At 71.3% G+C, this 113,368-nt stretch carries 105 protein-coding genes and 1 pseudogene (1 of these 106 cut by a window edge); 60 read left to right on the top strand and 46 right to left on the bottom strand.

Annotation, left to right across the window (positions count from 1 at the left end; all coding sequences use genetic code 11):
• Together OKJ99_RS24645 and OKJ99_RS24640 are read right to left on the bottom strand one after the other, a co-directional pair.
• On the bottom strand, positions 1-2,688 hold the 5' portion of the coding sequence (locus OKJ99_RS24645; RefSeq protein WP_326019567.1) for a beta-N-acetylglucosaminidase domain-containing protein. It extends 24 nt beyond the left edge of the window; only the first 2,688 of its 2,712 coding nucleotides appear in the window; its start codon is at positions 2,686-2,688; its stop codon lies off the left edge, out of view.
• A gap of 103 nt (positions 2,689-2,791) precedes the next feature.
• Positions 2,792-4,003, bottom strand: coding sequence for a PucR family transcriptional regulator (locus OKJ99_RS24640; protein WP_326019565.1), 1,212 nt, complete (start codon positions 4,001-4,003; stop codon positions 2,792-2,794).
• 111 nt (positions 4,004-4,114) lie between these two features.
• Between OKJ99_RS24640 and OKJ99_RS24635 the strand changes: the two genes are divergently transcribed.
• The 4 genes from OKJ99_RS24635 (at position 4,115) to OKJ99_RS24620 (ending at position 10,116) form a co-directional block, all read left to right on the top strand.
• Positions 4,115-6,160: an acetate--CoA ligase family protein gene (locus OKJ99_RS24635; RefSeq protein WP_326019563.1), complete on the top strand. Its 2,046-nt coding sequence runs from the start codon at positions 4,115-4,117 to the stop codon at positions 6,158-6,160.
• Complete coding sequence (locus tag OKJ99_RS24630) at positions 6,157-7,479, top strand: alkyl sulfatase dimerization domain-containing protein (RefSeq protein WP_326019562.1); 1,323 nt, start codon at positions 6,157-6,159, stop codon at positions 7,477-7,479. Before OKJ99_RS24635 ends, OKJ99_RS24630 begins: the two co-directional genes overlap by 4 nt.
• A 150-nt stretch (positions 7,480-7,629) precedes the next feature.
• Positions 7,630-8,874 carry an MFS transporter gene (locus OKJ99_RS24625; RefSeq protein ID WP_326019561.1) on the top strand — a complete coding sequence of 415 codons (1,245 nt, stop codon included), beginning with the start codon at positions 7,630-7,632 and terminating at the stop codon, positions 8,872-8,874.
• Between the two features lie 36 nt (positions 8,875-8,910).
• Positions 8,911-10,116 carry an alkyl sulfatase dimerization domain-containing protein gene (locus OKJ99_RS24620; RefSeq protein WP_326019560.1) on the top strand — a complete coding sequence of 402 codons (1,206 nt, stop codon included), beginning with the start codon at positions 8,911-8,913 and terminating at the stop codon, positions 10,114-10,116.
• Between the two features lie 24 nt (positions 10,117-10,140).
• Here the strand turns inward: OKJ99_RS24620 and OKJ99_RS24615 are convergent, their stop codons facing one another.
• Positions 10,141-11,055, bottom strand: a complete 915-nt coding sequence (locus OKJ99_RS24615) for an endonuclease/exonuclease/phosphatase family protein (protein ID WP_326019559.1) — start codon at positions 11,053-11,055, stop codon at positions 10,141-10,143.
• 259 nt (positions 11,056-11,314) lie between these two features.
• Between OKJ99_RS24615 and OKJ99_RS24610 the strand changes: the two genes are divergently transcribed.
• Positions 11,315-11,635, top strand: a complete 321-nt coding sequence (locus OKJ99_RS24610) for a pyridoxamine 5'-phosphate oxidase family protein (RefSeq protein WP_456115198.1) — start codon at positions 11,315-11,317, stop codon at positions 11,633-11,635.
• A 229-nt stretch (positions 11,636-11,864) separates the two neighbouring features.
• On the opposite strand, the gene OKJ99_RS24605 is transcribed toward OKJ99_RS24610, so the two are convergent.
• From OKJ99_RS24605 to OKJ99_RS24585, 5 genes are all read right to left on the bottom strand, one after another.
• Positions 11,865-12,263 carry a hypothetical protein gene (locus OKJ99_RS24605; protein WP_326019558.1) on the bottom strand — a complete coding sequence of 133 codons (399 nt, stop codon included), beginning with the start codon at positions 12,261-12,263 and terminating at the stop codon, positions 11,865-11,867.
• Positions 12,264-12,317: 54 nt separating this feature from the next.
• Positions 12,318-13,700, bottom strand: coding sequence for an SLC13 family permease (locus OKJ99_RS24600; RefSeq protein ID WP_326019557.1), 1,383 nt, complete (start codon positions 13,698-13,700; stop codon positions 12,318-12,320).
• Positions 13,697-14,527: an enoyl-CoA hydratase gene (locus OKJ99_RS24595; RefSeq protein ID WP_326019556.1), complete on the bottom strand. Its 831-nt coding sequence runs from the start codon at positions 14,525-14,527 to the stop codon at positions 13,697-13,699. Before OKJ99_RS24595 ends, OKJ99_RS24600 begins: the two co-directional genes overlap by 4 nt.
• Before the next feature lie 65 nt (positions 14,528-14,592).
• Positions 14,593-15,831: a CaiB/BaiF CoA transferase family protein gene (locus tag OKJ99_RS24590; RefSeq protein ID WP_326019555.1), complete on the bottom strand. Its 1,239-nt coding sequence runs from the start codon at positions 15,829-15,831 to the stop codon at positions 14,593-14,595.
• Positions 15,832-16,033: 202 nt separating this feature from the next.
• A complete protein-coding gene (locus OKJ99_RS24585) occupies positions 16,034-16,963 on the bottom strand; it encodes a LysR family transcriptional regulator (RefSeq protein ID WP_326019554.1) in 930 nt (309 codons plus the stop codon).
• Positions 16,964-17,274: 311 nt separating this feature from the next.
• On the opposite strand from OKJ99_RS24585, the gene OKJ99_RS24580 reads away from it, so the two are divergent.
• Genes OKJ99_RS24580 through OKJ99_RS24565 form a run of 4 tightly spaced genes read left to right on the top strand, consistent with a single transcriptional unit; the run spans position 17,275 to position 21,114 of the window.
• Positions 17,275-18,336 (top strand): ABC transporter substrate-binding protein, encoded by a 1,062-nt coding sequence (locus tag OKJ99_RS24580; RefSeq protein ID WP_326019553.1) that lies wholly within the window; start codon positions 17,275-17,277, stop codon positions 18,334-18,336.
• Entirely contained in the window at positions 18,333-19,196 is an 864-nt protein-coding gene (locus tag OKJ99_RS24575) for an ABC transporter permease (RefSeq protein WP_326019552.1), read from the top strand. The genes OKJ99_RS24580 and OKJ99_RS24575 overlap by 4 nt, the downstream gene beginning before the upstream one ends.
• Complete coding sequence (locus OKJ99_RS24570) at positions 19,172-20,026, top strand: ABC transporter ATP-binding protein (protein WP_326019551.1); 855 nt, start codon at positions 19,172-19,174, stop codon at positions 20,024-20,026. Before OKJ99_RS24575 ends, OKJ99_RS24570 begins: the two co-directional genes overlap by 25 nt.
• Positions 20,023-21,114 (top strand): LLM class flavin-dependent oxidoreductase, encoded by a 1,092-nt coding sequence (locus tag OKJ99_RS24565; RefSeq protein WP_326019550.1) that lies wholly within the window; start codon positions 20,023-20,025, stop codon positions 21,112-21,114. The genes OKJ99_RS24570 and OKJ99_RS24565 overlap by 4 nt, the downstream gene beginning before the upstream one ends.
• Before the next feature lie 57 nt (positions 21,115-21,171).
• On the opposite strand, the gene OKJ99_RS24560 is transcribed toward OKJ99_RS24565, so the two are convergent.
• A complete protein-coding gene (locus tag OKJ99_RS24560; protein ID WP_326019549.1) occupies positions 21,172-21,936 on the bottom strand; it encodes a FadR/GntR family transcriptional regulator in 765 nt (254 codons plus the stop codon).
• A gap of 263 nt (positions 21,937-22,199) precedes the next feature.
• On the opposite strand from OKJ99_RS24560, the gene OKJ99_RS24555 reads away from it, so the two are divergent.
• From OKJ99_RS24555 to OKJ99_RS24530, 6 genes are read left to right on the top strand one after another with little or no spacing between them, the layout of a single operon-like run.
• Positions 22,200-23,567, top strand: a complete 1,368-nt coding sequence (locus tag OKJ99_RS24555) for an MFS transporter (RefSeq protein WP_326019548.1) — start codon at positions 22,200-22,202, stop codon at positions 23,565-23,567.
• Entirely contained in the window at positions 23,564-25,291 is a 1,728-nt protein-coding gene (locus OKJ99_RS24550) for a dihydroxyacetone kinase family protein (RefSeq protein WP_326019547.1), read from the top strand. Before OKJ99_RS24555 ends, OKJ99_RS24550 begins: the two co-directional genes overlap by 4 nt.
• Before the next feature lie 21 nt (positions 25,292-25,312).
• Positions 25,313-25,774: a ribose-5-phosphate isomerase gene (locus OKJ99_RS24545; RefSeq protein WP_326019546.1), complete on the top strand. Its 462-nt coding sequence runs from the start codon at positions 25,313-25,315 to the stop codon at positions 25,772-25,774.
• Entirely contained in the window at positions 25,774-26,553 is a 780-nt protein-coding gene (locus OKJ99_RS24540) for a triose-phosphate isomerase (RefSeq protein WP_326019545.1), read from the top strand. Before OKJ99_RS24545 ends, OKJ99_RS24540 begins: the two co-directional genes overlap by 1 nt.
• Before the next feature lies 1 nt (position 26,554).
• Positions 26,555-27,364: a sugar phosphate isomerase/epimerase family protein gene (locus OKJ99_RS24535; RefSeq protein ID WP_326019544.1), complete on the top strand. Its 810-nt coding sequence runs from the start codon at positions 26,555-26,557 to the stop codon at positions 27,362-27,364.
• Between the two features lie 2 nt (positions 27,365-27,366).
• Positions 27,367-28,227: a phosphogluconate dehydrogenase C-terminal domain-containing protein gene (locus tag OKJ99_RS24530; protein WP_407700757.1), complete on the top strand. Its 861-nt coding sequence runs from the start codon at positions 27,367-27,369 to the stop codon at positions 28,225-28,227.
• A gap of 28 nt (positions 28,228-28,255) precedes the next feature.
• Here OKJ99_RS24530 and OKJ99_RS24525 read toward each other — a convergent pair whose 3' ends face one another.
• Positions 28,256-29,131: a helix-turn-helix domain-containing protein gene (locus OKJ99_RS24525; RefSeq protein ID WP_326019542.1), complete on the bottom strand. Its 876-nt coding sequence runs from the start codon at positions 29,129-29,131 to the stop codon at positions 28,256-28,258.
• 83 nt (positions 29,132-29,214) lie between these two features.
• Between OKJ99_RS24525 and OKJ99_RS24520 the strand changes: the two genes are divergently transcribed.
• From OKJ99_RS24520 to OKJ99_RS24500, 5 genes are read left to right on the top strand one after another with little or no spacing between them, the layout of a single operon-like run.
• On the top strand, positions 29,215-29,850 hold the full coding sequence (locus OKJ99_RS24520; RefSeq protein ID WP_326019541.1) for a non-oxidative hydroxyarylic acid decarboxylases subunit B: 636 nt from the start codon (positions 29,215-29,217) through the stop codon (positions 29,848-29,850).
• A complete protein-coding gene (locus tag OKJ99_RS24515) occupies positions 29,840-31,267 on the top strand; it encodes a non-oxidative hydroxyarylic acid decarboxylases subunit C (protein ID WP_326019540.1) in 1,428 nt (475 codons plus the stop codon). Before OKJ99_RS24520 ends, OKJ99_RS24515 begins: the two co-directional genes overlap by 11 nt.
• Positions 31,268-31,325: 58 nt before the next feature.
• Positions 31,326-31,574: a non-oxidative hydroxyarylic acid decarboxylases subunit D gene (locus OKJ99_RS24510; protein ID WP_326019539.1), complete on the top strand. Its 249-nt coding sequence runs from the start codon at positions 31,326-31,328 to the stop codon at positions 31,572-31,574.
• A 52-nt stretch (positions 31,575-31,626) separates the two neighbouring features.
• Positions 31,627-32,376, top strand: coding sequence for a HEAT repeat domain-containing protein (locus OKJ99_RS24505; protein ID WP_326019538.1), 750 nt, complete (start codon positions 31,627-31,629; stop codon positions 32,374-32,376).
• Positions 32,370-33,377 (top strand): MerR family transcriptional regulator, encoded by a 1,008-nt coding sequence (locus OKJ99_RS24500; RefSeq protein ID WP_326019537.1) that lies wholly within the window; start codon positions 32,370-32,372, stop codon positions 33,375-33,377. Before OKJ99_RS24505 ends, OKJ99_RS24500 begins: the two co-directional genes overlap by 7 nt.
• A 54-nt stretch (positions 33,378-33,431) precedes the next feature.
• On the opposite strand, the gene OKJ99_RS24495 is transcribed toward OKJ99_RS24500, so the two are convergent.
• Positions 33,432-34,016: a TetR/AcrR family transcriptional regulator gene (locus tag OKJ99_RS24495; RefSeq protein WP_326019536.1), complete on the bottom strand. Its 585-nt coding sequence runs from the start codon at positions 34,014-34,016 to the stop codon at positions 33,432-33,434.
• An 83-nt stretch (positions 34,017-34,099) separates the two neighbouring features.
• Here OKJ99_RS24495 and OKJ99_RS24490 point away from each other — a divergent pair, with 83 nt between their 5' ends.
• The gene (locus OKJ99_RS24490; protein ID WP_326019535.1) at positions 34,100-34,414 is read left to right on the top strand and encodes a DMT family transporter; all 315 of its coding nucleotides are present in this window, start codon (positions 34,100-34,102) and stop codon (positions 34,412-34,414) included.
• Positions 34,415-34,750, top strand: coding sequence for a DMT family transporter (locus OKJ99_RS24485; RefSeq protein ID WP_326019534.1), 336 nt, complete (start codon positions 34,415-34,417; stop codon positions 34,748-34,750).
• A gap of 75 nt (positions 34,751-34,825) precedes the next feature.
• Here OKJ99_RS24485 and OKJ99_RS24480 read toward each other — a convergent pair whose 3' ends face one another.
• From OKJ99_RS24480 to OKJ99_RS24470, 3 genes are read right to left on the bottom strand one after another with little or no spacing between them, the layout of a single operon-like run.
• A complete protein-coding gene (locus OKJ99_RS24480) occupies positions 34,826-35,752 on the bottom strand; it encodes a glycine betaine ABC transporter substrate-binding protein (RefSeq protein WP_326019533.1) in 927 nt (308 codons plus the stop codon).
• 17 nt (positions 35,753-35,769) lie between these two features.
• Positions 35,770-36,690, bottom strand: coding sequence for an ABC transporter permease (locus OKJ99_RS24475; RefSeq protein ID WP_326019532.1), 921 nt, complete (start codon positions 36,688-36,690; stop codon positions 35,770-35,772).
• A complete protein-coding gene (locus tag OKJ99_RS24470; RefSeq protein ID WP_326019531.1) occupies positions 36,674-37,879 on the bottom strand; it encodes a quaternary amine ABC transporter ATP-binding protein in 1,206 nt (401 codons plus the stop codon). Before OKJ99_RS24470 ends, OKJ99_RS24475 begins: the two co-directional genes overlap by 17 nt.
• A 242-nt stretch (positions 37,880-38,121) precedes the next feature.
• On the opposite strand from OKJ99_RS24470, the gene OKJ99_RS24465 reads away from it, so the two are divergent.
• The 5 genes from OKJ99_RS24465 (at position 38,122) to OKJ99_RS24445 (ending at position 44,314) form a co-directional block, all read left to right on the top strand.
• Complete coding sequence (locus tag OKJ99_RS24465) at positions 38,122-38,886, top strand: IclR family transcriptional regulator (protein ID WP_326019530.1); 765 nt, start codon at positions 38,122-38,124, stop codon at positions 38,884-38,886.
• A 116-nt stretch (positions 38,887-39,002) separates the two neighbouring features.
• The gene (locus tag OKJ99_RS24460) at positions 39,003-39,752 is read left to right on the top strand and encodes an IclR family transcriptional regulator (protein WP_407700758.1); all 750 of its coding nucleotides are present in this window, start codon (positions 39,003-39,005) and stop codon (positions 39,750-39,752) included.
• A 145-nt stretch (positions 39,753-39,897) separates the two neighbouring features.
• Positions 39,898-41,982, top strand: a complete 2,085-nt coding sequence (locus OKJ99_RS24455) for an oxidoreductase (protein ID WP_326019528.1) — start codon at positions 39,898-39,900, stop codon at positions 41,980-41,982.
• A 20-nt stretch (positions 41,983-42,002) separates the two neighbouring features.
• Positions 42,003-43,283 carry an aromatic ring-hydroxylating oxygenase subunit alpha gene (locus OKJ99_RS24450; protein ID WP_326019527.1) on the top strand — a complete coding sequence of 427 codons (1,281 nt, stop codon included), beginning with the start codon at positions 42,003-42,005 and terminating at the stop codon, positions 43,281-43,283.
• The gene (locus tag OKJ99_RS24445) at positions 43,280-44,314 is read left to right on the top strand and encodes a hybrid-cluster NAD(P)-dependent oxidoreductase (RefSeq protein ID WP_326019526.1); all 1,035 of its coding nucleotides are present in this window, start codon (positions 43,280-43,282) and stop codon (positions 44,312-44,314) included. The genes OKJ99_RS24450 and OKJ99_RS24445 overlap by 4 nt, the downstream gene beginning before the upstream one ends.
• A gap of 6 nt (positions 44,315-44,320) precedes the next feature.
• Here OKJ99_RS24445 and OKJ99_RS24440 read toward each other — a convergent pair whose 3' ends face one another.
• Complete coding sequence (locus tag OKJ99_RS24440) at positions 44,321-44,695, bottom strand: cupin domain-containing protein (protein WP_326019525.1); 375 nt, start codon at positions 44,693-44,695, stop codon at positions 44,321-44,323.
• 78 nt (positions 44,696-44,773) lie between these two features.
• Between OKJ99_RS24440 and OKJ99_RS24435 the strand changes: the two genes are divergently transcribed.
• Entirely contained in the window at positions 44,774-45,247 is a 474-nt protein-coding gene (locus OKJ99_RS24435) for a MarR family winged helix-turn-helix transcriptional regulator (protein WP_326019524.1), read from the top strand.
• 42 nt (positions 45,248-45,289) lie between these two features.
• Here OKJ99_RS24435 and OKJ99_RS24430 read toward each other — a convergent pair whose 3' ends face one another.
• Entirely contained in the window at positions 45,290-46,621 is a 1,332-nt protein-coding gene (locus tag OKJ99_RS24430) for an MFS transporter (protein WP_326019523.1), read from the bottom strand.
• Positions 46,622-46,950: 329 nt separating this feature from the next.
• On the opposite strand from OKJ99_RS24430, the gene OKJ99_RS24425 reads away from it, so the two are divergent.
• Positions 46,951-47,757, top strand: a complete 807-nt coding sequence (locus OKJ99_RS24425; RefSeq protein ID WP_407700756.1) for a hypothetical protein — start codon at positions 46,951-46,953, stop codon at positions 47,755-47,757.
• 21 nt (positions 47,758-47,778) lie between these two features.
• On the opposite strand, the gene OKJ99_RS24420 is transcribed toward OKJ99_RS24425, so the two are convergent.
• The 4 genes from OKJ99_RS24420 to OKJ99_RS24405 are packed head-to-tail and all read right to left on the bottom strand — an operon-like array spanning position 47,779 to position 51,906.
• The gene (locus OKJ99_RS24420; protein ID WP_326019521.1) at positions 47,779-49,239 is read right to left on the bottom strand and encodes a sialate:H+ symport family MFS transporter; all 1,461 of its coding nucleotides are present in this window, start codon (positions 49,237-49,239) and stop codon (positions 47,779-47,781) included.
• 59 nt (positions 49,240-49,298) lie between these two features.
• Positions 49,299-50,012: an N-acetylmannosamine-6-phosphate 2-epimerase gene (locus tag OKJ99_RS24415; protein ID WP_326019520.1), complete on the bottom strand. Its 714-nt coding sequence runs from the start codon at positions 50,010-50,012 to the stop codon at positions 49,299-49,301.
• Complete coding sequence (locus OKJ99_RS24410; RefSeq protein WP_326019519.1) at positions 50,012-50,950, bottom strand: ROK family protein; 939 nt, start codon at positions 50,948-50,950, stop codon at positions 50,012-50,014. Before OKJ99_RS24410 ends, OKJ99_RS24415 begins: the two co-directional genes overlap by 1 nt.
• Positions 50,947-51,906, bottom strand: coding sequence for a dihydrodipicolinate synthase family protein (locus OKJ99_RS24405; protein ID WP_326019518.1), 960 nt, complete (start codon positions 51,904-51,906; stop codon positions 50,947-50,949). Before OKJ99_RS24405 ends, OKJ99_RS24410 begins: the two co-directional genes overlap by 4 nt.
• 194 nt (positions 51,907-52,100) lie before the next feature.
• Between OKJ99_RS24405 and OKJ99_RS24400 the strand changes: the two genes are divergently transcribed.
• On the top strand, positions 52,101-52,817 hold the full coding sequence (locus OKJ99_RS24400) for a FadR/GntR family transcriptional regulator (protein WP_326019517.1): 717 nt from the start codon (positions 52,101-52,103) through the stop codon (positions 52,815-52,817).
• Between the two features lie 10 nt (positions 52,818-52,827).
• On the opposite strand, the gene OKJ99_RS24395 is transcribed toward OKJ99_RS24400, so the two are convergent.
• Together OKJ99_RS24395 and OKJ99_RS24390 are read right to left on the bottom strand one after the other, a co-directional pair.
• Positions 52,828-53,700, bottom strand: a complete 873-nt coding sequence (locus tag OKJ99_RS24395) for an isocitrate lyase/PEP mutase family protein (RefSeq protein ID WP_326019516.1) — start codon at positions 53,698-53,700, stop codon at positions 52,828-52,830.
• A gap of 44 nt (positions 53,701-53,744) precedes the next feature.
• Positions 53,745-54,656 carry an MBL fold metallo-hydrolase gene (locus OKJ99_RS24390; RefSeq protein WP_326019515.1) on the bottom strand — a complete coding sequence of 304 codons (912 nt, stop codon included), beginning with the start codon at positions 54,654-54,656 and terminating at the stop codon, positions 53,745-53,747.
• 123 nt (positions 54,657-54,779) lie between these two features.
• On the opposite strand from OKJ99_RS24390, the gene OKJ99_RS24385 reads away from it, so the two are divergent.
• The 3 genes from OKJ99_RS24385 to OKJ99_RS24375 are packed head-to-tail and all read left to right on the top strand — an operon-like array spanning position 54,780 to position 56,968.
• A complete protein-coding gene (locus tag OKJ99_RS24385; protein ID WP_326019514.1) occupies positions 54,780-54,971 on the top strand; it encodes a hypothetical protein in 192 nt (63 codons plus the stop codon).
• Positions 54,958-56,349, top strand: coding sequence for an amidase (locus OKJ99_RS24380; RefSeq protein WP_326019513.1), 1,392 nt, complete (start codon positions 54,958-54,960; stop codon positions 56,347-56,349). Before OKJ99_RS24385 ends, OKJ99_RS24380 begins: the two co-directional genes overlap by 14 nt.
• Before the next feature lie 58 nt (positions 56,350-56,407).
• A complete protein-coding gene (locus OKJ99_RS24375) occupies positions 56,408-56,968 on the top strand; it encodes a TetR/AcrR family transcriptional regulator (protein ID WP_326019512.1) in 561 nt (186 codons plus the stop codon).
• Positions 56,969-56,998: 30 nt separating this feature from the next.
• Here the strand turns inward: OKJ99_RS24375 and OKJ99_RS24370 are convergent, their stop codons facing one another.
• The 4 genes from OKJ99_RS24370 to OKJ99_RS24355 form a co-directional block, all read right to left on the bottom strand.
• Complete coding sequence (locus tag OKJ99_RS24370) at positions 56,999-57,757, bottom strand: ABC transporter ATP-binding protein (RefSeq protein ID WP_326019830.1); 759 nt, start codon at positions 57,755-57,757, stop codon at positions 56,999-57,001.
• Between the two features lie 32 nt (positions 57,758-57,789).
• Complete coding sequence (locus tag OKJ99_RS24365) at positions 57,790-58,551, bottom strand: ABC transporter permease (protein ID WP_326019511.1); 762 nt, start codon at positions 58,549-58,551, stop codon at positions 57,790-57,792.
• 68 nt (positions 58,552-58,619) lie between these two features.
• Positions 58,620-59,405: an ABC transporter permease gene (locus tag OKJ99_RS24360; protein WP_326019510.1), complete on the bottom strand. Its 786-nt coding sequence runs from the start codon at positions 59,403-59,405 to the stop codon at positions 58,620-58,622.
• Entirely contained in the window at positions 59,402-60,358 is a 957-nt protein-coding gene (locus tag OKJ99_RS24355) for an ABC transporter substrate-binding protein (protein WP_326019509.1), read from the bottom strand. The genes OKJ99_RS24360 and OKJ99_RS24355 overlap by 4 nt, the downstream gene beginning before the upstream one ends.
• A 31-nt stretch (positions 60,359-60,389) precedes the next feature.
• Here OKJ99_RS24355 and OKJ99_RS24350 point away from each other — a divergent pair, with 31 nt between their 5' ends.
• On the top strand, positions 60,390-60,554 hold the full coding sequence (locus OKJ99_RS24350; RefSeq protein ID WP_326019508.1) for a hypothetical protein: 165 nt from the start codon (positions 60,390-60,392) through the stop codon (positions 60,552-60,554).
• Positions 60,555-60,571: 17 nt separating this feature from the next.
• On the opposite strand, the gene OKJ99_RS24345 is transcribed toward OKJ99_RS24350, so the two are convergent.
• From OKJ99_RS24345 to OKJ99_RS24335, 3 genes are all read right to left on the bottom strand, one after another.
• On the bottom strand, positions 60,572-61,000 hold the full coding sequence (locus OKJ99_RS24345) for a hypothetical protein (protein ID WP_326019507.1): 429 nt from the start codon (positions 60,998-61,000) through the stop codon (positions 60,572-60,574).
• A gap of 9 nt (positions 61,001-61,009) precedes the next feature.
• Positions 61,010-63,301: a P-loop NTPase family protein gene (locus OKJ99_RS24340; RefSeq protein WP_326019506.1), complete on the bottom strand. Its 2,292-nt coding sequence runs from the start codon at positions 63,299-63,301 to the stop codon at positions 61,010-61,012.
• 167 nt (positions 63,302-63,468) lie between these two features.
• Entirely contained in the window at positions 63,469-64,050 is a 582-nt protein-coding gene (locus tag OKJ99_RS24335; protein ID WP_326019505.1) for an LOG family protein, read from the bottom strand.
• Positions 64,051-64,351: 301 nt separating this feature from the next.
• Between OKJ99_RS24335 and OKJ99_RS24330 the strand changes: the two genes are divergently transcribed.
• From OKJ99_RS24330 to OKJ99_RS24315, 4 genes are all read left to right on the top strand, one after another.
• Positions 64,352-64,555: a cold-shock protein gene (locus OKJ99_RS24330; RefSeq protein WP_020119326.1), complete on the top strand. Its 204-nt coding sequence runs from the start codon at positions 64,352-64,354 to the stop codon at positions 64,553-64,555.
• A gap of 182 nt (positions 64,556-64,737) precedes the next feature.
• Complete coding sequence (locus OKJ99_RS24325; RefSeq protein WP_326019504.1) at positions 64,738-66,234, top strand: DEAD/DEAH box helicase; 1,497 nt, start codon at positions 64,738-64,740, stop codon at positions 66,232-66,234.
• 55 nt (positions 66,235-66,289) lie between these two features.
• The gene (locus OKJ99_RS24320) at positions 66,290-66,694 is read left to right on the top strand and encodes a CBS domain-containing protein (RefSeq protein WP_407700755.1); all 405 of its coding nucleotides are present in this window, start codon (positions 66,290-66,292) and stop codon (positions 66,692-66,694) included.
• A 56-nt stretch (positions 66,695-66,750) separates the two neighbouring features.
• Positions 66,751-67,059: an SCO5918 family protein gene (locus OKJ99_RS24315; RefSeq protein ID WP_326019503.1), complete on the top strand. Its 309-nt coding sequence runs from the start codon at positions 66,751-66,753 to the stop codon at positions 67,057-67,059.
• Between the two features lie 30 nt (positions 67,060-67,089).
• On the opposite strand, the pseudogene OKJ99_RS24310 reads toward OKJ99_RS24315, so the two are convergent.
• Together OKJ99_RS24310 and OKJ99_RS24305 are read right to left on the bottom strand one after the other, a co-directional pair.
• Positions 67,090-67,422 (bottom strand): annotated as a pseudogene (locus OKJ99_RS24310) (helix-turn-helix domain-containing protein); the annotation flags it as partial.
• A gap of 95 nt (positions 67,423-67,517) precedes the next feature.
• Positions 67,518-68,420: a LysR family transcriptional regulator gene (locus OKJ99_RS24305; RefSeq protein WP_326019502.1), complete on the bottom strand. Its 903-nt coding sequence runs from the start codon at positions 68,418-68,420 to the stop codon at positions 67,518-67,520.
• 70 nt (positions 68,421-68,490) lie between these two features.
• Between OKJ99_RS24305 and OKJ99_RS24300 the strand changes: the two genes are divergently transcribed.
• From OKJ99_RS24300 to OKJ99_RS24270, 7 genes are all read left to right on the top strand, one after another.
• Entirely contained in the window at positions 68,491-68,808 is a 318-nt protein-coding gene (locus OKJ99_RS24300; protein ID WP_326019501.1) for a hypothetical protein, read from the top strand.
• Between the two features lie 255 nt (positions 68,809-69,063).
• Positions 69,064-71,397, top strand: a complete 2,334-nt coding sequence (locus OKJ99_RS24295) for a penicillin acylase family protein (RefSeq protein ID WP_326019500.1) — start codon at positions 69,064-69,066, stop codon at positions 71,395-71,397.
• Between the two features lie 205 nt (positions 71,398-71,602).
• On the top strand, positions 71,603-72,994 hold the full coding sequence (locus OKJ99_RS24290; protein ID WP_326019499.1) for an RraA family protein: 1,392 nt from the start codon (positions 71,603-71,605) through the stop codon (positions 72,992-72,994).
• Positions 72,991-74,328 carry a TRAP transporter large permease subunit gene (locus OKJ99_RS24285; protein WP_326019498.1) on the top strand — a complete coding sequence of 446 codons (1,338 nt, stop codon included), beginning with the start codon at positions 72,991-72,993 and terminating at the stop codon, positions 74,326-74,328. The genes OKJ99_RS24290 and OKJ99_RS24285 overlap by 4 nt, the downstream gene beginning before the upstream one ends.
• Positions 74,329-74,364: 36 nt before the next feature.
• A complete protein-coding gene (locus OKJ99_RS24280) occupies positions 74,365-74,652 on the top strand; it encodes a hypothetical protein (RefSeq protein ID WP_326019497.1) in 288 nt (95 codons plus the stop codon).
• A gap of 94 nt (positions 74,653-74,746) precedes the next feature.
• Complete coding sequence (locus OKJ99_RS24275) at positions 74,747-75,499, top strand: IclR family transcriptional regulator (protein ID WP_326019496.1); 753 nt, start codon at positions 74,747-74,749, stop codon at positions 75,497-75,499.
• 17 nt (positions 75,500-75,516) lie between these two features.
• Complete coding sequence (locus tag OKJ99_RS24270; RefSeq protein WP_326019495.1) at positions 75,517-76,488, top strand: cyclase family protein; 972 nt, start codon at positions 75,517-75,519, stop codon at positions 76,486-76,488.
• Positions 76,489-76,498: 10 nt separating this feature from the next.
• Here OKJ99_RS24270 and OKJ99_RS24265 read toward each other — a convergent pair whose 3' ends face one another.
• Positions 76,499-77,269 (bottom strand): SDR family NAD(P)-dependent oxidoreductase, encoded by a 771-nt coding sequence (locus OKJ99_RS24265; RefSeq protein ID WP_326019828.1) that lies wholly within the window; start codon positions 77,267-77,269, stop codon positions 76,499-76,501.
• Positions 77,270-77,415: 146 nt separating this feature from the next.
• On the opposite strand from OKJ99_RS24265, the gene OKJ99_RS24260 reads away from it, so the two are divergent.
• Positions 77,416-78,276 carry a helix-turn-helix transcriptional regulator gene (locus tag OKJ99_RS24260; RefSeq protein WP_326019494.1) on the top strand — a complete coding sequence of 287 codons (861 nt, stop codon included), beginning with the start codon at positions 77,416-77,418 and terminating at the stop codon, positions 78,274-78,276.
• Between the two features lie 27 nt (positions 78,277-78,303).
• Here OKJ99_RS24260 and OKJ99_RS24255 read toward each other — a convergent pair whose 3' ends face one another.
• Both OKJ99_RS24255 and OKJ99_RS24250 read right to left on the bottom strand, forming a co-directional pair.
• Positions 78,304-78,975, bottom strand: a complete 672-nt coding sequence (locus OKJ99_RS24255) for a response regulator (protein ID WP_326019493.1) — start codon at positions 78,973-78,975, stop codon at positions 78,304-78,306.
• Positions 78,972-80,687 carry a sensor histidine kinase gene (locus OKJ99_RS24250; RefSeq protein WP_326019492.1) on the bottom strand — a complete coding sequence of 572 codons (1,716 nt, stop codon included), beginning with the start codon at positions 80,685-80,687 and terminating at the stop codon, positions 78,972-78,974. Before OKJ99_RS24250 ends, OKJ99_RS24255 begins: the two co-directional genes overlap by 4 nt.
• Before the next feature lie 283 nt (positions 80,688-80,970).
• Here OKJ99_RS24250 and OKJ99_RS24245 point away from each other — a divergent pair, with 283 nt between their 5' ends.
• A complete protein-coding gene (locus OKJ99_RS24245) occupies positions 80,971-82,383 on the top strand; it encodes a GntP family permease (RefSeq protein ID WP_326019491.1) in 1,413 nt (470 codons plus the stop codon).
• Between the two features lie 168 nt (positions 82,384-82,551).
• Positions 82,552-83,562 carry a mechanosensitive ion channel family protein gene (locus OKJ99_RS24240; protein ID WP_326019490.1) on the top strand — a complete coding sequence of 337 codons (1,011 nt, stop codon included), beginning with the start codon at positions 82,552-82,554 and terminating at the stop codon, positions 83,560-83,562.
• 12 nt (positions 83,563-83,574) lie between these two features.
• On the opposite strand, the gene OKJ99_RS24235 is transcribed toward OKJ99_RS24240, so the two are convergent.
• The 3 genes from OKJ99_RS24235 to OKJ99_RS24225 all read right to left on the bottom strand — a co-directional run bounded on the left by OKJ99_RS24235 (position 83,575) and on the right by OKJ99_RS24225 (position 86,162).
• The gene (locus OKJ99_RS24235) at positions 83,575-84,186 is read right to left on the bottom strand and encodes an SUKH-4 family immunity protein (protein ID WP_326019489.1); all 612 of its coding nucleotides are present in this window, start codon (positions 84,184-84,186) and stop codon (positions 83,575-83,577) included.
• 37 nt (positions 84,187-84,223) lie between these two features.
• Positions 84,224-85,093 (bottom strand): arylamine N-acetyltransferase family protein, encoded by an 870-nt coding sequence (locus tag OKJ99_RS24230; RefSeq protein WP_326019488.1) that lies wholly within the window; start codon positions 85,091-85,093, stop codon positions 84,224-84,226.
• A 79-nt stretch (positions 85,094-85,172) separates the two neighbouring features.
• On the bottom strand, positions 85,173-86,162 hold the full coding sequence (locus OKJ99_RS24225; RefSeq protein ID WP_326019487.1) for an SDR family NAD(P)-dependent oxidoreductase: 990 nt from the start codon (positions 86,160-86,162) through the stop codon (positions 85,173-85,175).
• A 152-nt stretch (positions 86,163-86,314) separates the two neighbouring features.
• On the opposite strand from OKJ99_RS24225, the gene OKJ99_RS24220 reads away from it, so the two are divergent.
• Entirely contained in the window at positions 86,315-86,905 is a 591-nt protein-coding gene (locus OKJ99_RS24220; protein WP_326019486.1) for a TetR/AcrR family transcriptional regulator, read from the top strand.
• 97 nt (positions 86,906-87,002) lie between these two features.
• A complete protein-coding gene (locus OKJ99_RS24215; protein WP_326019485.1) occupies positions 87,003-87,614 on the top strand; it encodes a hypothetical protein in 612 nt (203 codons plus the stop codon).
• A gap of 48 nt (positions 87,615-87,662) precedes the next feature.
• Here OKJ99_RS24215 and OKJ99_RS24210 read toward each other — a convergent pair whose 3' ends face one another.
• Complete coding sequence (locus OKJ99_RS24210) at positions 87,663-88,118, bottom strand: STAS domain-containing protein (RefSeq protein ID WP_326019484.1); 456 nt, start codon at positions 88,116-88,118, stop codon at positions 87,663-87,665.
• A gap of 226 nt (positions 88,119-88,344) precedes the next feature.
• Here OKJ99_RS24210 and OKJ99_RS24205 point away from each other — a divergent pair, with 226 nt between their 5' ends.
• Complete coding sequence (locus OKJ99_RS24205) at positions 88,345-89,229, top strand: SigB/SigF/SigG family RNA polymerase sigma factor (RefSeq protein ID WP_326019483.1); 885 nt, start codon at positions 88,345-88,347, stop codon at positions 89,227-89,229.
• A 35-nt stretch (positions 89,230-89,264) separates the two neighbouring features.
• On the opposite strand, the gene OKJ99_RS24200 is transcribed toward OKJ99_RS24205, so the two are convergent.
• Positions 89,265-90,002 carry a GAF domain-containing protein gene (locus OKJ99_RS24200; RefSeq protein ID WP_326019482.1) on the bottom strand — a complete coding sequence of 246 codons (738 nt, stop codon included), beginning with the start codon at positions 90,000-90,002 and terminating at the stop codon, positions 89,265-89,267.
• Between the two features lie 238 nt (positions 90,003-90,240).
• Here OKJ99_RS24200 and OKJ99_RS24195 point away from each other — a divergent pair, with 238 nt between their 5' ends.
• Complete coding sequence (locus OKJ99_RS24195; RefSeq protein ID WP_326019481.1) at positions 90,241-90,639, top strand: DUF3662 domain-containing protein; 399 nt, start codon at positions 90,241-90,243, stop codon at positions 90,637-90,639.
• 30 nt (positions 90,640-90,669) lie between these two features.
• Here the strand turns inward: OKJ99_RS24195 and OKJ99_RS24190 are convergent, their stop codons facing one another.
• The 6 genes from OKJ99_RS24190 to OKJ99_RS24165 all read right to left on the bottom strand — a co-directional run bounded on the left by OKJ99_RS24190 (position 90,670) and on the right by OKJ99_RS24165 (position 102,580).
• Entirely contained in the window at positions 90,670-91,935 is a 1,266-nt protein-coding gene (locus OKJ99_RS24190) for a hypothetical protein (RefSeq protein ID WP_326019480.1), read from the bottom strand.
• Positions 91,932-97,046: a hypothetical protein gene (locus tag OKJ99_RS24185; RefSeq protein WP_326019479.1), complete on the bottom strand. Its 5,115-nt coding sequence runs from the start codon at positions 97,044-97,046 to the stop codon at positions 91,932-91,934. The genes OKJ99_RS24190 and OKJ99_RS24185 overlap by 4 nt, the downstream gene beginning before the upstream one ends.
• On the bottom strand, positions 97,046-99,127 hold the full coding sequence (locus OKJ99_RS24180) for a CHAT domain-containing protein (RefSeq protein ID WP_326019478.1): 2,082 nt from the start codon (positions 99,125-99,127) through the stop codon (positions 97,046-97,048). Before OKJ99_RS24180 ends, OKJ99_RS24185 begins: the two co-directional genes overlap by 1 nt.
• A gap of 71 nt (positions 99,128-99,198) precedes the next feature.
• The gene (locus tag OKJ99_RS24175; protein ID WP_326019477.1) at positions 99,199-100,029 is read right to left on the bottom strand and encodes a hypothetical protein; all 831 of its coding nucleotides are present in this window, start codon (positions 100,027-100,029) and stop codon (positions 99,199-99,201) included.
• Positions 100,030-100,302: 273 nt separating this feature from the next.
• A complete protein-coding gene (locus tag OKJ99_RS24170) occupies positions 100,303-101,562 on the bottom strand; it encodes an MFS transporter (RefSeq protein ID WP_326019476.1) in 1,260 nt (419 codons plus the stop codon).
• A 133-nt stretch (positions 101,563-101,695) separates the two neighbouring features.
• Positions 101,696-102,580 (bottom strand): EamA family transporter, encoded by an 885-nt coding sequence (locus tag OKJ99_RS24165; RefSeq protein ID WP_326019475.1) that lies wholly within the window; start codon positions 102,578-102,580, stop codon positions 101,696-101,698.
• A gap of 71 nt (positions 102,581-102,651) precedes the next feature.
• On the opposite strand from OKJ99_RS24165, the gene OKJ99_RS24160 reads away from it, so the two are divergent.
• The 7 genes from OKJ99_RS24160 to OKJ99_RS24130 all read left to right on the top strand — a co-directional run bounded on the left by OKJ99_RS24160 (position 102,652) and on the right by OKJ99_RS24130 (position 110,875).
• The gene (locus OKJ99_RS24160) at positions 102,652-103,191 is read left to right on the top strand and encodes a CGNR zinc finger domain-containing protein (RefSeq protein WP_326019474.1); all 540 of its coding nucleotides are present in this window, start codon (positions 102,652-102,654) and stop codon (positions 103,189-103,191) included.
• 66 nt (positions 103,192-103,257) lie between these two features.
• On the top strand, positions 103,258-104,082 hold the full coding sequence (locus tag OKJ99_RS24155; protein WP_326019473.1) for a DeoR/GlpR family DNA-binding transcription regulator: 825 nt from the start codon (positions 103,258-103,260) through the stop codon (positions 104,080-104,082).
• A gap of 129 nt (positions 104,083-104,211) precedes the next feature.
• A complete protein-coding gene (locus OKJ99_RS24150; protein ID WP_326019472.1) occupies positions 104,212-105,321 on the top strand; it encodes an alcohol dehydrogenase catalytic domain-containing protein in 1,110 nt (369 codons plus the stop codon).
• Positions 105,318-106,655, top strand: coding sequence for an MFS transporter (locus tag OKJ99_RS24145; RefSeq protein WP_326019471.1), 1,338 nt, complete (start codon positions 105,318-105,320; stop codon positions 106,653-106,655). Before OKJ99_RS24150 ends, OKJ99_RS24145 begins: the two co-directional genes overlap by 4 nt.
• 77 nt (positions 106,656-106,732) lie before the next feature.
• Entirely contained in the window at positions 106,733-108,481 is a 1,749-nt protein-coding gene (locus tag OKJ99_RS24140; protein ID WP_326019470.1) for a dihydroxyacetone kinase family protein, read from the top strand.
• Positions 108,478-108,981, top strand: coding sequence for a ribose-5-phosphate isomerase (locus OKJ99_RS24135; RefSeq protein ID WP_326019469.1), 504 nt, complete (start codon positions 108,478-108,480; stop codon positions 108,979-108,981). The genes OKJ99_RS24140 and OKJ99_RS24135 overlap by 4 nt, the downstream gene beginning before the upstream one ends.
• Positions 108,982-109,270: 289 nt before the next feature.
• Positions 109,271-110,875 carry a peptide ABC transporter substrate-binding protein gene (locus OKJ99_RS24130; protein ID WP_326019468.1) on the top strand — a complete coding sequence of 535 codons (1,605 nt, stop codon included), beginning with the start codon at positions 109,271-109,273 and terminating at the stop codon, positions 110,873-110,875.
• 36 nt (positions 110,876-110,911) lie between these two features.
• On the opposite strand, the gene OKJ99_RS24125 is transcribed toward OKJ99_RS24130, so the two are convergent.
• Positions 110,912-111,655, bottom strand: a complete 744-nt coding sequence (locus OKJ99_RS24125; RefSeq protein ID WP_326019467.1) for a FadR/GntR family transcriptional regulator — start codon at positions 111,653-111,655, stop codon at positions 110,912-110,914.
• A 352-nt stretch (positions 111,656-112,007) separates the two neighbouring features.
• On the opposite strand from OKJ99_RS24125, the gene OKJ99_RS24120 reads away from it, so the two are divergent.
• On the top strand, positions 112,008-113,368 hold a 1,361-nt coding region (locus OKJ99_RS24120), incomplete at its 3' end, for an AfsR/SARP family transcriptional regulator (protein ID WP_326019466.1).

Genomic DNA, 113,368 nt, shown 5'->3' with positions numbered 1-113,368 from the left:
CACGGGCGCGGCCGAACCGTCGGCCCACACGAGCCGCACCGCGTCCGCACTCGTCCCGGCGGGCGCGGGCAGGGCGGTGACGGAGCCGTCGAGCGGCCCGAGGTCCTGCCACGTGCCGTCGACGCGCAGCTGCACCCGCGCCTTCGAGGCGCTCGCGTCGTCCGGGCGCAGCACCGTCACCGAGGACACGGAGCGCGGCGCCGGGTACGTCACCGCGAGCGCGTCACCCGAGGCCGGGGCGGAGGCGGCACGGTAGGCGTTCTCGGGGACGCCGTCCGCCGCGGCGGCAAGGCTGCTGCCGTTCGCCGCGGCCGGGCCGCCACTCACCGTCGGACGGTCCGTCCGCGCCACCGTGAACTCGCGGACGACCAGCCAGCTCGTCTGGTCGGCCGTCGCGCGGGCACGTACGTACCGGGCGGTCGTGCCACTCGGAGCGTCCGCCGTCCACGTCGCCTTCCCGCTGAACTCCGCGCCCAGCGCGTGCCACGTCGTGCCGTCCGAGGAGTACTCCAGGACACCCTTGTGCAGGTAGTCCTCGGTGCTGCCGGACTTGCCCATGGCCACCGACACCGAGCCGAGCGGCTGCTCACCGCCCAGGTCGACACCGACACCCTCGCCCGACTTCGGCGACCGGCTGCTCCAGAAGTACGTGGAGTCGTCGCCGTCGGTCATCCGGTCGGCCGTATTGCCGTTGTAGACAGGCAACTTGGTGGTGCCGGTCGGCTGCGGCGGCAGGCCGAGGTCCTTGTTGGAGGTGTCCCGCACCTTCGCGAAGAACGGCTCTAGCACACCCTCACCGACGACCACAGGGACCTTGTTGCCATTGAGGTCGGTGTACCGGAACGACTTCGCCTCGGCGACCAGTCCGGGCAGCTGCTGACGGAGCGTCCAGGCCGCGTCGGCGTGCCCGGCGCGCTGCTCCTCCAGCATCCGCACCGCCGCGACCCCGGCCCTGCCCCACGCCCCCGCGGAGTCCAGCCACGGCCCGGAATCCTCGACGAAGCCCTTCTCGACGCCGCCGCGGATCGTCGCCGGTGCGTCCCGCAGCGCCGCGAACGCCGCCGTCAGCCGGGACGCCTGGACCGAACCGTCCGCGTACCCCTGCATCAGCTTCGCCAGCTCCGGCGCCTCCGCGGAGTCCATCCGCGAGCTGTGGTTGACGTCCGTGAACGCCCGCAGCGCCCGCGCGACCTTGGCGTTCCCGCCGGCCGTCTCGTCGACGGCGGCGCGGTAGGAGGCGTCGGGATCGTACGCCGAGTCGTTCCACGTGTAGTCGGCGACGGTGTGCAGGGCGAGCTTCGAGGCGTACGGCTGGATCATCGGGTTGGCGGTGATCCCGGCCAGCTCCTCGGCGAGCCCCTTCTCGCGACCGCTGAACGGGCCGAGGAAGAGACGCCCGGTCGCGAAGTCGTTCACGGGATAGTTGTCCCAGGTCAGAATCGCGTGCCCGAAGACCTCCTTGGCCCGCTTCGCCTGAGCCACCGTCATCGTCGGCGCCACGACACCCTCGCCCGTCCACTCGACGAGCACATCCTTGTCGAGCTGCCCGGCGATCGCCGTCTTGTACGGCGTGGAGGTGGTGTTGTAGTACTCCGTCGGCACCATCTGCAGCGGCAGCGCGCCGTCATGGGTCTTGATGAACTGCTGGTTGACGCGGTTAAGGAGATAGGCCTGCGCCTGACCGGCGGCGCCGCCGCCGGTGCCCCACTTCGCCTTGTCCGCGTCGCAGTTCCAGTCGGTGTAGCTGATGTCGTCCAGCGGCACCGCGAACTGCCGCACCCCGATATCCCACAGCGTCTGGAACTTGTCGGTGAGCGCCTTGAGGTCGTCGTCCGAGCTGTAACAGACGCTCAGGCCGGGGGAGAGCGCGTAGGTGAACTCGACGTGGTTCGCCCGCGCCCGGCCCACCAACTCCTCGATCTGGCCCAGCTGTTCGGCCGGGTACGGGTCGCGCCACTTGGCGCGCAGATACGGGTCGTCCTTCGGCGAGTACACGTAGATGTTCATCTTGTGCGCGCCGTAGTAGTCGAGCTGGTCCAGGCGCGCCTCGTGCGACCACGGGGTGCCGTAGAAACCCTCGATGACACCGCGCACCGGCGTCGCGGGCCAGTCGCGCACGGCAAGGCCGCGCACGGTGGCGCCGGGGACCTCGCGGTGCGGCAGCACCTGGCGCAGCGACTGCGCCGCGTAGTACGTGCCGGTCGGATCGGCGCCGGACAGCACGATGCGGCCCGCGCCCTTGCCGCCCATGGCGAGGACGTAGCCCTCGGCGGCGAGCCCGGCAGGACCGTCGGTGCGCAGGGCGTCGAGCGCGCCCGCGGAGGCCGGGTTCTCGGACGGCCCGCCGACGTAGACCGCGAGCGAACCGGAGCCCGCGGGGGCCTTCTGTGCGGTGGTGACGTCCCGCGCGCCGGCCGCCTTCAGTACGGCGGTGGTCAGCTTCACGGCGGCCGGGTCGGACTTCGCGCCGGTGACGACCGTGACGGCGGGGGTGATGGTGACCCGGTCGGAGCGTTGCCGCTCGCTGTGCGGGGCCGGGGTGATGGTGGGTGCGCCCCCATCGGGCCCGGACCCCGACCCGGCGCTGGCCGGGCCCGAGCCGAACGTGAGGGGAGCGGCGGCCAGGGCCGCCACGGCGAGGACGGCGATGAGCGGCGTCCTGCGGGATCTGTGCTTCGGGCGGAACATGAGTGAACCTCCACGGTGGGCACATACAACATGCTCTAGCGGACTAGACCACTCTGATGACGAGGTGTCAATGTTGCGTGAAGAAGCGGGAGTTCGAGCAATTTCACGCATCCAGGTGCTCCGCTCCGCCGACCCCCATCGCGGCTCCGAGGACCAACAGCCCCTGTGCCGTGCGGGGGTTGACGCCGGTCAGCGCGTCGACGCGGGACAGGCGGTTGTCGATCGTGTTCGGGTGGACGTGGAGCTGCTGCGCGGTCTGCCGACGGTTGAAGTCGTTCGCGAAATAGGCGCCGACCGTCGTCAGCAGGTCCGGTTCGGTGCGCAGTTGCTCCACGAGGGAGCGCAGGTGCGGGACCGCCTCGCTCTCGTGGCGGAGGTGGTACGTGAACAGGTGGTCGCCGAGTACGGCCACCTCGTCGGGGGCCACGGTAAGGGGGAGGAGGCGGCGGGCCTGCGCGGCCGCGGACGGGATCCGGGCGTGGTCGCCGGCATGGGCGAAGCCGGCGGTCATGTCGACCCCCGTGGCCTGCCGGACCCGTGGCAGCGCGGCGCGCGCCGTCTCCAGCCCGTGGTCCGGGCGGCCGGGATCTGAGGGGACGAGGACGAGCCCGCCGTCCGGATCGAGGGCCGTCAGCAGGTCCGCTTCGCCGGCCTCGTCGCTGAAGGCGCGCAACAGCTCCTCGGTGAGCCGGTGCACCTTGCGGCGCCCGGCGAGGCGGCGGCCCAGCGCGTCCCCGATGGACTCCGAGTGGTCCGTGACGAACCGCAGCGCGAGCACCGCGTAGGAGTCGGCGAGCCGGATGCCGAAGCGCGTGGCCGTCCCGGTGGCCCGCTCGCCCGCCACCAGTGCCCGCACCGTCGCCCGCCTGGCCTCGCGCTCCTCGCTGCGGGCGGCCTGGAACTCCTGCTGGTGCGCGTCGAGCGCCTCGCGCGTCACGTGGCGCAGCCAACGCAGCAGCACCGCGCCCGCCTCCGGCGGCAGTTCACCGTCGGCGACCAGCGTCAGCTCGTGCCACACCTCTTCGGCGCACAGGTGGTAGGCCTCCATGAAATGCGCGGCCGGAAGCCCCTCCGCGCCCCGCGCGTGGGCGCGCTCGCGGAACAGCCGCAGTTCCTCGTCGCGGGGCTCACGCAGTTCCCGTGCCATGCGGACGTAGAGGCGGGCCCCCTCGCGGCAGGTGTGCGCCATGTGGCGGTGCAGATGCTCCGTCACGACGCCCTGGTAGTGCGGGGAACCGTCCACGTACCTGCGCAGGATGCGGTCGACCACCGTCGGTATGCGCCGCTCCAGCCTGTCCCACAGCCCTTGTGACATGTCACAGCACGGTAGTCGAAATCTTGGTGACCAAGCGCTTACTCCCGGTGGTTCGCGTCGGCACAGTGGGATCCGTCCGCGGTGGTCCGAGCCACAGGGAGTTGTCCGTTGGTGCCCGAAGTCATGCGTTGCGAGCCGCTGTTCCGGCCGAAGTCCATTGCCGTGGTGGGTGTCTCGGCGTCCCAGGAGCTGTCATGGGGGCGCATCACCGTGCAGCGGCTGCTGTCCGGTGGATACGAGGGTGATGTCTACGCCGTCACCAGGGGAGAACTGACGCTCCCGGGCGTCAGGACCGTGGGATCGCTCGCGGAGCTCGGGCACGGCCCGGACCTGGTCGTCCTGGCGACCCCGGCGGCGACCGTGCCCGGTCTGCTGCGCGAGGCCCGCCAGGCAGGCGCCGGCGCGGCGATCGTCTACGCGTCCGGCTTCGCAGAGGAGGGCGACGACCGACTCCAGGACGAACTGCGCGCCGCGGCGGGCGACATGCCGGTGCTCGGCCCCAACTGCCTCGGCCTGGTGAGCCGCCCGGCCGGGGTGCAGGTGTCGACGACGGTGTTCCTGGACCGCGAGCGAGGGGATCCTGGCCCGGTCGCGATCGTCACGCAGAGCGGCGCCGTCGGCTTCGTCCTCGCCGACCTCCTGGAGCGGGCAGGCCTCGGGTACTCCTACTACGCCAGTGTCGGCAACGAGGCGTGCCTGTCCGTCGGCGAACTCGGCGGCCACCTGCTCGCGCAGCCCGACGTCGAGGTGCTGGTCCTGTACCTGGAGGGCGTCCGCGACGCGGAGGGGCTGCGGGAACTGGGGCGCCAGGCCCGGCAGTCAGGGAAGACCGTCGTCGCGCTGACCGTGGGCCGCAGCGCCGCCGGCCGCCGGGCCGCCCTCTCGCACACCGCCGCCGTCGCCGGCGACCACCTGCTGCTCGCTTCCCTGTGCCGCCAGGAGGGCATCCGGCTGGTGACCGACGACGACCAGCTCGTGGACGCGGTGCTGTGCGCCCGCCGGGGCATCCGGCTCCCGCCCGCGCCACGGCTCGCGGTCCTCACCATGTCCGGCGGCGCGGGCGGTGTGCTCGCCGACAACCTGACGGCGATGGGCGTCCGCGTCCCCCCGCTGTCGGCCGAGACGCGGAGCCGACTCGCCGCGATCGGCGGCGTGGAGGCCACCGACGCCAACCCGGTCGACCTCGGCGGCAACCTGTTCCGCTGGATGGACCGCGTCGAGAACCTCCTCGGCGCACTCGACGAGGACCCCGAACTCGACGGCGTCGTCCTGTACTTGACGTTCGGCGACCTGTTCCCGGAGGCCTACCACCGCCTCGCGCGAGCGGCGAAGGCGATGCGGACACCGGCCTGGTTCGTGTGGGCGTGCGCGCCGTCCGGGGAACTCGAACGGCTGGGCATGCCGGAGACGGTGGTCGGCAGCATCGGCGCGTTCCTGCGGCGGCTGCGCGTCCTGGTCCCGGACGCCGCGCCGGTCGGTGCCGTGCCGCACGAGCGGCCCGCCGCGACGCGGTGGGCGTGGTCCGAACTGCGGTCCGCGCCACTGATCGAGTCCGTTGGCATCGCCCACGTACCGACCGTCTCCGCCGAAAGCGCGGACGGGCTCGTCGCCGAGGTCCGGAGTGCCGGCCGGCGGGGCCCCTACGTCCTCAAGGGCGACGCCGCGGACGTACCGCACCGCGCGCGGCACGGCCTGGTACGGATCGGAGTGGAAGAGGGACAACTGGCGGAGCATGCAGCGGAGTTGGCGCTTCGCCTGGCGAGCGCTTCCACCGACCAGGACCGTCGCCTGGTGGCACAGCCCCTCCTAGAGCACACCGCCGAGCTGGCACTCGGCGCGACCCACGACCCGGTCTACGGCACCGCCCTGCTGCTCGGCGCCGGTGGCGACCGCGCCGAGGACCCCACAGCACCACGCCGCGGCCTGCTGCTGCCGGCCACCGACGAGCAGATCCGCGAACTCGCGGACTGGGCCGCCTTCGTACTCGACGCGCCCGCGGAGGCGACCGCGCAGGCCGTCACCTCCCTGGCCCGGCTGCTGGACGAGCACCCCGGCATCGAAGAGGTCGACATCAACCCGCTCTGCGTCGTCGGCGACCGGCTGATCGCCGTCGACGCGCTGATCACACACCACGAGGAAGAAGGAGCCCGCACATGACCGACGACCTGCTCGCATACGCCGACCGCGTATGGCGCGGCGAGGCAAGCACAAAGGTCTACCACTCCGGCGAGCTGCGCCGCGAAGGACTGCGCGAGGTCGCGGACGGGGCGTGGATGTGGCCGGCCTTCGGCAACGTCTACCTCTTCCCCACCTCCGACGGCCTGTTCTGCTACGACACCGGGGAGAAGCGCACGGCGGGCGATCTGCACGCCGCCGTGCGGGCCCGCACGGACGCGCCGCTGCACACCGCCGTGTACTCCCACGGACACATCGACCACGTCTTCGGCATGGCCCCCTTCGACACCGAGGCCGCCGAGTGCGGCGCGCCCCGCCCCACGGTCGTCGCCCACGAGAACACCCCGCCGCGCTTCCGCCGCTACGCCGCGACCGCCGGCTACAACGGCGTGATCAACCAACGCCAGTTCCAGCGCCCCGACTTCCGGTGGCCCACCGACTACCGCCACCCCGATGTCACCTACTCCGACCGCACCGACCTCCGTATAGGAGACCTGGACGTACGGCTGCGGCACGCGCGCGGCGAGACCGACGACGCCACCATCGCGTGGCTGCCCGAGCGCGGGATCCTGTGCTGCGGCGACTTCTTCATCTGGTCGTCGCCGAACCCCGGCAACCCGCAGAAGGTCCAGCGGTACGCCCTGGAGTGGGCGCAGGCCCTGCGCTGGATGGCCTCTCTGGGAGCGGAGATCCTGCTGCCGGGCCACGGCGTGCCGATCGTCGGCGCCGAGCGCGTCCGCACCGCACTCACCGACACCGCCGAGTTCCTGCAGACCCTCCACGACCAGACGCTCGCCGCCATGAACGCCGGGGCGACCCTGGACGAGGTCGTCCACGAGGTCACCGCACCCGCCGAGCTGCTGCGCAAGCCGTACCTCAAGCCGTCCTACGACGAGCCCGAGTTCGTCGTCCGCAACCTCTGGCGGCTGTACGGGGGTTGGTACGACGGCGACCCCGCCCACCTCAAGCCCGCCCGCCGCAGCGAATTGTCCCGCGAGATCGCGCAGCTGACCGGCGGCGCGGACCGGCTCGCCGAACGGGCCCGCGAACTCCTCGCCCGCGGCGAGCACCGGCTGGCCGGTCACTTCGCCCAGCTGGCCGCCGACGCCGCCCCGGACGACAAGGACGCACACGCGGCCCGCGCCGACGTCTTCGCCGCCCTGGAGAAGGCGGCCACGTCGACGATGGCCAAGGGCGTCTACGCCTGGGCCGCCGCCGAGTCCCGCGCCGTCCTCGCGGGCGACGACCTCGACAGCCAGCTGCGGGCGCGGACCGCGGGCCGTACCCGGTGGGCCCTGTGACGGTGGGCCCTGTGACGAAGGAGAGCCGGCGTGGACATCCCCTCCGTACGACCCGCGACTGACCGAACCGACACACCACCCGTAGCACCAGCACCAGCACCACCGCGAGCGCGTGAGACACGGTGCGGCAGTCCCCGGCGTGCCTGGCTCGTGACCTTCCTGCTGCTGGTCTTCATGCTGATCAATTTCCTCGACAAGGCCGTCCTCGGCCTGGCGGCGAAGCCGATCATGCACGACCTGGGGCTCAGTCCCAGCGAGTACGGGCTGCTCTCCAGCGGCTTCTACTTCCTCTTCAGCCTCTCGGCGATCCTCGTCGGCTTCGCCTCCGACCGCGTGCCCACGAAGTGGCTGCTCATGACGATGGCCGTGGTGTGGGCGCTGACCATGCTGCCGGTCCTCGCACCCGTCGGATTCGGTGTGCTGCTCGCCAGCCGCGTGGTGCTGGGAGCGGCGGAGGGCCCTGCCAACCCTGTCGCCATGCACGCCGTGCACAAGTGGTTCCCCAACGAGAAGCGGAGCCTGCCCACCGCGCTGCTCAACGTCGGCCCCGGAGTCGGAGTGGCGCTGGCGTCCCCGCTGCTCGTCGCGGTGATCGCGGCATTCGGCTGGCGGTGGGCGTTCGTGTCGCTGTTCGCGGTCGGTGTGGTGTGGGCGCTGCTGTGGGCCGTCCTGGGCAAGGAGGGAAGTGTCTCCGGCGCCGGGTCCCAGCACCCGAGCGGGACACCGGCGGCCGTGCCCGAGGAGCCCCGCATCCCGTACCGCCGCATCCTGCTCAGCGGCACCTGGCTGGGCGGATTCGTGGGAGCCTTCGCCGCCTACTGGGCGCTGGCACTGCTGATCGCATGGGTACCGCCCTACCTGGAGACCGTCCTCGGCTACAGCCCGGCCACCACCGGCACGCTGGTGGTGCTTCCCTGGATCGCCACGGCCGTGTTCAACCTCGCGCAGGGTGTGTTCACGCAGTGGCTGATGCGGCGCGGAGTCTCGAGCCGGATGGCCCGCGGTGTGCTCGGCGGGGTCGGCATCCTCGTCGCGGGCGTCGCGATGCTGCTCTTCCCGGTCGCCCCCGGCGGCTGGCCGCAACTCGCCCTGCTCACCGTCGCGTTCGGCCTGGGTGGGATCCTCTTCGCCATCGGGGTCACCGTCACCAGTGAGATCACCCCCACCCGCCAGCGCGGCTCCGTCCTGTCCATCACCGTAGGCATCGTCACCACGGCCGGCCTGCTCGCGCCGTACGTGACCGGCCTCATCATCGAGTCCGCACCGGACCCGGCCGCCGGATACGGCCTCGCGTTCACGGCGGCCGGAGCACTCATGCTGGTCGGCGGGCTGCTCGCCGTGATATTCGCACGCCCCGAGCGCGACGCCCGCCGCCTCGGCCGCACCCACCCGTGATACCCCAACTCCCGCCCGCAAGAAGGAGCGTTGCCCGTGCTCACCACGAAGCCCGACGACAATCCCCTGCTCGGCTCCCGAGAGGTCCAGGTCGTCGCACCCGGCGTCTACACCATCGGCCTACAGGGCAACAGCCTCGCCGTGGAGACCGATCAAGGGCTGCTGATCATCGACTCGGGACCCGCCCCGGCCGTCGTCCCCGGGGCCCTCGACCGGCTGCGCGAACACACGGACAAACCGGTGCGCTGGATCGTCTACAGTCACGGACACCTCGGCTACAACTACGGAGTGCCGGGCTTCCTCGACGCCGCAGCCGAACGCGGGGAGCCCCGGCCGACCGTCATCGCCCACGAGAACGTCGTCCGCCGCTACCGCCGCTATCTGGAGACCGCCGGCCTCCAGAACCACATCAACACGCGCCAGTTCCGCAGGCGTTCCGAGGCCTTCCCGACCGTGCCGCCGCTGACCTTCCCCGACGAGACATACGGCGACTCACTCACGCTGGGCAGCACGGGCCGCACCGTCCGGCTACTGTGGGCCCCCTCGGAGACCGACGACGTGACCGCCGTGTGGCTGCCGCAGGAACGCATCCTGTACGGCAGCGCCGCCGTCATCAACGGCATCCCGAACATCGGCACACCGATGCGCACCATGCGCGACACCGTCCGCTGGGCCGACACCCTCGACCGGCTCGCCGCCCTCGAACCCGCCACCGTGATACCGGAGTTCGGCCCGGTCATCCGCGAGGGCGGCGCCGAACAGCTCACCGCGACCGCGGCCGCCCTGCGCTGGCTGCGCCGCGCGGTCGTCGACCGCCTCAACGAGGGCGCGTGCGCGGACGACATCGTGCACGAACTCGACTATCCCGCCGAGCTGTTCGACGTCCCGTGGATGCGGGAGGCCTACGGTCACCGCGAGTACATCGTCCGGGACATCGTGCGCTCCGAGACCGGCTGGTGGGACGGGAACCCGACGACCCTGCACCCCGCGCGCCCCGCCGTCGCCGCGGCGGCCCGCGCGGAGGCGATCACGGACAAGCAGGCGGTGCTCGACCACGCGGCCCGGCTGCGGGACGCGGGCCAGGTGCAGGAGGCCCTGCACGTCGTCGACCTCCTGGCCCTGGCCCCCGGCGACGCCCCCGAACTCGCGGCGGCCCGCGAGCTCAAGAGTGAACTGTGCGGCCTACGGGCGAAGGAGGCCACCAGCTACGTGTCGCGCAGCTTCTACCGCGTGACGGACTGAACCGCCTGCCCGGCGGGGCGGAACTCAGCCGAGCGTGAGCCTCACCTGCACCGGCAGATGGTCACTGGGGAACTGACCGTTCTTCTCATACGTGTTGATGGACGCGGAGTGCACGGTCACGCCCGGCGTGGCGAGGATCCAGTCGATGCGGTCGCCGTCCGGGACGAGCGGCTTGTAACCGTGGAACGTCGCGTAGAGCTTGCCGCGTTCGGCGGCCGCGTCCCAGGTGTCCTTGAGGCCCGTGGCGAGGAGCTGGTCGTAGACCGGGTTGCCGTGCGCGGCCACGTTGAAGTCGCCGGTCATCAGCAGCGGCAGGGACGTGTCGAGGGCCGCGATCCGCGAGGCGATCAGCTCCGCCGACTTCACGCGGGAGAGCTGGACCTGGTGGTCGAAGTGGGTGTTGAGGACGTAGAACTCCTTGCCGCCCTCGGTGAGGTCCGCGAAGCGCACCCAGGTGGCCATCCGGATCACCGAGTTGCCCCAGGACTTCGAGCCGATCAGCTCCGGGGTGTCGGAGAGCCAGAAGTGGTCGTACTCGACGGGGCGCAGCCGCCGCGTGTCGTAGAAGACGGTGGCGAACTCGTCCCGACTGCCGCCCGCTCTGCCCGTACCGATCCAGGCGTAGTGCTCGCCCAGGTCGGCGTGGATGTCCTGGAGTTGGTGGTACAGGCCCTCCTGGGTGCCGATGATGTGCGGCCGTTCCTGGCGGAGCAGGTCGCGCATCACGGGGCGGCGGTCGGCCCAGGAGTGGGGCGAGGTGTCGGAGGCGTAGCGGAGGTTGAACGTCATGACGTGCAACCGCCCTCCGCGGCCCGCCGTGGCGGCGCCTGCGGGCGAGGCGGCGGTGGTGGCCAACGCCGCGGCGGCGGGCAGCGCCGCGGCCACGGCGAGTACGGCACGCAGCCCGTGGCGGCGCGTGAGGCGGGGGTGCTCGGTCATGGGTCCTCCCGGTGTGTTGGGGGCGGGGCAGGGGACCCACAGTGGCGAGCTCGGGTGAGGCGGAGGTGAACGTTTGGCGGCGGTGGATGTGACGTCTGTGGGCCCTTGACTCCCTTGTGCCCAGGGGGTGTTGGGGTGAAGCGGGAACGGGGGGTGTACGCGGGGCGGCGCGGCCACGGGGGAGCGGCTGGCTGCAAGGCCGGCGAGCGGCTCCTGCGTCCGCCCGGTTTGGTTCCTGTGGGAGGACGGCGCGTTCTGGGTGCTGACCGGCCCGTGGGTCCGGCTGTTCGACCGGGTGAAGGAGGACCCGAACGTCGCGCTCGTGGTGGACGAGTGCGACGTCGCGACGGGCCGCGTTCAACAGGTGATCGCCCGGGGGTGGGCGGAACTCGTACCGTTCGACGTGCCCCGGGGCCGCCGCAAACTGGTCCGCTATCTGGGCGCGGACGAGGCGCTGTGGGACGAGCGGTTCGTGGGGTATCTGTACGACGAGCCCGACGAACGCGGCACGATGTGGCTGAGGTTGAGGTCCACCTCGCTCACGGCCAAGGACCTCAGCTACTCGGCCGCGTCGTCCTGACGGCACGCCAGGCGGGGGCACCCACGCATGCGCACTCTCTACGTCGTCACGTACCCGGAGGCGACACACCACGTCGAGGCGTGGCCGGTGCCGAGGCCAAGTCGGCCTGGGCGCAGCGCATTTACGCCGCCACTGATCCTCCGGTTCTCTGCCCTTCTGATCCTCGCCGTACGGGTGCGCACCCGGGCCGCACTGTGGAGCCGGGCCCGGGTGTGCTGCTACCCGGTCATCAGCAGTCCCGTACCGGATCCGTCTCGCTGTAGATGTCGGTGTCCTTCATGAAGCCGAGGCGGCCGTTGTCCGCCACCGTCATCAGCCAGCGGGTCGGGTGCGGTCCGCCGACCCAGTCCTGGTCGTCCATTTTGCAGTAGAACCAGCTGGGGTTGGAGTTCATGTGGCCGACCACCGTGCCGGGGTCCGGGTAGATGTGGTTGTTGCCGATGGTGCCGTACACCGGGGCTCCGGCGACGTTGTTGCACCAGTAACGGTTGCCGTCGTGTCGGCAGCCGTCCGCGGCCGACGCCGTGGGCGCGAGGGTGGCGACGGCGCCTGCGGCGAGGGCTGCCGCGCCCAGGATCGAAGCGAGCTTCTTCTTCATGCTGAGGAAGACGGTGTCGTTCGTGGGCACGGTTGTCGGAGTCGCACGGTCTTCACCCGTACGGACGACCGGCACCGCATGCCGTCACGCGGGTGCCACCACGACGGCGGCCCAGAGCAGCAGCGGTGCCACGGCTGCCATGGAGAGTCCGTAGCCGAGCAGTCGGCGGAACAGTCGGTCGCGGTCGTCGGGGGATGCGTTGGCCACGAGGAGTGCGCCGTTCGTCGACAAGGGGCTCACGTCGACGATCGTCATCGCGACGGCCAGCGCCGCGGCCACCGTCGCCGCGCTGAGGTCGGAGACCGCGAGCACCGGCAGGATGAGCGGGACGATCGCCGAGATGATCCCGGTCGACGAGGCGAAGGCGGAGACGACCGCTCCCACGTAGCAGGCGATGAGCACGGCGATCGTCGGTGTCGACGAGGAGGTGATGAGGTCGGCGGCGGCGTCGATCGTCCCGATCCGTTGCAGCAGGGCGATGTAGGTGAAGACTCCGCATACCAGGAGGACGACGTCCCAGGGCACCTCGCGCAGCGCCGACCTGGACACCTCCGGCTGAAGCAGCGCCAGGACGAACGCGCAGGCGAGTGCGGCGAGTCCGATGTGTGCCCCGAAACCCACGACCGCGACGACGAGTGCGAGCAGGGCGGCGAGGGTCGCGACGTAGCCGAACCGGTCGCGGCGGGAGGCTGTCGCTGTGCGGGACTGCTTCGTCAGGAGGGTTCCGGTCGGTGTGCGGGAGTCCTCGGGCGTTACGAGAGGTGCGGAGGCCGGTGTGTGGGAGTCCTCGGGCGTCACGGGAGGCGCGGAGGCCGGTGGGCCGGAACCCGTGGCCGTCGCGGCGTCCGTCGACGCTTGCGGGCCGGCGGTCCGTAGCGGGCGGCGGGCCAGCCAGACCACGAAGACGGCGAGCGCGGCCAGGGTGTTGGCGATCGCGCCGACCATGAAGACCCGCATCGGGCTGCCGGTGATGCCGGCCTGGCCGAGCACCGAGTTCACGATCACCCCGAACACGCTGATCGGGGAGAGGACTCCGGCGCCCCAGCCGTGGACGACGAGCAGGCCCATGACCGTCGAGGAGACGCGGTAGCGGGCCGCCAGGGCGAGCGCCACGGGGGCGATCATCGCGACGGCGAAGACCGAGCCGAGTGCCGCGAGGCCACCGGTGAGCACGAACATGATCCACAGGACGACGCCGGGGCGGGCTCCCACCCGGCCGACGAGCCAGTTGATCAGGAAGTCGAGGGTGCCGTTGCGCCGTGCGATCGTGAACAGGTAGGTCGTGCCGACCAGGATGACGAAGACGTCCCCCGGGAACTCGGCCACCAGTTTCTCGGCGGGGAATCCGGCTGCCATGACACCGACGACGAGCGTGCAGACGAGTGCCAGCGCGCCGAGGTTGATGCCGAGCGTGGTGGTGAGGACGAACGCCACGACGAGCAGGGCGATGGCCAGGACATGGATCATCGCCGTGTCTCCCCGGGCTCCTCGTTCCCCTCGTGGCCCGCGCGCTTGCGGTTCTTGAACCGGGTCATGTACTTCTGCGGCTCACCGGTCGAGAAGGCGTGTCCGAAGGCCTCGACGCTCTCGGTGATGGCCTCGCTCAGTGGGCTCTCCTCCCAGGTACGCAGCAGCTTCTTCTGCTGCCTGACGACGTCCGGGCCGAGGGCGGCCAGCGCCCGGGCGGTGCCGTCGACCGCCTCGTCCAACCCGCCGACCGGGGCGAGCTTCTGGACCAGGCCCCAGGAGTGGGCCGTCACGGCGTCCACGTTCTCGCCGACGGTCACCAGCCAGGTGGCACGCGAGACACCGATGAGGCGGGGCAGCAGGGCGGCGTGGATGACGGACGGGATGCCGACGTTGACCTCCGGCATGCCGAACCGGGCACCTTCGTCGGCGATGCGCAGGTCGCAGGCGGCGGCGACTTCGAGCCCGCCACCCAGACACCATCCGGAGAGCCGGGCGATGACCGGCGTCGGGAAGGCGCGTACCGCCTCGCACAGATCACGAAGGCCGCGGATGAAGACCTTGGCGGTGTCCGGGGTGAGTTCGGCCATCTCGTGGATGTCGGCGCCGCCGATGAACGCCTTGTCTCCGGCGCCCCGGAGGACCAGGACGCGGACGTCGTCGCGGGCGCGCAGCTCGGTGATCGCGTCGGTGAGGTCGCGGACGGCGGGCGTCCCGATGATGTTCAGGGACTTGGCGCCGGTGAGGGTGAGGGTGGCGACCCCGTCGTCGTCGATGTGGGTGTGGGAATGAGGGGAGGTGTGGGTGTGCCGGGTGCGGGCGTTCATCGGGAGCTCCTAGGCGCGCGAAGGGCCGAAGGGGGAAGAGGTCTTGTGGCGCGGCGTGGTGACGGTCAGGCGGACATGGCGACGCCGGCGACGACGCCCGCTCGGACGAGGCTGTCGACCGCGTCCGCGGTCAGGCCGAGTTCCCCGAGGATCTCGGTGGAGTGCTCGCCCTTGAGGGGCGGCGCCTTGACCTCGCCGGTCGAACCGGGAGCGAGCAGCGGGTTGCGGACCAGCGGGACGGTGCCGGCGACCGGGTGTTCGGCGGTGATCCGCAGCCCGCGGTGGAGGACCTGCGGGTCGGCGAAGACGTCGGCGAGATCGTTGATGGGCCCCCAGGAGATCTTGGCGGCGTCGAGTTCGGCGCCCCACTCCTCGCGGCTGCGGCCCGCCATCGCGTCGGCGACGAAGGGCCTGAGCGTCTCCAGGTTCTCCAGGCGTGCGCCGTTGGTGGTGAAGCGGGGGTCCTGCGCGAGGTGCGGGATTCCGGCGAGCGCGCAGAACGCCGCGAACTGGCTGTCGTTGCCGATCGCCAGGATCATGTGCCCGTCCGCGCAGGCGAAGACCTCGTACGGGGCGAGGTTGGCGTGTGCGTTGCCCAGGCGCTGCGGTACGTCGCCCGACACCAGGTAGTTGGAGCCCTGGTTGGCGTTGAGCGCGACGGCCACGTCCAGGAGGGCGAGGTCGATGTGCTGGCCCTCGCCGGTGTGTTCACGTTGGAGCAGCGCGGCCAGTACGGCGGAGGTGGCATACATGCCGGTGGTGAGGTCGACGACGGAGACACCTGCGCGCAGCGGCCCGGCGCCGGGGTCCCCGTCCGGCCGCCCGGTGTAGCTCATCATGCCGCCCATGCCCTGGAAGACGTAGTCGTAGCCGGGCTTGCCCGCCATCGGTCCGGTGGGGCCGAAGCCCGTGATGGACAGGTGGATGAGCCGGGGGTTCACGGCGCGCAGGTCGTCGGAGCCGAGGCCGTAGCGTTCGAGCGTGCCGGTCTTGTAGTTCTCGACCACGACATCGGCCTGGGCCGCGAGGCGGCGGACGAGCGCGGCGCCCTCGGGCGCGGCGAAGTTGATCGCGATGGAGCGCTTGCCCCGGTTGCAGGCGAGGAAGTAGGCGGAGAATCCCGCGTCGTCGGCCGGGTCGCCGAGATAGGGCGGGCCCCAGCCGCGGGTGTCGTCGCCGGACCTGGGGTTCTCGACCTTGACGACCTCGGCGCCCAGGTCGGCGAGGTTCTGGGTGCACCAGGGCCCGGCGAGAATACGGGAGAGGTCGAGGACCTTCACCCCGCGCAGAGCGGTGTTCAGCATGTCGCTGCCCCTCGGAATCGGTGTCGGGAGCGGAATGTGAACGCACCGTAGAACGCGGGGTGTTGAGCGGGGAATCGGAAAGATTCGAAGCCAGCTTTCGGCGGCATCAAAGGCGGCTTCAAAGGCGGCTTCAAAGGCGGCTTCAAAGACGGCTTCAAAGACGGCTTCAAAGACGGCTGCAAAGACGGCTGCACACGCCACTTCAAAGGCAGGCGGCGCCATGCCTTCGCCGCGTCTCGACGGCCGCGGAATGACCGAGGAGGTGCTCGATCAGCGCGGAGGTGAAGGCCGGGGGCCGTTCACCGGCGTGCGTGACCAGGTTGAGGTGGCGTACCGCCCAGGGGTCCCGCAGCCGGAGGGTGGCCGTGCGCCGCTCGCTGCCGGACAGCCGCAGCATGTGCGCCGGTACGAGGGCCACGCCGACGCCCGCCGCGACGAGGTCGAGGACGGCGTGGAAGTGATCCACGTGAAGGCGGACATTCAGCTTCCGGCCGTAGCTCTTGGCGGTGTCGGCGAGAAAGGTGAAATTGCTGCTTTCCCTGCTCATACAGACGAAATCGCAGCCCAGTGCGTCGCCGAAGGCGATGGTGCCGCGTTCGGCGAGTTCGTGCCCGGGGTGCACCGCGAGGACCAGTTCGTCCACGGCGAAGGGGACGGAGCGGACCTGCCCGTTGTCGAGCTCGCCCGCGAGGATTCCGACACCGATCTCCTGGGCGGCGACGGCATCCAGAATGTCCCGGCTGGACCGCTCTTCGAGGTCGACATTGACATGTGGATGGTCCAGCAGGAAGTCCCCCAGCGCGGGCACCACGAAGCCGTTGAGCGAGCTGCTGTTGGCCCACAGCCGCACATGCCCGCGCAGCCCGGACGAGAACGACTTCATGTCGTCGTTCATCCGCTCCAGGGTGCGCAGTGCCTCGCGTACGTAGTCGAGCAGCAGCACTCCGGCCGGGGTGGGCTCCATTCCCCGGGAATTGCGGGTGAAGAGGGGGGTGCCGAGGGCCTGTTCCAGGTTCTTCAGGCGGTAGCTGGCCGTGGAGGGGGTGATGAAGACCGCGGCGGCACCGGCGGACAGGCTGCGTGCCTCGGCGATGGCCAGGAAGAGCCGCAGGTCGGTCAGTTCGTACCGCATGGTCGCTCCAAGAGGTGTTGAGACTGATGTCGGTACGCGACACGCGTATGGCCCCTTCATGAACCTTCATGAAGGGGATGTTGCAGTCCTGCCCCGGGCGTCCCACGCCCTTGACCCGCCTCCGACGGCCTGGCTAGCTTCGGCGGCATGTCCGACGACCAGCGGTATCACAAGCGCCGAGCCATCGATCTGATGCGCGTCGCCACCGCCGTGTGTAGTTGAGCCGCGCCGCCCGTTCCGCGAGTCCTCAACCCGCGTCGCCGCTCCTCCTCCCTGTGAAGGCTCGAATGAAGCCCCGTCCCCGCATACCCATGTCCAGATTCCGGAGCGTCGCCGTCGTCGGTTCGCTCGCCGCAGCCCTGCTGCTCACCTCCTGCGCGAACAACTCGGCCTCGACGAGCGGCAGTCGGAGCGTGGCGTTGAAGAAGATCCCCGCCAAGGTGTCGGCGGACACCACGCTCACCGTCGGCGCCCCGATCCTGAAGGTGGCCCTCGAACTGTCCGGGCAGATCGACAAGCTGCCCTTCAAGGTGAAGTGGGCCAACATCAGTGGCGGACCGCAGTGCTCCGAGGCATTCCGCGCCGACGCCCTCGACATCTGCTCCGCCGCCGAGATCCCGTCCATCAACGCCCACTGGACCGGGCTCGACACCAAGCTCGTCGGCGCCGAGTTCCGCAAGGACCCCATCGCCGACCCGATCTACGAGCTGGGCATCGCGCCCGGCGCAGGCATCAAGAAGCTCTCCGACCTGCGCGGCAAGAAGATCGCCTACAGCCCGGGCCAGGCGCAGGGCGCTCTCGTGCTGCGCATCCTGAAGAAGGCCGGGCTCAGCAAGCAGGACGTGAAGCTCGTCGAGCTGGCCAGCACCGGTGATGTGTTTCCGACGGCCCTCGGCAATCACCAGGTCGACGCCGCGCCCATCGCTGGTGTGAACATCAAGCGCTATCTCACGAAGTACGGCCGGGACGGTGCCACCACCATCCGGCACGGGCTGCGGGACGATCCCGGGCACCTGTGGGCGCTGACCGACGCCGTCGCCGACGCGCAGAAGTCCGCGGCCATCAAGGAACTCATCCGCTTCTGGGCGCGCGCCGAGGTCTGGATCGACGCACACCCCAAGCAGTGGATCGAGGGCTACTACGTCAAGGACCAGGGGCTCAGCCGCGAGGACGGCGAGTACCTCGTCGCGCACGCGGGCCACCCGGTCTTCCCCGCCAGCTGGAGCGGGGCCATCAAGCGGCAGCAGCAGACCGTCGATCTGCTGGCGAAGGAACAGAAGCACAAGCGCTTCGACGCGGGCATCCTCTTCGACCGCCGCTACGAGCGGGTCGCCGCGGACGCGCTGGCCGACGGGGGCGGTGAACAGGCATGAGTACAACGGCTGTTGACCAGAGGGTCGCGGAGGCCAGGACCGCACCGGGAGACCGTCCGGCGCACGTTCCCCGCACCCGCGCCCGCAAGCGGCTCGCCCCCGGGCGGCCCGTGCCCTACGGCTGGGCGCTCGGCCCGGTCCTGCTGCTCGCCGTGTGGGCGGCCGGTTCGGGCGCCGGTCTGATCGACCCGCGCAACCTGCCGGCCCCGTGGGTCATCGCAAGTACGGCGGGTGACCTCATCGCCGACGGCAGGCTCCAGTCGAACCTCGCCATCTCCGCCCAACGAGCCCTGCTGGGCCTGGTGTTCGGCGTGCTGGCCGGGCTCGCGCTCGCGCTCGTGTCGGGGCTGAGCCGGATCGGCGAGGGGCTCGTCGACGGGCCCGTGCAGATCAAGCGGTCGATTCCCTCACTGGCCCTGATCCCGCTGCTGATCCTGTGGTTCGGCATCGGCGAGTCGATGAAGGTCGTCACCATCGCGCTCGGTGTGTTCGTGCCGATCTACATCCACACTCACAACGGGCTGCGCGGCATCGACAGCCGCTACGTCGAACTCGCCGAGACGGTCCGCCTGGGGCGTACCCGGTTCATCCGCCACGTCGTGCTGCCGGGCGCACTTCCGGGCTTCCTGCTCGGACTGCGGTTCGCGGTGACCGGGGCGTGGCTCGCCCTCGTCGTGGTCGAGCAGGTCAATGCCACCAGCGGCATCGGCTACATGATGGAGCTGGCACGGACGTACGGACAGACCGATGTGATCCTCGTCGGGCTCGTCGTGTACGGAGTGCTCGGCCTCGTCTCCGACGCCCTGGTACGGCTCGTGGAGAGGAAGGCGCTGACATGGCGACGCACCTTGGCCGGCTGAACCCCGTGCTGCGGCACGACGATGCCGCGCGGGCCGCCACCGTACGCATCGAAGGACTCGTCCGCACCCTCGGCGGGCGTGACGTACTGAACGGGCTGCAACTCTCCATCGCCGACGGGGAGTTCGTCGCCCTGCTCGGCCGCAGCGGCTCCGGCAAGAGCACGCTGCTGCGGGCCCTGGCCCGGCTGGACCACGACGTGCCGGGCGGGGGCGAGCTGATCGCACCCGACAACGTGTCCGTGGTGTTCCAGGACGCCCGGCTGCTGCCCTGGAGGCGCCTCCTTGACAACGTGGTCCTCGGCCTCGACGGTCCTGACGCGGTGGAGCGCGGGCGCACCGCACTCGCCGAGGTCGGCCTCGAAGGGCGCGAGCGGGCGTGGCCGGTCGAGCTGTCCGGCGGCGAGCAGCAGCGTGTCTCGCTCGCCCGCTCCCTCGTCCGCGAACCCCAACTCCTGCTCGCGGACGAACCGTTCGGCGCGCTCGACGCGCTGACCCGGATCCGGATGCACGGGCTGCTCCGGCGGTTGTGCGAGCGGCACCGGCCCGCGGTGCTCCTGGTCACCCATGACGTCGACGAGGCCATCGCCCTCGCCGACCGGGTGGTCCTCCTGGAGGAGGGCCGGATCGCCCTCGACCTCCCGGTACGCCTCCCGGTGTCCCGCCGGCGCGACGACCCCGAGGCCGCGGCCCTGCGCGACCGGCTGCTGCGGCAGCTCGGCGTCGAGACCACGGAGAGTGCCCTGGGGGGTGCTCTGGAGAGTGCACTGGAGGGCGCCGCGGCGGAGCAGGCCCATGGCAAGGCGACTGGCGTGGAACCGGAGGCGCGATGACGGCGAGCGAGGAATTCCTGTGGTACATCCCCAACACCGTCGAGCCGGGACACCGCGGCGACGACACCAGGGCGGGCTGGGGCTCGATCGAGTTCTCCACGCGGCTCGCCCGCACCGCCGAGGAGCACGGCTGGGGCGGCGCCCTGCTGGGCACCGGCTGGGGGCGGCCCGACACGTTCACGGTGGCGACGGCGCTCGCCGCGCGGACCACCACGTTCAAGCCGCTCATCGCGATCCGGCCCGGGTACTGGCGGCCGGCCAACTTCGCGAGTGCGGCGGCCACCTTGGACCAGCTCAGCCAGGGGCGGGTGCTCGTCAACATCGTCAGTGGCCTGGACAACCCGGCCGCGTACGGTGACACGAACGTCGACCCCGCCGCGCGGTACGCGCGCACCCGGGAGTTCCTGCACCTGGTGCGGCGGCTGTGGACGCAGGAGGACGTCACCTTCGAGGGCGAGCACTTCCAGGTGAGCCACTCCACGGTCTCTCCCCGCCCGTACGGGGTGCCGGGCCGCGCGCATCCGCGGCTCTACTTCGGCGGTGCCTCCGAGGCCGCGGAGCGGGTCGCGGCGGCCGAGGCCGACGTCCAGCTGTTCTGGGGCGAACCGCTCGACGGGATCGCCGAACGCATCGACCGGCTAAGGAAGTTGAGCGAGTCGGAGGGGCGCGTCCACGCCCCGCTGGAGTTCGGCCTGCGGATCACCACGGTCGTCCGGAACACCAGCGAGGAGGCGTGGGAGGCGGCCGAGCGCAAGGTCGCGAAGATGGCCGAGCGTGCCGGTGACACCACCTGGACGGGCAACCGCCGTACGGCCGTCGGCCAGCGCCGGCTCCTCGACCTGGCCGAGCGTGGCGAGGTGCTGGACCGCTGCCTGTACACCACACCGGGCCGGTTCGGCGGCGGGGGAGCGGGCACCACGTGGCTGGTCGGCTCGGCCGACGAGGTCGCGGCGGCGCTGCACGACTACCGAAGGCTCGGCATCTCCCACTTCGTCCTGTCCGACACCCCCTACCGGGAGGAGACCATCCGCGTGGGCGACCAACTGTTGCCCGCATTGCGGAAGTTGGCGACGCCTCGACAGGCGTGACTCACCCCGGGTCTCACCCCGGCCTCACCCCGGTCTCGCCCTGGGCACACCCCGGTCTCACCCCTGTGGGGGCTCGTCCCCCACCGACTCCCGCAGCCGGGCGCTCGCCATCCGCATGTGTTCGGCCATCGCCCGGTCCGCGCCCTCGGGGTCCCGGTCGCGGATCGCCTTGAGGACGGCGTCGTGTTCGCACAGGGTGCCGCTGACGGTGCCCTCGATGTCGCTGACCCGCTCCATCCAGACCTGGAGCAGCGCGCGGATGCTGTGCAGGATGTCGCTCAGGACGGTGTTCTGGGCGATGCTCGCGCACTCCAGGTGGAAGGCGATGTCGGCGTCGATGAACGCCTTCACGTCGCTGCCCGCCTCCCGCATGTGCCGCAGGTGCTCCTCCAGGCGCGCCACGTCCTCGTCGCCCGCGCGCTCCGCGGCGAGCCGCGCCGAGACACCCTCCATGTAGGTGCGCACCTCGACCAGGTCCCGGGTGCGGCGCTGACCCAGCATCAGGCCCCAGTTGATGGCGCGCGGCAGGAACTCCGACGTGCCCTCGCGCACGTACGAGCCGGAGCCCGGCCGGATCTCGATGATGCCGAGCACATCGAGCGCGGACAGCGCGCCGCGCACGCTGGAGCGTGCGACCCCGAGGGCCTCCGCGAGCTGCCGCTCGGCGGGCAGCCGGGTGCCGGGCTTGATGTTCCCCGCGGAGAGGTGGTCGAGCAGGCGCTTGGCGACCTCGCTCACGGACGACTCGCGTACGACGGGGCGCAGGAGCCGGGCGAGGTCGGCCTCGGGGGCGGCGTCGGAGGGCTGGTTGGTCACGGTCACCAGTAGACCAGACGGGTCGTCCGGACCGTTCCACGGCCGCGCGCGACGCTCTTCGGTGCCCGCTTTGTCAAGGGTTCAGCCATGAGCAACAAGTGCGACGCTCACCACATTGGTAAATTGGTGACCAATTTGCGGATCGGGTCTAGCGTGAAACGCAGATCGGCCCGACCTGAGCGGCCAGCCAGCTGCTGCAGCGCCCTCGCCCCTCGTGCCGAGCGTGACCCAAGTCCGGACAGAGCTGTCCGGCGAGCCGAGGAGTCGCCATGCCTGCCACCGCCGCGCCGCCCGTGAAGGCGACGAGGTCGGCCGTCGAGAAGTCGGCCATCAAGAAGATCTCGATCCGCCTGGTCCCCTTCGTGGCCCTGATGTTCTTCGTGAACTATCTGGACCGCACCGCGGTGTCGTTCGCGGAACCGAACGGGATGGGGGACGACCTGGCGCTCACCGCGGCCCAGTTCGGCTTCGCCTCCGGGATCTTCTTCGTCGGTTACATCGTGCTCGAGGTCCCCAGCAATATGGCGTTGCACCGCTTCGGCGCCCGCCGCTGGCTGGCCCGGATCATGGTGACCTGGGGCCTCGTCTCACTGCTCTTCACCTGGGTGGACAGCAGCGGAGGCCTCTACACACTGCGCTTCCTGCTGGGCGTGGCGGAGGCCGGGTTCTTCCCCGGCGCGATCCTCTTCCTCAGCCAGTGGGTGCCCAGCCGCCACCGCACCAAGGTCCTCGGCCTCTTCTACCTCGCACAGCCGCTGACCACGGTCTTCGGCGCCCCGCTCGCGGGCTGGCTGATCGGCCACCACGGCCTCTTCGGCCTCGAGGGCTGGCGCGTGATGTTCCTGTTCGTGTCGATCCCGGCGATCCTGCTGGGCGTCATCGCCTGGTTCTACCTGATCGACCGCCCCGCCGACGCCAAGTGGCTCACCACCGAGGAGCGGGACTGGCTCACCGAGGAGCTGGCCGCCGAGAACGCCCAGAAGACGGGCCACGAGAACCAGCACGCCAAGGGCGACCTGAAGACCGCGTTCACCAACGGCCGCGTCTGGACCCTGGCCGTCGTCTACTTCGGCTTCGTCTACGGCCTCTACGCGCTCGCCTTCTTCCTGCCGACCATCATCGACGGCTTCCAGGAGCAGTACGACACCACGTTCAGCGTGATGGACAAGGCGTGGATCACGGCCATCCCGTACCTGCCGGCCGCGATCGTCCTCTTCTTCTGGAGCCGGCACGCCACCAAGCACGGCACCCGCACCTGGCACGTCGCGGGCCCCGCCGTCGTCGGCGGTGTGTCCATCCCGCTGGCCCTCTACATGGGCTCGCCGACCGCCACCGTCGCCGTCATCACCGTGACCGCCTGCGCCATCTTCGCCGCGCTGCCGGTGTTCTGGGCCGTGCCCTCCCGCTTCCTGACCGGAGCGGCCGCCGCGGCGGGCATCGCGCTCATCAACACCGCGGGCAACATCGCGGGCTTCGCCTCCAGCTACATCACCGGCTGGCTCAAGGGCTGGACGGGCGGCTACTACGCCCCGCTCTACCTCGTCGGCATCTTCATGCTGCTGTCCGCCGTGCTGATGCTCCTCCTCGCCCGCCGCGCGCCCATCAGCTCCTCGTCCCTCCCGGAGAACCAGCGATGACCCGCCTCCACAACGACCCCGCCGCCTTCGCCGACGAAGCGCTCGAAGGCTTCGTCGCCGCCCACCGCCGCTGGGTGCGCCCCGTCCCCGGCGGCGTGGTCCGCGCCACCGCGAAGACCCCCGGCCGGGTGGCCGTCGTCATCGGCGGCGGATCCGGCCACTACCCGGCCTTCTCCGGCCTGGTCGGGCAGGGGCTCGCGCACGGCGCCGCCGTCGGCAACGTCTTCGCCTCGCCCTCCGCCCAGCAGATCCGCGGCGTCGCCAAGGCGGCGCAGGCGGGCGGCGGTGTGCTGCTCATGTACGGCAACTACGCGGGCGACGTCCTGCACTTCGGTCAGGCCGCCGAGCGGCTGAACGGCGAGGGCATACCGACCCGCACGTTCGCCGTCACCGACGACATATCCAGCGCGGGCCCCGACGAGGCCCACAAGCGGCGCGGCATCGCCGGCGACCTGCCCGTCTTCAAGGCGGCCTCGGCCGCCGCCGAACAGGGCAGCACTCTCGACGAGGTGGCACGGATCGCCGCCCACGCGAACGACCGCACCCGCTCCTTCGGCATCGCCTTCTCCGGCTGTACGCTCCCGGGCGCCGACCACCCGCTGTTCACGGTCCCCGAGGGCCGGATGGCCGTCGGCCTCGGCATCCACGGCGAACCCGGCATCGGCGAGGAGCCCGTCCCCACCGCGGACGAGGCCGCCGAACTGCTCGTCACCACCCTCCTCAAGGAACTCCCCGACGGGATCGGGACACCGCACGGACAGCGCGCCGCGGTGATCCTCAACGGCCTGGGATCCGTGAAGTACGAGGAGCTGTTCGTCGTCTACCGCAGGGTCGCGCAGCTCCTCGACGAGGCGGGTGTGACGGCCGTCGACCCCGAGGTCGGCGAACTCGTCACCAGCTTCGACATGGCCGGCATCTCCCTCACCCTGACCTGGCTCGACGACACCCTCGAAGCCCTGTGGACCGCCCCCGCCGACACCCCCGCGTACCGCAAGGGCGCCGTACCCGAGGCGGCCGCCGCGGACGAGGAGTCCTACGAGGCCGAGGAGGGACCCGAGGCCTACACGGCGAGCGAGGAGTCCCGGCGGGCCGCCGCGACCGCGCTCGACGCGCTGCGCCTCCTCAAGGAGACCGTCGACACGCACGCCGACGAACTCGGCCGCATCGACGCCGTCGCCGGCGACGGCGACCACGGCATCGGCATGCAGCGCGGCTCGACCGGCGCCTACGAAGCCGCCCTGGAGGCGTGTGAGTTGGGCGCGGGAGCCCGGTCCCTGCTGACGGCCGCGGGCGACGCCTGGGCCGACAAGGGGGGCGGCACCTCCGGCGCCCTGTGGGGCATCGTCCTGCGCGCGCTCGGCGACGCGCTCGGGGACACCGAACGGCCGACCCCGGCGTCCGTCGCCCACGGAGTCCTGCGGGCGTCCGACGGCGTCCGCAGGACCGGCGGCGCCGAGGTCGGCGACAAGACCATGGTCGACGTCCTCGTGCCCTTCGCCGAGACGCTGGGCCAACAGGTCGACGCGGGCGCCGAGTTGACCGCCGCGTGGGACGCCGCCGCCACCGCGGCCGAGCGCTCCGCGCGCGACACCGCCCACCTGCTGCCGAAGATGGGCCGCGCCCGCCCCCACGCCGAGAAGTCGCTTGGCACCCCGGACGCGGGCGCCCACTCCCTCGCCCTGATCGTCCGCGCCGTCCACGGCGCGCTCGCCACCTGCCAGTAACTCCCTTTAAGGAAAAGCGACATGAGTGAGAAGCTGCGGATCGTCGTCGGCTGCGACGACGCCGGATTCCAGTACAAGGAGGCGCTGAAGCGGGACCTCCAGGCGAGCGACCTGGTCGAGTCCGTCACCGACGTGGGCGTGGACGCCGAAGGCCACACCGCCTACCCGACCATCGCCATCGAGGCCGCCGAGCGCGTCGCCCGCGGCGAGGCCGACCGGGCGCTGCTGGTCTGCGGCACCGGCCTCGGCGTCGCCATCGCCGCCAACAAGGTCAAGGGCATCCGTGCCGTCACCGCCCACGACTCCTTCTCCGTCGAGCGCGCGGTCCTCTCCAACAACGCCCAGGTCCTCACCTTCGGCCAGCGCGTCGTCGGCATCGAACTGGCCCGCCGCCTCGCCGCCGAGTGGCTCACCTACCGCTTCGACGAGCAGTCGGCGTCCGCCGCGAAGGTCCAGCTGATGTGTGACTACGAGGCCGCCTGATGAACGCCCCCGTCCTGCTCGGGGTGAGCCTGAAGATGTACTTCGGCCACCACGAGACCCTCAACTGGTCCCGCCGCATCGTGCGGTTGGCGGACAGGCACCCGGCCGTCACCAGCGGCGCGGCCCGCCTGTTCGTGCTGCCCGCCTTCCCGGCGATCGTGCCGGTGGCCGGGATCCTCGCGCGCAGCGGCGTCGCCGTCGGCGCGCAGGACATCGCCACGGAGGACGTGGGTGCCTACACGGGCGAGGTGTCGGGGCCGCTCCTCAAGGAGATCGGCTGCCGCTACGCCGAGGTCGGGCACGCCGAGCGCCGCCGCCTGTACGGGGAGGGCGACACGGTCGTCGCCGCGAAGACCGCGGCCGCGCTCCGCAACGGCCTCACCCCGGTCCTGTGCGTCGGCGAACTCGACCCCGTGGAGCCCCAGGAGGCCGCGCGCCGCACCGTCGCCGAGGCCGCCCGCCTGCTCTACGGCCTGGAGGGCCCGGTCGTCCTCGCCTACGAGCCGCAGTGGGCCATCGGCGCGCCCGAGCCGGCCTCGCCCGAGCACATCACCACGGTGTGCGGGGCGCTAGGAGAGTGGCTGAACTCCCGCCCCCAGCACGCCGGTTCCACCGTGATCTACGGCGGCAGCGCCGGCCCCGGCCTGCTCAGCCGCCTCGGCGGCTCCGTCGGAGGCCTCTTCCTCGGCCGCTTCGCCCACGACCCGGAGGCCGTCGCGAAGATCCTCGACGAGATCGAGCCCGCAGGTCCCGCCGCCTCCCGTACGGAGGTGGCCTGACATGGCGTACGGCATCAGCACCTACGCGTACTTCTGGCGCATCTCGTCGCGCGCCCCGCGGCCGATGACGGCCCTGGACATGCTCCGGGACATCCACCGGCTCGGCGGCCAGGTCTTCCAGATCTGCGACTACGCGCCCATCGAGTCCTACGACGCCGCGCAGCTCACCGAGCTGAAGGCGGTCGCCGCCGACCTCGGTGTCACCCTCGAACTCGGCACCCGCGGCATCGGCCCGGACCACCTGGAGCGCTACCTCCGCATCGCGGAGCGGCTCGGCGTGACCTTCGTACGCTCCATGCTGCACACCGCCGACCACAAGCCCGGCGTCGAAGAGTCGGTCGCATTGCTGAAGCAGGCCATCGGCCGCTACGAGGAGCAGGGCGTCACGCTCGGCCTGGAGACGTACGAGCAGGTCGCCACCGCCGATCTCGTCGAGGTCGTCCGCACCGTCGACAGCCCGCGCCTCGGCATCGTCCTCGACCCCGGCAACTGCGTGGCCCGCCTGGAACACCCGGCGCAGGTCGTGGAGTTGACCGCACCCTGCGTAGTGAACGTGCACGTCAAGGACTTCGCGTTCAGCCGCAGGGACGGCTGGGTGGGCTTCACCTACGCCGGAGCGCCGCTCGGTACCGGCCTGCTCGACTACGCGTCGATGATCGCCGCCGTGGGCGAGCACGCCCCGGACCCCGCGTCCGTCAACCAGATCGTGGAGCACTGGCTCCCGTGGCAGGACGGTGGCTTCGATGTCACCGCCGAGCTCGAACACCAGTGGACCAAGCACAGCATCAGCACACTCCTGAAGGGCGAATGAACATGGCCGCCGAGAACAACAAGACCGTTGCCGTCATCGGGGCCGCCGGCAAGATGGGCCAGCGCGTCTCCAACAACCTGGTCGAGAGCGACTTCACCGTCCTCTTCTCCGAGAATTCCCCCAAGGGCCAGGAGCTGATCCGCTCGCTCGGCCGTGAGCTGACCGACTCCGAGACCGCCGCCCAGCAGGCCGACGTCCTGATCCTGGCCGTGCCGGACATCGTCCTCGGCAAGGTCTCCGAGCAGCTCGTCCCGCTCCTGAAGCCGGGCGCCGTCGTCCTCACCCTCGACCCGGCGGCCGCCTACGCGGGCCTGCTGCACCCCCGCGCCGACGTGCACTACGTCTGCGCCCACCCGTGCCACCCGTCCGTCTTCCTCCAGCGCAAGACGCAGGCCGAGGTCGACGACACCTTCGGTGGCATCGCGGCCCCGCAGGAGGTCGTCGCCGCGTACGAGGGCGGCGACGAAGAGAAGCAGGCGCTCGCCGGGGCCGTCATCCGCGTCATGTACGCGCCGGTCGTCGACGTCCACTGGGTCACCGTCAAGCAGCTCGCCGTCCTGGAGCCGACCCTCGTCGAGACCATCGCGTGCATGGTCGGCGCCCTGCTCAACGAGGCGCTGCACGAGACCGTGCACACCGTCGGCGTCCCGGAGAAGGCCGCCCGCGCCATGCTGCTGGGCCACACCCAGGTCGCCCTCGCCAACACCCTCAAGGGCGACAACCCGTTCTCCGACGCCTGCCTGATCGCCATGGACTACGGCCGTGACTCCATCGTCAAGGACGACTGGAAGAAGGTCTTCGACGACGGCGAACTCGACAAGGTCATCACCAAGATGCTGAAGATCAAGGAGATCCGCCGCTGATCCGACACCTTCGGTCAGGCCCTCGCGCTCAGGCCCCCGCCCGGAACGCCCCCGGTGTCACCCCGGTTCGCAGCCGGAAGAACTTCGTGAAGTCACTGGGGTCGTCGAACCCGAGCCGCCCCGCCACCTCCTTCGCGGACAGGCCGCTGTGCCAGAGCAGCCGCTTCGCCTCCAGGAGGACCCGGTCGTCGACGTACTGCTTCGCGGTACGCCCCGTCGCGGCGAGGGCGGCACGGGTCAGGGTGCGGGGGCTGTAGCCGAGGGCCGCCGCGTAGTCCTCGACGCGGCGGGTCACCGCGTGGTCGCGCTCCACGGCCGCGTGGAAACGGTGGAAGGTGTCACGGGACGCGGCCGGTGCCGGGTCGCGAACCGCCGCGAGGCGCATCACCAGCACCGACAGCAGCGCGCGCAGCACCTCGGCATGGGTCCCCAGCGGGAGCGAGGACATCGCCCCGTACTCGTACGTGAGGTGTTCGACGGCCCGTCGTACCGACTCCGCGTCCCGGCCGCGCGGGGTCAGTGGACGCTGTTCGTACGGCGGATCCATGTGTGCCGCCGAGACGATCGCCGGCGGCAGGAAACCGGCCTTGAACAGGACGATCACGCCGTCCGCCGACGCCAGATCCGGGCCGAAGCGCTGCACCTGGCCCGGGCGGATCCACATCCAGGACCCCGGGCGCAGCTCGTACTCGACAAAGTCCACGGCCACCCGCAGCGGGCGCGCGCGGGCGCCGATCAACTGGTGGAAGACGGGCCGCAGCGGCGCGTACGGATCGTTGCCGTGCCGCAGCGAGCGGTCGTGAAGGTCGGCCAGCTCCGCCACCTCGACACCGGTCGGGGCCCCCACGGTCGGTGTGTACGCGAGATCCCGGACCTCGGGGCGTTCCTGTCTGATTTTCCCCATCGTGAGTCCCGAGCGTACCGCTGCCGCACCCGTCCCGCCGCCTAGCGTGAAAGCACAGGTCAGCGACGTGTGAGGAGTGTCCGGTGCGATTGATCGTGGGAATGACCGGGGCGACGGGCGCCCCGTTCGGTGTCCGTCTCCTTGAGTGTCTGCGCGAGCTGCCGGACGTGGAGACACATCTGGTGCTCTCCCGGTGGGCGCGCACCACGATCGAGCTGGAGACCGGTCTGTCGGTGGCGCAGGTGTCCGCGCTCGCCGACGTGACACACCACCCCGACGACCAGGGCGCCACCATCTCCTCCGGCTCGTTCCGCACCGACGGCATGGTCATCGTGCCGTGCTCGATGAAGACGCTCGCGGGGATCAGCGCCGGATACGCCGAAGGGCTCGTGGCACGCGCCGCGGACGTCGTCCTCAAGGAGCGGCGCAAGCTCGTCCTCGTCCCGCGCGAGACACCACTGAGCGAGATCCATCTGCGGAACATGCTCGAACTCGCCCGCATGGGCGTCCAGTTGGTGCCGCCCATGCCCGCCTTCTACAACAACCCGCAGACGATCGACGACATCGTCGACCACATCGTCGCCCGGGTCCTCGACCAGTTCGACCTGCCGGCCCCGGCCGCCGAGCGCTGGGCCGGCATGCGCGCCGCCCGCACCGCCCGCGCCGCCGCCGACTCCGCAACCCCCGTACAGAACACAGGAGTTACCCATGCCCTATGACGATCTGCGCAGCTTCCTCGGCACCCTGGAGAAGGAGGGCCAGCTGCTGCGCATCTCCGAAGAGGTGCTGCCCGAGCCCGACCTCGCGGCCGCAGCCAACGCGACGGGCCGCATCGGCGAGAACGCTCCCGCCCTCTACTTCGACAACGTCAAGGGCTTCACCGACGCCCGCATCGCGCTCAACGTGCACGGCTCCTGGGCCAACCACGCCCTCGCGCTCGGACTGCCGAAGAACACGCCGGTCAAGGAGCAGGTCGAGGAGTTCGCGCGGCGCTGGGACGCCTTCCCCGTCGCTCCCGAACGCCGCGAGGACGCGCCGTGGCGCGAGAACACCCAGGAGGGCGAGGATGTCGACCTCTTCTCCGTCCTGCCGCTCTTCCGCCTCAACGACGGTGACGGCGGCTTCTACCTCGACAAGGCCGCCGTCGTCTCCCGCGACCCCGAGGACCGGGACAACTTCGGCAAGCAGAACGTCGGCATCTACCGCATCGAGGTCCTCGGCGCGAACCGCCTCGCCATCCAGCCGGTGCCCGTGCACGACGTCGCGATCCACCTGAACAAGGCCGAGGAGGTGGACGAGGACCTGCCCATCGCCATCACCCTCGGCAACGACCCGGTGATGGCGATCGTCGCCGGCATGCCGATGGCGTACGACCAGAGCGAGTTCGAGATGGCCGGCGCCCTGCGCGGCGCGCCCGCGCCGATCGCCACCGCCCCGCTCACCGGCTTCGACGTGCCGTGGGGCAGCGAGGTCGTCATCGAGGGCGTCATCGAGTCGCGGAAGCGCCAAATAGAGGGCCCCTTCGGGGAGTTCACCGGCCACTACTCGGGCGGGCGCCGGATGCCCGTCGTCCGCGTGGACCGTGTCTCGTACCGTACGAACCCGGTCTTCGAGTCCCTCTACCTCGGCATGCCGTGGACCGAGTGCGACTACCTCGTCGGCCCCAACACCTGCGTCCCGCTGCTCAAGCAGCTGCGCGAGGCGTTCCCCGAGGTGCAGGCCGTCAATGCCATGTACACGCACGGCCTGATGGTGATCATCTCGACGAAGAAGCGGTACGGCGGGTTCGCCAAGGCCGTCGGCATGCGCGCCATGACGACACCGCACGGGCTCGGTTACGTGGCCCAGGTGATCGTCGTCGACGAGGACGTGGACCCGTTCAACCTGCCGCAGGTCATGTGGGCCATGTCGGCGAAGGTCAACCCGAAGGACGACGTCGTCGTCATCCCGAACCTGTCGGTCCTCGAACTCGCGCCCGCCGCCCAGCCCGCCGGCATCACCAGCAAGATGATCATCGACGCGACGACCCCGGTGGCACCCGACGTCCGCGGCAACTTCTCCACCCCGGCCAAGGACCTCCCGGAGACGGCGGAGTGGGCGACGCGCCTTCAGAACATGATCGCGGCCCGTCACTGATCCCCGTCGCGATCCCCGTCGTGATGCCCGTCGTATCCCTCCAGAAAGGTCAACTCCCATGAACGACAACCTGGTTGACGGCGCCGAGTGCCCGCGCTGCCCCGCCGACACCGTCACCCGCCTCGCCACGTCCCCCGTCCCCGGGGTGTGGGACGTGCTCCAGTGCACCCGCTGCCTCTACACCTGGCGCACGAGCGAACCCGACCGCCGTACCCGCCGCGACGCCTACCCCGAGGCCTTCAAGCTGACGGACGCCGACATCGAGAACGCGATCGAGGTCCCGGCGGTGCCGCCGCTGCGCGTTTGACCTTGACACGGTGACAAGGTCTTCACTGCTGGTCGAGGAGGTGGTCCCGAACATGATCACTGGACAGGACACGGAGACCTTGCGCGCGCTGCGGGGGCTGGCGGACCGCGATGCGTCGGTGCGGCTGCGGGCCGCGATGGCGGTCGGCTCGGCGCCCGACCCGGAGTTCGTCGGCAGGCTCGTCGAGCGGTGCGCGGTCGAGTCGGAGTTCTTCGTCCGCGACATGCTGACCTGGGCGCTCACCCGTCACCCGGCGGGCGTCACGGTTCCCGCGCTGGTGCGTGAGGTGCGGTCGGGCAAGGCGCAGGCGCGGAGCCAGGCGCTGCACACGCTCTCCAAGATCGGCGACCGGAGCGCCTGGCCGGTCATCACGCGGGAGCTGTTGACGGACGCGGACGACGAGGTGGCGCGCAGCGCGTGGCGGGCCGCCGTCGTGCTCGTACCGGACGACGGCACGGGCGGCGGCACGGGCGGCGGCGCGGACGACAGTACGGACGACAGCACGGGCGGCGGTTCGGATGACGAGAAGACCGCCCTCGCCGCCGTACTCGCGACGCAGCTCGGCCGGGGCGGGCGGGAGACGCAACTCAGCCTGGGCCGGGCTCTGGTCGAGCTCGGTGACGTGGTGGCGCCCGCGCTGCGCACCGCGGCGACATCCTCCGACCCGGACGTGCGCGCGCACGCGCTCGCCACGCAACAGGTGCTGCGCGACCCGGACACCGGGTTCGGCTTCGCGATCGAGGAGGCGAAGCGCGTCGTGGCCCTAGGCGGGGCTCCCGTGGTGGACGATGAAGTGTGTTGATCGGTGAGGTGGCGCGGAGGTCCGGGGTCAGTGCCCGCATGCTCCGGCATTACGAGACGCTGGGGCTCGTGCGGCCCTCGGAACGCACGGGCTCCGGCTATCGGGAGTACTCGGGCGACGACATCCGGCGGATCTTCCACATCGAGAGCCTGCGGTCACTGGGGCTCTCGTTGCGCGAGATCGGGCGCGCGCTCGACGAGCCGGACTTCACGCCCTCGGCGCTCGTCGGCGATCTCATCCGGCAGACGCGTGAACGCATCGCGGCCGAGACCGAGTTGCTCACGCGGCTCAACCGGATCGACGCCGCGGGCCCCGGAGACTGGGAGGAAGTCCTCCAAGTCGTCGCGCTACTACAGGCGTTGAGCTCGAAGAGCGCCGACGCCCGGCAGCGCGCGGCCCTTTCGTCCGGCGGCCAGGACGCGATGCCCGTGGAGGCCCTGGTCGAAGCCGTGTTGAGCGAGACGGACACGAATGTCGCCGGGGCCCTGCGCTGGGCGCTGGTGCGCTCCGGCGGCGCCGACGGTCTGCCGCTGCTGGTGGAGGCGCTCGGCTCGCCGGTGCCCGCCGTACGGGAGCGGGCCGCTCAGTGCCTCACCGAGCTGCCGGGCGACGCGGCCACCGCGGAGCTGCGGCACGCCCTCGCGAGCGCCGACGCCGTGGTCCGGGGGCGCGCCGCCGTGGCGCTCGGCAACCGGGGAGCGGCCGACGCGGTCCCGGAGCTGATCGACATGATCGTGGCGGGCAGGAACGACACCGACGCGGCGGATGCGCTGAGCGTGCTGGCGAGCGACACCGCACCGGCGGAACGCATCGCGACCGCGCTCGTCGACCGCCTCGCCCACGCCGCCACCGAGGCGCCCGCACGCGGCCGACTCACGCAGGCGCTGGCCGGAATCCCGGGAACGACGGCGACGCGCGCCCTCGTCGAGCTGTCGGCCGACGAGGACCGCGCCGTGGCGCTGACCGCGGTGTATCTGCTTCGGCTGCGCGAGGCGCCGTAACGGTCGTCGAGAACGGGACTGCCCGACGGGCTCGGTCCGCCACGACCTGGTCCGTCAGGACCTGGCCCGTTCCCCGTTGAGCTGGGCGAGGTGGGTGTCGAGGACCCGCACGGCCCACTCGGTGTCGTCGTCCGGTTCCTGGCGGACGAGGTGCAGGGCAAGGCCGTCGAGCATGGCGTGCAGCCGCGCGGCCTCGACGGGGACGTCACCGGCCCGCAGGGGCAGCGTCCGCGCGGCCCGTTCGCACACGTCGCGCAGGGTCTGGTGCACGGCGCGGTGGGTCTGGCGCAGGGCCGGGTCGGTCATCGCGGCTGTGCCCAGGATCAGGGAGACCTCCATCTCCAGGCGCCGCTGCTCGTCGAGCGGCAGCAGCTCCATGAGCACCTTCCTGGTCCACTGGTCGTCGTCCTCGGGGATCGCGGCGACCCGCGTCGTGGTGTGCTCCGCGACCATCTCGTAGGCCTTGATCCGCAGGCTGGCCTGCGTGGGCAGGGTGTACCGCAGTGAACTGGGCGGCAGTCCGGCCTCGGCGGCGACCTTGCGGACGGACAGCGCCGGGATGCCGTCGCGGACCAGGACCGTCCAGGCGGCCTGGGAGACCAGGCGATTGCGTTCTACCGCGTCAAGGGTGCGGGGCATGACCCCATAGTCGCACAGTCGTGCGGGAACGTGCTATATCTTGTTTCAGCACACTCGTACGAAAACGATTGGGAGGTCACGCGATGGCGTGGATCGTACTGATCGCATCAGGAGTGCTGGAGGCCGTCTGGGCCTCCGCGCTCGGTGCGTCGAAGGGCTTCAAGCGCACCAGGCCGACCGTGCTGTTCGTCGTCGCCCTGGTGCTCAGCATGGCGGGCCTGGCCTATGCCATGGGGTCGCTGCCCGTCGGCACCGCCTATGCGGTGTGGGTCGGCATAGGCGCCGTACTGACGGTCCTGATCGCCGCCGTACGGGGACAGGACAAGCTGACCCCGCTGCGTACGGCGTTGCTGGCCGGTCTGATCGGCTGTGTCATCGGCCTGAAGGCGGTGAGCTGAATGCCGTGGGTCATCCTGTTCATCAGCGCCGGTCTCGAAGCCGTCTGGGCCACCGCGCTGGGCGCGAGCGACAGCTTCACCAACGTCGTCCCGTCCGTCGTCTTCTTCGTCGGCCTGGCCCTGAGCATGGCCACGCTGGCCTTCGCCACGAGGCACATCCCGATCAGCGTCGCGTACGCGATCTGGAGCGGGTCCGGTGCCGCGCTCACGGTCATCTGGGCCATGGCCACCGGCACGGAGACGGCCGGCGTCCTCAAGGTGCTGTTCCTGACCGGAATCGTCGCCTGCATCGTCGGCCTCAAACTGCTCAAGCCGCACAAGGCGGAGGTCGCGTAGGCGCGATGCCACGTGCAAGGGCGCGGCCCGGACCCCCCAGGGGTCCGGGCCGTGTGTCGTGCGCGCTCTCGGTGGTTACTTCAACCAGCTGTCCACCAGCTGCTTGTTGTCCGCGATCCACTCCTTCGCCGCGGCCTGCTCGTTGCCCGTCCCCTTCTTCTGGAGGAGGAGTTCCAGGCTGCCGAGCTGGCTGCTCGTGAGGTGGAAGTTCTTCAGCCAGCCGGCCACCTCGGGGTTGGCCTTGGAGTAGCCCTTAGAAGCGACCATCTGGACCTTGTCGGGCTTGCCGTAGGCCTTCTTGGGGTCCTTGAGGACCTTCAGCTGCATCTTGGTGTACGCCCAGTGCGGCCGCCAGAGCGTGACCACGATCGGTTTCTTGTTGTTGATGGACTTCTGCAGGGCGGAGAGCATCGCGGACGTGCTGGACTCGGTGAGCTCGTACTCGCTCTTGAGGCCGTAGTCCGGCAGCACGGGGGAGCGGGTCAGGCGCATCAGTCCGGAGCCGGCCTCGATACCGACGATCTTGCCGCCGAACTCGCCGGCCTTCCCCTTGAGGTCGTCGATGGTGTTGACGTCCTTGACGTACTTGGGGACGGTCAGGTTGAGGTCGGCCGGCTCGTACCAGGTGCCGAGCTTCTCCATCTTGGGGCCGAGCTTCTTCCAGTACGTCTCATGGGTGACCGGCAGCCAGGCGTCGAGGTAGATGTCGGCCTGCTTGTTGGCGATGCCCGCGTAGGTGCTGGCGATGTCCAGGTCACGGACGTCGACCTTGTACCCCTTGTCCTCCAGGATCTGCTTCCACAAGAAGGTCGCGGAGACTCCCTCGTCCCATCCGGCGACGTAGGCCAGCTTGACCGTCTTCGAGCCGCTGCCACTGTCGGCGTCGGAGCCCTCGTCGACCTTCGAGGTGTTCCCGCTGCATGCGGCGGTGGTGAGCAGGGTGAGCGCGGCGGCGGTGCAGCCGAAGAGGTAGGTGATGCGGCGGCGACGATTGCGGATCATGACTGGAGCTCCTGTCTTCACGCGGAAACCGGAGTGGTGGAAGAGGCGGAGGACGATTTCTCCACCTCTTCCGCCGGGGTCGTGCCTGCGCGCCTGCGGCCCGGGCGGCGTCGGATGCGGGGGGTGGCGAGAGCACTGGTGACGCGGTCGAGGAAGATCGCGAGGAAGACCACGGCGAGGCCGCCCTGGAACCCGATCCCGACTTCGAGCTGGCTGATGCCGCGCACCACGATGCTGCCGAGACCGGGGGCGCCGACCATGCCGGCGATGACGACCATGGACAGCGCCAGCATGATGACCTGGTTGATGCCGGCCATGATCGAGGGCATGGCCAGCGGGAGTTGGACGTCGCGCAGGATCTGGCCGCGCCGGGCACCGAAGGCGTGCGCGGCCTCCACGACTTCCGGGTCCACCTGCCGGATGCCCAGTTCGGTGAGGCGTACGGAGGGTGCGACGGCGAAGGCGATGGTGGCGACGACGCCGGGGGCGAGCCCGATGCCGAAGAAGAAGACGGCAGGGATGAGATAGACGAAGACCGGCAGCGTCTGCAGGAAGTCGAGGACGGGCCTGACCAGGGCGCTGGCCAGCGGACTGCGGGCGGCCCAGATGCCGATGGGCACCCCGATGGCCACCGCGAACACCGCGGCGACCACGACGACGGCGAGCGACTGCATCGCCGCGATCCACAGGCCCATGCCCTGGATGAGGAGGAAGGCGCCCACCGTGTAGAGGGCGAAGATCCAGCCGCGGGTGAAGTACGCGAGGACGGTGAACACCACGATGATGACCAGCATGTGCGGTGCGGTCAGGACCTGAAGGACCGCGTTCACCAGGGACGTCACCACGGTGGTGACGGCGTCGAAGAAACCGCCGAGGTTCTCCGTCAGCCAGTCGACGGCCTTGCTGACCGGGGTGCCGAGATCAACGCTGAACAGCATCGGCCACCTCCTCCTGTGAGCTGCCTGATGCTTCGGAAGTGCCTGCCTCTTCGCGGGAGTTGGGGGCCTTCGGTGCGGAGAGCGCGGTGAGCAGCGCCGCGCGGGGCACGACCCCGAGCAGCCGCCCGTCGTCATCGGTCACGGCCAGCGGCACCGAGTACCGCCCGGCCGCCGGGAACAGATCCACGAGCAGTGTGTCGGGTCCTGCCCGCCCGTAGGCGTCGGTCAGGCACTCCGGGCTGTCGCGCAGGGAGGCGTGCCCCGCGTCGGCGGCCCGTGCGACGGCATCGTCGTGGGCCACGCCGGCGACGCCGCCGTCGGCGTCGAGGACGTAGACGGCGCCCGCCTCGATGTCCGCCAGGGAGCGCAGGACGTCACGCGGGTCGTCGTCGAGACCGGCCGTCGTCAGAGGCTCGCGCATGACGGCGCGGGCGGTCAGCACGCGGGAGCGGTCGACGTCGGAGACGAAGTCGCGTACGTAGGCGTCGGCGGGGGAGTCGAGGATGTCGGTCGCGGTGCCGAGCTGCACCACGCCGCCGTCGCGCATGACCATGATCCGGTCGCCGAGCCGCATCGCCTCGTTGAGGTCGTGGGTGACGAAGACGATGGTGCGGCGCAGATCGCGCTGCAGACCGAGCAGCAGGTCCTGCATGTCCCGGCGGATCAGCGGGTCGAGCGCGCTGAACGGCTCGTCCATGAGCATGATTTCGGCATCCGTGGCCAGTGCGCGGGCCAGGCCGACGCGCTGGCGCATGCCGCCGGAGAGTTCGCTGGGGTAGGAGTCGGCCCAGTCGGCGAGGCCTACGGTGCGCAGTGCCCAGTCGGAGCGTTCCTCGCGCTCGGCGGCCGTGGCGCCGCGCAACTGCATTCCGTAGGCGGCGTTCTGACGGACCGTCCGGTGCGGGAAGAGCGCGAAGTGCTGGAAGATCATGTTGACCTTGCGGTTGCGCAGCTCGCGCAGGTTCGTTTGGTCCATCGCCAGCAAGTCCCGGCCGTCGACGTGGAGTTCGCCCGAGGTCGGTTCGACGAGGCGGTTGAGCATCCGGAGCAAGGTCGACTTCCCGGACCCGGACAGGCCCATGACGACGAAGAGTTCGCCGGGTTCGACGGTGAAGGACACGTCGCGCACCGCGTGCGTCGTGTTGTCGGCGGATTCGAAAACCTTGTTCAGCCGTGCTGCTTCTATCACCGTGCCCCACCTCCAGGGGTGCGCGCGGGGCGCTTGGAACATGTCCGGGCTGGTGTTTCGCAATGCGCAACAAATGTGCAGTACGGTGTGACGATGCCGTTGATCGTGACGGCACGTCAAGGCTCTTGCATCCGGGCAACCGCGAATTAACGTCTACGGGCGGCGAGTTGGGCCGCCGAGGCGGAGAGCTGGAGGGCGCTGTGGTGACGACCGGCAGCCGTGGGCGAGCGCGCGATCGTGCGGTGCAGTCCGTCGACCGTGCGGTGTCGGTCCTGCAGATCCTGGCCGTGCGCGGGCCCTGCGGCGTCACCGAGATCGCCGGGCAGCTCGGCGTCCACAAGACGACCGTGTTCCGGCTGCTCGCTACTCTGGAGGCGCGCGGCCTGGTCGAACAGGGCGCGGGGCGGGGCCGCTACCGCATCGGCCACCCGCTCACCGAACTCGCCGCCGCGGCCACGAAGAACACCGATCTGTTCCTGCTCAGCCGCCCCGTCTGCCAGGAGCTGGCCCAGGCCGCGGGCGACACCGTGAACGTCTCCGTCCGCGAGGGCCGCGACGTGGTCACCGTGGGCCAGGTGGCGGGCGAGGCGTCGATCGCCAGCGTCGACTGGGTCGGCAGGCGCTGCCCGCTGCATGCCAGCGCCGCGGGCAAGGTCTTCCTCGCCCACCCCGCCCCGGACCGGCACGGGCGGCTGCCCTCGGAGCTGCCCCGGGGCAAGCGCATGGAGCGGTACACGCCCCGCACCATCACCCGCCAGGAGCACCTCGCGAAGGATCTCGCCGCCGTACGCGAACGGGGCTACGCCGTCTCGTTCGAGGAGTACGAGATCGGTCTCGTCTCCCTCGCCGCGCCGGTCCGCGCCCTGGACGACACGGTGGTCGCCGCCGTCACCCTCGCGGGCCCCGCCTTCCGCATCCGCGAGGACACCACGCCCGCCCTGGCCGGTCTGCTCCTCGCGGCCGCGGCGCGGATCTCCTGGCGCCGGGGGCAGGTCAAGCGGGGCTGAGCCCGGCGGGGCTGAGCCCGGCGGGGCCGGTCCGGGGCGAGCGCCACCGGTGTGCGCAGGCGCTTCCTGGATAGGCTCCCCGTATGAGCAGCAAAGGTCGCGCGCGGGACACGTCGGTGCAGTCGGTGGACCGGGCGGTGTCGATCCTCCAAGTGCTGGCCGTGCAGGGGCCGTCCGGCGTCACCGAGATCGCCGATGCCCTGGACATCCACAAGTCGACCGTCTACCGGCTGCTCGCCACGCTGGAGGCGCGCGGCCTCGTCGAGCAGGACAGCGAGCGCGGCAGTTACCGCATCGGCTACACCGTGGTCGAACTCGCGGGCGGCGCGACCAAGGGCAACGACCTGTCGCTGCTGAGCCGGCCGGTCTGTCAGGAGCTCGCCGCCGCCGTCGGCGAGACGGTGAACGTGGCGGTCTACGACGGCGAGGCCGTCATCAGCATCGACCAGGTGCTCGGCAACGCGGCCATCACCAGCATCGACTGGGTCGGCAAGCGCACGCCCCTGCACGCCACGTCGGCGGGCAAGGTCTTCCTGGCACACATGCCGCAGCCGGAGGCCGCCGAGGTCCTCGAGCAGTCGCTGGAGGAGTTCACGCCGCACACCATCACGGACCCGGCGCTCCTGAAGGAGCAGTTGCAGGGGGTCCGCGAACTGGGCTACGGCGTCATCAGCGAGGAGCTGGAGATCGGGCTCGCCTCGCTGTCCGCCCCCATCAGGTCGCTGAACGGCGAGGTCATCGCCACCGTGACCGTCTCGGGGCCGACGTTCCGGATCAACGACCACACGATCTCCGGGCTCGCCGAACAGCTGGTGGCGGCCGGCGAAAAGATCTCGTGGCGCAAGGGCTACATCCGGCGCGGCTGATTACGCAGCGGTAGGGGTTGACGACGCGGTCTCGTGCGCCGCACATTTGTCTCGCATCGCGTTGTTGTTTCGTATCGCGAAACAAGGCGCCCTTGCGGTCATTGCATCCGGGCCACAGAGCTTCCCTGTCTCCCTTGGAGCTGTCGTGCGCGCACCGAACACGAACCTGGATCCCCTGCTCCAGCCCTTCCGGCTGAAGCACCTCACCCTTCGCAACCGAGTGGTCAGCACGTCCCACGAGCCCGCCTTCGGCGAGGACGGACTGCCCAAGGACCGCTACCGCGCCTACCACCTGGAGAAGGCCCGCGGCGGCGTCGGCCTGACGATGATCGGCGGCTCCGCGGTCGTCTCCCCCGACAGTCCGCCCTCCTTCGGCAACCTGCTGCTCTACCGCGACGAGATCGTGCCCTGGCTGCGACTGCTCGCCGACGACGTGCACGCGGCCGGCGCGGCCGTCATGTGCCAGGTCACCCACCTCGGGCGCCGCACCAGCAACTACACAGGGGACTGGCTTCCGGTGGTCGCCGCCTCCCCGCTGCGCGAGCCCGCGCACCGCGCGTTCCCCAAGGCCGCCGAGCCCTGGGACCTGGACCGGATCGTCGCCGACTACGCGGCCGCGGCGGTGCGCTGCCGGGAAGGCGGCCTGGACGGCATCGAGTTGCAGTCCTACGGCCACTTCTTCGACGGCTTCCTCTCCCCGGCGACCAACCACCGCGACGACGAGTACGGCGGCGACCTGGAGCACCGAATGGCCTTCCCCCACCGGGTGATCCGCGCGGTGCGCGAGGCCGTGGGGCCCGACTTCGTCGTCGGCATCCGCATGGCCCTGGACGAAGACCTCCCCGGCGGCCTCACCTTCGCCGAAGGCCTCGCCGCCGCCGAGCAGTTCACCGCCGACGGCATCGACTTCATCAGCGCCATCCGCGGCACCATCGAATCCGACGCCTCCCTGTCGAGGACGATCCCGTCGATGGGCACCCCGCTCGGCCCCTTCCTCGACTTCACCGGCGAGATACGCCGCCGCCTCGACATCCCCGTCATGCACGCCGCCCGGATCGCCGACCCCGCCACCGCCCGGCACGCCCTGCGCGAAGGCCTCCTCGACCTCGTCGGCATGACCCGCGCGCAGATCGCCGACCCGCACCTCGTCGCCAAGATCACCTCCGGTGACGAGGACCGCATCCGCCCCTGCGTCGGGGCGAGTTACTGCCTGGACGCGATCTACGACTCCGGGGACACCAAGTGCGTCCACAACCCGGCCACCGGCCGTGAACTCCAGATCCCCCACACCGTCCCGGCCGCAACGGGGCCGCGCCGCAAGGCAGTTGTCGTCGGCGGCGGCCCGGCCGGTCTCGAAGCCGCCCGTGTCCTCGCCGAACGCGGCCACGACGTCGTGCTGTTCGAAGCGGGCGACCAGGCGGGCGGACAGATCCGGCTCGCCGCACAGAACCCTCGCCGCCTCGACCTGCTCGGCATCGTCGACTGGCGCGTCGCCGAGTGCAAACACCTCGGCGTCGACCTGCGCCTGGGCACGTACGCCGAACCGTCGGACGTGCTCGCCGAACATCCCGACCTCGTCATCGTCGCCACCGGCGGCCTCCCCAACCGCTCCTTCCTCACCGCAGGGGAAGGGCTCGTCGCGGACACCTGGGACGTGATGTCAGGATCCCTGCGCCCGCGCGCCGGAAGCGAGGTCCTGATCTACGACGACCACGGCGGCTACCCGGCCATGGACGCCGCGGAACTCCTCGCCACGCACGGCGCCCGCCTTGAGTACGTGACACCGGAGCGGGCGCTGGCACCCGACGTCGGCGGCATGAACTCCCCTGCCTATCTACGGGCGTTCACCGAGCACGACGTCACCGTGACACTCACTCGACGCCTGCGCTCTGTGCGCCGGGACGGGGGCGGGGGCGGTGCCCGTGACGGTGGCGGTCGGTTGGTGGCGACCCTGTTCAGCGAATACACCGGCACCGAGACCGAACGCGCCGTCGACCACGTCGTCGTCGAACACGGCACCCTCCCCAACGACGAGCTGTACACCGAACTGCTTCCCGCCTCCCGCAACTTCGGCGAGGTCGACCACCAGGCACTCCTCGCCCGCGAGGCACAGACCGTCGTCCGCAACGAGGCGGGCCGCTACCAGCTGTTCCGCATCGGCGACGCGGTCACCAGCCGCAACATCCACGCCGCCGTATACGACGCGCTGCGCCTGTGCCTGCCCGTTTGACGAGTCCTCGGAGAGACACCATGACAGTTCACGCCTCCGACACCGCCTCCGAGGCCGCCTCCCACGCCGCCCCCGCCGACCTCGTCGCCCGCCGGATCCCCGGCCACAGCCTCGAAGCACCCTTCTACACGAGCGACGCGTTCTTCCGTCTCGACGTCGACGCCGTCTTCGCCCGCAGCTGGATCTTCGCGGCCGCCGAGGCCGAACTCCCCGAACCCGGCGACTACATCACGCTCACCGTCGGCGCGTACTCCGTCATCGTCGTCCGTGACGACGACGAGGAGGTGCGGGCCTTCCACAACGTGTGCCGCCACCGCGGCACCCGCATCCTCAACGACGAGCGCGGCTCGGTCGGCAACATCGTCTGCGGCTACCACCACTGGACGTACGGCGTCGACGGGACGCTGCTGCACGCCGAGTCGCAGCCGCCCGACTTCGACCGCTCGTGCTTCGGCCTGCGATCCGTCCACGTTCGCACGGTCGCCGGCCTCGTCTTCCTGTCCCTGGCGGCCGAACCGCCCGCCGACTTCGGCGAGTTCGCCTCCCGCGTCGAGCCCTACCTCGCGCCGCACAACCTGGCGCGCGCCAAGGTGGCCAAGCAGATCGACCTCGTCGAGCACGGCAACTGGAAGCTCGCCATGGAGAACAACCGCGAGTGCTACCACTGCGCGGGCCACCCCGAACTCCAGCGCTGCTACTTCCCCCTCTACAACTTCACCGAGAACGAGGTGCCGCCCGGCATGCGGGCCACCTTCGAACGCTTCCAGAAGGCCGACGCGGAGGCCCGTGCCACGTTCGAGTCCCTCGGCCTGCCCTACGCCGCCATCGAGGAACTGGTCGAGCGCCCCACCGGGTTCCGTATCGAGCGCGAACCGCTCGACCTCGCGGGGGAGTCCTTCACCCCCGACGGCAAGGCCGCCGTACGCCGTCTGCTCGCCGACTTCCCGACGGCGCGCCTCGGTCACCTCGGTCTCCACCTGCAGCCCAACGCCTGGTTCCACTTCTCGGCGGACCACGCGGTGCTGTTCTCCGTCGTCCCGCTCGCCGCGGACCGCACCCTCGTACGCACCACATGGCTCGTGCACGCGGACGCCGAGGAAGGCATCGACTACGACCTCGACACCCTGACCGGGGTCTGGGTGGCCACCAACGAACAGGACGCGGTCTTCGTCTCCCGGGCCCAACTGGGCGTGAGCAGCCCCGCGTACGCGCCGGGCCTCTACAGCCCGACCGAATCCCAGGTCGAGTCCTTCGTCACCTGGTACATCACCCGGCTCACGGCGCACCTGGAGGGGCCATGACGACTGCGACGCTGACGGCGGCGGGAGCGCCGCCCGCCTGGGCCGACGGCCTGTTGGTGTGCCAGCAGATACTCGACGTGACGGCGGACGTGAAGACGTTCGTCCTCGCCCCCACCGAACCGCGGCTCTTCCGCCACGACCCCGGCCAGTTCCTGACCCTCTGCCTGGACATCGACGGCGAGCCCGTCGAGCGCTGCTACACCCTCTCCTCGGCGCCCACCCGCCCCGACCTCGCCACCATCACGGTGAAACGGGTCCCCGGCGGGCACGTGTCCACCTGGCTGCACGACCACCTGACACCCGGCAGTACCGTGTGGGCGCGCGGCCCCCTCGGCCGGTTCACCATCAACCAGCACCCCGCTCCGAAGTACCTGTTCCTGTCGGCGGGCAGTGGTGTCACCCCGCTGATGTCGATGACCCGCACGCTGTACGACCTGGCCCACCCCGTGGACGTCGCCTTCGTCCACAGCGCCCGCACCTTCGACGACATCATCTTCCGCCGGGAACTCGACTTCATCGCGGCCGCGTCCCCCCACTTCCGGGTACGCCACCTCCTCGACGACCACGACGAGCAGCTGAACGCACAGGTGCTGCGGTCCTTCGCCCCCGACTTCGCCGAACGCGAGGTGTTCACCTGCGGCCCGGCCGGCTACATGGAGGCCGTACGCGGGATGCTCACCTCCGAGGGCTTCGACATGGCCCACCACCACGAGGAGAGCTTCACGTTCGAGCCGCCGCCGGCAGCCGAACCCGAATCCGGCGTCGGCACCGGCTTCAAGGTCCAACTGGCCCGCACCGGACGCACCATCGAATGTGACCCCGAGACACCCGTCCTGGCGGCCGCCGCCCGCGAGGGCATCACGCTGCCCGCATCCTGCGCGCGGGGCATGTGCGGCACCTGCAAGACGACCCTCCTGTCCGGCTCGGTCGACATGCACCACACGGGCGGCATCCGCCCCCGCGAGATCGCCAACAACAAGATCCTGCTGTGCTGTTCGACACCGCGGGAGGACCTGGTGATCGACGTGTAGCCGCGGTCACTCGGCCCAGGGCAGCGGGATCCGGTCCTCGCTGCCGGGCAGCATCGCCTTGCCACCGACCGCCATGGCGACCAGCGCCTGCGCCGGGCCGCCCACGGCCGTCAACTGCCGCACCGTGCCCGCGGGCACGATGACGGCCTGTCCCGCCGTGGCCCGACCGGTCCCGCCCTCCACCTCGACCGCGAACTCGCCGGTCAGCGGCATCCAGACCTGTTCGCGGTCGATGATGTGCACGGGAGTGCCGGACCCGCTTCCGAACTCCACCCGCCACGTGGCGACTTCGGTGCTCCCTTGACTCGGCGCGGCCAGACCGACCGTCGCGCCGGCGGGGGTCCTCGTCGTCCGCTGCTCGCTCTCGCTGACCACGTTCATGACGCCTCCCGTAGTGTGTAAAGCCCCTTTACTCGTGACGAGTAAAGGGGCTTTATTCGGGTGTGTCAAGATGAGGGCATGGAGACCCGTGACCCGCTCGAGCGCACCGAACTCACCTTCCTGCTCGGGATGGCCTTCCAGTTGGTCCTCACCGAGTTCGTCAGCCGTGTGGACGCCGCCGGCTACTCCGACCTGCGTCCTGTGCACGGTCTGGTCTTCCAGGTGCTGCGCGGGTCCGGTGCCACCAGCAGTGAGCTCGCCGAGCGGCTCGGGGTCACCAAGCAGGCCGCCGGCCAGATCATCGACGACCTGGAGAAGCGGGGGTACGTGGAACGGCAGCCGCATCCCGCGGGTGGCCGCCGCAAGCTCGTCGTGCTGACCGACAAGGCCATGAAGCACCTCGCGGTGGCCGGAGGGATCCTGCACGAGCTGGAGGCGCAGCTGGCCGGGCGGCTCCGTGAGGCCGGTCGGGAGCTGCCCCGGGCCGAACTCGCGGCCATCGTCCGTACGTTGGCGGGCGACGCGATTCCGCCGCTCCGGCCGGTCTGGTGAAGCAGGGGCCCGGGGAGCGCGTGGTCCCCGGGCCCCGGTCGGCTACTCCGTCACCGCGGCGGGTGCGGAGATCCGTCCCGTGATGGCGCCGGCCGCCGCCAGTCCGGCGACGGCCAGGCAGCTGCTCGCCAGGAACGGGTCGAAGCCATCGAGGGCGGGAGCAAAACCGATGCCCACGTAGAGCGTGACACCGGTCGATCCGCCGAGTTGGTCGGCGGCCCGCTGGATGCCGGAGGCGATACCGGCGTCGTCCTCGGTCACGCCGGTCACCGCGACGTATTGCAGCCCGACGATCCCGAAGCCCATCCCGGCCGCGATGAGCGTCATGGCCGGGACCATCGCCCAACCGGCCGCCCCGAGCGCGGAGACCAGCGCGATGGCGGCCATCGCAAGGACGGTGAAGCCGATCCCGGCCAGCACACAGACCCGGGCGCCCCAGCGCCCGAGCAGCCGGGGCACCAGCACGGAGGCCGCGATCAGGGACACCGCCAGCGGCAGCATCGTGAGCCCGGCCTGGAGCGGTCCGGCGCCCAACCGGTCCTGCAAGTAGTACGTGAACAGCAGGAACGATGTGGACAGCGCAGCGCTCAGCAGTGCGGTGGCGGCGTTGGCCAGGACGCGCGGCCGGTTGCGGAAGAACCGCAGCGGCACCAGCGGATTCCGCGACCGGCGCTCGACCCTGACGAACAGGATGCCGGAGGCCACCGCGCCGCCCAGCGCCACCGGCGGCAGCCAGGGCAGGGTGCCGTCCGCCGCCCCCGCCTCGACGACGCCGAGGGTGAACAGCAACGGCGCCGCGATCAGCAGGACCGAACCGGGAAGGTCCAAAGGAGCGCGCCCTGCGGGCCGTTCGCCCGGCACGAGGAACACCGCCGCGGCGAACACGATCAGGATGAACGGTACGGACGCCAGGAAGATCCACCGCCAGCCGAGCAGCTCGGTGATGACACCGGAGACCACGAACCCGAGGACGAGGCCGCAGCTCGCGACGGCCGCCCACACACTCAGCGCCCGCGACCTGCGCGGCCCCTCGGGGAACAGAAGCACGATCACCGCCATCGCCGCGGGAAGCGCGATCGCCTCCCCGGCGCCCTGGAGCAGCCGGGCCGCCACCAGCACCGCGAACGACGGCGCGAGACCCGCCAGCAAGGACGCGGCGCCGAACAGCGCGGTGCCGAGCAGGAGGACGCGGCGCCTGCCCAGCACGTCGCCCAGCCGACCGCCCAGCATCAGCAGACCGCCGCCGGTGATCGTGTACCCGACCACGACCCAGGTCAGGGTGTGCCCGTCGACGCCGAAGTCGGCGCCGATCGAGGGCAGGGCGACATTGACCACGGTCACGTCGACCGCGATGAAGAACTGCAGCATGGCCATGCAGCACAGCACCAGCCACGCACGCACCGGGGACGAACTGCCCCCGCGCGAAAAGGGATTGCCTGAAAACACAGAGTGCTCCGTTGCCCAGAGGAGATTCCGAGCAGCACAAACGCGCCGCTCCGGTTCGACCGAGGAGCGACGGGACGTTCCGCAGAAAAACAGAAAGCAGAAGTGAGAGGGACGCCCCGCGCTAGCGGAGCGTCCTCGTCACCGCGGCGCAAGCGGCCGCGCACGAAGCAGCAGACATGCCGATGATGCTACCGGACCGCCCCGTAGGGGTGTCCGGGGCGCGTGGCGCCGTCCTTCGACGGGCCCGCCCCTGTTTCATGGCCCGCATGCCTGGCACCGCCGTACGCGACGAACACCCGCCCACACCGCAGGAGCGGTCCCTCGACCAGAAGGGCGGGCCGGGGCACACGCTCCTGCTGGCGCTCGCCCTCGCGATCCCCGCCGTGAAGGTCGCCTACACGGTCGGCGGTGGCGAGCCCGCTCGCGATGTGTTCGTCGGGATGGAGCTGAGCAACTGGCCCGACGTGCTCATCGGCATGCTGCTCACCGAACCCGCACTCGGGTCGGTGCTCGGCGTCGTGGTGTCCCGCGTCGTGTTCGCCCTGTTCGCCGCGCGCGGCGCCGTCCCGAAGGGGAGCGGGGTGGCGCAGGCGGCGCGGCGGGTGGCGCTCACCGTCGTCAATCCGGTCGCCGTGGGGATCATCGCCGCCTGCTTCTACGGGCCTTGGTGGGGCCTCGGCACCGGGATCGTGGCGTACGGGCTGCGGCAGGGGGTCGTCGTGGAGTACCGGGCGGGGCGACGCGGCCGCAGGCACCACCAGGACGACTACGTGCCGGGGCGGTGGCTCGGCCGGTTCGCCGCAGCCGAGCAGTGGGTGTCGCTGGCGCTGACCGTCGTCGTCCTGCCGCTGCTCGCCTTCGGGTCGGCGGTCGACGGGAAGGCGTGGACGTCGGTCCTGGAGTGCCAGGTGCAGGAAGGCACCCGGAACACGTCCCAGCGCCTCATCGAACTCGGCCGCAAGGGCAACGGCGTCGTCGGCTGGAGCCTGGACACCGAGGAGGTCGTCAACGGTGTCGGGTGCGTGGACACCGGAAGCCTGCGGGTGCGCCGCGCCTGGTGGTGACGGGGCGGCGCACCCGGTCCCTCAGGCCTTGCCCGCCCCGTTCGGCTGCGGGGTGTCGGCCACCGGCGCCGGCAGGTCGACCGCCAGGTGGTCGTGTGTCGCGTCCGGGTCGGTCAGGCGGTTCAGGCGGGCCGGGACGTCCAGGCCGACGAGGGCGACGACGATGATGGTGCCCGCGAAGGTGAGGACGGCCAAGGCCCGGCCGAGTGGCATCCCGTCGGCCAGCGACGCGCCCAGGACCGGGGCCACGGCACCGCCGAGCGCACCCACGTTGTACGTGAAGCCGAGCGCGGCCGCCCGGTTCTCGGTGGGGAAGTGGCCGCCGATGTAGCGCGGCAGCAGCCCGGAGATGCCGAAGCTGAGCCCTTGCAGCACGAACAGGAGCGAGCCCAGCAGGAGCAGGTTGTCCTTGACCGCGAACACCGGGAAGACGAACACCATCGAGGCGATGAGTGTGAGCGCGTACGCCTTCTTCGTGCCGATCCAGTCGCCGACGAACCCGGCCAGCCAGCAGCCCGCCATCGTGCCGAAGCCCGCGAAGAACATCGCGTTGCTGACCTGGTCCGGGGAGTAGCCGAGATCCGACTTGAGGTACGTCGGCAGCAGCGCCTGGATGGGCCAGGTGTAGAGGAACGCGAAGAACACCGTCACGGTCATCGCCACGTACAGCGGCCAGCTGCGGCGCCCGCCCAGCTGCGCGGCGAGCGCGATGAGGCTGACGCCCGCGACGACGGCGAGCACGGGCACGTACCCCGCCCCGATGGGGGTGAAGACGGCGAAGAGGGAGATCGTCGCGGCCACCGCCAGGACGGTGTTGGTCGTCGCGAAGAGCGGGCGGAAGGGGTTGGGCTTCGTCGCCCGCTGCTCGACCGTCTCGCTCCACTCGGCGGCCTCCGGCAGCGCCCGGCGCAGCCACAGGGCGACCACGATCGGGATGATCCCGATGTAGAACATCCACCGCCAACCCAGCGTCGGCACCACCCACTTGTACACCTCGGCGGCCAGTACCGAACCGACCGAGAATCCGGAGATGAGGAACCCGCTCGCCCGGTTGCGCAGCCGCGCGGGCCAGCTCTCCATGGCGTACGTGGCGCTGGCGCTGTACTCGCCCGCCATCCCCATGCCGATGGCGAGCCGGGCGACGAACAGGCTGGTGTAGTCCCAGGCGAAGCCGCAGGCGAAGGTGCCGATGGAGTACAGCAGGATGCTGATGACCATCGAGAGCTTGCGGCCGTAGCGGTCGCCGAGGGCGCCGAGCACGGCGCCGCCGATCCACCGGGTGATGAACGCGGCGGACACCAGGCTGGCGCCCTCCACCGTGCTCAGCCCGAAGTCGTCACTGATCTCCGTGAGGACGAGGGTGATCAGGACGAAGTCGAAGCCGTCCAGGACATAGCCGACCCAGGCGGCGAAGAACGACTTCCACTGGGTACCGGTCACCTCGCGGTACCAGGGACGTGTGTCGTGGGTTGTGTGGCGCACGATGTCTCCATGATGTCGGACCGCCTCGGCATTGAGCACGGGCCGCGGGCGGTGATGTGTCAGCGCTGGGTGAGTCCTGCGACGAATTGCCCGGTCAGGGCGGTGGGTGCGGTGATGGCTGTGCCGACGACGACACTGTGGGCGCCGCGCGCGAGTGCCTGCGCGGCCTCCTGCGGGGTACGGATGCGGCCCTCGGCGACCAGGGGGACATCGAGCGCCGCGGAGAGCGCGGCGACGAGGTCGAGGTCAGGGCCTTCCTGCTGCGGGGAAACCGGGGTGCCGGGGACGTAGCCGGAGAGCGTGGTGGACACCAGGTCGGCGCCCTCGGCCGCTGCGGTGACACCTTCGTCGAACGTCGCGACGTCGGCCATCACCAGGGCGCCCGCCGCGTGCACGGCGTCGGCCGCCGCGGCGAAGGTGCTGCCGTCGGGGCGCGGGCGGTCGGTGGCGTCGATCGCGACCACGTCGGCACCGGCCTCGGCGATCGCCACGGCGTGCCGGACGGTCGGCGTGATGTAGACGCCGGTGTCGCCGTCCTTCCAGAGGCCGATCAGGGGCAGGTCGACGGCGGCGCGGATCGCGGCCACCACCTCGGGTTCGTTGGCGCGGACGGCGGCCGCGCCGCCCGCGGCGGCGGACCGGGCGAGGCGCACGAGGGTGGAGGTCTCGCGCATCGGGTCGCCGGGCGGGGCCTGGCAGGACACGATCAGCCGGCCGGCGAGGGCTTCGGCGAGGTCGGTGGGGGAAGTGGGGGAGGGGGTGCTGGTATTCATCAGAGGTTCTGCTTCTGGTGTCGGGGGTGGTGGAGGGGCGCGGTCGCGGTGAGCGCGGCGGCGCCGAGTACGGCCGCGTCCGTGCCGTTGCGCGGCGGCCGCGGCCTCAAATGCCGTAGCAGAGGCAGGAGTTCACTCGCGAAGGCGCGGTCCAGCGCGTCCCGGTACAGCGGCCCGATCCGTGGCACGCCGCCCGCGACCACGACACGGTCGGGGCCGAGCGCGTTGGCGAGTCCGCCGAGGGCGCGCCCGGTCGCCGTCGCGCCGATCGTGATCGCGCGGACCGCGTCGTCGTCCCCGGCCGCCGCGCGCTCGGCGACCGTCTGCAAGCGGTCGACGGACCGACCGGTGAGCCGCTCGTACAGGGCCGTGATGCCGGGCCCAGAGGCGACGGCCTCCAGGTGTCCGCTCGCGCCGCAGGTGCACGGGAGGCCCGCGGCCTCGGGGCTCGGCAGGTGCCCGAGATGACCGGCGACACCCGCGACCCCGTGCAGCATGCGGCCACCCGCGGCGACGGCGCCGCCGACCCCCGTGCCGACGGCGACGAACAACAGCGTGGCGTCGTCGCCGAGCGCGGCGAGTTCGGGCCCGGCCGTGGCCCGCACGTCGTTGTCGCAGGCGACCGGGAGGCCGGTGCGCTCCGCGAGCCCGGCACCGAGCGCCGTGCCCGCCCACCCGCGGATCGTGTCGGTCGAGGCGGTCACCATGCCCGTACGGGGGTCGACCACGCCGGCCGCGGCGACACCGACGGCCCGCGCGTCGTGGTCGAGGGACCGCGCCGCCTCGCCGAGAGCGTCGAGGACGGCAACGGGCCCATCGTTGGCGGGAGTTGGCCTGGTGTGCCGTTCGAGTACGGACCCGTCCGGGCCGACCAGGGCGGCGTCGATCTTCGTGCCGCCGAGGTCGAGCCCGATGACGGGACCAGATGCGGCGCTCATTCGACCGGCGCGAGCCCGGCGGCCCGCAGGCGCACGGCGATGCTCTCGACGGACGCCTCGCTCAGCTGGATCTGCGGGAACGCGGTGTCGCCGTTGTCGATGACACCGAGCAGTCGCAGGGCGCCCTTGAAGGAGCCGAGCGCCGACGAGCTGCGCCCCATGTCCTCCTCCGGCCCGACATCGACGATGCCGAAGAGCTCGACGAGCCGCTCCTGCTCCTTGGCCGCCAGCTCCCAGTCACCGGCGCGGGCGGCCTCGTAGAGACGTACGTACGCGGCGGGATCCACGTTCCCGATGCCCGGCACGACACCGTCGACGCCCGCCAACAGGACGGCGTCCACCGTGAGTTCGGAGCCGGTGAGGATGCTGAAGTCGGGCGCGGGTCCGGTCCCGCGGCCGTGCCTGCCGCCCAGTTCGACGATCAGACGGCGCAGCCCGCCCTCGTCGCCACTGCTGTCCTTGACGCCCGCCAGGGTGCCGTCCTGCGCCAACTCCCGCAGCAGCGCGGCGGACAGCTTGCTGTGCACCGACACCGGCAGGTCGTACGCGAACAACGGCAGGTCGACGCTCGCGCGGATGCGCCGGAAGTGCCGGGCGATCTCCAGCGGGTGCGTGCGCGTGTAGAACGGCGCGGTGGCCACGAGCCCGTCGGCGCCCAGCTCAGCGGCCCTGGCGGCGTGGTCGAGGACGCGCGGCGTAGTGGTGTCGATGACGCCGGCGAGCACCGGCACCCGGCCCGCGGCGGCGCGCACCACCGTCTCCAGGACCGTGGCGCGCTGCGCGTCGGTGAGGTAGGCGACCTCGCTCGTCGAGCCCAGCGCGAACAGGCCGTGCACGCCGCCGTCGATGAGGTGCTCGACGAGCCGGGCCAGGGAGGCGGTGTCGATGTCGCCCCGCGCGTCGAGCGGCGTGCAGACGGGCGGGACGACCCCGCGGAGAGGGCTGGTGAGAGGCATTGCGGCTGCTCCAGTGCTGCTGCGGAGGTGTGGCCGACGATCGGCCACGAGGTAAGACGTAAGATGTCTTACGTCAGGCGTCACCATAGACTCAGCTGGGCGCCACAGGTCAAGAGCGTCGTAAGTCACACCCGGCACAAGTGCCGGGAAGCAACACCGGGTCGTCGCGCCCGGCCGATCGGAAGGAGTCGTCGGTGGCCCGCTCCACGCTGACCGCGGACGTGCAGGAGAGCATCAAGCAGCTGATCCTGGAGCGCGGTCTCGCGCCGGGCAGCCCGCTGCCGCCCGAGGGCGAGCTGGCGGAGCTCTTCGACGTCAGCCGGGTCTCGCTGCGCGAGGCGCTCAAGGCGCTGCAAGCCTTGCAGGTCATCGAGATCCGGCGCGGCTCCGGCACCTTCGTGGGCTCGCTCTCCCTCGACCCCTTCGTCAAGGGCCTCGCCTTCCGCGCGGCGGTGCGGCACCGCAACGGCGAGCCGAGCCTGTACGAACTCATGCGGGTGCGCGAGGCGTTGGAGGCGGGCCTGATCGAGAGTGTGGCGGCGTCCGTGCCCGCTGAGGACCTCGACGCGCTGCGCGGGATCGTCGCGGACATGGAGAAGGAGGCGGAGACGGGGCGCGTCGCACGGGCCACGGACCGCGCCTTCCACGTGGCGCTCTACCGCTCACTCGACAACTACCTGCTCAGCGAGGTGCTCGACGCGTTCTGGGCGGCCATGGACCAGGTCCGCGACGACATCGGCGACAGCCACCAGGTGGGTGCCATCACCGCCGCCCACCACAAGGCGATCGTCGACGCCCTGGCCGCGGGGGACGGGTCCCGCGCGGCGGCGGCGATGCGTACGCACTTCGACGGCATCCGGGAACGCCTTGCGCCGGACGGTGTGGCGGCCGCCACCCGCCCGGTGGGCTGAACCGGGGCGTTCAGGCGCGGGGTCCTGCCTCCTTGTCGTACCGGCCCCGCAGGTCCTCCCAGAACCCGAGCCCGACGGACTCGAACAACCCGCGCACCGGCAGCTGCCCGGAAGTGTCGAGGTCGCCCTGGGCGGCACGGGCCAGGGCGCCGCGCATCGCGGCCGCCGCGCTGCCGACGTTGAGGAGGGGCATGATGACCAGCGCGTAGCCGGCCTCGCGCAGCACGTCGAGCCCCGCGTCGGGTGTCTTGCCGCCGGGTACGAGGTTGAAGAGCGCGGGCGCGTCGACCTCGGACGGCACCCGCCGCACCTCCTCGACGGTCTGCGGCGCCTCGACGAACACGATGTCCGCGCCCGCCTCCACGTACCGGTTCACCCGGCGCACGGCCTCGTCGAAGCCGTCCGTGGCGCGGCAGTCCGTGCGGGCGATGAGAACGGTGTCGGGGTCGCGGCGCGCCTCGGCCGCCGCCTCGATCTTCGCGGCGAACTCCCCGGCATCCACTACGCGCTTGGCGTCGAGGTGTCCGCAGCGCTTGGGGAACTCCTGGTCCTCCAGCTGGATCGCGGCGACCCCGGCGCTTTCGTAGAGCTGGACGGTCCGGTAGGTGTGGGTGATGTCGCCGAACCCGGTGTCCGCGTCGGCGATCAGCGGGATGTCCAACAGCCCTGCGAGCAGCCCGGCCTGACGCACCATCTCGGTCTGCGTGGCGAGCCCGATGTCCGGCAGCCCGTTCGCGGCGGCCACGGCAGCGCCCGACATGTAGGCGGCGCGGAATCCGGCGCCCGCCGTCAGCGACGCCGACAACCCGTCGTACACACCGGGCGCGAGCACCGCAGACCGCTCGCGCAGGATCTCCCGCAGCCGATTCCGTGTGTCCGTCATGAGCGTGCCTCCACCGGGTTGGTTCCTCGTTCGCGATCAATTCCTCATTCGACCCTTCGAGGGCCCGTGGGGGAAGTGGGCGACACGGGGGAGAGCCGGTAGGCGCCGTCGTGGGTGACGACGCGGCCCGCCGTGGGCGGGGCGAAGTGGGTGCCCAGCACGAGTGTGTCCGTGTCGGCGAGTGAGTCGAGCAGCGTGCGGCGCGAGGCCTCGGACCGCTGCGGGTCGATGTCGACGCAGGCGCCGATGGCGGGGTGCGCGAGCTGTACGGGGTGGTGGACGCAGTCGCCGGTGATGAGCGCCGTACCGCCGCGGCCGGTGAGTTCGACGGCCACGTGGCCGGGGGTGTGTCCCGGTGTGGGCAGCAGGCGCAGGCCGGGGGCGATGGTGACCCCCTCGGCGGGGACGTCGACGAGGTCGAGCAGCCCCGCCTCCTCCACCGGGATCACGGAGTCCCGGAACATCTGCTCGCGCGCCTCGTCCATGTCGTACGCGGCCCAGAACTCCCGCTCCGTGCGCGAGGTCAGATAGCGGGCGCGGGGGAAGGTGGGTACCCAACTGCCGTCCACCTTCCGGGTGTTCCAGCCGACGTGGTCGGCGTGCAGGTGGGTGAGGATCACCAGGTCGACCGAGTCAGGGGGGAATCCGGCGGCGGTGAGCGTCTGTAGGTAGTCGGTGTTCAGGTCGTGCCAGGCGGGGTTGGCCCGCGCCTTGCCGTTGCCGATACCGGTGTCGACGAGGACGCGGAGTCCGCCGACGGTGAAGGCGAAGGTGTGGCTGTCGATGCGGAGGGTGCCGTCGGCGTCGGCGAAGTCGGGGTGCAGCCAGTCCTGTTCGGTGACGAGGTCCGGGGTGGCGCCGGGCAGCAGCCACGGCCCCGTGGCGGGCGGCAGGGGTGTCTCGTCGATGCGGTGGACGGTGATGTCACCGACGGTCCAGGAAGGGGTGGTGGTCATGGGGGGGCCGTCCTTCGGGGTGGCGCTGAGCGCTAAAAGCAACATGTTTGCTTTAGTGGACCGTAGGCGCTACGGTCCACTAAAGCAAATGGTTAGCGTTTGTAGTGCAAGGAGGAACCGTCCATGCCCGATGCCGACCGGCATGCCGCCGTCGCGGCCACCGCCGACCACATCCGTTCCGTCGTCTCGGTCCTGCGGGAGCTGGACTTGGGGGACACCCCGCCTGCCCTCGCCTACCGCGCGGAGCGGCCGGAATCCGCGGAGGCGAAGCAGAAGAAGCAGAAGAAGCAGGAGGAGCCCCATGCAGCCGTATGAGATGTCCCTGAGCGAAGCCGCCGGAGCGATCGGGGAACGGCGGTTGTCCCCCGTCGAGTTGGCGGACTCGGTCCTGGGCCGCATCGCGCAGGTGGAGCCAGGTCTCGGGGCCTACGTCACCGTCACCGCCGAACGCGCCCGAGAGGAGGCACGCGAAGCCGAACGCGAGATCGCGGCCGGCCGCCGTCGAGGCCCGCTGCACGGCGTGCCCATGGGCCTCAAGGACGTGATCGACGTCGCGGGCCTGGCGACGACGGCCAGCTCCCGGGTGCGCGCCGGTCATCGCGCGCGGGCCGACAGTGCGGTCGCCGCCCGCCTGGCCGAGGCCGGTGCGGTGCTGCTGGGCAAGACGCACACGCACGAGTTCGCCTACGGTCTGACCACCCCGCAGACCAGCAACGCCTGGGACGCCGGCCGGGTCGCCGGTGGCTCCAGCGGCGGATCCGCCGTCGCCGTCGCCTCCGGCATGGCGACCTTCGCGCTGAGCACCGACACGGGCGGTTCGATCCGCGTGCCCGCCGCGCTCAACGGTGTCGTCGGCCTGAAGCCGACCTACGGTCTCGTCCCCCGTCGCGGTGTCACCTCCCTGTCCTGGTCGCTGGACCACGTCGGCCCGATCGCCCGCACCGTGGAGGACGCGGCGCTGGTCCTGGGTGCGCTGGTCGGACACGACCCGCAGGACCCGGCCTCGCTCGACGCCCCGACCGTGGACTACCGGCCGGGCGCCGACACGCGCCTTGCAGGGCTGCGCGTCGGGGTGCCGCGCACCTACTACTTCGACCACGTCCATCCCGAAGTGGAGGCCCAAGTGCGGCGCGCCATCGACCAGTTGGCGGACCTCGGCGCCCGGCTCGTCGAGGTCGACATCCCGATGGCCCGCTACGTACAGGCCACGCAGTGGGGGCTGATGGTCCCCGAGGCGACCGCGTACCACGAGGACACCCTGCGTACGGTGCCCGAGCTGTACCAGGCGGACGTGCGCACGCTCCTCGAAGCCGGTGAGCTGATGCCCGCCGGGGACTACCTGCGCGCCCAGCGCTCCCGGACGCTGATGCGGGAGGAGTGGGCCCGCGTGCTGCGGCAGGTCGACGTGGTCGCCGCGCCCACCGTCCCGGCGACCGCCGTCGAGGCCTCCCAAGAGACGATCACCTGGCCCGACGGCACGGTCGAGGCGGTGTCCGACGCCTACGTACGTCTGTCGTCACCGGCCAACATCACCGGAATACCGTCCCTGTCCGTACCGGTCGGCCACGACGCGGCCGGGCTGCCCATCGGCATGCAACTGCTCGGCCGCCCCCTTGGAGAGCGCACCCTCCTGCGGGTCGGGCACGCCTACGAGCAGACCCGGCCCGCCCGCGCGCTCGCGCAAGCGGCATGAGGGAGCCGCAGACACCTGAGTCCTCTAGTCGCAATGATTTCGCTTTAGCATGGACCTCATGAGCAGGCAGATGGCACGTCCCGGTGGGCGCAGCGCCCGCGTTCAGGCGGCGGTGCACGAGGCCGTCCGCGAACTCGGCGCCGAGGTGGGCCGGGACGCGGTGACGGTGCCGATGGTCGCCCAGCGCGCGGGCGTGACACCCTCGACGATCTACAGGCGCTGGGGGGATCTCCAGGCGCTGCTCTCCGACGTGGCGGTGGAGCGGCTGCGGCCCGACACGGAGCCGAAGGACCACGGCGCCCTCTCCGCCGACCTGACCGTTTGGGCCGAGCAGTTCCTCGACGAGATGGCCTCACCCGCCGGCCGCGCCTACATCCGCGACGCCCTGCTCGGCGACCCGGATGGCAGCAACGCGGGCCAGTGCTCCGTCTACGCCGCCGAACAGATCGACGTCGTCCTCGCCCGCGCGAAGGGGCGCGGGGAGAGCACACCCGCCGTCGAGACGGTCATCGACCGCGTCGTCGCGCCCCTCATGTACCGGATCCTCTTCCGCCCGGACGGAATCGATGCCGCGTACGCCCGCCGCCTCGTGACCGAGGTACTCGGCACGACCGGCTGAGCAGAGCTCCCGGTGTGGACGCCGTCCCCTTCAGCTGAGGTTCCGCGCCCGCACCGTCCGCCCCACCTCCGCCCGCAGCTTCACGAACTCCGGCAGCCCCCGTGTCGCGATCTGGTCGCGTTCCAGGGGGAGTTGGACCCGTAGGTCGAGCGCGATGCCGGAGTCGGGGGCGGGCGAGAGGGCGACCACACGATCGCCGACGTAGACACTCTCGTCGATGTCGTGCGTGACGAACACGATCGTGGTGCCGTCGGTGCGGTGGACGTCGAGCAGCAGGTCCTCCAGGTCCTCGCGGGTCTGCGCGTCGAGGGAGCCGAAGGGCTCGTCCATGAGGAGCAGCGACGGGCGGACCACCAGCGCGCGGGCGATGGCGACCCGTTGCTGCATGCCGCCGGAGAGCTGCCAGGGGTGGCGGCGGGCCGAGGCTTCGAGGCCGACGCGTGCCAGGATGCCATCGGCCGCGGCCCGCCGTTCGGCGCGGCGCAGACCCTGGCGGCGCAGCGGCAGTGCCACGTTGTCGCGGACAGAGAGCCAGGGCAGCAGGGAGCGGCCGTAGTCCTGGAACACGACCGCCAGGTGGTCGGGCACCCCGGTGACCGGTGTGCCGTCGACGGTGATCGTGCCCTCCTGTACGGGGAGCAGTCCCGCGATCGTGCGCAGCAGCGTCGACTTGCCGCAGCCCGACGGGCCCACGACACACAGGAGTTGGCCGCGCGGAACGGTCAGGGACACATCGTGCAGGACACGGTGGGAGCCGTAGGACTGGCTGATGGCGGTGAGGCGCAGCAGGTGGGGGCCGTCCTCGTCGCCGAGGTGTGTCGTCATGCCGTCCTCCCCGTGCCGAGCACGCGTTTCTCGATGGCCAGCAGGCCGGTGTTGAGCAGGTAGCCGAGGACGCCGAGCAGGGCCAGTGCCGCCCACACGGTGAGCAGGTCCGAGCGCGACTGGGCGTCGGTGAGGACGAAGCCGATGCCGTTCTCCGTGCCCGGCAGCAGCTCGGAGAACACCATGAGGATCAGCGCGAGCGACAGGCTGAGCCGCAGACCGGCGAAGATGCGGGGCAGCGCGGACGGCACGATGACGTACCACAGCCGTTCCGCCGTGGTGAGCCGCAGCGCGGCGGCGACCTCCAGGCGCAGTGGATCCGTGTTGCGGGCGCCCTCCGCGGTGTTCACGAGCACCGGCCAGACGGCGCTGAACACGATCGACGTGATCTGCATCGGCGTACCGAAGTCGAGGACCACGACGAAGACCGGGACCAGGGCGGGCGGCGGGACGGCCCGCGCGAACTGAAGCACCGGATCGCACAGTGCGTACACCCGCCGGGAGCGGCCGATCGCCACGCCGAGCACGATGCCCGCGGCGGCCGCGAGCAGGAAACCGGCCGCCATCCGGCCGAGGCTCGGGCCGATGGTGTCGAACGCGGCGTCGGTGAGGAACACATGGCGGAGCGGCCCCGAGAACCACAGCCCGTACGCGTGGCGCGCGATGCGCGACGGGGGCGGGAAGAAGACGCTGCCGTGCGCGCGGGCCGCCACCTCCCAGAGCGCGACGGCGAGGACGAGGACGGGCCAGCGCAACAAGGCCGCGGCCCGCGGCCGCCTGACCGGCTTACCTGGGCGGCGAGTTGGCGCCCGCACCACCGTCCGTGTCACGCGCGCACCGCCCGCCGCTCGGGCGTCCACGGGAACAACCGCCGCTCGCACCGGACCAGTACGCCATTGATCAGCAGGCCGAGCACACCCGCCCACACCACGCCCGCGAGCACGTCCAGGTTGCCGTCCGTGGCCTGTTGGGCCTGCGCGATGAAGATGCCGAGGCCCTCGCCGAACCCGGACAGGAGCTCCGTGGCGACGGCCACGACGAGCGCGACGGCCGCCGAGATGCGGATGCCGGCCGCGATGAACGGCGCCGCGCCGACCAGTTCGACGCGCAGCAGCACCGCGGCACGGCCGAAACCGAAGGCGCGCAGCGTGTCCTTGGCCAGCGGCTCGCTCTCCCCGAGGCCGTACATCGTGTTGAACAGGATCGGCCACACCGAGGCGTACGTGACGAGCGCGACCTCCGTTTCGGTGCCGGAGCCGAGCAGCAGCGACACCAGCGGGATCAGCGCCACGGACGGCAGTGGCCGCAGGAACTCCACGATCGCGCGCACCGCGGCGTCGACGATCGGCACGCTCCCGAGCAGCAGTCCGGCCGGCACGGCGATCGCACACGCGAGCGCGAGCCCGAGCACCCAGGCGCGCAGCGTGGCGCCGACGCCGTCGAGGAACACCGGGTCGCCCGCCAACTCGACGGAGCGGGCCAGGACATCGGAGGCGGGCGGCAGATACTCGCGTCGCACGATGCCCGCGCGCGACACCGCCTCGCAGACGCCGAAGGCCAGCAGCACGCCGAGGACGCCGAGCCCGGCGTCCCGGCGGGCGCGCCCGGTCACTTGACGACGAGTGTCGACGGGTCGACGTCCTTCTTCAACAGCCCCTGTTTCCTCATGAGTTCGGTGAGGCGGCGCAGCTGGTCCACATCGGTCTTGGTCGGGTAGGCGGGCAGCCCCATCGACTTGGCCTGTGCGGCCTTGACCTTGCTGTACGTGGGCACCACCTTGCGGACGGCGGAGGGGTCCGCGTCGGCGATCTTCGAGGCGGCCTCGATGGCGCGCTTGAACTTGGCGGCGGTGTCCGGGTTCTGCTTCGCGTACCGGGCTGTGGTGACGTATCCGCTGATGGGCAGCGACTCGACGGGGCTCGCGGCGCCGTCGATGAGCACCTTGGCCTTGAGGCCGTTCTGGATCGCGTCGTCGAAGGGCTCGACGACATGCACCGCGTCGACCTGCCCCTTCTCCAGGGCGGCCGCCATCTGCGGGAACGCGATCTGCCGGTACGCGGGCCTGCCGGCGCCCCGCTCGTCCAGGATCGCGTCGAGTGTCAGCGTCTGGATGTTGTTGAGGATGTTGACGGCGACCTTCTTGCCCTTGAGGTCGTCCGCGTTCTTGATGGCGGAGTCCTTCGGCACCAGGACATCCATCATGTGCGGCGCCGTCCGCACGCCCTCCGCGAGGATGCGCACGTCGAGCGTGCCCTTCTCCTGGGCCTGGAGGAAGGTCACGTAGTTCGCGCTGGCGATCACGTCGACCTGGCCCTTGGACAGGGCGGGCAGGGCCTGGATGCTCTGCTGGACGGGCTGGATGCGGACGTCAAGGCCTTCCTTCTTGAACAGTCCGCGGTCGCGGGCGATGTACAGCGCGGCGGAGTCCGTCAACGGCAGTGCGGCGACGGTGACTTGGGTGTCCTGTCCGCCACCGGAGTCGTCCGAACCGCTGTCCCCGCACGCCGTCATCAGTAGGGCAAGCGTGGTGACGGCCACGGCCGCCCCACCCGTTCGCGTCTTCACCTGACGTAACGTCACAATCATTGCTTATCAGGTGATTGACGGTGATCGCCACAGGGCCTCCGCCGCCGGTACCGCATCATCACTGGTCGCGGCGCAGCAGCGGATTCATGGCGGTGAGCGTCAGCACGATCTCGCCGTGCTGGTCGAGGACCTTGACCTCGGTGTGGACGAGGCCCCGGTCGGGCTTGGTGCGTGAGGGGCGGGCCGGGGCGGTTACGCGGTGCCTTCGCCGCCGAAGCGGTGGCGGAACTCCTCGGCGAGGGTGCCGCCGGCCGCCGCGACCAGCTGCCCGACGATGGGGTGGACGACGAGGCTGGTGACGGCGCCCGCGAGCGCGGGAAGGTGGCGGGCGAACCAGCGGCGCACGTACTCCATGGTGGAGAGGTCGGGTTCCGGCGCGGTGGCGGACTCCTCCAGCTCGTCGAGGAGTTCGCCGGCGCGGTCCGGGGCGTCGTCGGGCAGCAGTGCGCGGACGCGGGCGAACTCGGCGCGCAGCTCGGCCAGTTGCTGCTCCGTCACGGCGGCCGGCGCGGCGGGGCCCTCCACCCGGGACACGGTGTTGTCGCGGCCGACGACCACCTGGCCGGAGACACCACCTTCGGTCCGGATCTCGTAGTGGTCGCCGCCTGGTGTGTGGGGCATGAGGTCTCCTCAGTCGATGCCAGGGCCGGGCTCGGAGGGTGAGGGCGAGGGTGAGGGGGGATCGGTCGGACCGGGCGGGTCGGTGGGCCCTGTGGGTCCGGTCGGCCCGGTCGGTCCGGTGGGAACGGTGATGGCCGTCCCTGTCACCTGCATGGACACGTCCTGCTGCCCGGCGTCGTCGGGCATGGTGACCAGCGCCTTGTACGGGCCGGGCTTCTTGGGTGCGAAGGTGACCTGGAAGACGCAGTCGTGCGAGCCGCCCGCGGGCGGGCACGAGGTGAGGGCGGTCCTCCAGTTGGCGGGATCACTGGCCTTCAGTGCCTGTTCGTTGTCGCACTTGAGCCACGAGGTGAAGTGGACGGTCTCGGTCTTGGTGTCACCGACCTTGACGGCGCCGAAGTCCCGTGCGGGCAGCCCGACCGGCGGGCAGTCGCCGGAGCCCGGCGGGGGCGTGGTCGCGCGCGGACCGGTGGGAGAGGTGGACGCGGGCGACGACTGCTGCGTCGGGCTCTCGCTCTGGTCGGTAGCTGATCCGGTGGGGCTTGTGGTCGAGAACCGCGTCAGGGGCGAGGTGATACTCGGGGTGCCGTTCACCACCACCGGTGTGCCGCCTCCTGCCAGGGTAGCGGCCCCGATCGCCACGCCCGCCGCCGCCAGGACGCCACCGGCGCCGACCGCCACGGGGTGCGACGAGACGACATGGTGCATGGAGTGGCGTGCTCGGTGGATCCCCCGCCCTCGGGGTCGGGGAGGCCCCGCACCGCTGCCGATCGGACTCCCGGCGTCGGGCAGACCGCTCGGGACGGACGGGGCGCCCTGGCCGGGGCCGGGCAGTCCGCCGCCCCCGCCACCGCCGCCCGCGTGCGCCGCCGCGTACCCCACACCCCCGCCACCGCCGACAAGTCCCGACGAGGCCGTGCTCAGCGCGACGACCCGTACATGCACCTCGTGGGCGAAGTACGACTCGTCCGCCGCGGCACCCAGGAGCTGGGCCGCCGCCCTGCCGTAGCGCAGGACCTGTCCCCACACGCCCCAGTGCAGCGAGAGCGCGAGCAGCGGGGCCGCGGCGCGTGCGAGGTCCCGCACGCCCCGGTGGTCCTCGACCATGGCCAGGTTCCCCAGCACCCGCCGGATCGTCGCGGCCTCGGCGCACGCCTCGTGCCGGGTCGCCCGGGTCCGCAGCCAGTGGGTGAGGGCGGGCGCGAGCTGGGCGGCGGCGGGAAGCGCCCCGGTCTGCTGGGCGACCAGCACGGCGAACGGCCCGCAGGAGCAGAGGTCGTCGCCGTCGACCTCGACCAGCCGCAGCGCGGTGAGTTCGGCGAGCGCCGCCGGATCGGGACGTACGCCGAGCGCCGACAGCAGGACCGGTGACGCGGGCAGTGGGGCGAGGGTGCACAGCGGCCGCAGCAGTCCGACCGCCCGCTCCGACAGCCGGGCCGCGGTGCCGACGGCGAGGGCGGTGTCGTCGACCGGGAAGAACCCGGGAGGCCACGGCGGGCCGCCGGCCTGGCCGGGGACGCTCCGCCCCTGCGAGGCGTTGAACGCGGCGGCCGCTTGCAGGACGGTCTGCGGATGCCCGTGGACGGCCGCGACCAGGTGCCGGGCGGCGTCGGCCGCGGGCCCGGCGGGGTAGTACCCCACCTCGCGTGCCAGCAGCTCGTACGCATGCCGTTCGTGCAGCCCGTCGAGCCGCAACGGGCGGGCGTCCGGACGTTCGACGCGGTCCACGGCGGCCGTCAGCAGCGGGCAGCCGGGCGTCGCCTCGATCAGCACGCCCAGGTCGTCGGGGGAGACCTGGAGGTCATCGACGACAAGGACGACGCGCAGGGCCCCCAACAGCTCTCGCAGGGTGGAGGGCTCGGGCTTGTAGCCCTCGCAGGGGCGGCCGTCGGGAAGCTCGTAGCAGGCCTGGAAGACCTCCTGGAGGAGGTCCTCCGTGGTCCTGTCGGCCGCGTGCAGATGGAGGACGGGCCGGCCGAGCGCGAGCTGCTCGGCGGCGCACCGGCGCAGCAGCGCGCTCTTTCCGATCCCGGGCGGACCGAAGACCTGAACCCGTCTCCCCGCCCCCAACCAGGCGCCGATCGCCGCGAGTTCACTGTCCCGGCCGACCAGCACCTCGCCCTGTCCGCGCAGCGCGGAGCCGCCCGGATACGGGCGGGCCCGCAGTCGCAGCTGCGGTGGCCCCTCGGGCCGGTAGGCGACGTACGCGCCCTGCTCGGCATTGATGACCACGTTGTTCCGGCCGACGACGACCTGCCCGTTCACTTCCCCGCGCACGTCGACCCTGCCCACATCCCCCATGGGCTCGTCCTTCCCCCGTTACGCCTTGACAGCGTTGTACGCCGACCGGCAGCTCCCCATCAAGGCAATTGCGGCAGATAGGGGTAAGGGGTGAAAAGTGGGGCGCAAGTGAGGGAGCCCCGTGCCCACGACGCGCATTCCTTCGGCGGGACGGCGGGACGGCGGCGCTAGCGCAGGCTTTCGCCGTGTGCGGGTTCCGGGGTGTTCCGGAGTCGCTCCTCCAGCATCTCCAGAAGGCCGGGCAGGTCGGGGGCGACGGCGAGGTCGTCCAGCGTGGACGCCGGGAGGAGGCCGGAGTCGGCGATGCCGCGCAGGGCGCCGAGCAGCGGCGTCCAGAAGCCCGCGGCGTCGAGGAAGCCGACGGGCTTGGCGTGGAAACCGAGCTGACGCCAGGACCACACCTCGAAAATCTCTTCCAGCGTGCCGAGTCCGCCGGGCAGGGCGACGAAGGCATCCGCCTGGTCGGCCATGATCGCCTTGCGGTCGTGCATGGAGTCGCACATGACCAGTCGGGTCACGCCCTCGTGCGCCCACTCCCGCTCGACCATGCTGCGCGGCATGACGCCGATCACCTCGCCGCCGGCGTTCAGCGCGCTGTCCGCGATCGCGCCCATCAGGCCTCGGCGGCCACCGCCGTAGACGAGGCCGATGCCACGCCGCGCCAGCTCTTCTCCAACGGCGACGGCAAGTTCGGTGTGGGCCGGGTCGTTTCCGCTGGACGAGGCGAGAAAGACGGCGAGGCGGCGCATGGAGATCTCCGGATCGGTCGTGGCGGACGCTCTGGTCTACCACGGGCCTTCCGCCCGGTGCGAGGGATTATCTATGACCGCGGGATGAGGGTTTTGCGGGCCATGTAGTGAGGGTTCTTACCGGGGCGGGAAAGACGGAATTGCATGGTGGATGCAGGCTGATCTTGCGTGCTAGTGTCACTACAAGTTGCAGTTGTGGTTCCCAAAGTTTTTCCGGTCATTTTCCGGTCGGGGTAATCATCGCGGCGACACGGTGTTCGCACGGTGCGGATTCCGATGTACTGCCCCAAGGAGATATGACATGGCTACTGGAACCGTGAAGTGGTTCAACTCGGAAAAGGGCTTCGGCTTCATCGAGCAGGACGGTGGCGGCGCTGACGTCTTCGCCCACTACTCGAACATTGCCGCCCAGGGTTTCCGTGAGCTGCTCGAGGGCCAGAAGGTGTCCTTCGACATCGCGCAGGGCCAGAAGGGCCCGACGGCCGAGAACATCGTTCCGGCCTGACACTGACACGCATTTTGCAGCTGGGGCCCGCATCCTTCGGGGTGCGGGTCCCAGCTGCCTGCGTCCGCGCCACGGTTTCACCGGTGGCGCTTTTTCCATCGGTCCATACTTGTAATTCTCCATGCGGCTCATCGCTGCGGGGATTCCTTGATATGCACCGCATCGAGGAAGGTTCCGTCCGCATGAACCGCACACGTACAAACGACCGCTCCGCCCGTACCCGTAGTGGCAATGCCTACGCCGGAAAGAGCGGCGGCCGCTTCGGCTCGTCGACGCCGCGTCGTTCCGGTGGGCCCGCCCGCTCCGGCGGCCAGAGCCGCCGACCCGCCGCGGTACAGGGCGAGTTCGCGCTCCCCAAGACGATCACCGCCGCGCTGCCCGCCGTCGAGAACTTCGCCGAGCTCGGTATGCCCGAGCAGCTGCTGGCCGAACTCGGCAGGCAGGGCGTGAGCGTACCGTTCCCCATCCAGGGCGCGACGCTGCCGAACTCCCTGGCCGGCCGCGACGTTCTGGGCCGCGGGCGCACCGGCTCCGGCAAGACCCTCGCCTTCGGCCTCGCGCTGCTCGCCCGCACCGCCGGACAGCGTGCCGAGCCCCGTCGGCCGCTGGGGCTGATCCTCGTACCGACGCGCGAGCTGGCACAGCAGGTGACGGACGCCCTCACGCCGTACGCCCGCGCCATCCGGCTGCGGATGACCACGGTCGTGGGCGGAATGTCGATCGGCAAGCAGGCCAGTGCGCTGCGCGGCGGCACCGAGGTCGTCGTCGCGACCCCGGGCCGGCTCAAGGACCTCATCGACCGTGGCGACTGCCGGCTGGACGCGGTCGGCATCACGGTGCTCGACGAGGCCGACCAGATGGCCGACATGGGATTCATGCCGCAGGTCACCGCGCTGCTCGACCAGGTGCGCCCGGAGGGGCAGCGGATGCTGTTCTCCGCCACCTTGGACCGCAACGTCGACCTGCTGGTGCGCCGCTATCTGAGCGACCCGGTCGTGCACTCGGTCGACCCGTCGGCCGGTGCGGTCACGACGATGGAGCACCACGTCCTGCACGTGCACGGCGCCGACAAGCACGCCGCCACCACGGAGATCGCCGCCCGCGACGGCCGCGTGATCATGTTCCTGGACACCAAGCACGCCGTCGACCGGCTCACCCAGGACCTGCTCAGGAGCGGGGTGCGGGCCGCCGCGCTGCACGGCGGCAAGTCCCAGCCGCAGCGCACCCGCACGCTGACGCAGTTCAAGACCGGAGACGTCAGCGTGCTGGTCGCGACCAATGTCGCGGCGCGCGGCATCCACGTCGACAACCTGGACCTCGTCGTCAACGTCGACCCGCCGACCGACCACAAGGACTACCTCCACCGCGGCGGCCGCACCGCTCGCGCCGGGGAGTCCGGCAGCGTCGTCACCCTCGTCACCCCGAACCAGCGCCGTGCCATGGTCCGCCTCATGTCGGACGCCGGTATCCGGCCGCAGACCACCCCGGTCCGCTCGGGCGACGAGGCCCTGCACCGGATCACCGGCGCCCAGGCCCCGTCCGGAATCCCGGTCGTCATCCCCGCACCGGCGGCGGCCGACCGCTCCAAGCGCGGCGGCGCCTCCCGAGGCCGCCGCCGCCCCGCTTCCGCGACCCGGCGCGCCCCCGCACGCAAGTCCTCCGTCGACCCGGCGGCCTGAGCGGCCCAGCCCCTTCGTGATCAGGAAGTCGATCCATCTCTGCAGGAGGCACGTTTTGGCACTGGTTCAGATGCAGTCCCGTCCGGCGATCGACGGCCCCGTGCGCCGGACGGTGGTCGATGTGTTCGACCCGGCCGGGCCCCGGGTCCGTGACGACATGAGCGTCGAGGTGGCGCTGTCCGTGATGGACGCCGCCCGTACGGGTCGGCTGGTCGTCTGCGATCAGGACGATCAGGGCACGGGCCTGGTCACCCGGGCCGAACTTGTCGCCGTCCGCGACGGTTCCGCCTACTCGGACCGCGTCTGCCTGCGCGACATCCTCGGCGTGTACGCGGAGGTCACGTCGCCGGCGACCACAGTCGTGGGGGCCGGGCAGGCGATGCGCCGCCTCCGGTCCGATACTCTGCCCGTGGTCGACGAGCAGAACACAGCTTCGGCAGCCCTCGCCCTTTCCCGCTGAACCGTCTCACCTCCCGCCGGACCGGACCGTTCTTCCCCTACTCCTTGTGAGGCCCCATGCGCTGCGTCATCGCCCGCTTCCCGTTCGATCTCACCAAGAACGGCGTGCTGGAATCGATGAAGGGCATCAAGCCCGAACCGAGCACCGGTGAAACCGTGACCATCGGCCGCCGCCAGTACCCGGCCAAGCAGGTCGGCGCGGTCATCACCCGCCAGGACCGCCGTGACTTCAGCGCCGCGGAGGTTCTGCGGGCCATGGCCAAGCTCGGCTTCACGGTCAACACCGCCCCCGAGCCGGCCCCCGAGCCCGCCCGTGACCCGCTGGAGCAGGCGTCCGCGATGCTCGGCACCACCACGCAACTCTGAACCGTCGACGTGGGTGCTGAGGCGTGAAACCGCGGTCGAGGAGCCCCCGGATTCGGTGGCGCGGTGGTATTCGGCGTTGATCCGCTGGGCTTCTTCGAGCTGGTCCTCCAGGACGATGATGCGGCAGGCGGCCTCGACGGGCGTCCCCTGGTCGACGAGTTCCCGGGCCCGCGCGGCGATGCGCAGCTGGTAGCGGGAGAAGCGGCGATGACCGCCTTCTGAGCGGAGCGGGGTGATGAGGCGGGCTTCGCCGATGGCGCGGAGGAAGCCCTGGGTGGTCCCGAGCATCTCGGCGGCCCGGCCCATGGTGTAGGCCGGGTAGTCGTCGTCATCAAGACGCCCGAACGAGTCGTCTGCTGTCACTTGCACCTCTCTGCGGAACATGCTTGCGGGGCCGTGGTGCCGTACGGCACCACGGCCCCGAAGGAACTAATACACCATCCGCCGGTCCCGATGCTTCACCGGCGGTCCCCTTGCGCATGCCCGGACGTGGAGGGGCTGCCGTGCCCGCGTGCCGTGGCAGCGCCGACCGCCGCCGTCACAAAGGCCCGGACGAGCGGATGACCCGCCTGGGGCGGCCACGCCAGTACCAGGCGGCTCTCGGGGGCGTCCGTGACGGGTACGGACACCACGCCCGGCGGGACCGGGTGGACGAGGGAGCGGGGCAGGAGGGCCACGGTCCGGCCCACCGCCACCAAGGGGATCAGCTGGGCGACGTCCTTCACCTCGGGGCCGGCCCCGCCGTCGCCCCCGATCCCGGGAACACCCCTCCAGCGCGGCATCGGCTCGTCCTTCAGATCGGCGAGCCGCAACGCCTCGCGGGTGGCCAGCCGGTGGTCCGCGGGGAGGAGCGCGACGCGCTCCTCGACGCGGAGCGTCTCGTGGTCCAGGCCCTCCAGATCGTCGAACGGTACGTACAGCAGCCCGACGTCGGCCCGCCCGTCCCGCAGCTGTTCCGCGCGGTCGGCGGGCCCGCTGAACACGATCTCGACCCGGCGCGCATCGGACCCCATGGCGTACGCCGCGAGCATCGCCGACAGCAGATCGGCGTCGCCGCCCGGCTTGAGCACGAGCCGCAGCCGCGTCCCCGACTCCGCGGCCCGGCGGGCCCGCTCCGCGGCGGCGGCCACCGCGTCCAGCGCGTACCGCCCGTCCCGCAGCAGTGCCTCGCCCGCCGGTGTCAGCGCGACCTGGCGGCTGGAGCGGACGAAGAGGGTGACGCCGAGCCGCCTCTCCACGCGCTGGATCGCCTTGGACAGGGCCGGCTGCGCGATCGCGAGGCGCTGGGCGGCGCGGCCGAAGTGCAGTTCCTCGGCGACCGCGACGACGTACTCGATCTCCCGTGTCTCCAGTTCAGCCATGCCCACAGGTTATCGTTCGAGGCCAACAGGGTCTTGGACGTGGCGCCCCACCTGTTGGTTCGATGGCTGCATGATTCACCACACGATGCTCGTATCCTTCGACGCCCCCATCCCCGACACCGACCTCGACCAATTCCTTCAGGACATCGAAAAGGTGATGGCCGACTCCGGTCACGTCCGGACGTCCGCCACCCGCCGGCACATTCCGGTTCCCGGCGAGGAGGCCATCCCCGCGATGATCGCCACGGCGGTCGTACAGTTCGGCGTCGCCGACCTGGACACCCTCGGCGCCGCGTTCGCCGACCCCGGCGTCGGAGAGCTCATCCACCGCTGGCAGGCCCGGTACCCGTACAAGGTCGCCTGGGCGAACCACGCGCCGCTGGACTGAACGCCGCGTCAGTAGGCGCGGCATGCCGTTGGCGGTCCGCGGTCAATATGAACGAAACGACGCGCCCCTCGTCCTGCGTTCCGCTTCCTCCTAACCTCGTGCCCGTCTGTGTGAGGGATCTTCCGCGTGTTGACGCGCGGGTGTGCCGAGCAGTCGACCGACGAGGAGGTTGTTGTGGCGAAGGCCGGGCAGGGGCGGTTCTCCAGACGGCAGGTACTGGCGGCAACGGCGGTGGGAATGTCTGGAGTTGGTGTGATGGCCGATGTCGTGGGCGCGGTACCGGCGGGCGCGGCATCGGCCGGGCCACGCGAATACCCGGTACCGGGCCTGCGGGCGCCGGTCGAGCTGATCGAGGACCGCTACGGCGTGCCGCACATCTACGCCGACAACGAGCACGACGTGTTCCTCGCGCAGGGCTTCAACGCCGCCCGTGAGCGCCTCTTCCAGATCGACCTGTGGCGCAGGCGCGGACTCGGCGAGCTCGCCGACGTCCTGGGAGCCGACTACGTGGCGCAGGACCGGGCCACCCGCCTGTTCCTGTACCGGGGTGACATGGACGTGGAGTGGGCGCGCTACGCCGAGGACGCGCAGCGCATCGCGACGCAGTTCACCGCCGGGATCAACGCCTACGTGGCATGGCTGGACGCCCACCCCGACCAACTCCCGGAGGAGTTCGGCCTGCTGGGCTACCGGCCGGCCCGCTGGGACCCCGAGGACGTGGTCCGCATCCGCAGCCACGGCCTGACCCGCAACCTGACCAGCGAGGTCAAGCGCGCCCAGGTCGCCTGCGCCGCCGGGGTGGACGCCGACCTGGTGCGGCAGGGGCTGCAGCCGGACCACAAGGCGAGCGTGCCGGACGGCTTCGACCCGTGCGTGCTCCCCGACGACGTGCTCAAGGTCTTCGAACTGACCACCCAGGAAGTGGAGTTCAGCGAGGGTGCGGTACGCCGCGCGGTCGTGCGCGACGCGACCACGGAGGGCTCCAACAACTGGGTGGTCGGCGGGCAGCGCACCGCCACCGGACGGCCGATCCTCGCCAACGACCCGCACCGCTCCTACTCGGCGCCCTCGCTGCGCTACCTCGCGCACCTGAGCGCGCCCGGCCTCGATGTCATCGGTGCGGGGGAGCCCGCGCTGCCGGGCATCTCCATCGGGCACAACGGCACCGTCGCCTTCGGCCTGACCATCTTCCCGATGGACCAGGAGGACCTGTACGTCTACGAGTTGGACCCGGACGACCGCACCCGGTATCGCTACCAGGACGGCTGGGAAGCGATGAAGGTGCTGCGCGAGCGGGTCCCCGTCGCGGGGGAGGACGACCACCCCGTCGAGCTCGCCTTCACCCGGCACGGCCCGGTGATCCACGTCGACGAGGAGCACGACCTCGCGTACGCGGTGCGCACCGCGTGGCTGGAGCCGGGCACGTCACCGTACTTCGGCAGCGTCGCCTACATGCGGGCGCGCAACTACCGCGAGTTCACCGAGGCCATGCGCAACTGGGGCGCACCGACGGAGAACCAGGTCTACGCCGATGTCGACGGCAACATCGGCTGGGTGCCCGGCGGCCTCGCGCCCAAGCGGGTCGGGTACGACGGGCTGCTCCCGGTGCCCGGAGACGGCCGCTGCGAGTGGGACGGCTTCTACTCGGGGGACGACCTGCCGCGGAGTCTCAACCCGGCGGCCGGGTTCATCGCCACCGCCAACCAGTTCAACCTGCCGCACGAATACCAGGACATGGGGCTCGGCTACGAGTGGACCAACCCCTTCCGCCACCAGCGGATCGTGGAAGTCCTCTCGAAGCAGCGCAAGCACACCATCGCCGACTCGCAAGCGCTGCAGCACGACCAACTGTCCATACCCGCACGCCGGTTGACCGCGCTGCTGGCCCGCCTGAAAAGCAGTGAACCCGACCGTCGCCGTGCCCTGCGGCTGCTGCGCGACTGGGACGCCGTCGAATCGCCGGACTCGGGCCCGGCGGCCCTGTTCGAGGTGTGGCTGTCCAGGCACCTGGGGCCCGGCTTCGTGCGGGCCGCGGTGCCGAAGGCCGCCGAGCTGATCGAGGACACCGACACCCTCGTCCTGCTCGGCGAGTTGGAGAAGCCGGGGCGGTGGCTGAAGGACGGGGCGGCCCGTGACCGACTGCTGCTCGACACACTGGGATCGGCCTACGCCGAAGTGCGCAAGCTGCTGGGGGACGACGACGGGAAGTGGCAGTGGGGCGCACTGCATCACAGCCTCTTCCAGCACCCGGTGTCGGCGGCGCTCGGCGCGGCCGACCGTGCCCGCTTCGACGTCGGCCCGATGCCGAGCGGCGGCTCCCCGGACACGGTCAACGCGGCGACCTACCGCACCAGCGACTTCCTGCACACCAGCGGCCCGTCGTTCCGGGTCGTCCTGGACGTGGGTGACTGGGACTCGTCGGTGGCGGTGAACACCCCCGGCCAGTCCGGCGACCCGGACGACCCGCACTACCGCGACCTCGCCGAACCGTGGCTCAAGGGCGAGTACTTCCCGCTCGCATACTCCCGCGCGGCGGTCGAGAAGATCGCGGAACGCCGCGTAAGGCTTCTCCCGGTCGAAGGGGGCTGAGCCTCCGGAGCCACCTGAGTCACCTGAATCACCTGCCGCAGGGCCGAGCGAGTCTCGGCCCTGCGGCCTTTTTGGGTTCTGGACCGCCCTGGCCTCCCGCCTCTTTTGATCGATCATTCGTCAGCCCTTGACGTGCACTTCATGCGCAAGCAACATCCTCCTGCGCACAGTGATAGTGCTTATCATTCTATGAGAAGAGGTTCAGGTGAAGGCAGGGATCATCGGTCTGGGCGAGGCAGGCGCGCTCTATGCGGCCGGATTCGTGGAACAGGGCTGGGAGGTCGTCGGCTTCGACCCGGTCGACGTGCCCACGCCGGACGGCGTCGAGCGGGCGGCCACCCTTGCGGAAGCCGTGCGGGGCAGTGCTCTCGTGCTCGGGCTGACCGGGGCGAAGGCCGCGCTCGCCGTGGCGGAGGAGGCCGCCGCGCATCTGCCGGCGACCGCCGTCTACGCCGACATGAACGCCGCCGCACCGGAATTGAAGCGGAGGATCGCCGCGGCCGTCGGCGCGGCCTCCTCCGCGAAGTTCGCCGATGTGTCGGTGATCGGCTCCGTTCCGAAGTACCGGCACCGCACCGCGCTGGTGGCCAGCGGGCAGGGCGCCTCCGTGGTCGCCGACCACTTCGGTTCGCTGGGCGCGCCGGTCGAGGACCTCGGGGGCGACCCCGGTGCGGCGTCGGCCCGGAAGCTGCTGCGCAGCCTGTTCATGAAGGGGCTCGGGGCCGTCATCGTCGAGGCCGTGGACGCGGGGCGCGCCGCCGGTGCCGAGGCGTGGGTCCGACAGCAGGTCGCGGGGGAGCTGGTGGACGGTGACGCCACACTGGAGCGGCTCTACCAGGGGACGTTCAAGCACGGCGAGCGGCGCTCCCACGAGGTGGCCGCCGCCGCGGACCTCGTCGGTGAACTCGGCCTCGACGCCCGCCTCGCCGAGGCCATCGGCCACGTACACACCCTCGCCGCACGCCCCGAAGGGCTGCGCGACACCTCCCGCGTCACCGCCGAACTGCTCGCCGGATACGAGGGGTTGGCGACGGCGAACATCGGCGACGCCACCGACCGCCTCGGTCTCCTCGACTCCGGCATCGGCGCCCTGTGGCCCGGCGCCCGCACCGTCGGCCGCGCCCTCACCGTCTGGACCCGCGCCGGTGACAACCAGGCGCTGCACCAGGCCATCAAGATCGCCGAGCCGGGTGACATCATGGTCGTCAATGGGGAGGGGGATGTCTCCCGTGCCCTGGTCGGAGAGCTGATCGCCGAGCGCGCCCGAGCCCGTGGCGTGGTCGGCATGGTGCTCGACGGCGCCGCGCGCGACGTCGAGGTGCTCGCCGAGATGGGCTTCCCCGTCTGGGCGCGCGCGGTCACTCCGGCAGGCCCCTACAAGTTCGGTCCCGGCCATGTCGGAATCCCGGTCGCCGTCGGCGGAGTCGTCTGCGCGCCCGGGGATCTCGTCGCGGCCGACGGCGACGGCGTGGCCGTCGTCCCCGCCGAGCGTGCCGCGACCGTACTGGCCGCCGCCCGTGAGGTGGAGGCCGAAGAGGCGCGACGGCGCACCGACATCCGCGCCGCGGCCGCGGCCACGCCAGGAGGAACATCGTGATCGCCGTATGGGCCCTGGGCTGCTACATCGCGGCCATCATCGTGTGGAACGCCGTCCTCAAGCGGAACATCGGCGAGGCACTCATCGTCGGCTTCCTCGTCACCGGCCTGTTCGCCGGTGGTGACATCGCCCATGTCATGTGGGACGGCCTGGTCGAGGCGATGCAGGAGGAAGTCACCTTCGCCGCCCTCGCCTTCGTCTTCATGAGCTACCTGCTCGCCCGCACCCCGGTCCTCGACCACCTCCTGGGCATCCTCAACTCGGTCCTCGGCAGGCTGCGCGGCGGCCCGGTCTACACCTCGACCGTCGCGGCCGGGCTGTTCGGAGCCATCGCGCACGTCGGGGCCGCGGTGACCGCGGCGGTCGGCTCGGTCACCATCCCGTGGATGAAGCGGTCGAACGTGAGCGGTGAACTCGCGGCCACCGTCGCGGCGGGCGGCGCCGGCATGGGGGTCACCTTCCCCTTCAGCTCGACCATGTTCATCCTCATGGGCTCGGCAGGTGTCGCCTCGGTGGCCACCACCGACGACATCGTCCTCCCGCTCGCCATCGGCGGTCTGTGGTGTCTCGGGTACCGACTGTTCGCCGCCTTCGTCATGGTGCGCCGCCACAAGGTGCAGCCCATCGACCGCGCCGACCTGCTGCCCCTGCGGACCAGCCTCGGCGCGGGCTGGACCAGCCTGTTCCTGTTCGTGGCGATCGCGATACCGCTCGCGCTGACCAAGGGGCCCATCGGGGCCGCGCTCGACCACCACGTCGGCCTCGAACTGTCGGACGCGATCAGCCTCATCACCTGGATCCCCGTCCTCCTGATCGCCACCGTCCTCGTCCTCGGACGGCGCCATCTGCCCCGCTCGGGCCGCGAGTGGTGGAACGTGCTCGGCGGCGCCGCCCCGCACTTCGGTGTCATCGGCGTCACGATCGTCGCCGCGTTCTCCGCCTCCAACGTCCTCGGCGAACTCGGGCTGCCCGAGCAACTGACCCAGCTGCTGGCCGGGGTGGAGGCACCGAAGTGGGTCATGGCCCTCATCGTCGGAGTCCTCGTCGTCGGCGTGGCCATCCCGCTGACGGCGTCCGCGACCATGGCCGCCATCGGACCCGTCGCCGTCACCTCGCTGGTCGGGGCGGGTGTGCCCCCGGCCACCGCCTGCGTCGCGGTCCTCATCTTCGCGTCCACCGAGGGAGCCTCACCCCCGTCCGGGGCACCCATCTACGTCGCCAGCGGCATCGCCGGCATCGACCCGGCCCGTACGTTCCTGCCGCTGGCCACCTACTACTGCGTCCCCATCCTGCTCGTGGGTGCCGCCGTGGCCACCGGCGTCCTCCCCGTCTGACCTCACCCCCGACCCGCCTGAACCGGAGGCCCGCTCATGACTCAACGACTCCTTCAACTGCTCTTCCGGCTGAGCATCGTCGTCTTCCTCGCCGGCGGCACCGTGACCGTCGTGGGCCAGGCCCTCGGCATGGTCATGGGCGATGCCGCCTGGGTGGAAGGTGTCGCCGCCGACTCCGGACCGGCCACCTGCATCGCGGCGAGCATCAGCGGCATGCTCTCGTTCGTCCTCTCCTACGGGAAGCAGGGCGCCGAGCAGCAGGACGGCGCGAACGGTTCGGATGCCCAGGCGCCCCGACCCGCGGCGTCCGCCACCACTCACTGACCGGCAACGGGCTCCTGACGCACGGATCGCACTCGCGGACTGATAAGTCTTATCGGGTCCGCGCGTACCGATCGATGATCCAGGAGCCGCCCCCATGCCCGCCGAGTCCTCCTCCACGATGCGCTCCCTCGACCGGGCCTTCGACGTCCTGGGCGTACTGGAGGACAGCCGCCAGCCCCTGCGCCTGAGCGAGGTGGCCCGCCGAGCGGGACTGCACGTCGCCACCGCGCAGCGGATCCTCAACGTGCTCGTCGACCGCGGCTACGCGGCCAAGGAGGACACCGGTTACACCGCGGGCCCGGCGGCCCTCGCCACCGCCCACGCGTTCCTGGTCACCAACCGGCTCAGCCAGGTCGCCCTCCCCGTCCTGCAGGAACTCGCCGCCACCACCCACCTGGCGGCCAGCCTGTACGTACGCGTCGGCTCGGCCCGCGTGCTGATCGCACGCGTCGAGGGACGCAACCCGCTGCGGTACCAACTCCCCATCGGCGAAAAGCTCCCCCTCCACCTCGGAGCGGGAAAGGCCCTGGCCGCCTGGCTCCCCGAGCCGGAACTCGACACCTTCATCAAGGAGACCGCCCCCTTCACCCGGATCTCCGGCGAGCAGATCACCGCGGACGAACTCACCGCCGACCTGCGCCGGGTCCGGGAGGACGGGTACGCCCTCTCGCTGAGCGAACGCGTCCTCGGGGTCGCGGCCGTCAGCGCCCCGATCAGCACCCCGGATGAGGTGCTCGGCGCGCTGAGCGTCACCGGCTCCAGCACCGAACTCACCGCGGACGACCATCCGCACCTCATCAGCGAAGTACGCCGGGCAGCCGACGCCATCGCGGCCCGCTGCCCCTGACAGAAAGCCACCAGTCCGTGCCACTGCCCACGTACCAGGAACTCACGGAGCGCACCGACGCACCGGCCGGCTCCAGCTGGCACCTCTTCCCGACGACGCCGGAACGCGGCATGGCCAACCTCGCGGGCCCGCACCAGATCCGCCGCGCCGCCGACTGCGTCACCCGGGGCGCCGCCTTCAACCTCGACCACGCCCTGGACGCCTTCGACCCGCCCATGGCCAAGTCCCGCGGCGTTCCGCACCACCACATCACCGCCAAGCACGACCAGGCACGCGACGACTCCCTCGACAACTTCCACCTCCAGGCCACCTCCCAGATCGACGGCCTGCGCCACCGCCGCGCCTCGGGCCACGGCTTCTACAACGGGGTCCCCGACGCCGACATCGCGGTCGGAACCCCTTCCCTGGGCGTGCAGTTGTGGGCCGAGCACCCACTGGCCGGACGAGGCCTCGTGATCGACGTGGAGGGCCTGCTGCGCGACCGCGGCACACCCCTGGACCACAGCGAGGGCCCGGCCCTGTCCACCGCCCTGCTCGACGAGGCACTTCAGGCCCAGGGCTGTGCGGTCGAACCCGGCGACCTGGTCCTCGTCCACACCGGATGGGCCGAGTGGTACCTGACCACGGACCCCGACCGGCGCGCGGCCACCCGCGCCCAGCGCCGAGCCACCGGCTTCACGCAGAGCCGCGAATTCGCCGCGTGGTGCTGGGACCACCGCATCGCGCTCATGGCCACGGACACGTTCGCGGTCGAGGTCCTCCCGGTCGCGCCCGACAGCGACTTCCGGGAGAGCGCACCCGAGGACGCCGGCATGATGCACCAGGAACTCATCGCCAAACTCGGCCTGCCGCTGGGGGAGTTGTGGAACCTCACGGCTCTTGCTCACGACAGCCGCCAACACGGCACATGGGACTGCCTGTTGACGGTCAAGCCGCTGAACCTCGTGGGCGGAGTGGGCTCGCCGGCGAACGCCACCGCGCTGCGCTAGCCGCCCCGCTTCAGGCCCCCGCCCCGCCGTCCACCGGCACCACCGCGCCGGTCACCATCGACGCCCGGTCGCTGAGCAGCCACGCCGCCGCCTCGGCGACCTCGCGGGGTTCGGCCATCCGGCCGAGGGGGATCGCCGACTTCACCTGCTCGACGATGCCGGGGGTCGCCGCCTCCCAGGCGTCGATCATCTCCGTGGCGGTGCCGCCGGGGGTGAGGCCGTTCACCCGGATCCCGTCCGGGGCCCAACTGACCGCGGCGGTCTCGGTGATGCTGTTGAGGGCGCGCTTCATGGCGCCGTAGGCGGGCAGGGCGGGGTTCGCGCGACGGCTGCCGATGCTCGACGTATTGACGATCGCCCCGCCCCCGCCGCGCCGCATGAGTGCGGCCTCCGCGGTCATGGCGGTCCAGTGCGCGCGGAAGTTGACGGCGAACTGCTCGTCGATGTCCTCGTCGCTGGTGGTGTGCAGCGGGCCGGGCCGCTGGATCGCGGCGCCGTTGTTGAACGCGCCGTCGAGCCGGCCGTGCACCTCCGCCACGTGATCGACGGCCGCGCGGATGCTGTCCCGGTCGGCCAGGTCCAGCGGGACGGCGTCGGCCACGCCGCCGTCGGCGCGGATCTCGGTGACGATGCGGCGCAGCGCCTCGGTGCCGCGTGCGGCGAGCACCACGGAGGCGCCCTCGCGGGCGAAGAGGCGGGCGGCGGCCGCCCCGATGCCGCGGCTGGCGCCGGTGATGAACACGACCTTGCCGGAGAGCAGGCCGATGGGCGGGTGCGTCATGTGGTGCGGCGTGTGGTGCGTCAGGTCGTTCGTCGTGTCGTTCGGCATGTCGTTCGTCATGAGGGGAGTGTCGGCGCGGGCCGCTGGTCCGATACAGGCACAACCGGTACCAGGATGTGCGGCCGCGCGGCAGGCACACTGGAGGTATGGACAAGCAGGAGCTGGGGTCGTTCCTCCGCAGCCGCCGCGAGCGGCTCCGGCCGCAGGACGTCGGCCTGCCCCCGGGTGCGCGGCGTCGCACACCGGGGCTTCGCCGCGAGGAGGTGGCGGTCCTCGCGCACATCTCCACGGAGTACTACGTCCGGCTCGAACAGGGCCGGGCGCCACGGCCGTCCGGCGAGGTGCTCGCCGGGATCGCGGGGGCGCTGCGGCTCACCGACGCCGAGTCCGACCACCTCCATGTCCTCGCGGGGACCGCGCCGAGCCGCAGCGGGCTGCACCGGCGCGACGTCCGCCCGAGCATCCTCGCGCTGCTCGAACGGCTGCCGCAGACGGCCGCGTTCGTGACGTCCGCCGTGTTCGAGGTGCTCGCGTGGAACGACCTCACGGCCGCGCTCATGGAGGACTACGGCGAACTGGCCCCCGAGGACCGGAACTTGGCGCGCCGGGCGTTCCTCGGGCCGCAGCACCCCGAGGCCCCGCTCTACGGGATCTCCGACGCCGCCGAGTTCCGCCACCACGTCGTCATGGAGCTGCGGGCCGCCCTCGCCCGCTACCCGGAGGACCCCGCGGTCACCGGCCTCGTGGCCGAACTGCGCGACGGCAGCAGTGAGTTCGCCCGGCTGTGGGAGCTGCGCGACGTACAGGCCGCGCCGACCCTCACCAAGACGTTCCGCCACCCGGCCGTCGGACAGGTCACCGTCGACTGCGACGCCCTCGCGCTCACCGACCGCGACCAGCGCCTCGTGCTCTACAGCGCGCCCGCCGGATCCCGCGACGCCGAGACACTGGCCCTGCTGGGCGTGGTGGGTGCCGACGCGGGCGGGGTGCTGCCGCGGAACGCGTGAACGCGTGATCGCGGCCGAAGCCACCCTTCAACCCGCCGGTCGGTACTCCTGCTCGGGCCGCCCCGTGGCCCCGTACCGCAGCCGCATGCGCAGCAGGCCGTCCGTGCACAGTCCGGCGAGGTGACGCTGCGCCGTGGCGCGGGAGATGCCGATGGACCGGCCCACCTCGGCGGCGGAGACGGCGTCGGCGGTCTGCCGGACGGTGGCCAGCACCAGTTGGCGGGTGGCGGCGTGCGCGCCGGTGGGGCGGTCGCGGCGCGGTGCGGGCGCGGAGAGCGTGGCCACCGCCTCGTCGATCGTGTCCTGGTCGACGTGCGCCGAGTCCAACGCACGGCGGTAGCGGGCATAGCCGCGCAGACGGTCGATCAGGCGCTGCGGCGGGAACGGCTTCGCCAGGTAGGCCAGCGCGCCGGCCGACAGCGCCGCCCGCACGGTCCGCCCCTCCGTCGCCGCGCTCAACACGAAGCAGTCGCACGGCAGTTCACGGACCAGGTCCACGCCGGAGCCGTCCGGGAGGTACACGTCCACCAGAGCCAGGTCGACCACCTGCTCCCGTACGACCTCGCGCGCCTGCTCGGCCGACTGCGCCGTGGCCACCACCGTGAATCCGGGGGCCTGCGCCACGTGGGAGGCGTGCAGGCCCGCCACGTGGAAGTCGTCGTCCACCACCAGCACCGACAGCGTGGTCCTTTCGCTCACCGCGTCTCCCCCAGTACGCCCGGCAGCCGTGCCACGAACACGGCGCCGCCGGGATCCTCGTCGTTGTCCGGGCCGCCCGGTGTCACCAGGTCGACCTCCCCGCCCCTGCCCCGTGCGATCTGCCGCACCAGCGCAAGGCCGACACCCCGGCCGCCGGGCGTCGAGGTGTCCTCCTTGGACGAGACACCCTCCTCGAAGATGTCCTCGGCGCGCGCGGCCGGGACGCCGTCGCCGCTGTCCGCCACCGTGATCACGAGTGTCGTTCCGTGCGCCATCAGTTCCACCTCCACCTGACATGCCGCGCGACCGCTGTCGCCCGCGGCGTGCACGGCGTTGTCGAGGAGATTGCCGAGGACGGTGGTGACATCGACCGGCTCGGTGACGGGGGAGTCGACCCAGGTGCCCTCGCCGAGCGTCAGGTGCACGCCCTGCTCCCGCGCCTGGGCCGCCTTCGCGCGCAGGAAGGTGCGCAGGTACGCGTCGTCCACCGTGTCCAGGCCGGGCAGGGAGACCGACGCCGAGCCCGTGCCGAGGAGTTCCTCCAGGTAGCGGGCTGCCTGAGTCAGATGACCGCCGTGGACCAGGCCGGCCACCACGTGCAGCCGGTTGCTGAACTCGTGGCGCTGGGCACGCAGCGCCGAACTCATCGCCTGCACCGCGTCCAGCTGCCGGGTCAGCGACTCGACGTCGGTGCGGTCCTTGACGGTGACGAGCGTGCCCAGGTCCCGGTCGGCCCTGCGCACCCGCCGCGCCGACACCACGAGGACCCGGTCGCCCGCCGCGGTCACCACCGGCTCACCGCCACCGCCGTCCGGCCGGGCCGCGCGGGCCACCGCCAACACCCGTGGGTTCAGGCCCCATTCGGCCACCGGGGCGCCCAGCGGGCCGTCCACCGCGAGCAGCCGCCGCGCCTCGTCGTTCACGACCGTCACCCGCTCCCGCGCGTCGAGCGCCAGCACCCCGTCGCCGATGCCGTGCAGCACCGCCTCCTGCTCCTGGACGAGGCCGACGAGCTCCTCCGGCTCCAGGCCGAGGGTCAGCCGTCGCCACCGCCGGGCGAGCGCGGCGGAGGCCAGCACGCCCACGAGCAGCGCCACCGCCAGGCAGGTCAGACCGACCAGCAGGACGCGGACCACCTGGTCGTGCACGTGGCTCGCGGCGACGCCCGCGTTCGCCTCGCCCACCACACGACGGCTGTGCGGGGCGTAGACGGGGACCTTCGCCACGATCTCCTCACCAAGGTGTGCGCGGTCGTGATCCAGCACCTCGTGCCCGGCCAGCGCACGCGACGGGTCGGTGCTCACCATCCGCCCGAGCTGGCTCTTCTGCGGGTGGGCGATGCGGATGCCGCGGTCGTCCGTGACCACGACGAACAGCGATCCGGTACGGGCCCTGGCGGCCTGCGCGAGAGCCTGCACCGGTCCCTCGGCGAGCGCGGCGACGTCCTGCTCCGCGCGGGCCCCGCGGTGCCCGTCGCCGGACACGGAGTAGTGGGCCGCCTGCGCACGGACCACCGGATTCGCGGCGACGGTGCGGGCCACCCCCAGCGCCCGCAGCTGGTACTCGCGCTCGACGTGCTGATCGTTGACGTATGCGAAGGCCCCGAAGGCGGCGGTGAGGGCGAGCGCGACGACCGCGCTCTGCAGCAGCAGTACCTGGCTGCGCAGCCGCAGGCGCCGCCTGCGCCACCGCATGGACCTGGAGAACCTCACGTCGCGACGGTATCCGCCGCCTCTCACGGGATGGTCGGGGGCCCCGTCCCGAGCGTGCACTCAATGAGCACAACCCGCGCAAGGCGGGTTTCGCGGCTTGCGCGCGCAACCTGTTCGGCGCCGATCGGCGCGGGATAGGTTCGCCCGGATCTTCCCCCGGCCGACCCCGTACGCGTTCGTCGGCCCACCCTGCCCGATGCGCTTTGACCAGGAGTTACCCCATGACGCCACCGACCGCAGAGGCCCGGGACGGCCTGCGCGACAGCACTCGCGGAGGCCGCCGGTGACCACGCACACCTGGGGACTCCTGGCCATCCTGGTCCTGTCCATCGTCGCGCTGATCGCACTGATCAACTCGCGCCTTCGCCTGCACCCCTTCCTGGCCCTGACGCTGGTCTCGCTCGCCGCGGCCGTTGCCGCCGGGGAACCCGCGGAGAAGATCGCCGAGTCCCTGGAGACGGGCGCCGGGTCCATCCTCGGCGACGTCGGTGTCACCCTCGCCTTCGGAGCGATGCTGGGCCGGCTGCTGTCCGACTCCGGAGCCACCGACCGCATCGCCCGGCTCATCGTCGACCGGGCCGGTCCCAGATCGCTGCCGTGGTACATGGCCGGCGCGGCCTTCGTCATCGGCATCCCGATGTTCTTCGAGGTCGGGCTGATCGTCCTGCTGCCGCTGATCTTCAGCGTCGCGCAGCGGCTGCGCGACGACCACGGCGTCAAGGGCTCCCCCTACGTGGCCCTCGCGACCCCGGCGATCGCCGCCTTGTGCACCCTGCACGGCATGGTGCCCCCGCACCCGGGACCGCTGATCGGCGTGAGCGGTCTGCACGCCAACCTCGGCCTGACCATCGGTGTCGGCCTGGTGTGTGCGATACCCACGGTCATCCTCGCGGGCCCCGTCTACGGCCGGTGGATCGCGCCGCGCCTCGACGTCCGGCCGGACCGCACGCTCGTCGCCCAGTTCACCGGTGAGCGCGCCGCCGACGCGGGCACCCCGGCAGACACCACGGAGCCCGCCCGCCCGCGCCGCGGGGTGCCCACCGGCTGGGCCGTCGCCGCGGTCCTGGTCCCCGTCGTCCTGATGCTCCTGAACACCGTCGCCGACCTGGTGCCCGCGCTGCCCGAGGGGCTGCGGCACACCCTCGCCCTGACCGGTTCGCCGGTCGTCGCGATGTTCTTCGGCCTGCTCTTCGCGCTGTTCGTCGTGGCGCTGCCCAGCGGGGTGGGCGGTGAGGCGATCCGCGGCTCCCTGGGCGAGAGTCTGCGCTCCGTGGCCGGCATCCTGCTGATCATCGCGGGCGGCGGCGCGTTCAACCAGGTCCTCGAGGACTCCGGCATCGGCAAGGCCGTGGAGTCGGCCGCCTCCGGGGCACACCTCAACGTACTCGTCCTGGGCTGGCTGTTGGCGCTGCTGCTGTCGTTCTCCACGGGCTCCGCGACGGTGGGCATCGTCGCCGCCACCGGGGTCCTCGCCCCGATGGCCGCCACGCAGTCGAGCCTGACCACCTCGCTGCTCGTGGTCGCCATCGGCGCCGGTTCGGTGGGCCTCAACTACGTGAACCACGCGGGATTCTGGCTGGTCAAGGAGTCCTTCGGGATGACACTCGGCCAGGCCACCAAGTCCCACACCGTCATCCAGACACTGGTGAGTGTCTGCGGACTGCTGATGACACTGCTGCTGTCACTGCTGGCCTGACGCGTGGCCTGACGCGGTGACGAGGATGCGAAGGTCCCGTCGGGACACGTGAAGGCTCCACACATCCCTCTCCGCCGCTTTGACCTCGGCGGAGAGCGGTAAATAGGTTCGGGCGCCGAGTACTTCCTCGGGCACTTCCCTGTCCCGCCACGGAACGGAGCTTCCCCCGTGTCATCCCTTGACGCGTTCACGTCGTATCCCCTCAGCAGCGAGAACCCGGTGACCAGCGCCCCCGAGTGGCTGCGGGACAACCTCGGCACGTTCGTCGGCGTTCCGCTCCGGATCCTCCTGATCGTTCTCGGCGCCGTGCTGGTGCGCGCGCTCGCCCAGCGGGCGATATCGCGGACCGTGAACAGGGTCCTTCAGGCCAACGAGCACGACAGCGAGCCGCGACGCACCACCCGCGGCCCCGCCGTCCTGCAGCGCGACGCCTCCCGTGCGCAGGAGCGGCGCGAACAGCGGGCGCGCACCATCGGCTCGGTGCTCAGCAGCATCGTGACCATCGTCGTCTCCGTCATGGGCCTGGCCATGATCCTCGACCAGATCGGCATCGCGCTCGGCCCGCTGCTCGCCAGCGCCGGGGTGGTGGGTCTGGCGATCGGCTTCGGCGCGCAGAGCCTCGTCGCCGACTATCTGGCCGGGATGCTCATCATGATCGAGGACCAGTACGGCGTCGGTGACTCGGTCGACCTCGGCGAGGCCGTCGGCGAGGTCGAGCACGTCGGCCTCCGCCTCACCCAGGTCCGCGACCTCAACGGCGGCCTGTGGCACATCCGCAACGGCGAGATCATGCGCGTACGCAACGACAGTCAGGAGTGGGCCCGCGCGGTGCTCGACGTGTCGGTGGCGTACGACTCCAACCTGGAGAAGGTCTTCGCCGTACTGGAAGAGACCGGCATGTCGCTGCGCTCGGACCACGACTACAAGGGTGTCCTGCTGGAGGACCCGTCGGTGTGGGGTGTGCAGTCCATCGAGGCCGACGGCATCGTGGTGCGGCTCGTCGTGAAGACGGCGCCGCTGAAGCAGTGGGCCGTCACGCGTGAGCTGCGCCGCCGGGCCAAGGAGGCCCTCGACGCGGCCGGCATCGAACTGCCCTTCCCGCAGCGCGCGGTGTGGGTGCGGGGCGGCAAGGACATCGATGCGCAGGACGACCGCGCGGACGTCCCGGTGCCGCGCTGAGCGGTACCGACGTCACCCGTGGAGCGAGCGCGCTCCCGGTGAGTCGCCGGTGAAGCGCTGGCCCATGGCGATCTCCTCGCCGATCACCGACCAGACGGTCTCGTCGTGCCGGAACGGGAGCGGGTCGACGCCGCCCGTCTCTTCGCGGATGCGCTCGACCTCGCGCTCCAGACGCTCGAACCCGGCCTCCTCGTCCTCGTCGCCGAACGTGAACTCCTCCAGCAGACGCTGGAGTTGGACGGTCACGTGGATGAGCGAGGAGACATCGGTGTGGAGTGCCTGCACGGTCTCCTCGTCGGCGTCGACCGCGTACACCTGGCCGGAATCGGGGTCGAGGGCGAGGTGTGCGTTGAGCAGCCAGCCGATGACGGGCCAGCTGCCCGCGCCCGGCGGAGCGTCCTCGAAGTCCTCGGTGTCGGCGATGTCCCGGACGAGCGACAGTGCGCCGGATTCCGCCGAGGGCTCATAGAGCAGGAGCGTCCCGGTGGGGGCGCCCACGGTCCGCAGGAGGCCTGCGCCCTCGGTGTCCGCGACGGACGGCGGGAAGGCCGTGGCGGGCAGGGTCGCGAGGCGGTCCTCGCCGAAGATGTCGGCGAGGACGCCGCGGGTGATGTCGAAGAGCATTGCGGGAACCGGCTCCGAACTCTCGGGTGATGCGGGACTACGTGGCCGGGTTCCGGGTGGCGTCGAGCTCCGTCAGCCGGGTCACCAGGAGAGCGGCCTCCTCGGGGTCCATGCGGATGTCGAAGACGTCGTCGAGCAGCTTGGGCACCTCGCGCGGTGGCACGGTCTCCGTCACCGGATCCTGCCCCGGTCGGTGGGTCGTCCAGGCCAGCGCGTCGAGTGTGTCGTACCGGTCCGTGCGCAGGCGCTGGATGTACGGGCGGGTGACGAAGGGTGAGCGCTCGTGCGTGGACACGAAGTGGTTCCCGACCGCGTAGTCGACGGGGTACTGCGGGTTCTCGGTGAAGACCTGCCGCACCGTCCAGCCCTCCGGCCCCTCCGGACCGTCCCCACGCTGGTGCACCGCCCAGCCCGACGAACCGTGGGTGATGACCTGCCGCCGCAGCAGGTACGGCCACGGACCGCCTTCGCTGCGAGCGCCGTCGACCAACTCGATGGGCTCCAACGGGCTGGCGCCGAAGCCGATGTCGACCAGCCACCGCCCGCCGCCCACGTCCACGATCAGCATCGCGTGCGTCGGCGGGCGGGGCGTGCTGGAGTCCGCGCCGAGCTGCACCCGCGCGGAGACGGCGGTGAAACGGAAGCCGAGCGCCTCCAGCGCGGCGGCGAACAGCACGGTGTGTTCGTAGCAGTAACCGCCGCGGCCCCTGCTCACCAGCTTGTCCTGGACCGAGGGCACGTCGATCCGCACTTCGCGGTACAGGAACGAGTCGTACGTGTCCCACCGCAAGGTCAGCACATGCGCGCGCTGCAGGGCCCGCAGTGTCCCAAGGGTGGGCGCACGGTCCCCCTCGTACCCGAGGCGGGCGAGATAGGCGTCCAGGTCGAGTTGCTCGCTGCTCCACATGTGGGGGTCAACCCCGGCGGACTCGGCGGCTATTCCGGACGGCGCCCCCGGACCGCCGCCGAGTCGCGCCCGGGGCGGCTCACACCTTCAGCATCCGCTCGCTCAGCTCCCACAGTCGCCGCGCGGAGTCGGGGTCGAGGGAGTGGGACATGGCGTCGGCCGGGATGCTGTCGGCGGTCAGCGGCCGCTCCTCGTCGTCCAACGGTGCGATGTCGCTGTCCTTGAGGTAGACGCCACCGACGTTCGCGAGCGCCGGATGCGCGGCGCCGAACACGATCGTCGCCGCGCCCTGCGCGGCCGTCTTCTTCCCGCGGGCGGGGTCGATGACCGGTCGGCCCTGCTCGTCGATCAGGCCCTCGGCGCGCAGGGCCTCCTCGCCCGCCGCGCTGTTCAGCGCGGTGCCGACGACGACGCCGGGGTGGGCGGAGTACGCGCGGATGCCGTCGGCGGCGTGGCGGTGGTCGAGTGCGACGCCGAACAGGACGTTGGCGCACTTCGACTGCGCGTACGCGAGGCCCGGACTGTAGTCGCCCGCCTCGAAGTTGACGTCGTCCCAGCGGATGCCGGACATGCGGTGCGCGCCGGAACTCACGTTGACGACGCGGGCCCCGTGGGCGGCGCGCAGGGCGGGCAGCAGGTCGAGCGTGAGCTGGAAGTGGCCCAGGTGGTTGACGGCGAACTGCAGCTCGTAGCCGCGTCCCTCGACTTCGCGGGTCGCGGGGGCGGCCACGCCGGCGCAGTTGACGAGGATGTGCAGGGGGCGGCCGGTGGCGTTCCACCGGTCGGCGAAGGCGGTGACGGAGGCCGGGTCGGCCAGGTCCAGACGTCCGGTCTCCGCCCCTTCGACACCGGCCGAGGCCAGTGCGTCCGCCGCGCGCCGCGGGTCACGGGCGGCGACGGTGACCGAGGCGCCCCTGGCGGCGAGCGCGCGGGTGACCTCCCGTCCGATCCCGGCGTGGCCGCCGGTGACGACGGCGTACTTGCCGGTCAGGTCGGTGTCGGCGAGGACGTCGTCCGCCGTCGACGCGGGCGTGAATCCGGAGCCGATGGGCCGCTGTTCGGTGGTCATGAGGCATGTCCTCTCGCGGTGCGGCGCGTGTCGGCCCCGATCGGGCCGCCGCGCACTTTCCGGAACGTTGCTCCGTTTAGCTTACGGAGCAACGTTCCGTTTCGGCAAGCGCAGTAGGGTTCCCTTCGAAGGACCGTCCTCGGGAGGAAAGCGTGGAAACCACGGAAGGCCAGGTCGGGGGAGTGGGCCGCGGCAAGCGGGCCGACGCGGCGCGCAACCAGGAGAAGCTGCTCGCCGCGGCCGCCCAGGTGTTCGTGACCTCCGGCGTCGACGCGCCGGTGCGGCAGATCGCCGCCGAGGCCGGAGTCGGCATGGGCACGATCTACCGGCACTTCCCGACCCGCGCGGAGCTCGTGGTCGCGGTCTTCCGCCACCAGGTCGAGGAGTGCGCGGAGGCGGGCCCGCGGCTGCTGGCGGAGGCCGGGTCCCCGTTCGAGGCGCTGCGCGCGTGGGTCGACCTGTTCGTGGACTTCCTGGTCACCAAGCACGGCCTGGCCAACACGCTGGAGCCGGACAGCAGCGGTTTCGCCGCGCTGCACTCGTACTTCATCGATCGTCTGATGCCCGTCGCCGAGCACCTGCTCGACGCGGCCGTCGAGGCCGGTGAGATCCGGCCCGGGACGCGGCCCTACGAACTCCTGCGCGGCATCGGCAACCTCTGCATCGGCCACGAAAGTGACACCGACTACGATCCGCGCCGGCTGATCGACCTGCTCCTACGGGGGCTTCAGCGGTCGAGCTGAAGCGGCACGGTGCGGCGGGGCGTCCTCTCTCGCCCGCTGGTGTGACCCGTGGGCGCGCCGCCCGCTCGGGACGGAGCCCGCGCCGAAGACTGACGGCATGATCCTGCGCCTCACCTCCGCCCGGCTCGTGCAGCGGGCCGCTCTGGTCGCCGCCGCCGCGCTGACCACCGCCCTGTCCGCCACCCTCGTCACCGCGCCCGCCGCGTCGGCCGCCCACTGCGCCGACTCCTCCTGCGGCGGCCCGGCCGTCGTGGCCCCGCTGTCCCAGGAGCCGCCCGCCGTCGGCGCGTGTACGAGCCCGGAACCCGTGGTGTGCGAGATCCGCCGCTCCACCCCCGACGAGCGGGTGGGGCAGCGCGACATCCGGATGCGGTACCTCGACCTCATCGGCGACATGGACCACGTGCGGTGCACGATGCGCGCCGAGGGGCGGAGCCCCGAGGAGATCGCCCGCCGCATGGTCGACATGCGCAACGACGCCAAGGAGATCACCCGGGCCGGGATGACACCGGAGGAGGTCCGGGTCCTCGAAGCGCGCAACATCGTGAAGTACGGGAACCCCCTGGGCCCCACCGCCGACCAGCTCCACGCCAAGTACGGCTCGTGGGAGAAGGTCGCCGACGCCGCCACCCGCACCAGCCGCGCCGTCGACGGCGAACTCGGCCTCGCGTACCTCCCCTGCCCCTGCGAGGTGCCCGCCGCGGCCTGACCGCGGGGACCCGGCGGGCCGTGCGGTCGACTGCCCGCCGGGGCGGGCTCAGCGGCCCGTGTCCCCGTCCGCCGCGCAGGCGGCCGGTGGGGTGTCGGCGCCCGCGCTGCCACGGAGGGAGGGAGGCCAGAGAGGGCGGTGGTGCCGGGGCAGCGTCTCCAGGGCCCCGCTCACGGTGGGGTAGCTCGGCAGCAGTTCATGGCTGGCGGTCTGGATGAGCAGATCGGTCAGGCGGCGTCCGGGGCCGGCCAACAGAAGCAGTCCCTCGCGACGTTGCAGCAGCCAGCGGGCGGCGAGCAGGCAGTTGAGGCCGCGCGAGTCGCAGAACGTGAGTGCCGTCACGTCCAGCACCAGGTGCCGGTGCCCGGCCAGGACCCGCGTCCCGATCGTCCGGAGGAAGAACTGCTCGCAGTTCTGGTCGAGTTCTCCGCTCACGCGCAGGACCGCACAGTGCTCGCACCGCGCCAGCTCGGTGACGGACAGGCGGCCGGCCTGTGTGGTCATGGCGCCTCCTGTAAGTCGTATGGATACGACGGTGTCTTCTTCGGCTGCCCCGGACTTTCCCCCGTACGCGCAGAAGTACATCAATGAGCGCAGTCTTTCCGTAGAGCTGCGCCACACGTATGACGGAGCGTCAAGTTACAGGTGTGTAACGGGGGGTGGTGGGTATGAGCCCGTGCACGCCGCACTCCCGACGGGGGAGTGCCTTCTGTACGAGGGAGCGACGAAGATGCCCCAGGCCGACAGCCCGGCGATCCAGCGTCCTGATGTGACCGAACGACATACCACCGGCCTCGGCGACGCGGCCCCGGCGGTCGACGCGCCGGGCCTTCGGTCACTCTCCGACACGGGCGGGCTCACGGCGGCAGACATCCGCGAGCTGTCCAAGTCGCTGTTCGCCCGGCTTGGTGAACTCGAGGAGGGCACCCATGAGTACGCCTACGTACGCAACAACCTCGTCGAGCTCAACCTGAACCTCGTGCACTACGCCGCGCGGCGGCTCCGGGCTCGTCCCGACTCCTACGAGGACGTCGTGCAGGTCGGCACGATCGGCCTGATCAAGGCCATCGACCGCTTCGACCTGTGCCGGGGAGCGGAGTTCACCAGCTTCGCCCTGCCCACCGTCCTGGGCGAGATCAAGCGCTTCTTCCGCGACACCACCTGGGCCGTCCACGTTCCCCGCAGGTTGCAGGAGCTCAGCCAGCACCTCGACCGGGCGAACACCCGCCTCGAGCAGGCCAACGGCCACGCGCCCACCGTCGCCGAACTCGCCGCCCACCTCGGCCTGGACGAGGACGAGGTCGCCGAGGGGCTGACCGCCTCCAACGGCTGCACCGCCGCCTCGCTGGACTGGTCGGCCGACACCGACGCCGACGACACACTGGCCGACCACATCGGCTGCCACGACCCGGAGTTGGCCAAGGCCGAGAACCTCCAGGCCCTCAAGCCCCTGATCTCCGACCTCTCGCGGCGGGAGCGCACACTCCTCGCCCTGCGGTTCGTCGACGAGATGACACAGGCCGAGATCGGACGCGAACTGGGCGTCTCGCAGATGCAGGTCTCCCGCCTCCTCACGCGTGTCCTGGACCGGCTCCGGGCGCGGCTCGGCGAGTAGGCAGAGCGCGGCGGGCCCGCCCACGGGGCGGGGGCTCAGGACATCTGGGCGGGCACCGCCCGGTGTGTGCCCGGCCGCGCCCCGGCGGGTTGCAGGACCAGGTCGCAGGTGTCCAGCAGGGATTGCCGCTGACGCGTGCTGGTCGCCTGCAGCCACGCCAGCGCGTCACCGACGGCGCATTCCTCGCGCGCGGCCACGTAACCGGCGGCCCGGTGGATCCGTTCCCAGCGGGCCGCGCGGGTGTCGGTGGCCCAGACCGGCCGGTGGCCCGCGGGGTCCGCGTGTGCGGGGCGCCAGCGCAGCAGTTCCTCGCGCGCGAGCGCGGCGGCCCGTTCGGCCTCGGCGATGCGTACCGCGGGCAGGTGGGTGGGGCGGGTGAAGTAGAGGCAGATCACACCGACCGGCCGGGACTCGCGGTGCAGTGCCAGCGCCAGGACGTGTCGCACCCCGGGCAGATCGTCGGACCAGCTCGGTGTGTGCGACCGGCTGTCGTGGCCGTGCACCTCGGGGACGAACACGGTCCGCGCCTCCAGTGCGGCGCTGACCGAGGGTCCGTCGGCGTGCGCGAACTGGGCGGCCTCGGCCCGCAAGGCACCCTCGTCACTGGCGTACAGCAACTGCCACTGCTCGAGGGAGGGGAACAGGGACATCGTCGTGTGCTGCGCGCCCAGTGACCGGGCGAACGCCGTGCACAGCCGTATCGGCAGGGCACGCCGCCCCACGGCCGCCGCGAGCGACACCTCATGAACGATCGACGGATCTTCCTCCAACATGCACATCACATCCCTTCCGGACGGGCCACTGCCCGTCCGGTGAGCTACCTCCGATCCGGCGGGACCTGCTCGCCGTGACGAAGCGGTGGGAGTCCGTCTACCACTCGTACACCGATCTCACGCATCCGAACTTTCGAAGTGGCCACTCGGTCCCGGCAGGCTCGTACTTGCGTGCGGGTGACGGTGGTGGGCCACTCCATCGGACGAGTGTCCAGCTCCCGACGGCGGGCAGCCGAACATGATGAGACTGGTCGAAGACGTGGAACGGACGATGGAACGCTGGACCGACACGATGTGGGCCCGGCTGCTCCCGCCCCGGCGCAAGCGGGGCGAGGTGGTGTCGATACTGCGCCGGCAGTGCGACGACCAGGCGCTGATCCTGGGACGGCGGCGGGTACTGGTCCCCAACGCCTTCGTCGTCGAACTGCCCCCACCGGTCCACCACCAACTCTCCGAACACGGTGGGGAGTTGGGCCGCCACCTGGCCGTTCAGGTGCGCCGCCACGCCGCGGAGTCGGGATACACCTTCGCCGGCCCCGTGGCCGTCCACCTGGAGCCCTCGACGAGCAGCACCCTCGGCCGCTTCCGTGTCCACGGCCGCATCGCACCCCTCACGGCGCAACGCCGGGGCGAGTGAGCGGTCAGGCGTGGCGAACAGGTCCGGCCTCTACTTCGTCCCTGCCGCTCGTAGCGCCCACAGGAGTTGGTCTCCTGTTGCCGTGTCCCGCTCTGCGCTCCCCGCCGTACCCGGGCGTTCGCCGCGCGGTCCCTCGGGGCGTAGCGCGAGTGCTTCGGACACCGCGCGGGCGCCGACGCGGCGGGCCCGGTATTCGGCCGGGCAGGTCAGGAACGCCAGTGCCGCCGCGGCGAACACACTAGGGACGCGGGGGAGGCCGGACGGCATCCCCGCGAGGAAACGGTCGGCGTGCAGTCGGCCGGCCGGCGCCGAGGGGAGCAGGTCCGGCAGGCGGCGGTCGGCGAATTGCGGGTAGCCGTCGTCGAGGAGGGCGGCTGCCACCTTCGCCGAGGAGGTGTCGGTTCGCTCCGCCAGGGCCTCGGCGAGCGGCGCGGGCCATGTCTTCGGGGGCTCGTGACCGGCGAGGTCGAGGGTGGCGCGGCAGATCCGGAGGCGGGTGTCGAGTGGAGGGTGTGACGACAACTCCCGTATCTCTTCCTCCGGTTCAGGGCCCAGCGTGCCCAGGACATCCGAGAGGATTGCGGGGTACGCCACTCCGCAGGCCAGGCTCGCGCACACATCCGCGAACACCTCGCCGATCCACGCCTCGGGCAGCGACGTCCCCGCGAGGCGCGTGGTGATCGTCTCCGTGAGGCCGAAGTCGTCCTCGATGTGATGGCCGACCTCATGCGCGACGGTGAGCACGGCGGGCACATGCGAGCCGTAGTACCAGGGCACGTCGATGACCGGGAACGGCAGACTGCGCACCAGCTGGACACCCGCGCGCGTGTGCATGCCGCCGCGCGGCAACAGATCGCGGTACTGACCCCCGCGCCGGTGCGCACGCGGCGCCGGATCCCGGCTGAACGACACGAGTGGTGGTTCCTTGGGCCGCGTGCTGCCCCCGGTCCCGAGTGCCGCCCTCAGCGGACCCTCGTAGCACGCCCACGCGAGCTCGTCCGCGGCGTCGAGGTAGCCGCGGTACTCGTCGAGCCTGCGCAGGGCGAACTTCGAGCGGAAGTAGTCCCAGACGTGGTGCAGATCCAGGACCAGTACGGGCAGCGCCGCCGCTCCGGAACCGGCGGCGAGCTCGGCGCGCGCCGCCGCGATGCCCTCGCTCAACATCCCTTCCACGGACCGGAGTTGACTGTGGTGCTTCTCCAGTGGGGCCCTCTCGCCGACCGTGAGCCTGCGCCAGGCGGTCAGTTCGTCGCCCAGCCCGTCGAGCAGCGACTCCAGCTCTGCCGGCGCTGTCACGACTGGCCCATCGGGCAGCGCAGCAGCGCGGAGGACGCCGCGTACAGAGCCGTCGCCCGCAGCGCGTCCTCGTTGGTCTCGAAGGTGGTGCCCCGGTCCTCCCCTCCGACGCCGATCGCCGTGCGCATGCCGCGCACCGCGTGTGCCACGGAGGCCTCGTCGGACAGCGCCCGGTAGAAGGTGACCATGTGTTCCAGGCCGCTGTCCGGGAACAGGCCCGTGCACACGATCGCGGGGCAGTCCCCGAGCCGGAACAGCTGCGCCGCGAAGAGGTTGCGCAGCGCCAGTTGCACATGGAGGTCCACCTCCGAACCGGGGCACGGCGGTTCGAGCACGACCAGCGGCGTGCTCCCCGGCGCGAACCCGGCCAGCCAGCGCGACAGTTGGCTCGGGAAGAGGTCCGAGCCGCGGGACTTGCTCTCGAGGCGGAGGGCGTGGCCGGGCGGCGAGAACTCGAGATACGGCATGCCGTCGCGCTGCCGCAGCGGGGCGGCGATGTGCAGGACGTCGGTGCCGTCCGGGGGCGACGTCAGACGCTTGGTGAGATCGGGCACCGAGTCCACCACGACCAGCTTGACCGGGAAGCGGCGCTGCTGGGGGTGGAGGCGGCGCTGCCAGTACGACAGAGGCACCACCCGCTCCTCCTGCTTCGTGCTGAACACCAGGACCTGGCGCGGGCCCGGCTCGCGTGTCTCGTCCCGTTGCAGCGCGCGCCGTGTCTCCGGGCTGACGAGCGGCCAACCCGGCGTCGGATCACCGGGCTGGACGCGGCTCAGCGCCTTGCGGGTCTCCGGGCCCACGAGGCCGTCCACGTCGAGTTTCACGCCGAGTTGCCGGTTCATGCGCAGCTGTAGCCAGCGCACGTCGATGCGGCGGGCCGCGGAGGGCAGCGTGCGGTACATCACCGGCTGCTCGTCGTCGCCCGTGGCGTCCAGCGCGTGTTGCAGCGTCATCTCCCAGGGCAGCGCGTGTGCCGTCGGGTCCTCGGACTCGAGCCGGGCGAACCGCAGCCGGCGCAGCGCGGATTTGCTCAGGGCGGCACGCAGCAGCCACTCGTCGGCGTGCCAGGCCGCCAGCTTCGCCGGGTGCGGCGAGGCCTCGTCGTCCACCGGGTCGATGTCCGGGCGCCGGCGCAGCGCCAGCGTCCGCTCGCCCGGCCAGTCCTGGAAGAGGCGCAGATCGTCCTGGCGGTCCGTATCGCGCATCACCGGCCAACTCAGGCTGAGCAGCAGGTCCTTGACCCGCTCGGGCACGCCGTCGACCTGGACGCGCCGCGCGCACTCGGTCAGCGTCATCGGCAGACTGTGCTGGACGATGCCGGTGTGCGAGGCCAGCGCGACGGCCCGGTTGAACGCCTGAACCGCCGCGGTGCGGTCCGGCTCGATCCCGGCGAGCAGCACCAGCGCGGCGAGCGAGAGCCGGGCGTGCGGCACGCGCGGCGCGTCGCTCGGCGCGGGGCGGGGCTGCTCCCACGGCACCCGGCGAAGCAGCCGGACGGCCAGCTTCCGGTGACCGAGGCGCGCGGCGATGCGCGCGCACCGCCAGACGATGAGCCGGTTCTCGCCCGCCCCGTCGACGAGACTCTCCACCGCCCGCTTCAGCCGCGCCGGATCGTCGTCGCCGACCTGCGCGATCAGGAGCCTGGCCAGCGCCTGGTCGGGATTGTCGCCGTCGTCCGTCATCTCGTAGAAGGGTCGCAGCAGCGGCCAGGGCACCCGGTGCTCAAGGGCCGGGTTGTCGACCAGGTCGCGCAGGGTGGCCAGGCGCGCCTGAGCGGGCCGCACCTCGCCCAGCGCCTTCGCCAGTTGCCCCAGATGCTCCCGGGGCGTCTGGTCCTCGGTCAGCGCCGCGATGCGGCACAGCACCTGCAAGGGGCGCACCAGCGCGGGCAGCTCCCCGTACGGCATGGGCAGGCCCTCGACGGACGTCACCCCGCGGGTGCGCTTGGCCCACTCGCGGGCGAGGAGGTGCAGGCGGAGCGCGAACTCCGGTTCCTGGCCCGGGGATTCCTTGGGTTCAAGGAGGCGGTGGGCGGAGGTGAAGTCCATGCAGTCGCGCAGCAGGAAACGGGCGAACAGGTAGTGGCACTCGGGCTCGCCCGTCAGATAGCCGAGCTCGGACCACAGCCCCGCCGCGTTGGTGAACCAGTCGTTGGCGTCGGAGAGTTCCTGGAGCTCGCCGAGGGCCACGCCGCGCAGCTGGGCGTTCTGTGCCAGGTGCCGGTAGCGCTCGGCACCCTGAAGCTGTCCCGCGGCGACGTCGGCGCGGTGGATCGCGGTGAGCGCCGGCTCCTCCCGGCCGAGCAGCAGCTGGGCCTTGGCCTGCAGTCGCGCCTTGTCCGCCTGCTCCGCCGCCGTGGTGACACGCGCCGCTTCGAGCACACCGAGGGCGAGTTCCGCGCGCCGACAGCGCAGCAGCAGCCCGGCCCGCTGGGCGACGGCCGGGAACGTGGGTTGCCCCGCCTCCGCCAGCAGCTCGGCGGCCTGCGCGTACAGCTCGATGGCGCGGCCGACGTCGCCCATCAGCCGGCGCTGCGCCGCCTCCGCCGCCGCGGCGGTCGCCGCGACGCTCCGCTGGCCTATCTCCCGCGCGAAGGCAAGGACCTGGTGATACGCCGCCGCGGTGTCCCGGGAGCGCAGCAGGCGCAGTTGCGCGGCGCGGATGGTCAGCGCCCACAGCCGCTCCAGCGCGGGCAGCTCTCCGCGGGACAACACATACTGATCGAGCAGGTGCACCGCGTCCCCAGCGTTCCCGCCCAGGCCCAGCATCGCGGCCCGTACGACGTCCTCACGCACCGAGTGCGGCCGGTCCTCCGCGCCGATGCCGCCCTGCGCGAACAGCTCGTCGGCCCGCGTCAGATGCAGCTCGATGTCGGCCCACACGTGGTCGTGCGCCTCCGAAGGAGTGCCCTCCGCCATGGCCTCGCGGAACTGGGCGTAGGCGATGTTGAGATGGGCCTCGGCCATCAGCGAGAACGTGATGACGGTGCCGCCGCGCACGCGGCGGGGGGCATCGCGGTCCACGTACTCGTCCCCGAGGATCTCCTCCGCGAGACCGCGCAGCTGGTCGGTGTTCCCGCCCGCCCAGGCGCGCTCCATCGCGTCGCGCCAGCGCCGCGGCGCCCGCGGGTCCCGCATCTGGAAGCGGTGGTAGAGGGATTCGCGTAAATACCAGGCCCAGTTCTCCGGATCGGCCTCGCCCGCGGCAGCCGCCCGCTGCTCGAAGCGCCGGGCGAAGTCCCGGTGCAGCTCGGTGAAGACGTTCTTGTCCGAGATCAGGTCGCGCATCGGGCCGAGGACCACGCTGTGGAAGACCACGCACTCCTCGTCGCCGGGGACCTCGCTGATCCAGGACGAGCCGCCCGCGTACTGGAGCAGCTTGTCCCAGGCGTCGTCGAGGCGTTCCCGGTCCGGCGGCGGGACGGGCGGGAACACCGCACCCTCGCCGTGCAGTTGATGCGCGTCGGTCAGCGGGTCGTCCCCCGCCTGCGCGGGACCGGCAGTCATCCGCTTCTCCAGATGGGGCCGCAGGATGTCGTGGACGTGCTCGCGCCGCAGCCGCCGGGGAATCACCCCGTACCGCACCAGCCACAGCACGACCGGGTCCTCGATACGCCGCAGCACACGCTTCACGAGATAGCGGATGAGCGGGTCACGCAGGCTGTCCAGCTCCTCCGCGGTGACATCCGGGTTCTGGTCGGTGGCATCGGCGAAGAGCGCGAGGTGGAAGGGCATCCCGGCGCTGCGCCGCACCATGACCTCCCGCAGCACCGGGTGCCGGACATCGCGCACGTCGCGCAGATAGCGGTCCGCCTCGTCGAGGGTGAACTCCGCCACCTGTACGTTCTCGTAGTCACCCAGCGAGGCGAGCGCCCGGCCGTGCCGGATGCTCAGATCGGGGCGGCCGGAGAGGATCAGGCGCAGCGCCGGGCAGGCGCGCACGGTCTCGCCGAGGAGGCGCAGCAGCCCGTCCGTGTGGGAGGCGCTGCGCAGGACGACCTCCTCCAGCGTGTCCACCACGAGGAGCACGGGCCGCTGAGTGCCGAAGCTCTTGTTGAACCGGGAGGTGAAGGCCTCGACGACCTCGCGCCCGATCCGGTTCTCGTCCTGCGTACGGATGCCGCGGGCCGCCTCGGCGGCCGAGCGCGAGGTGGGGCGGCGCAGCAGGGAGCGGTAGGCCGCGTACTTGTCGAGTCCGGTGAACACCCGCTGCGGCAACCGCTGTTCGAGCTGCTCGGCGGCCTCCAGGAGCAGCAGCCACGGCCAGTGTGCCGCGTTCAGCGGGTCGACGACGTCGAAGTCGATCCGGGCACAGTTGATGTCCGCCTCGGCGGTGACCGCCTTTCGGGACACCAGCCAGCGCAGCTGCATGGTCTTGCCGGTGCCGCCCGAGCCGTGCATCTGCCACACGCGCGGCCCCTGCGCGGACAGCAGCCGCCTGGCCCGCTCCCAGAGGCCGTCCGGCTCCAGGAACTGGGCGCAGCGGGCGTAGTCGGCGGCCCAGTACGTGCGGGCGCGGAGATATCCGGCGCGGTCCCCGGCCAGTTTGCGCAGCGGACGCGGCGCGATCCCGGCCCGGTCCGGATCCGCCAGGACGTCGACGAGGTCCTGGCAGCGGGTGAAGTCACGCTGGGTGTCACTCGCGAGGAACAGGCCCTTGAAGAGTGCGGCGGCGCCCTCCGGGTCGGGCAGCATCAGGTGTCGCAGCTGCTCGGTCGGCCTGCTCCGCGCAGCCCAGTGCTCGCTCAACAGCCGTTCGAGTGCGATGAGTTGACTGGGGTACGCGGCGCTGGTGTTCTCCTCCAGCCAGGGGGTCAGATAGGCGGGCCGGTCCGCGTCCGGGACCTGATAGCACATCCGTTGACCGGGAATCTCCTCCACGGCGCCGCGCTCCAGCAGGGCCGTGAGCGTGGGCGGAGTGCCGCCCACGAAGCCGCGGATGACCGCGTACGTCTCCTCGTCGAAGAGCCGCGCGACGGCCGCGGCCCGGAGTGTGTCCGTCCACTCCGGGGGCAGCAGGGCGCGTCGGATGTCGTCCAGGGCCTCGCCCTGGCCGAGTCGGCCCACGAGTTCGGTGAACGCGGCCGTGAGGCGCTCGTCCGGATCGGACATCAGCCCGCCTCCTCCATGCCATCGACGTCGCCCATCGCGAGCCACGTGTCCAGGACCCGCTGGTACATCCCGACGTGGAACGACTGCTGATGGCCCTTCAGGCCGTTCATGCCGTCCAGGAGCGCCTCGAAGTCCCGGAAGCGCTGGCGCCGCAGGACCTTGTTCTCGTGCCGCTGGCGCTCCCAGAACTCCCTGGCCAGCCGCTTGTAGTCGGGCTGTTGGAGGTCCGTCAGGACCACGGGGGAGCCCTCCATGAACTTCTGCAGATGCCGGAACCCCGGCCAGCTCTGGGGTGCCACGGTCAGAATGCGCAGCGGGAAGTCGCCGCCCGCTTCCTGCACCGGCCCCAGGAGCAACGGCAGGAGGGCATCGCTGAATTCGGACTCGCTGATCCTCTGGACGTTGTCGATGGCCAGCAGATGAGGGCGGCGCCGGGCCACGGCCCGGTTCCGCAGGGTGTTCAGGAAGGCCTGGAAGATCTCGGCCCTGCGGGCCTCCGCATGCCGGTCGGCGTCCACCATGAAGGGCTGGCCGAGGTCGAACGCGGGCGACGGCATGCCCTCGGCCCACCGCCGGCCGCCCTGCGAGGCGAGGTTGAGCACCTGGTTGAACCTGGCGAAGTCCGTGACGTGCATGGCGTTGGGCTGCCGCTTGTCGTCCGTGCACGCCTCGCGCAGCGCCCGCAGCACGGCCGGCCAGCCCAGGGTCACCGGCTCGTCGCTGTCGCCCCGGTCCGTGTAGTCGGCGAGGTCGGCATACGTGACGTCCTCGCCGCGCAGCATGCAGGTGAGCAGGCACCACTTCGCGAGCCAGGTCTTGCCGGCCTTCTGCCGTGCGGAGGTGATGGCGAGGAGACGGTCCGGCGGGGCCGCGTCGGCGTCGTCGGGATGCTCCCACCAGCCGGTACGGCGTTCCTTGGCCCGCCCCACGAACATCGCGAGCTCGGCGAACGGCCAGCTCTTGTTCCACCGGGTCAGTGCGGGCTCCGGGTGGCCGAACTCCACCCGCACCACGTCGCGCGGGTCCTCCACGCCGCACTGGAGGACCGGCAACGCCCACGAGGGGCCGTCCGAGTCGTCGATGTGCAGATGGTTGCGGGCCGCGGTGACGGCCGCGTCGATCGACCGGGCGTCGGCCAGATCCTGGTACAGCGAGTGGGAGAACTCGGCGGCGGCCGGCGATTCGATGTCGGCCTGCATGGCCACCACCGCCAAGGAGCCCCGCTCCAGACATGTCTCGATCAGATCCGCGAACTCGGCCGCCGGGGCGTGCGCCTGCCGGCAGGCGTTGAGCACCACGAGCCGCGGCTTCCAGGACGCGTAGAGGTGATCCATCTGTTCAGGGCCGAGCGTCCAACTCTCCTCCGGCTCCTCCCAGTGCGGGTCCGGGGGGCCGATCACGGGCTGCGCGGCATTGAAGTGGAGCCCTCCCGTGTCCCCGGCGACCGCCCGCATGCCATGACCGATGAAGTGCAGTACGTGCGGGCGGACATGGGCCACTTCGGCGATCAGCTCACGCAGGCTGGGACCGTCGATCACCTCGGTGTGCACCCGGCCGGGCAACTGCGTGAGTGCCGCGCCGATCATCGCCAGCTCCTGGTCGGCGAGGAGGCGGCGGTCGCTCGGATTGCACACCACCAGCAGTACCCGCAAGGGCCCCAACTCCGGGGGGCTCTCCGTGGAGATGCCGACGCGCCGCCCGCGGCGCAGCAGCACACGGTTGTTGCGCGACCACGTCTGCCGCTTGTCGCGCATCAACTCCCAAGGCAGCCGGGCGAGCGCGGGGCACTCGATGTCGATCCTGACGTGCAGCGGGTCCTTCTCGGACGCCTCGTCCTGCAACTCCTCCCAGCGACCGGCGGGCGCCGCGTCGAACACCGCTCGGTACAAGCGCAGTCCGATGTCGGTCCGATGCTGCGGGCTCGCCCCGAATTCGAGCGCCGCGGTGAACTCCATGGCCTTGACGCCCGCCGGATCGCGGGCGATCTCCACCAGCTCGTCGCCCAGTGCCCACTCGAACTCGCCGCTGTTCGTGTGGAGTTGGACCCGCTCCTCAGTGATGCGAAGAACTGCGTCGGTCATTGCCGGCCCCCCGAGAGTCTTGCCGTGTGCTGTTGTGCGTGGTGGTTCGTGTCGGCGCCTGGTGGCTCGCGCTAGAGCCGTTCCCCGGGCCCCGCGTCCTCCAAGTCCTCTGCCGGCCCCACGTGTTCGATGACGGCCCCCGCCTCGTCCCGGGCCTCGTCCACCAGGAGCGGCGGTACGGGACCCGCGGCGAGACCACGGCCCGGCTGCGGCGTGCCGTACTCCTCCCTGACACGCTTCAGCCAGGTCCTGCGCACTCGGACCACCCGATAGCAGGGGGTGAGGTCCGTCCCCGTCCAGTTCAGGCCCAGTCGGCTCGACGCGCTGAAGCCGGCCCGCCCCGCGAGGTCGACCAGCTGCAACGGCGCGGGACCGACCGCCCCTTCGAGCCGAAGCTCGGCGCTGGCGCCCGCCCGGTCGGCGATGAGCACGGTGCCCGCGCGGGCGGCGATCACGTCGGAGACGACGAGCAGGTCGGGGTCCCAGTCACCCCGCCACAGCCGCCGCACCAGGGAGTCGGCCAGCTCCGCGAGGTCCGCGAGGCCCGACTGTTCGAGACCGGTGTAGACGATCAGTGCGCTGCGCTCGTCCCGGAACTCGACCAGCGCGCCGGCCTCGGCTGCCGCCACCGACGAGAACCCCTGCGCCGCGACCCCCGCGGCCTTGAAACGCACGGCGACCGTGCCCCCGGCGTCGTACGTGATGTCTCCTGGAGCGCCCGCGGGGCCCGGCTTCGCCTCGATGCCCCGTTCCGCGAGGCTGCCCGCGGTGACCGAGCCGCCGGGGCGCAGCTTGCGCACCTCGCCGACCGCGACGCGCTCCGTCAACGGCCACGCCAACCACCAGCCGCGGTAGACGTCGCTGAGCGCCTTCCGGTACGCCTCGTATGAACCCTTGGCCATAGCCGCTCCCCCTTGCCCCCGTGAGAACGCGGCACCTTTTTTGGAGGCTAGCAGCGGTTCCGCTCCCCGGCCCCGGGCCGAACGGCCCCTGCTTCAGGGGAGGTCCGAGCCCCGGACGAGCGGCCGGGCGACCTCCGAACGGGGGAGCGCATCAGGGGTGTGACGGTGTCCCTGGAGGCACGGGAGCTGCGGCGCGTACGGAGGTGGCGGTACGTGGGCGGGACGGGCCGGCGTAGAGGGATGCCGCCCGGCCGGCAGTCCGAGAGAGTCCGGCTAGCAGTCCGAGAGGGTGCCCCGCTTCTTGTCTGGAGTGCCTTCCGCAGGGCCTTCCGCGTGGCGCGGCGACGGGGGAGTGGCCGACCCGTCGCCGGACCGGAGTGTCAGGGCCGCCGCGATCGCCGTCGCCGCCGCCATCAGGAGGAAGCCGGCGGAGAACGTGGCCACTTGGGCGGCGAGGCCCAACAGGAGCGAACCGAGGCCGGTGCCCGCGTCGAAGCCGATGTTCCAGGCGACGGACGTGGTGTGTCGGTTCTCCGCGCCCGCGCGGTTGAGCGCCTGGACGAGGGTGATGCTCTGCAGCCCTCCGTACGCCGCCCCCAGCAGCAGGAGCCCGGCCAGCAGGCCGGGGAGGACGGCGGTACCGGAACGGACGGACCAGGCGACGAGGCAGAGGCCGACGCACGCCGCCAGCAGCAGGCCGAAGTTGAGCGGCCGGGCGCTGAACCTGTCCGCCAGGACGCCGCAGCTCCAGCGGGTCACCGCCGCGCTCGCCGTGAAGGTGACCAGTGCCCCGGCCGCCGCCCCCGGTGTGCCGGCGAACTGCGGGGTGAAGGTCAGGATCGCGCCCCCGGCCACGGTCACGAGCAGCAGCAGGATCACCGGCATCAGGATGCGCCGCAGCGTGGCCGCCGTCGCCGTGCGGGGCGCGGAGGGGCCGGGCGCGGGTGTGTCGGCGTGGGCGTCGAGGGCGCGTCCCAGGGCGGGGGTGAACGGCAGGGCGAGCACGGGGAGGATGCCGCACGCGAGGATCACGGGCAGGGCGAACGCCGCGACGAGGGCCGGCGCCGCCGGGGTCAGCACCATCTGGGGCAGCGCGATCGACAGGCCGTACAGGCCGATGGCCGCGCCCTGACGGCCGCGCGGGGCCAGGGCCGCCACGGCGGTGGCACCGCACACGGTCATGATGCCGAAGCCCGCGCCGCGCAGCGCCGTGGTGGCCAGGATCGGCCACAGGTTGTCACTGAGGGCCTGCAAGGGGGCGGGCAGGCCGAGCAGCAGGGCGCCGAGGGCGAACGTGCGCGCCCACCCCAGCTTGCGGAGCGTGGCCTTGACGCACAGCTGGGAGACGACCGTCATGGTCATCAGGACGGCGGTGACCAGCCCGGCGCCGAGCTCGTCGGCCCCTCCGTCCAGGGCCCACTGAGGGGATACGGGCAGCAGCAGCGCGAACCCCGAGAAGCAGCAGAGCACCACCGTCATCAGGTGCGGGACACCGGGCGACCGTATGACGGATGGTCTCGTTCCTTCAGCCATGCAACTCAGTCCTCTTTTCCGTCGGGCTTGGCGGGACAAGGACGAGCGTAGTTCTGCCGACGGAACCGGCATTGCTTCAGAAGTTCTTCAGAGGCTCTTCAGAGACTCTTCAGAGGCTAAAGGGTTTCACCCATTACGTCGTCCCGGTGGGCCGAGCGGCCCGACGCACCGACCACACACCGGCCGCGACGATCAGGGTGGCCGCCCCCAGCTGGCGCCCCGTCAACTCCTCGTGCAGCACCACGAAACCGACGCCGGCCGCCACGGCGGGGCTCAGCGCGAGCAGCACACCAAAGGCGCGGGCGTCGATGCGCCGCAGCACCGTCATGTCCAGCGAGTACGGGATCAGCGAGGACAGCAGCGCCACGAGGAGCCCGGTGAACAGGACGGAAGGGTGGGCCGCCACCCGGTCGCCGTCGGTGACGGCGGTGACCGGGGTCAGCACGCAGGCGCCGACGGCCAGCGCGAGCGTCAGCCCCGTCCAGTCGGGGAACAGCCGTCCGACCCGCCCGCTCAGGACCACGTACCCGGCCCGGCACACCGCGGCGGCGCCTCCCAGGAGCAGCCCGGCGGCAGGCAGCGAGGCCCCCGGGGTCGCCAGCAGCAGTACGCCCGCCAGGGCCAGCAGCGCCACCACGAGATGCTCGACCCGGCGGGACAGGGCGATCGACAAGGCCAGCGGGCCAAGCAGTTCGAGCGTCGCGGCCACGCCGATCGGGAGCCGGCTGATGGCCTGGAAGTAGGCCAGGTTCATGGCCGCGAGGACGAGGCCGAGCGCGACGGCCGCGCGCCACTGCGCGGCCGTGATTCCCCGCAGCCGCGGCCGGACGAGCAGCCACAGGATCACGGCGGAGAAGAACAGCCGCATGCCGGCCAGCGCCGTGGGGCCCGCGGACGCGTACGCCTCCTTGGCGACCGCGGAACCCACCTGGAGGCTGGCGATCTGAGCCAGCATCAGCACCGGTGCCCTCGCGGCTCCCCGCGCCTGCCGGCGGGAGTCCCTCTCCGTCGTGCCCATCCGGATCCTCCGTGAGACAGTCGTCCGGCGCCTTCGGCACCGCTCGCCCCACACGGTGCTGTAATGCTCTTATGCACTTCAACCATTACGGCGGCGAGGCCGCCCGGCTGGCCGCGGAGCTGGTCAACCTGACGGAGCCACCACGCCCCGAGGACCTGGAGACACTGCTCGCCGCGCACGGCGTCGTGAACCGCGTACTCACCACCACGCAGACCGCGTCGATCTGGGAGTGGAGCCGACGCCTGGCCGTGTGCTTCGGGCGACAGGACCTCGAAGAGCGGTGCCACGCGGTCAACGAACTGCTCGCGGACGCGTCGAGCAGCCCCCGGATCTCGCTGCACGACGGGCAGCCCCACCTGCACTACAGCGCGATCGGCGCCGACGCGTCCGCGCACATCCGCGCCGTCACCGCCGCCGGGCTCGCCTACGTCATCTGCTCCGCCGACGCCGACCGCCTGGGCCGCTGCGCACGCCGGAGCTGCGCCCTGGCCTTCGTCGACACCTCCCGCAACGGCCGCCGCGCCTACTGCTCGGTGCGCTGCGCCAACAACGACGCCGTGGCCCGGCACCGCGAGCGCGGCCACGCATCACAAGACAGAACACATTCCTAACACGAGGGGTGTTGTGTTTGAGGGGTCCGCTGTTAGCTTGTCGGGCGACGGCAGGAAGGAAACGCTGTGGCCCCCGACGAACTCCCCAATGGGTCGGCCGAGTTGCTGAACCCGCAGGCGCGCCAGGAGCGCATCCGCGACCGGGTGCTCGAGCTGGGCTCGGCCCGCATCGAGGACCTGGCGCGCGAGCTGGGGGTCAGCGTGATGACGATCCACCGCGACCTGGACCGCCTCGCCGACGAAGGGTGGCTCCGCAAGACCCGCGGGGCGGCCACGGCCCAGCAGTCCGTGCTCTTCGAGAGCAACGTCCGCTACCGGACGACGCAGCAGGGTGACGCGAAGAAGGCGCTGGCCGGCGCCGCCCTGGAGCACATCGACCGCGGTCAGGCGATCCTGCTGGACGACAGCACCACGTCCCTCGCCCTCGCCCGCGCACTGCCGGAGAGCGGACCGCTCACCGTCATCACCAACTTCCTCGCCATCGTCAACGCACTGGCGGGCCGCCCCGGCGTCGAGCTGATCTCGCTCGGCGGCAGCTACGACCCGCACTACGACGCCTTCCAGGGCATGGCGACCTGCGACCACATCAAACCCCTGCGCGCCGACACCGTGTTCATCTCGACCTCGGCGGTCGCGGACGGCCACTGCTACCACCAGTCGCAGGAGGCGATCCTGGTCAAGCGGGCACTCCTGGAGGCCGCCCAGCGCCGGATCCTGCTCGTCGACCACACCAAGTTCCGCAAACGGGCCCTGCACAGGGTCGCGCCGCTCTCCGACTTCGACCTCGTGATCGTCGACGACCGCATCTCCCGGGCCGAGTTGGAGGCGCTGCGCGAGGACGGAGTCACCGTGCAGGTCGCCGCCCTGCGCCCGGGAGGGCCCGAGTCCTGACCCACCCCGAACCACCGTCCTACCCCGAACCACCGTGAAACCGGATCCACCCCCACGGATCCGTGTCCCCAGCCGCATCTCACCACCGCATCTCAGCTGCGCAAGAGCCGACTGCCAATGGAGGTAGTAGTGATCAGTGTGCCGAAGCGAATGCAGGCCGTGGTCGTCCACGGGCCCGAGGACTATCGCCTTGAAGAGGTCGATGTCCCCACGCCGGGCCCCGGCGAACTACTGCTGCGGACCGAGGCGGTGGGGGTGTGCGCGAGCGACCTCAAGTGCTACCACGGCGCCCCCAAGTTCTGGGGCGACGAGAACCGCCCGGCCTGGGCGCAGCGCGGCATCATCCCCGGTCACGAGTTCGTCGGCGTGGTGGTGGCCGGCGACGACGCCGCACTGGCGGCCCAGCAGGTGAGCGTCGGTGACCGCATCGCCTGCGAGCAGATCGTGCCGTGCGAGGAGTGCCGCTACTGTCGGCGCGGTCAGTACTGGATGTGCGGTCCGCACGACATGTTCGGCTTCCGCAACCACCACGGCGCCATGGCGCAGTACATGGTGATTCCGCCGAAGGCCCGCGCCCACAAGGTGTCGCACGACCTCGAACCGCACCACGCCGCGTACGCGGAGCCGCTGTCCTGCGCGCTGCACGCGGTGGAGCGCGCCGACATCCACTTCGAGGACGTCGTCGTGGTCGCCGGCTGCGGGCCGATCGGCCTGGGCCTCATCGCCGGCGCCCGGCAGAAGAACCCGCTGAAGATCATCGCGCTCGACCTGGACGACAACAAGCTCGAACTGGGCCGCCGCACGGGCGCCGACATCGTGCTCAACCCCGCGAAGGAAGACGTCGTCGCACGCGTCAAGGAGATGACCGACGGCTACGGCGCCGACGTCTACCTCGAGGGCACCGGCGCGACGCCCGCCGTCGCACAGGGCCTCAACCTGCTGCGCAAGCTGGGGACGTACGTCGAGTACTCGGTCTTCGGCTCGGACGTCACGGTCGACTGGTCGATCATCTCCGACGACAAGGAACTCGACGTCCGCGGCGCCCACTTGGGCCCGCACTGCTGGCCCGCCGCGATCCGTCTCCTGGAGGAGGGCAAGGTGCCGGTCGAGGACATCTGCACCCACCAGTTCGGCCTGCGCGACTTCCAGAAGGCGCTCGACCTGGTCGCCGACACCTCCGGCGCCTCAGTGAAGGTGTCCATCCTGCCCAACGCCGAGTCCGACGCGGTGGTCGCGTGAAGGCCGCGACCACCGGGGCGGCGCAGGCCCCCGAGACCAGGCTCGACCGCATGGGCATACCCCACTCGCTGCGCTGGGGCTTCGTCGCCGTCCTGGTCTTCATGACCGGCAACGGCACCGAGTCCAACTTCATCGCCCCGCACATCGAACACGTCCTGGGCAGCTCCACCGCGACGGCCAGCACCATCATCTCCATGTACGGTGTGTCCGTCCTGGTCGGCAGCTACCTCTCCGGAGCCCTCACCGACCTGTGGGGCCCACGCCGTGTCATGCTGCTCGGCACCGTCGTGTGGGTCGTGTTCGAGGCACTGTTCCTGGCGGGTCTCGCCGCCGGCAGCATGCCGATGGTCTTCCTGACCTACTTCCTGCGCGGCTTCGGATTTCCCCTGTTCGCCTTCGCCTTCCTGGTGTGGGTGAACCTCGTATCGCCGAGGGAGCGCAACGGCGCCGCGGTCGGCTGGTTCTACGTCATGTTCACCGGCGGACTGCCCACGCTGGGCTCGCTGTTCGCACTCGGCATGATCCCGGCGTTCGGTGGCTCGACCGGTGGCGAGACCGGTGCCATGGCGGCCTCCACGGCGCTGGTGGTGATCGGCTTCCTGATCGCCCGGTTCGCCGTCAAGGAGCCGCACGGATCGCGGCGGGTGGCCCCGGACGACAAGACGTCGTTCGAAGTCCTGTCGGCAGGCGTGCGCCTGACGGCACGTCAGCCCAAGGTCCTGATGGGCTTCCTCGTGCGGCTCATCAACACGGCGCCCCAGTACGGCATGTTCATCATCCTGCCCGGCGTGATCGCGGACGACCGGGGCTGGGGACAGAGCCGCTGGCTCACCATGACCGTCCTCGTCTACGCGACGAACATCCTCGTCAACGCCCTGTTCGGCGCCATCGGCGACCGCTGGGGCTGGCGCCGCACCGTGCAGTGGTTCGGTGTGTTCGGTTCCTCCATCGGGCTGCTCGCCTGGTGGTACGTGCCGCAGCTGGTACCCGCCGGCTCCACCTGGGGCTTCTGGGTGTCCGTCGTCGCGGGCTGCGTGTTCGGCTGCCTGCTCGCCGGGTTCGTGCCGATGGGCGCCATCATGCCGGCGCTCGTACCGGCGGAGTTCAAGGGCGCGGCCATGGCCATGTACACCACGGCGGCCGGTGGTGCCTCGTTCCTCGGTTCCGCGGTGGTCGCCGCCGTGCTGTCGGTCGGCCTCGGCAACGCCGGAGTGGTGTGGGCGTTCGTCGTGCTCTACGGCGCGGCCTTCGTGATGGTCTCGTTCCTCAACGTGCGCCAGAGCGAGCCGAGTTCGGAAGAGGAGCAGGCCGGGACGACCGTCATGGCCCGCTGACCCGCTGCCCCGCTGGACCCGCCGACCCGACCGCGTACGGACGCGACGCACAGTCGCTGTTTTTGGGAGGTTCCCTCGTGACCAGACTCTTCGACGACCCGGCGAACTTCGCCGAGGACCAACTGGCCGGCTTTCTCGACCTGTACGCGGACCGGTTGCGCGGCGTACCCGGCGGCGTCGTCGCACACCGCGGCGAGCGGCCCCAGGTGGCGGTCGTCATCGGCGGTGGCTCGGGCCACTACCCGGCCTTCTGCGGAACGGTCGGACCGGGCATGGCCGACGGCGCCGTGGTGGGCAACGTCTTCACCTCGCCGTCGGCCACCCAGGTCTACTCGGTCGCCAAGGCCGCCGACCAGGGCAGAGGAGTGATCCTCAGCTTCGGCAACTACGCCGGGGACGTGCTGAACTTCCGGATCGCCGCGGAGCGCCTCAACGCCGAGGGCATCGACACCCGGATCGTGATCGTCACCGATGATGTGGCATCCGCCGAGGACGAGGACAAGCGCCGGGGCATCGCGGGCGACTTCACGGTCTTCAAGGTCATGGGCGCGGCGGCGGCCGAGGGACTCGACCTCGACGAGGTGGAACGCCTCGGCCGGGCCGCCAACGCCGCGACCCGCAGCCTGGGCGTGGCCTTCTCCGGCTGCACGCTGCCGGGCGCGGGGGAGCCGCTCTTCGAGGTGCCCGAGGGACACCTGGGCCTCGGTCTCGGCATCCACGGCGAACCGGGCATCGAGGACGTACCGATGCTGAAGGCCCACGAGTTGGCGGCACTCCTGGTCGAACGCATCCTCCAGGAGACACCCGCCTCCGCGGGCCGCCGGGTGGGCGCGATCCTGAACGGCCTCGGTGCCACCAAGTACGAGGAACTCTTCCTGCTCTGGGGCCGGGTGTCCGCGCGACTGCGGGAGCGCGGGATCGAGATCGTCGACCCCGAGGTGGGCGAGCTGGTGACCAGCCTCGACATGGGCGGCTGCTCGCTCACCCTGATGTGGCTGGACGAGGAGCTGGAGCCGCGCTGGCGCGCCGACGCCTACACCCCGGCGTACCGCAAGGCGCGCGCACCGCTGTCCGGCCTGCACGCCGCCGACGCCATTGGCGGGGCGGCGGCGGTCACCGAGATCCCCCAAGCCTCCTCGGCGGCACGGGAGTTCGCGGACCGGGTCCGCACGGTCCTCGCGACCATCCACCGCACGATGGTGGACAACGAGGAGGAACTGGGCCGGATCGACGCGGTCGCCGGAGACGGCGACCACGGCCGCGGCATGGTCAGGGGCGCCCGGTTCGCCGCGGAGCGGGCGGAGCAGGCGAGCCGCGAAGCCGGCGCCGGCTGGCTGCTGCGGCAGGCGGGCCAGTCCTGGGCCGAGTACGCGGGCGGCACCTCGGGTGTGCTGTGGGGCGCGGCGCTGGAGGCGTTCGGACGGTCGTTGGACGACGCCGCGGAGTCGTACTCCGCCGCCGATGTGGCCACCGGAGTACGGGCGTTCGCCGACGCGATCGGTGACCTGGGCCGGGCGACGCCGGGTGACAAGACGATGCTCGACGCCCTGCTCCCGTTCGCCGACACACTGCAACGCGCGACGGACTCCGGCGTCGACCCGGCCGAGGCCTGGCGCTCGGCGGCCCAAGCGGCGACGGCCGCCGCCGAGGCGACGAAGGACCTGCGCCCCAAGGTGGGCCGCGCACGCCCACTCGCGGAGCGCAGCCTCGGCACCCCCGACGCGGGAGCGACCTCGCTGGCCCTGATCGTGACGGCGCTGGCCAAGCCGCCGCACGGACAGGGGCAGGCGCACGAACAGAACCGACAAGGAGTGACAACGGTATGACGGACCGGCTGCGTCTGGTCGTCGGCTGCGACGACGCCGGCTTCGAGTACAAGGAACGCATCAAGGCCGACCTCCTGGCCGATGCGCGCGTCTCCGAAGTACTCGACGTCGGCGTGGAGGCCGACGGCACGACCGCCTACCCGCACATCGGCGTGGCCGCGGCCCGCCTCGTCGCCGAGGACCGTGCCGACCGCGCCCTGCTCATCTGCGGCACGGGCCTCGGCGTGGCGATCTCCGCGAACAAGGTCCCCGGCATCCGCGCGGTGACCGCCCACGACGCGTACTCCGTGGAACGCTCGGTGAAGAGCAACAACGCGCAGGTGCTGTGCATGGGCCAACGCGTGGTCGGCCTGGAACTCGCCCGCAAGCTCGCCTCCGAATGGCTGGAACACCGCTTCGACCCGGACAGCTCCTCGGCGGAGAAGGTGGCGGCGTTGAGCCGGTACGAGACGGATCCGGGTGGGGCGGGTCCGGAGGGGGTGGGGGTGACGGGGTGCTGAAGGGCCGCCGTGTCGGCGCCTTCGCGATGGACGCCGAATGGACGCCCCGGACGTCCCGCGTCGCCCACGCAACCCGCCTCCTGAGCAGCTCAGTTGACGGTGCGTGACGCAACGCCCCGTTCGATGCCCCCTCCCGTCCCACTCGTCGGAAATCTTCGTCGCGGACAGTCGCCGGACGCGGGCCATGCCGCCGCAGGACGGCCGGACATCACGTGTCCGGCCGTCCTTGACGTGCGAGAGGTCGTCTCCCTACCGTCGCGGCCGGTCCAGTACATGGCGAGGAGCTTCGATGAGACGAACGCGCAGCGTCGGTGGTGCGGTGGCGGCCGCGGCCCTGACACTTTCCCTGGCCGCCTGCTCTGGCGGCTCCGGGAGCTCGGACGGAGCGGACGGCGCCGCCGGTGGCAAGCACCTCACCATCGGCACCACCGCGGAGGTGCCGCACCTGATCCCGAACAACGACCTCGGCGCGACCGGCATCCAGATCGAGTCCGCCATCTGGGCGCCGCTCACGCAGGTCGATCCGAAGGACGGCCATCTGCGCAACGTGGTCGCCGACTCGATCAAGTCCAAGGACGCCAGGACCTGGACCATCAAGATCAAGCCGGGCTGGACGTTCACCAACGGCGACAAACTCACCGCGAAGTCCTTCGTCGACACCTGGAACTACACCGCCTACGCGCCGAACGGCTTCGCCAACAACGGCTTCTTCCAGCGGGTCGAGGGTTATGAGGCGCTCAACCCGGCGAAGGGCGAGCCGAAGTGTGACACGCTCTCCGGCCTGAAGGTCATCGACGACCTCACCTTCCAGGTGAAGCTGAAGCAGCCGTTCTCGCCGTACCCGACGACCCTCAGCTATCTCGGTGTCGCCGCGCTCGCTCCCGAGGTGCTGAAGGATCCGGCGAAGTACACCCACAAGCCGATCGGGTACGGGGCCTACAAGCTGGACGGCGCCTGGAAGGCGGGCCAGCCGGTCAAGCTGGTGCGCAACAAGGGCTACAAGGGTGAGGGCGCTCCGGAGGCCGAGTCGATCACCTTCCGGTTCTTCGCCAACCCGGAGACCGCCTACAACGAGTTCCTCGCCGGGAACATCGACTTCGCCCAGCTGCCCTCCTCCAAGATCGACTCGTACAAGCAGGAGGCCGCCGGCCGGTATCTGCAGACCAAGGCGGCGGTGGGTGTGGGGCACCTGGTCCTGCACGTCAACGTGAAGCCGTACGACAATCTCAAGGTGCGCCGGGCCCTGTCCCTCGCCCTGGATCGTGCCGCGCTGGCCAAGGTGAAGTCCGGCACCGTCCCGTCGACGTCCTTCACACCGCCGAGCATCGCGGGCCACCGCGACGACACCTGCGGCGACTGCACGCTGAACGTGGCCAAGGCGAAGCAACTGCTGAAGCAGGCGGGCGGATTCCCCGGCGCGCTGAAGATCTACTACGCCACCGACGACCCCGGCAGCCAGGTCTACGCGGAGGCGCTGGGCAACATGTGGCGCCAGAACCTCCACATCAAGGTCAAGTACGCGGGTCAGCCGGGCAGCGAGATCGGCAAGCTGGACGACGCGGGCAAGCTCGACGGCATCCGCATCCAGGGCTGGGGCCACGACTACCCGTCGATCGAGGACTACCTCACCCCGCTGTTCGCCTCCTACGGCGACATCAACACCGGCAAGTACGACAACCCCAAGGTCGACAAGGGCCTTGAGACGGCGAACGCCATCGCCGACCAGCAGCAGGCGATCAAGGCGTACCAGAAGGTGGAGGACCTGGTCGCCGCGGACATGCCGGTGATCCCGCTGTCCCTGTCCCGCACCGTCTATCTGCATGCGCAGGGCGTCGTGCCGATGAACTCCGCCTACGCGGGCGTCGACCCGATCCGTTCCACCTTCACCCGCTGATCCCTGATCCTGCTGGCCCCGATGACCCCGCTGCCGTCAGCCCGGCCCCGTACCGTCGCGTGTCGCGGCCGGTGCGGGGCCGGTTCCGCCGTCGGGACCGCCGACCGCCGGCATCAGCTCGCGTAGCCAGCGCTCGGCCTGGGCCACGTGTGTGTGGGCCGCGCACGTCGCCGCGGCCGGATCGCGGTCGGTGATCGCCCGGGTCAGCTCCCGGTGGCCCTCGTCGCTGCGGCGCCGCAGGCGCGGGCCCTCGGGCAGGGTGAAGAGCTGGTACTTGCGGGAACGGGAGCGGAACACCGAGATCAGCGCGGCGAGCGTCGGGTTCGCGCCGATCCGCGCGATCTCGCAGTGGAAGTCGTGGTCGAGCGCCGAGGCCTTGTCGGGATCGTCCGTCAACTCCATCGCCTCGACAAGGTCGTTGAGGATACGTACGTCCTCGTCGGTGCGGCACGCCGCCGCACGCGCCGCGGCATGACCCTCGAGCAGCCGCCGGATCTCGTACATCTCGAGCAGGCCGGCGAGCGGCAGCAGATCCACCGTGAGCGACAGGCTGCCGATCAGATCCTGGGGGCGAAGCCCGGAGACATACGTGCCGGAGCCGTGCCGCGGCTCGATCACGCCCAGCGCCGCGAGCATGCGCACGGCCTCCCGCAACGGCCCCCGGGACACGCCCAGTTCGGCGCACAGCTCGGCCTCGGCGGGTATCCGCTCGCCGGGCCCCAGGCGCTCCGTGGCGATCATCTGGCGCAACCCGTGGAACGCCTTCTCCACTGCCGACATCGGTTTCCTCCCCCTGAAGGCCCCGGCGTGATCCGCTGAACATCCGACACGGCGCCGACGTCCGGAGCACTGTAGCCAGCCGACGAGTCATCGTATGACTTCAACTCCTTGCCATGGGCGGCACATTGAATGCCGAGCCAGAGGGGTTGTGCGGGTGGCGGGCACCTGCCAAGATTCCCGCATTCATCATATGACTCCTTGGTCGCAAGTGAGTCACGCGTGATGACCCACGCGGTGATCCGCTGCCCTGCGGGCGGTCGGAGCGCCGTGTCCTACCGGTTCCGCCGCCGATGTCGCCCGCGGCACCGGCGCGAGGTGCCACGCCTGTCTGGAAGCACGGAGGGAGTAGGGCATGGAAACGCTTGGCACCGGATGGCGGGACGCCGTGCGCTACGAGGTCCTCGGGCCGGTCCGTGCGCTGCGGGCGGGAACAGGGCTCCGTCTCGGGACGCCCGCGCAACTCGCTCTGCTCGCCGTGCTGTTGCTGCACGGCGGACGGCCGGTGGAACGGCACGAGTTGGTGGCCGCCCTGTGGGGCGAGCGCCCTCCGGGTGGCGCCCACGGGCTCCTGGCGACCTACGCGGCGCGCCTGCGCAAGGTCCTCGAACCCGACCGTCCGCGCCGCACCTCGCCCCGCGTCCTCGTCACCCGCAACACCGCGTACGGGCTCGAACTCGGGCGCGACGACCTCGACCTGTGGCGCTTCGAGGACACCGTGGCCGAGGCCCGCGGCGCCCGCCGCCACCGCGATCTCGACGCCGCCCGGTCCGGATACGAGCGGGCGCTGGCCGTCTGGACGGGTGAGGAGGCACTGGCAGGGGTGGTCGCCCCCTTTGCCGAGGCGGAGCGCCGACGGCTCGGGGAGCTGCGGCTCGCCGCCCGGCTCGAACACGCCGAAGTACTCCTGGAGTTCGGCACGTCCGAGGAGCCCGTCGAGGTACTGAGCCCCCTGGCCCGCGCCCATCCGCACCACGAACGGCTGCACGCCCTGCTGATGCTCGCCCTCTACCGGGGCGGCCGGACGGGGCAGGCGCTCGAGGTCTACCAGGGCATCCGGCGGGCCCTGCTCGGCGAGTTCGGTGTGCCGCCTGGCCCGCGCCTGGCCCGTATGCACGAGCGGATCCTCGCCGCGGACCCCTGGCTGCTGCCCCGCGCCGCCGGTGCACCCCTGGCTCCCGCCCAACTTCCCAGGGACATTGCCGACTTCTCCGGTCGCGCGCCCGAACTGGGCCGCTTGCGGCACCTGTTGACCGCACGGCACGGGGCGGCGACGGGCCCCAGTGTCCTGGTCACGGGTCCGCCCGACGTCGGCAAGTCCGCGCTCGCCGTGCACGCCGCTCACCAGGTCGCGCCCCGCTTCCCGGACGGTCAGCTGTACGCGGAGCTCGGTGGCGCCACGGGGAGTCCGGCGGAACCCGTCGACGTGCTGGGCCGCCTCCTCACCGACCTCGGCGTACCTCCCACGGAGCTGCCCGACGGGGCCGCGCACCGGGCGGCCCGCTTCCGTACCCTCACCGCGCGGCGCCGCCTGCTGCTCCTGCTCGACGACGCCCACGACGAGGCGCAGGTCCGGCAGTTGCTGCCGGGCGGCCCGGGGTGTGCGGTGCTGGTCACCAGCCGGTCCCGCCTCGCCACGCTGCCCGTGCTGCCGGAGGAGATCGGCTTCACCGTGGACGAGTTCGTGAAGGTCGTCGAGTTCGCGCCGCAGACCCG

It is taken from the genome of Streptomyces endophyticus, from assembly GCF_035798155.1.
Classification (GTDB): Bacteria; Actinomycetota; Actinomycetes; order Streptomycetales; family Streptomycetaceae; genus Streptomyces; species Streptomyces endophyticus.
Note: the sequence above shows the minus strand (reverse complement) of the source record. Positions and strands in the feature narration are given on the sequence as shown.

Excerpts from the sequence above, each read along its gene's own strand:
- OKJ99_RS24640 (WP_326019565.1), bottom strand. The coding sequence starts at position 4,003 with ATGTCACAAGGGCTGTGGGACAGGCTGGAGCGGCGCATACCGACGGTG.
- OKJ99_RS24630 (WP_326019562.1), top strand. The coding sequence starts at position 6,157 with ATGACCGACGACCTGCTCGCATACGCCGACCGCGTATGGCGCGGCGAG.
- OKJ99_RS24615 (WP_326019559.1), bottom strand. The coding sequence starts at position 11,055 with ATGACCGAGCACCCCCGCCTCACGCGCCGCCACGGGCTGCGTGCCGTA.
- OKJ99_RS24600 (WP_326019557.1), bottom strand. The coding sequence starts at position 13,700 with ATGATCCATGTCCTGGCCATCGCCCTGCTCGTCGTGGCGTTCGTCCTC.
- OKJ99_RS24595 (WP_326019556.1), bottom strand. The coding sequence starts at position 14,527 with ATGAACGCCCGCACCCGGCACACCCACACCTCCCCTCATTCCCACACC.
- OKJ99_RS24590 (WP_326019555.1), bottom strand. The coding sequence starts at position 15,831 with ATGCTGAACACCGCTCTGCGCGGGGTGAAGGTCCTCGACCTCTCCCGT.
- OKJ99_RS24585 (WP_326019554.1), bottom strand. The coding sequence starts at position 16,963 with ATGCGGTACGAACTGACCGACCTGCGGCTCTTCCTGGCCATCGCCGAG.
- OKJ99_RS24580 (WP_326019553.1), top strand. The coding sequence starts at position 17,275 with ATGTCCAGATTCCGGAGCGTCGCCGTCGTCGGTTCGCTCGCCGCAGCC.
- OKJ99_RS24575 (WP_326019552.1), top strand. The coding sequence starts at position 18,333 with ATGAGTACAACGGCTGTTGACCAGAGGGTCGCGGAGGCCAGGACCGCA.
- OKJ99_RS24570 (WP_326019551.1), top strand. The coding sequence starts at position 19,172 with ATGGCGACGCACCTTGGCCGGCTGAACCCCGTGCTGCGGCACGACGAT.
- OKJ99_RS24565 (WP_326019550.1), top strand. The coding sequence starts at position 20,023 with ATGACGGCGAGCGAGGAATTCCTGTGGTACATCCCCAACACCGTCGAG.
- OKJ99_RS24555 (WP_326019548.1), top strand. The coding sequence starts at position 22,200 with ATGCCTGCCACCGCCGCGCCGCCCGTGAAGGCGACGAGGTCGGCCGTC.
- OKJ99_RS24550 (WP_326019547.1), top strand. The coding sequence starts at position 23,564 with ATGACCCGCCTCCACAACGACCCCGCCGCCTTCGCCGACGAAGCGCTC.
- OKJ99_RS24545 (WP_326019546.1), top strand. The coding sequence starts at position 25,313 with ATGAGTGAGAAGCTGCGGATCGTCGTCGGCTGCGACGACGCCGGATTC.
- OKJ99_RS24540 (WP_326019545.1), top strand. The coding sequence starts at position 25,774 with ATGAACGCCCCCGTCCTGCTCGGGGTGAGCCTGAAGATGTACTTCGGC.
- OKJ99_RS24535 (WP_326019544.1), top strand. The coding sequence starts at position 26,555 with ATGGCGTACGGCATCAGCACCTACGCGTACTTCTGGCGCATCTCGTCG.
- OKJ99_RS24530 (WP_407700757.1), top strand. The coding sequence starts at position 27,367 with ATGGCCGCCGAGAACAACAAGACCGTTGCCGTCATCGGGGCCGCCGGC.
- OKJ99_RS24525 (WP_326019542.1), bottom strand. The coding sequence starts at position 29,131 with ATGGGGAAAATCAGACAGGAACGCCCCGAGGTCCGGGATCTCGCGTAC.
- OKJ99_RS24515 (WP_326019540.1), top strand. The coding sequence starts at position 29,840 with ATGCCCTATGACGATCTGCGCAGCTTCCTCGGCACCCTGGAGAAGGAG.
- OKJ99_RS24510 (WP_326019539.1), top strand. The coding sequence starts at position 31,326 with ATGAACGACAACCTGGTTGACGGCGCCGAGTGCCCGCGCTGCCCCGCC.
- OKJ99_RS24505 (WP_326019538.1), top strand. The coding sequence starts at position 31,627 with ATGATCACTGGACAGGACACGGAGACCTTGCGCGCGCTGCGGGGGCTG.
- OKJ99_RS24495 (WP_326019536.1), bottom strand. The coding sequence starts at position 34,016 with ATGCCCCGCACCCTTGACGCGGTAGAACGCAATCGCCTGGTCTCCCAG.
- OKJ99_RS24490 (WP_326019535.1), top strand. The coding sequence starts at position 34,100 with ATGGCGTGGATCGTACTGATCGCATCAGGAGTGCTGGAGGCCGTCTGG.
- OKJ99_RS24485 (WP_326019534.1), top strand. The coding sequence starts at position 34,415 with ATGCCGTGGGTCATCCTGTTCATCAGCGCCGGTCTCGAAGCCGTCTGG.
- OKJ99_RS24480 (WP_326019533.1), bottom strand. The coding sequence starts at position 35,752 with ATGATCCGCAATCGTCGCCGCCGCATCACCTACCTCTTCGGCTGCACC.
- OKJ99_RS24475 (WP_326019532.1), bottom strand. The coding sequence starts at position 36,690 with ATGCTGTTCAGCGTTGATCTCGGCACCCCGGTCAGCAAGGCCGTCGAC.
- OKJ99_RS24450 (WP_326019527.1), top strand. The coding sequence starts at position 42,003 with ATGACAGTTCACGCCTCCGACACCGCCTCCGAGGCCGCCTCCCACGCC.
- OKJ99_RS24445 (WP_326019526.1), top strand. The coding sequence starts at position 43,280 with ATGACGACTGCGACGCTGACGGCGGCGGGAGCGCCGCCCGCCTGGGCC.
- OKJ99_RS24440 (WP_326019525.1), bottom strand. The coding sequence starts at position 44,695 with ATGAACGTGGTCAGCGAGAGCGAGCAGCGGACGACGAGGACCCCCGCC.
- OKJ99_RS24435 (WP_326019524.1), top strand. The coding sequence starts at position 44,774 with ATGGAGACCCGTGACCCGCTCGAGCGCACCGAACTCACCTTCCTGCTC.
- OKJ99_RS24430 (WP_326019523.1), bottom strand. The coding sequence starts at position 46,621 with ATGGCCATGCTGCAGTTCTTCATCGCGGTCGACGTGACCGTGGTCAAT.
- OKJ99_RS24425 (WP_407700756.1), top strand. The coding sequence starts at position 46,951 with ATGGCCCGCATGCCTGGCACCGCCGTACGCGACGAACACCCGCCCACA.
- OKJ99_RS24415 (WP_326019520.1), bottom strand. The coding sequence starts at position 50,012 with ATGAATACCAGCACCCCCTCCCCCACTTCCCCCACCGACCTCGCCGAA.
- OKJ99_RS24410 (WP_326019519.1), bottom strand. The coding sequence starts at position 50,950 with ATGAGCGCCGCATCTGGTCCCGTCATCGGGCTCGACCTCGGCGGCACG.
- OKJ99_RS24405 (WP_326019518.1), bottom strand. The coding sequence starts at position 51,906 with ATGCCTCTCACCAGCCCTCTCCGCGGGGTCGTCCCGCCCGTCTGCACG.
- OKJ99_RS24395 (WP_326019516.1), bottom strand. The coding sequence starts at position 53,700 with ATGACGGACACACGGAATCGGCTGCGGGAGATCCTGCGCGAGCGGTCT.
- OKJ99_RS24390 (WP_326019515.1), bottom strand. The coding sequence starts at position 54,656 with ATGACCACCACCCCTTCCTGGACCGTCGGTGACATCACCGTCCACCGC.
- OKJ99_RS24385 (WP_326019514.1), top strand. The coding sequence starts at position 54,780 with ATGCCCGATGCCGACCGGCATGCCGCCGTCGCGGCCACCGCCGACCAC.
- OKJ99_RS24380 (WP_326019513.1), top strand. The coding sequence starts at position 54,958 with ATGCAGCCGTATGAGATGTCCCTGAGCGAAGCCGCCGGAGCGATCGGG.
- OKJ99_RS24375 (WP_326019512.1), top strand. The coding sequence starts at position 56,408 with ATGAGCAGGCAGATGGCACGTCCCGGTGGGCGCAGCGCCCGCGTTCAG.
- OKJ99_RS24345 (WP_326019507.1), bottom strand. The coding sequence starts at position 61,000 with ATGCCCCACACACCAGGCGGCGACCACTACGAGATCCGGACCGAAGGT.
- OKJ99_RS24340 (WP_326019506.1), bottom strand. The coding sequence starts at position 63,301 with ATGGGGGATGTGGGCAGGGTCGACGTGCGCGGGGAAGTGAACGGGCAG.
- OKJ99_RS24335 (WP_326019505.1), bottom strand. The coding sequence starts at position 64,050 with ATGCGCCGCCTCGCCGTCTTTCTCGCCTCGTCCAGCGGAAACGACCCG.
- OKJ99_RS24330 (WP_020119326.1), top strand. The coding sequence starts at position 64,352 with ATGGCTACTGGAACCGTGAAGTGGTTCAACTCGGAAAAGGGCTTCGGC.
- OKJ99_RS24325 (WP_326019504.1), top strand. The coding sequence starts at position 64,738 with ATGAACCGCACACGTACAAACGACCGCTCCGCCCGTACCCGTAGTGGC.
- OKJ99_RS24315 (WP_326019503.1), top strand. The coding sequence starts at position 66,751 with ATGCGCTGCGTCATCGCCCGCTTCCCGTTCGATCTCACCAAGAACGGC.
- OKJ99_RS24305 (WP_326019502.1), bottom strand. The coding sequence starts at position 68,420 with ATGGCTGAACTGGAGACACGGGAGATCGAGTACGTCGTCGCGGTCGCC.
- OKJ99_RS24300 (WP_326019501.1), top strand. The coding sequence starts at position 68,491 with ATGATTCACCACACGATGCTCGTATCCTTCGACGCCCCCATCCCCGAC.
- OKJ99_RS24295 (WP_326019500.1), top strand. The coding sequence starts at position 69,064 with ATGGCCGATGTCGTGGGCGCGGTACCGGCGGGCGCGGCATCGGCCGGG.
- OKJ99_RS24280 (WP_326019497.1), top strand. The coding sequence starts at position 74,365 with ATGACTCAACGACTCCTTCAACTGCTCTTCCGGCTGAGCATCGTCGTC.
- OKJ99_RS24275 (WP_326019496.1), top strand. The coding sequence starts at position 74,747 with ATGCCCGCCGAGTCCTCCTCCACGATGCGCTCCCTCGACCGGGCCTTC.
- OKJ99_RS24265 (WP_326019828.1), bottom strand. The coding sequence starts at position 77,269 with ATGACGCACCCGCCCATCGGCCTGCTCTCCGGCAAGGTCGTGTTCATC.
- OKJ99_RS24260 (WP_326019494.1), top strand. The coding sequence starts at position 77,416 with ATGGACAAGCAGGAGCTGGGGTCGTTCCTCCGCAGCCGCCGCGAGCGG.
- OKJ99_RS24235 (WP_326019489.1), bottom strand. The coding sequence starts at position 84,186 with ATGCTCTTCGACATCACCCGCGGCGTCCTCGCCGACATCTTCGGCGAG.
- OKJ99_RS24230 (WP_326019488.1), bottom strand. The coding sequence starts at position 85,093 with ATGTGGAGCAGCGAGCAACTCGACCTGGACGCCTATCTCGCCCGCCTC.
- OKJ99_RS24225 (WP_326019487.1), bottom strand. The coding sequence starts at position 86,162 with ATGACCACCGAACAGCGGCCCATCGGCTCCGGATTCACGCCCGCGTCG.
- OKJ99_RS24215 (WP_326019485.1), top strand. The coding sequence starts at position 87,003 with ATGATCCTGCGCCTCACCTCCGCCCGGCTCGTGCAGCGGGCCGCTCTG.
- OKJ99_RS24210 (WP_326019484.1), bottom strand. The coding sequence starts at position 88,118 with ATGACCACACAGGCCGGCCGCCTGTCCGTCACCGAGCTGGCGCGGTGC.
- OKJ99_RS24205 (WP_326019483.1), top strand. The coding sequence starts at position 88,345 with ATGCCCCAGGCCGACAGCCCGGCGATCCAGCGTCCTGATGTGACCGAA.
- OKJ99_RS24200 (WP_326019482.1), bottom strand. The coding sequence starts at position 90,002 with ATGTTGGAGGAAGATCCGTCGATCGTTCATGAGGTGTCGCTCGCGGCG.
- OKJ99_RS24195 (WP_326019481.1), top strand. The coding sequence starts at position 90,241 with ATGATGAGACTGGTCGAAGACGTGGAACGGACGATGGAACGCTGGACC.
- OKJ99_RS24185 (WP_326019479.1), bottom strand. The coding sequence starts at position 97,046 with ATGTCCGATCCGGACGAGCGCCTCACGGCCGCGTTCACCGAACTCGTG.
- OKJ99_RS24180 (WP_326019478.1), bottom strand. The coding sequence starts at position 99,127 with ATGACCGACGCAGTTCTTCGCATCACTGAGGAGCGGGTCCAACTCCAC.
- OKJ99_RS24175 (WP_326019477.1), bottom strand. The coding sequence starts at position 100,029 with ATGGCCAAGGGTTCATACGAGGCGTACCGGAAGGCGCTCAGCGACGTC.
- OKJ99_RS24170 (WP_326019476.1), bottom strand. The coding sequence starts at position 101,562 with ATGGCTGAAGGAACGAGACCATCCGTCATACGGTCGCCCGGTGTCCCG.
- OKJ99_RS24165 (WP_326019475.1), bottom strand. The coding sequence starts at position 102,580 with ATGGGCACGACGGAGAGGGACTCCCGCCGGCAGGCGCGGGGAGCCGCG.
- OKJ99_RS24160 (WP_326019474.1), top strand. The coding sequence starts at position 102,652 with ATGCACTTCAACCATTACGGCGGCGAGGCCGCCCGGCTGGCCGCGGAG.
- OKJ99_RS24135 (WP_326019469.1), top strand. The coding sequence starts at position 108,478 with ATGACGGACCGGCTGCGTCTGGTCGTCGGCTGCGACGACGCCGGCTTC.
- OKJ99_RS24130 (WP_326019468.1), top strand. The coding sequence starts at position 109,271 with ATGAGACGAACGCGCAGCGTCGGTGGTGCGGTGGCGGCCGCGGCCCTG.
- OKJ99_RS24125 (WP_326019467.1), bottom strand. The coding sequence starts at position 111,655 with ATGTCGGCAGTGGAGAAGGCGTTCCACGGGTTGCGCCAGATGATCGCC.